This is a genomic window from Shinella zoogloeoides (genome assembly GCF_033705735.1).
Taxonomy (GTDB): Bacteria; Pseudomonadota; Alphaproteobacteria; order Rhizobiales; family Rhizobiaceae; genus Shinella; species Shinella zoogloeoides_A.
The window spans coordinates 109968-223157 of the sequence record NZ_CP131130.1; the positions used below are offsets into that span (position 1 = coordinate 109968).

Consider the following 113190-nt stretch of genomic DNA (forward strand, 5'->3'; position numbering starts at 1 on the left):
TGCGCCTCGGCGCGAAGGCGTTTCGCGTGCGCGCCAGCTTCCTGCCGGGCCCCTCCCATCTCGTCGCCGACAAGCTCGACCGACTGCAACTCCACGTCATCGACCTTTCCGAGGGCGCGGTGCTGGAAACCGGCTGCGTCTACATCGTACCGCTGATGGAAAGCCTCGACCTGCCGGCGGACCTCGCCGCCTCGGCGAACCCCAAGAGCTCCACCGGCCGTCTCGACATCTTCACCCGCGTCATCACCGACCGCGCGCAGGAATTCGACAAGATCCCGGCCGGCTATTCCGGCCCGCTCTATCTGGAAATCTCGCCGCGCACCTTCCCCATCGTCGTGCGCCGCGGCTCGCGCCTGTCGCAGATCCGTTTCCGCAGCGGCAATGCCCTGCTCGGCGAAAGCGAGCTGCTGGCGCTGCATGCCTCGGACACGCTCGTCGCCAGCGAGACGCCGAACGTCTCCGGCGGCGGCATCGCGCTTTCCATCGACCTCAAGGGCACCGGCCCGGACGGGCTCATCGGCTATCGCGGCAAGCACCACACCTCCGTCGTCGACGTCGATCGCAAGAACCAGCACGACATCTACGATTTCTGGGAGCCGCTGTTCAGCCGTGGCCGCAACGAGCTGATCCTCGATCCGGACGAGTTCTACATCCTCGTCTCGCGCGAGGCCGTGCATGTCCCGCCGCTCTATGCCGCCGAGATGACGCCCTTCGACCCGCTCGTCGGCGAGTTCCGCGTCCACTATGCCGGCTTCTTCGATCCAGGCTTCGGCCACGCCCCCGCCGGCGGCTCCGGCAGCCGCGCGGTGCTGGAGGTGCGCAGCCATGAGGTGCCCTTCATCCTGGAACACGGCCAGATCGTCGGCCGCCTCGTCTACGAGCACATGCTGAACGCCCCCGAAGGGCTCTACGGCTCCGGCCTCGGCTCCAACTACCAGGCGCAGGGTCTCAAGCTCTCCAAGCATTTCCGCGCCGGCTGAGACCGGTCTTTTCGCCCTTTACAATGAAGTTAAACGTTTTTATCGTGCGATAGGCGTTTGATGACCTTCGCGCGGGGCGAGGGAAGACGAGCCAGACGGGACGCGATGCCAAGACCCACGATCAAGACCATCGCGCAGGAGACGGGCCTTTCGATCGCCACCGTATCGAAGGCGCTGAACGACAGCCCGCAGGTGCGGCCGGAAACGCGCGCCATCGTGGTGGCTGCCGCTGAGCGCGTCGGCTACCAGCTCAACATGCATGGCGTGCAGCTGCGCACCGGCAAGACCTACCAGGTCGCCGCCATCATGACCGCGCCTGGCCCCAAGCAGAACGAATGGGAGGGCGTCGAATACGCCCAGCTCCTCAGCGGCATTTCCTGGGCGCTGGAGGAAAGCCCCTACCGCGTCTCGCTCTATGCCGTGCGCAATTTCGAGGAGAGCCTCGCCACCATCCGCCAGATCGTCTCCTTGAAGAAAGCCGACGGCATCATCGTCTCCGGCACCCGAGCGGACGACCCGCGCGTGCGCATCATGCAGGAGGCGGATTTCCCCTTCGTCACCTACGGCATCACGCTGCACAATGCCCCGCATGCCTTCGTCGATGCCGACAACGACCGGATGATCCGCCACTCGGTCGCCCGCCTCGCCGAACGCGGCCACCGCCGCATCGCCCTGATCAATCCCATGGCCGAGCTCAGCTACGCTATCGTCCGCCTGGAAGCCTACCGAGAGGCCCTCGAAGCCGCCGGCCTCCCGTTCGACCCCGCCCTTATCGCCCACGGCCACCTGACGCCCGCCTTCGGCCGCGAGAACGTGCTTGCAATGTCCGCCCTGCCGAACCCGCCGACCGCCTATATCTGCGCCAACGAAGCCTCGGCCCTCGGCGCCTTCTCCGGCTTCCACGAACACGGCCTCGTCCACGGCCGCGACGCGGTGATCAACGCGACCGACGACCTCAATGTCAGCCAGTACTTCGCCCCGCCGATCACCACCTATTACCTGCCGATCCACGAGCCGAGCGAACTGCTCGGCCGATACATCCTGCGCCGCATGGAAGGCGAGCCCCCCGAGGCTCTGCAGGCGCTCATCATGCCCCAGCTGATCGAACGCTCCGGCGACCGGCTCGCTTGACACGCTTCGCGAACTGTTGGATGGATGCGCCATCGGCGCTGCCCTGCGGGTATGATGTAATGGTAGCCTGTCAGCTTCCCAAGCTGAACGCGCGGGTTCGATTCCCGCTACCCGCTCCAGCCGCCTGTCTTTCTTCCTTTCTCACCTGAAGCCGTTGATTTTCCCACGCCTATAGCGCGTGCATCCCTTCGTACCGCTCAAAATAAAAACGTTTATATTTCTTCTTGAAAACGTTTATATTCCTTGTTACCGTTTTTCCAGGATGGGAGGAGGGTGCCTGTCCGTGGGATTTGTCGAGTGTCTGCCGCTGTGGCGGAGCCGATGTTGAGGAGGAAGAGATGAGGAAATTCGTTGCAACGCTTGCGCTTGCCGCTCTCGTGGCGGGCGGTGCCCATGCGGCCGATCTTGGCGGCAAGCTGCTGAAGGTCGGGTCCGACACGACTTCGCCGCCGATGGAGAGCGTCGACACGGCGACCGGCCAGATCGTCGGCTTCGACGTCGACGTGGTCAATGCCGTCTGCGCCAAGATCAATTGCCAGGCCGAATTCGTGACGACGGGCTGGGACGGCATCTTCGCCGCGCTCGACCAGGGCAGTTTCGATCTCGTCGCCTCCGGTGTCTCGATCACCGACGAGCGCAAGAAGGCGATGGACTTCTCCGATCCCTACATCATCAACAGCCAGGCCGTGCTGACGCGCGCCGAGGACCAGGGCATCACGCTCGACAAGTTCAAGGCCGAGGGCCGCAAGCTCTCCGCCCAGGCCAACACGACGGACGCGCAGGTCGCCGAAGGCGTGGTCGGCAAGGAGAATGTCGCGGCCTATGACAGCTTCAGCGCCGCCATCATCGCGCTCAAGAACAAGGACGTCGACGGCGTCGTGATCAACGGTGCGAACGCCGCCGCCTATGAGCGGGAATTCGCCGGCGAACTCGTCGCCTCCATCAAGGATCTGGAATCCGACCCGCTCGGCCTCGTCTTCCGCAAGGGCGACGAGAATGTCGCGGCCTTCAACGAGGGCCTGAAGGCCATCAAGGACGACGGCACGCTCGACAAGCTGATCGCCAAGTACTGGGGCCTCAAGTAAGGCTCGCGCGGGGGCGCCGTCTGGCGCTCCCGCTTCCTTCCCGATTGCGCCGCGGAGGCCGGAATGTCGTTCGTCAGAAGCGTGAGGCCCAGCAATCTGGTGATCCTCGCCGCGCTGCCCTTCATCGTCTATCTCTTTGCCTCCTCGGGCGATTACCAGCGCGCGCTGCGCGCCATCCTCGGCATCGAGCCGGGTTCGGGCGTCTATGTGCCGGGCTTCCTGCTGCTGACGGTCGCCTTTTCCGCGGGCCTCGGCGTCCTGATCCTGTCCCAGGCGAAGGCCGCGCGACCGCGCCTGACGATCGCCACCGGCCTCGTCGCCCTCGTCGCGACGGCTGCCATTCTGGCCGGTGACCTCGTCCATCCCTTCATCGCCTCCGTGGTGGCGAACGGCGTCGATGCGTTCAAATCCGACCTCGTGGTCAAGGGCGTGACGCCCCGCCAGCTGACGGAAGCGGCCGACCTCATGGTGCGCGGCGTGGAGGGCTGGCTATGGCCGGCCTATGCCGTGCTTCTGCTCGCCGGCCTCGGCCTGCTCTTCCTCGGCAGCCGGGCGGCCGTGCCGGAGGAAAGCCTCGCGCGCCGCGCCGGCTCCTGGCTCACCGGCCTTCTCAACGGCGCGGGCCTCGTCTTCGTGCTGCTCTTCGCCCATCTCGCCTTCGCCTCGGGCCTTGCCACGACCATCCGCGCTGCCATCGCGGCCTATATCCTCGCCGCCATTCTCGGCCTCGTCTGGGTGGGGCTCTTGAAGCTGCGTTATACGCGCCGCAACCTCGTCACCTTCGCCGCACTGGCGGCCATCTTCGCCACGCTTTCGGCCTGGTTCCTGCTGCAGCCGAAGGATGGCTACGTGCTGGCCGGCACGCTGGAAGGCAAGGTCGGCATCGTCACCAACACGCCCTCCGGTCTCATCAGCGCCGTGCGCTTCGGCCAGTACGAGGGCGGCCCGACGACCGAGACGCCGGTGCGCACTTTCGTCACTCCGCAGCAGGCCATCGAGGCCATCGGCAAGAAGGAAGATGTCAGCGGCGCCTTGCTGCCGTCGGCCTCCGTTCCCGCCGACTGGCCGCGCCTCTGGCAGGTCGAGGCGCTGAACGACCGCGACCGCGCCACCGGTATCACATTCGCCGTCATCGCCATCATCCTTGGCCTGCTCACCTTCGGCGGCTTCCTGCATCGCCGCCATCCGCTGTCCATCGGCTCGGAATTCGTCGTCGATACGATCCGCGGCATCCCCATGCTCGTCATCGTGCTCTATGTCGGCCTGCCGCTATCGGGCGCGCTGAAGGATGCGACGGCCGGCGTCTTCGATCCGCCGAACCTGATGCGCGGCATCGTCGCCATGGCGCTCGCCTATTCGGCCTATCTCGCGGAAATCTTCCGCTCGGGCATCAACGCCATTCCGGCGGGCCAGATCGAGGCGGCGGGAAGCCTCGGGCTGAACCGCTGGCAGACGGCGCGGCTCGTCATCCTGCCGCAGGCCTTCCGCATCGTCATCCCGCCGCTCGGCAACGAGCTGATCGCGATCCTGAAGGACACCTCGCTGCTCTCCATCCTGTCGATCCGCGACATCACGCAGCGCATGCGCGAGTTCCAGTCGGCGAGCTTCCTGCCGTTCGCGCCCTACAATTCGGCGGCGATCCTCTACATCCTGCTGACGCTCGCGGCCGCCAGCCTCATCAGCCTCATCGAGAAGAAATATGACGTCAAGCACCGCTGACAGGGGAACGGTCCTCATCACCGGCGCCTCGCGCGGGCTCGGCCGGACGCTTGCCGATCTCTATGCAGCGGCGGGCCTGCGCGTCATCGCCTGCATGCGGCAGGCTTCGCCCGGTGCCGAAGCGCTCGACGTTGCGGATGAGGGCTCCATCGCCGCGCTCGGCGAGAGGTTGCAAGGCCAGCCGGTCGATATCGTCATCAACAATGCGGCGGTCCGCGGCGATACCGGTGGCCTCGGCTCGCTGGCGACGGGCGACTTCCTCGAGGTCATGCGCATCAATGCGCTTGCGCCCCTGCTGCTTGCCCGTGCGCTCCGGCCCAATCTTCTGGCCGGCCGTCGCAAGGTCCTCGTCAATATCAGCAGCCGCGCCGGCTCGCTGGCCGAAGGCACGATCGACGACGAGGACGGCGACTACGCTTACCGCTGCTCCAAGGCGGCGCTCAACATGGCGACGGTCAAGCTCGCGCAGGATTTCCGCCGCGACGGCATCGCCGTGATTTCGCTGCATCCCGGCTGGGTGCGCACGGATATGGGCGGCGCGGAAGCCGCCATCGACGTGGCCGAGAGCGCGGCGGGCCTGAAGGCCCTGATCGACGCCACGACACCTGCCGAAACCGGAAGTTTCCGGGCTTACGACGGCCGCACGGTCGCCTGGTAAAGCCCCTCCGATCGTAACGATGACGGCGCCATGGAACCGGCGCCGGGAATGACAAGGACAAGAAAGTGCATAAGCCGCTAGACCACCAGAACCGCTTCGACGCCGCCCGCAAGGAGGCCGGCATGCTGGAGCTTGGCGTCTGCTATTACCCGGAACAGTGGCCGCGCGAGAAATGGGATGAGGACGCCCGCCGCATGGCTGAACTCGGCCTTGCCTGGGTGCGCATCGGTGAATTCGCCTGGTCGCATATCGAGCCGCGTTCCGGCACCTTCCACTGGGAGTGGATGGACGAGGCGATCGAGGTGCTCGGCCGCGCCGGCCTCAAGGTCATCCTCGGCACGCCCACGGCCGCCCCGCCGAAATGGCTGGTCGATCTTTACCCGGATATCCTTCCGGTCGATGCGCGCGGCGTCGTGCGCAAGTTCGGCGCGCGCCGGCACTACTGCTTCTCCAGCCGCCGCTACCGGGTGGAGGCTGCTCGCATCACCGAGGCCATGGCGCGCCGCTACGGCGACAATCCCTTCGTGCACGCCTGGCAGACGGACAACGAATACGGCGACCACGACACGATCCACAGCTATTCCGACGAGGCGAAGCGCGCCTTCCGCGAATGGCTCGCCGCGCGCTACGGCACCGTCGAGGCGCTGAACGAGGCTTGGGGCACCCGCTTCTGGAGCATGCATTACAACGGCTTCGAGGAGGTGGACTTGCCGAACAACCTCGTCGAGGAGCCGACGCCGACCCATCTGGTCGATTACTTCCGCTTCTCGTCGGATCAGGTGAAGAGCTTCAACAAGGCGCAGGTGGAGATCATCCGCCGCCATTCGCCGGGCCGCCTCGTCACGCATAATTTCATGAACCAGAACACCGACTTCGATCACTACAAGGTCGGCGAGGATATCGATGTCGCCTCCTGGGACGTCTATCCGATGGGCGGCCTCATCAACGGCCGGCTGAGCGACGAGGAGAAGGCGCGCTACCTGCGTGTTGCCGATCCCGACCAGACGGCGTTCAACCACGATCTCTACCGCGCCGTCGGCAAGGGCCGTGTCTGGGTGATGGAGCAGCAGCCGGGGCCGGTGAACTGGGCGGCCTACAACCAGTCGCCCGCCGACGGCATGGTGCGCCTGTGGACCTGGCTCGCCTATGCCCATGGCGTCGACATGGTCTCCTATTTCCGCTGGCGCCAGGCGCCCTTCGCGCAGGAGCAGTTCCATGCCGGCCTGCTGCTGCCGAACAGCGAGGCCGACCAGGGCTATCTGGAGGTTGCCGAGGTCGCCGCGGAAATGGCGCGCCTGCCGCAAGGCGAGGTTCGTGAAAAGGCAGCGGTCGCCATCATGCTCGATTACGAATCGCGCTATGCCACCCGCGCCCTGCCGCAGGGCAGGGGCTATGCCGCCTCCGCCATCGCGCTCGACTGGTATTCCGCGGTCTCCCGGCTCGGCGTCGATGTCGATTTCATCGGCCAGCATTCCGATCTTTCCGGTTACAAACTGGTGCTCGCACCCGACCTCGTCATCCCCGATGCGGATTTCATTGCCCGGCTAAAGGCTTCCGGTGCCAAGGCGCTGTTCGGCCCGCGCAGCGGCAGCAAGACGCGCGACATGCACATCCCCGCCGACCTGCCACCCGGGCCGCTCGCCGACCTTATCGATTTCCGCGTGACGCGCGTGGAGTCCCTGCCGGATTACCACAGCGAGCCCGTGCGCTACGGCAATGCCAGCCATCCGGTCACCGGCTGGCGCGAGACGATCCGCACCAGCGAGACGGTGCTCGCGACCTTCGAGGGCCCGCACCATACTGGCACCCCGGCAGTGATCGGCAACGAGCGGGCGCGCTATGCCGCCACCCTGCCGCAGGGCGAGTTCCTGATGCGGCTGGTGGGCGACACGCTCGGCTGGGCCGGTGTCGCGAGCCTGCCCGATCTCGGCGACCTCCGGCTTGCCCGCCGCGGCCGCCTGCGCTTCGCCTTCAACTATGGCAGCGCCCCGGCCACCGTGCCGGCCGCTCCCGATGCCGACTTCCTCGTCGGTGCTCGTGAGCTCGCGCCGGTCGGTGTGGCGATCTGGACGGAAGACGGGCGCTGATACCAATCCCGGCCGCTCACTCGGCGGCGGCCGGCATCGCTTCGGGCTGCACCTTCGTCTGTGCCGGGCGGTGGGCCGTCTTGTTCCAGAAGAACGGGTTGCTGTGCAATTCGCGCACGGCGCGCCAGGCGGCTTGCGAGATGAGCAGCCAGTAAAGCGGCGTCAGCAGCCAGCGCGGACCGACCGCCAGCCGCTCGGCCTGCGTCATGCCGATGCGCCCGAGCGCGATGAAGACCGCATAGCTGCCGGCGATATTGGCGAAGTCGAGGGCGAAGAGCGTCAGGTCGAGCGGGCCGACGGTGGCCGCCTCCAGTACGGCGAGGCGCCAGACGATGACGCCGATATAGCCGAGGATCAGCGGATGGGCGAGCGAGGAGAGAATGAGCCCGCCCACCAGCACCTGGAAGACGAGGCTCGGCCCGAGCCCCATCTCCCGCACCAGCTGAGCCGGCTTGCGCATCAGCACCAGCCATGTCTGCAGCCAGCCCTTGAACCAGCGCGTGCGCTGGCCGAGCCAGGTGCGGACCTGCGTCGGCGCTTCCTCGTAGGTCGGCCGGCTGATCACCCCGCAGCGGTAGCCGCGCCGGTAGAGGCGCAGGCCAAGGTCGGCATCCTCGGTGACGTTATAGGGATCCCACCCGCCGACCTCCTGCAGCACCGCGGTGCGGAAATGGTTCGACGTGCCGCCGAGCGGCATCGGCATGCGGGCGGCGGCGAGCCGCGGGAGCAGCACGCGGAAGAGGCCGGCATATTCGACCGCGAAGAGCGCGCTGATCCAGTTCTCCCGCGCATTGGTGATGATCAGCGGCGCCTGGAGGCAGGCGATATGCGCCGGCCCCGCCGTGAAGGTGCGCCAGGCTTCCTCCAGCTGCATCGGGTCGACCCGGTCCTCGGCGTCGTAGATGACGAGATAGTCGCCCCGTGCCGCGCCCAGCGCATAGGCCAGCGCCTTCGGCTTGGTGCGCGGCCGGCCGGGCGGCACCTCCACCACCTCGTATTGCGGGCCGAGCGGCATGGCGGCGAGCGCGTCCAGCGTTTCCCGGTCGTCCGCCTCGCAGATCAGCTTGATATCGAGGCAGGAGGCCGGCCATCGCAGCCGGTCGAGCGTGGCGACAAGCTGCGGCACCACCGCGGCCTCCCGGTAGAGCGCGACGAAGACGGAATAGACCGGCCGCCGGCCAAGCGGCAATGTCGGGCGCGGGCGGTACCTCTCCCACCATTTGGCGAAGAGCGCCACGGCGCGGATGACGACGGTGGCGGAGAAGAAGAGGCCGAGCACGATATGCAGCAGCAACAGCACCGTGCCCGGCTGCGTGAGGAGCAGCATGGCGATGAGCGTGAGCGCGGTGCCGATATAGAACCCCTGCTGCCCCCAGAGCGTGATGCGGGCGCTCGCCTCCGGCGCCGTGCCGAAAAGCTGCTCGACCGTCTCGCGCAGCCGGCGGCCGCGGCCCGCCTGCCAGAGGGCGGCGCGCAGCGCGGTGGGCGTGGTGGCGATCATCCGGGAGCGCATTTCTCCGGAAGCCTGCAGCCTCTCGCGAAGATCGTCGAGCCGCGCCGCGCTCGGCACGATCGCCGTTATCGGCGCGCGGGCCGGCTGGCGCAGCCGCACCATCACCGGCTCGACGAGCTGGCTGTCCACCCCGGGCAGATCCTCGATCTCCTTCGGGTCCAGCACGGGATGGAAGGGCAGGCCGAGGATATCGGCAAGCGCTTCGTAGTAGATGTCGTGCGAGACGGCGCCGCTCGCCAGCACCTCGGCTTCCAGTGTCGTGCCGTTCCGGCCGGCCTGCACCAGCATGGCGGAAATCAGCGGCTTGGAAAGGCCGAGCCGGCGGAAGAGCCGCGCCTCCTCCATGAGGCGGTCGGGCACCTGTCCCTCCTCGGTCGGCGGCAGGACCGTCTCCTGCCGGACACCGATTGCGGTGGCGAAAGCCATGTCGTCGGGATACTCTGCCAGCGTCATGCCGTCCCACCGTCGCTTTCGCGTCGGCGCCCTCCTAAACCCCAAGTTGATTGTAATGTGGCAAAACAGAATTTCATCCCTTAAAATGCATGGGCTTTTTGCGCTCTGCCTGCTGGCGGCGGCGATGAAACCGCTGTCTCTTGCCGCGGAGGAGCGATCGCCGGTCGATCTGCCGATCCTCTTCGACACCCGCGAGCGCATCGCCCGGCCGGACCTTTCCGGCCTCGTCCGGCTGCGCTTCCTGACGACGGTGGACTTCCCGCCGTTCAATTTCATCGACCAGACCGGCAAGCTCGCCGGCTTCCATGTCGATCTCGTGCGCGAGATCTGCCGCGAACTGGCGCTGACGGAGAAGTGCCAGATCCAGGCGGTGACCTTCCCGGAGCTGGAAAAGGCGCTCACCGACGGCAATGGCGAGGCGGTGGCCGCGGGCATCGCTGTCAGCACGCCGCTGCGCGAACGCTTCGCCTTCTCCCGGCCCTTCATGCGCCTGCCGGCGCGCTTTGCCGTCGGCAAGAAGACGCCGCCCCCGGGCGAGACCGCGGCAAGCCTTGCAGGCCGCAAGGTCGGGGTCGTCGCGGTAAGCGCCCATGAGGCGATGCTGAAGGCCTTCTTCCCGAAGATCGAGGCGCAGCCGTTCCCCGACCGGGCGGCGCTGCTTGCGGCGCTGAAGGACGGCAAGGTGGACGCCGTCTTCGGCGACGGCATGCAGCTCGCCTTCTGGACGAGCGGGGCGGACGCGTCCGGCTGCTGCCGCCTGTTCGACGGTCCGTATCTGTCGGAGAAATTCCTCGGCGAGGGGCTGACGATCATGCTGCGCAAGGAGGACACGGCGCTGACCGGTGCGATCGACCACGCGCTGCTTGCGCTTTCGCGGAGCGGTCGCCTGCAGGAAATCTACCTGCGCTACTTCCCGGTCAATCTCTACGGCGGCTGATGGAAGCCTCTACTGGCTCGCCCAGATGATGCGGGCGATCCAGTCGACCTCGTCCATGTCGAAATTGCGGTTGGGATGCTCGGGATTGAGCGAGACGAGCTCGATGCTGCGCGGGCTCTGGCGGTGCAGCACCTTGGCCATCACCTCGCCCTCGCGGGTCTTCACCACGACACGGTCGCCGCGGCGCACCTGCGCGCCCGGCTCGACGATCAGCACGTCGCCGTCGCGGTAGAGCGGCAGCATGCTGTCGCCCTGCACCTCCAGCGCATAGACGCCGGCCTTGCGGTCGGGCGAGGCGGGAAACTCCACCACGTCCCAGCCCTGTCCGGCGGGAAAGCCGCCATCGTCGAAGAAGCCGCCCGCGCCGGCCTGGGCGAAGCCGAGCAGGGGAATGCTGCCGGGCTGCGGCGGAAAGGCGCCCTGCGGCAGGGCCGCGTCGCGGACGGGGTCGGAAAGGGTGAAGAACTCGTCGATGGATGCGCCCGTCGCGTCGAGCACCTTGGCGATCGATTCCGTCGAGGGCCAGCGCTGCCGGCCGTCGACGCCCTGCCGCTTGGATTTGTTGAAGGATGTCGGGTCCAGTCCCGCACGGCGGGCAAGCCCGGACGGGGAGAGCCGATGGCGCTCGGCGAGGGCGTCGATTGCCGCCCAGATCCGGTCGTGGGAGAACATGCTTGCGAAACCCTGCCAAGGCGGCGGACCGGCTGGTGCCGGTCCGAATGGTCGGAAGCATAGCCAAGGACGCCGTCCGAGTAAAGAAAAAAGGATTATTTTCCTGTCTCTGCGCCAGCCGCAGCCTGTTGCGCGCGTCGGCGCGCCACCACGCTTTCCCGCCAGATGGTGAAGATGCCCGCGCCGACGACGATGGCCGAGCCGATGACCGTGTTGAGGTTCAGCGTTTCGCCGAAGACGGAAACGCCGATGATCGCCGCCAGCACCACCTGGAGGTAGGTGAGCGGCTGCACCGCTGCCGCATCGAGGAGGTCGTAGGCGCGGATCAGGAAATAGTGGCTCGACATGCCGGTGATGCACAGCAGCCCCATCCAGAGCCAGTCCGTCGGCGTGAGGCTGGCCCAGAAGAACGGGCCAACGAGCGAGATCGCGACGGCCCCGGCAACGCCGATATAGAAGAAGCTCGTCGAGGCGGGATCGTCGCGGCTGGCAAGCCGGGTCGCGATCACATAGAGGGCGAACATCAGCGCGCCGGCCAGCGGCAGCAGGACGCTGGCGTCGAAGGCGCTGCCGGTGGGGTCGATGACGATCAGCACGCCGCAGAGGCCAACGGCGATGGCCGTCCAGCGCCGCCAGCCGACCCGCTCGCCCAGAAGCGGCATGGACAGCAGCGCCACGAAGATCGGCCCGGAGGAGAGGATCGCCTGCGAATGGGCAAGGCCGACCGTGCTGAAGGCGGTGATGACGACGACGATCTGGAAGGCGAGCAGCACGCCGCGCAGGATCTGCAGCAACGGCCGCTTCGTCGCCGCCGCGGCCCGCAGGCCGCCGGGGCTGCGCGCGCCGAGCACCAGCGCGAAGGCGCCGAAGGCCCAGAAGCGCAGCATGGCGATGAAGACAGGCGGATAGGCGCTGCCGAGATGCTTCGAAATGGCGTCCTGCACGCTGAAGATCATGATCGCGAGCAGGGTGAAGGCATAGCCGAGTCGTTTGGTGTCCATGGTCCGCGCATATACCTCTCCCGCCGCGCTTGCACGCCGGAATTTCAGCGTCTCGGGACATTTCCGGGCCCGGCCGCAGGACACAGGAAAAGTATCCTCTCCCTGCGATTTCCAGCCACTTTCGCAAAACGGCGCGGCGCGCTATCAAGAGGGGCGCGAGGCTGCTTGCGCCTTCGAGGTTCCTTCCGTGCACAAGACCGTCTCTTCCGGCATTCTGCTGACGTCCTTCGCCTATTTCCTGTTTTCCCTGCAGGATGCGTCGGTCAAATGGCTCGTCGTGGCCCTGCCGGTCTGGCAGATCCTCTTCGTGCGCAGCGTGACGATCTTCTCGCTGTGTCTTGCCGTCGGCGGGCGCCCGCTGCTGCGGGATGCGCGCCGCTCGCCGGTGCTCAGGCCGCTCTTCCTGCGCAACCTGCTGCTTCTGGCCGCCTGGCTCTGCTATTATACCGCCGCGCGCGATCTCGGCCTGGCCGAACTGACGACGCTCTACTATGCCTCGCCCGTCGTCATGACGATCCTCTCGGTGCCCATCCTCGGCGAGAAGGTGCCGGGCTACCGGTGGCTCGCCGTCGTCGTTGGCTTCGTCGGCGTGGTCATTGCCTGCGGCATCGCGGCGAGGGGCATCACGCTGTCGCTGCCGGTCTATCTCGCGCTGCAGGCGGCGATCTTCTGGGCCGTCGCCACCGTGCTCCTGCGCAAGACCGCGCTGCACGAGCGCACCCAGGTGCAGATGACCATTTCCAGCGGCTTCTTCATCCTGTTCACCGCGCTCGCCATGCCCTTCGTCTGGCAACCGGTCACCGCCATGGACCTTGCCCTGATGTCCGGAACGGGCCTCATCGCGGGTCTTGGCCAGTTCGCCATGTTCGAGGGCATGCGCCGCGCGCCCGTCTCGGTGCTGGCGCCCTTCGAATATACCTCGCTCGTCTGGGCCTTCGCGCTCGGCTATCTCATCTGGAGCGACGTGCCCGGCTCGAACGTCTTTGCCGGCGCCGCGCTGATCGTTTCCGCCGGCATGATCATCATCGCCCGCGAGCGTCTCGGCGGGCGTTTCCGGCTTCGCGCATGACGGCTAAGTCCGGACCCTACCAAAAGAATCCACTTTGCGTCGTCACGCCCCGTTGCATGCCGCGGGCATAACGATATTGTCGCCTCGTAAACGGCGAGGTGAACCGGGGGAAGGAATGCCGATATCGAACGCCGCCTTCGTGCGCTCGACCATCGTTCTGCTGCTCGCCGGCATGATCGCGCTGCTCGGCATCGTCGGCACGTCGCTCTGGCTCGCGGCCAAGGTGGAAACCTATTTCACCGGCTTCATCGAGCTGCGCGAGGTGCGCAGCGCGGCGGCCGACCTGCTGTCGACGCTGCAGGACGCCGAAACCGGCCAGCGCGGCTTCGTCATCACCCGCGATCCGAATTTCCGCGAGCCCTATGACGAGGCGCTGAAGGCCGTCGCCGAACGTCAGCAGGCGCTTGCCGAGAAGGCCGCCCGCTTTCCGCATTACGAGGAGCGCGTTCCCGACATAAAACGTCTCGTCTCCGAGAAGCTGGCCGAACTGGCCGGCGTCGTGGAGGCTGTCGAGCAGGGCCGGGCCGACGATGCGATCAACGAGGTCAGGACCGACCGCGGCCGCCTGCTGATGGACCAGCTGCGCGAGCAGCTCGGTGCCATCATGGAGGACGCCGACGGCCGGCTGCAGGAGAGCGTCGCCGATACGCTCTGGTCGGCCGGCGCGCTGAAATGGACGACGGTGATCGGCGCCATCGCCATCATCGGCGTGCTGGGCGGGGCGATCGTGGTCATCGCGCAATATACCCGCGACATCATCGTCGCCCGCCGCGAGGTCGAGACGCTGAACGCGACCCTCGAAAAGCGGGTGGACGAGCGCACCGAGGAGCTGATCCGCGCCAACCAGGAGGTCCAGCGCTTCGCCTATATCGTGACCCACGACCTGCGCGCGCCGCTCGTCAACATCATGGGCTTCACCAGCGAGCTGCAGGCCTCGCTCTCCGCCATCCAGGCCTATGTGCTGGCGGACGGCAAGGCGCCGAGCGAGGCCGACATCATCGAGGCGCGCCGCGCCGCCGCCGAGGACCTGCCGGAGGCGATCGGCTTCATCCGCTCCTCCACCAAGAAAATGGACGGGCTCATCAACGCCATCCTGAAGATCTCGCGCGACGGGCGGCGGGAACTCAAGATCGAGCGGGTGGACCTCCGGGCGCTGGCCGAGACGGGCGCGGCGGCGGTCGGCCATCAGGTCGGTGAAGCGGGCGGCGTCGTCACCATCGACCGCAACCTGCCGACGGTGGTTTCCGACCGGCTGTCGCTGGAGCAGGTCTTCGGCAACCTCTTCGACAATGCCATCAAGTACCAGTCGCCGGACCGGCCGCTGCGCATTTCCGTCGCGGCGCGCAATGCGGGCCGGGCCGGCTTCTTCATCGATTTCACCGACAACGGCCGCGGCATCGCGCCGGACGACCATGAGCGCGTCTTCGAGCTTTTCCGCCGCTCGGGAACGCAGGACAAGCCGGGCGAGGGCATCGGCCTTGCCCATGTGCGTTCACTGATGCGCAATCTTGGCGGTGATATCGTGGTCAGATCCGAACTCGGGCAGGGGACGACCTTCGTGCTTCGTCTGCCGCCCGACCTCAGCAAGGTTGTCAGGAGTATGCAGGCATGAACGGTTTGGGCAAGGAAGTCACCATCGTGATGGTCGAGGACGACGAGGGCCATGCGCGCCTCATCGAGAAGAACATCCGCCGTGCCGGCGTGCACAACGAGATCGTGCCCTTCACCAACGGCACCGAGGCGCTCGACTTCGTGCTCGGCAAGGACCGCAGCGGCCTTTCCAGCGCCGGCAAGTTCCTGCTGATCCTGCTCGACCTCAATCTGCCGGACATGTCGGGCATCGACATCCTGCAGAAGATCAAGTCCAACATCCACACCAAGCGCCTGCCGGTCGTTATCCTCACGACGACCGACGACGAGCGGGAAATCCAGCGCTGCTACGATCTCGGCGCCAATGTCTACATCACCAAGCCGGTCGAATATGAAAGCTTCGCCCATGCGATCCGCCAGCTCGGCCTGTTCTTCTCCGTGATCCAGATTCCCGAGACGCAATAAATGAGGGAAGGCCCCGTCCGCATCCTCTATATCGACGACGATCCCATCCTCGCCCGGCTCGCCCAGCGGGCGCTGGGCCGTCTCGGCTATGAGGTGCTGCATGCCGAAGAGGTCGAGCGCGGCCGCGAAATGCTGGCCGAGGAGCGTTTCGACGCCATCGTGCTCGACCATTTCCTGAAGGCCGGCACGGGCCTTTCCTTCCTCAAGGAGCTCGCCGATGCGCCGGACCCGGTGCCGGTGGTCTATGTCACCGGCTCCAACGACGCGCAGGTCGCCGTCGAGGCGCTGAAGGCGGGGGCGGCCGACTATGTCATCAAGTCGGTCGGCGACGATTTCATGCCGCTCCTGGCCAATGCGCTCGGCCAGGCGCTGGAAAACGCCGAGCTGCGGCGCGCCAAGCTGAAGGCCGAGAAGGAGATCCGCGCCGCCAAGGAGCGCGCCGAGATCCTGCTGGCCGAGGTGAATCACCGCGTCGGCAATTCGCTGGCGCTCGCCGCCGCCCTCATCCGCCTGCAGATGTCGAGCGCCCCCGACGGAGCGGTCAAGGAGGCGCTGTCGGAAACGCAGGCGCGCATCACCGCCATCGCCGGCATCCATCGCCGCCTCTACACCTCCGAGGACGTGCGCCATGTCGACATGGGCGCCTATCTCTCGACGCTGCTTTCCGAGCTCGACGCCTCGATAAAGGGGGACGGCCGCAACATCCGCCTCAACCGCACGCTGGAGCCGCTGCATGTGCCGACCGACCGGGCCGTCTCGCTCGGCGTCATCGTGACGGAACTCGTCACCAACGCCTTCAAATATGCCTATGGCGAGACCGGCGGCGAGGTGCGCGTCGGCTTCACTCGCCTCGATGGCGAGAACGCCGTCCTCTTCGTGGAGGATGACGGCATTGGCTGGCGCGGCGAGGGCCCGGTGCGCGGCACCGGCCTCGGTTCGAAGATCATCAGCGCCATGGCCGGAAGCCTCGACACCAAACTCGACTATGCCGCCCGCGCCATCGGCACGCGCGCCGAAATGCGGGTGCGCGTGGCGGAAGTACCGGGAGCGGCCTAGCGAGCCTCGCGCCCATCCGCATGGGCGCGTGGTTTCCCTCGCGCGGTGGACGGCTTCTCCCCTGCAATACCTCTATCCACGCGGCGGCTTCGCCCGTGGCTTGTCAAAGAGCATCGGACGGGGCGCTGGAAGCTGCCTCATCTTAGATAGTTTAGTGTGGCACCTTTCAGCGCCCCGTTCAGCGGTTTTTGCCCGCGACTTGGGTCCCTCTGCAAAGGCAGAAGACCGGGATGTTGCTCGCCGGTTTCCGGCATGGGCCTTTCCGTTTTTGCATCCGCCCCGCGCTCCATGGCGAAACGGACGGAAGGGGGCTCCTTCCGGACGGTACCCATCCCGGCGGACGATGCCGACGCATCCGCCGTCTCCTGCCCCCTTGTGTGCCGCACAGGCACGCCCGGCGCGCCGTTCGGGGCGTGAAGCGAAAGGGTCGGTCCGATGCCCTGCCGCTTCCCCCGTGTCGCCGGAGGGGGACCATTTTCCGCGAGCCCGGTGCGAGAGGTTCTGCGTCTTCCCCTCCCGTCCCGCGCCGATCCCGCCTCGTTGCAACGCCTTGCAGTGTATCCGTGGCGGGATGGGGGGATTGTAGGCACAGGTTTGGGGGGCGGGGAAAGGGCGGGGGTGTTTTCCCTGGAAGTGAGGGGGTGCCGTGCCGCGCGAATCCTCGGTTCGAGCCCGAGAATGACGCAAGAAGAAAGGGGCGAGGGCGAAACGCAACGTCGCCTATGCCGCACCGTTCAGTGGACGGGAACCGCCTCGTCCCCTCCGTCTTGAGCCGAGGGTCCACGGCCGCAGGCGCTTTCCATGATGACATTTGAAGGCATGTCGTGCAGACGCTCGGGGTGAGCCTCAGGGGCAATAGTCACCTGTCTCCCCATGACGGCAGTCCATCCGGACACGCGGCGGCCCTATACCTTGTCGGCGGCGGCGGTCTTCCGGCCCTTGCGGGGGGTGGGGGCGGGCTCTTTCGTCTGCTGGTCGAGGCGCATGGCGCGCAGGCGGGCCGTCTTCGCCTCGCGGGCGTTGGTCTCCTGCGCGATGATGCCCCGCGCGGTGTCGTCGGTCCTTGCCGCCTTGTCCTGCGCGGACAGCTTGGCGGGCTTGAAGAATTCTTCCTTGGTTGCGGTCATGCTCTCTGCCCTCCCGGGGCGATGGCCGGGGACGGACGGGCTCTGCGAGGCCGTCCGTCCGGCGGCAATTCATGCGGCGCCGGATGCCCGGCGTGGCAGGCGCGAGGCCGGAGCGCTCCGCTTTTCGAAAAAGCGAGCAACGCTCCGGAACCCGGCATTGGCCGGAATGGTGCTAGCGGGTGCGGGCCGCCTTGCGGGGCGCGGGCAGGAGCCCCTCGCGCTGCATCTTCTTGCGGGCGAGCTTGCGCTGGCGGCGAATGGCCTCGGCCTTTTCGCGGGCACGCTTTTCCGACGGCTTCTCATAGGCGCTGCGGGCCTTCATCTCGCGGAAAAGGCCTTCGCGCTGCATCTTCTTCTTCAGGACGCGAAGCGCCTGGTCGACATTGTTATCTCGAACGAGAACCTGCAATGGATGTCCTTTCTCTTGCGGCCGGGGCCGCGCTGGGTTGAAACGGGCCTTGCAGCCGTGCTGTCCGGCTATCTGCCGACACGGATGCTCGACGGTTTCAGCCAGGAGCCCGCCTTGCCGGGGGACGCCGGGCTGTCGCAGGACACCGGCACGGCGCTCTCGGCCGTATCGATGTCGCTATGCACGATGCGCCGCTCGAAGGTCTCGCCTTCGCGCCGCACGCGATACTGGACTTCGCCATGGTCTGCGGGCAGCAGGCTGACGATGCGGCATGTCCGCTCGCCCGCCGGACTGCGGGACAGGCCGGCCCTCAGGACGATCCGGTCGCCGATGGCATAGGTTTTCCGGCTCATGACGCTTCTCCTTCGCGGATGCCGCTGGGGCGCTTCCGCTATTCTTCGAATTGCAAAACCGCTGCGCACTTTTGCTGGAATTGCTCCAATGCGCATGCCTGCGCGAATTCCCGGGCGGGTAGCGGAAATAAAAAGGCCGGGGCGTGACCCCGACCTCTCCCGTCATTCGACTCTCTGCTGCCAGTACATCCGTGGTCAGCGAAGAGGAACGACAATCTTCTTCAAGCGGCGCGAAGGTTGTCGGCCGAGTTCTTGCCGGACTTGCGGTCGCGGACGATCTCGTAGCTGATCTTCTGGCCTTCGGCGAGCGAGCCGAGGCCTGCACGCTCGACAGCCGAGATGTGCACGAAGACGTCGGTCGTGCCGTCATCGGGCTGGATGAAGCCGAAACCCTTGGTGCTGTTGAACCACTTTACGGTGCCTGAATTCATAACGATATCCTTTCCATCGCTAGTGTAATCGGACGATATTTTGTCCGTTATTGATCGATCTTGAAAGGAAATCTGACAGAGCTTTTCAGCTCGAAGACAAAGGTCGCAAGCAGTTTTCGATATGTTCTATATAGGGTTTATTTCGAAAAGCGCAATGGCGGGCCGGGATTTTTCTGAAAGGACCCGGAAACCCGCCCGAAAATACGGCCCATTTCAAAGGCTCCGTCGCAGTATTATTTTCACAACTTGAAGATGATGCAAGCAAAAAGGGCGGCGCCAGGCCGCCCTTTCGCGTTGCAAGCTGTCGCGTGGTCAGGCCGCCTGCTTCGTCCCGGCGGTAAAGCGGCTGTAGAAGGTCTCGCCCTTGGCGGCCATGTCCTTGAGGAGCGGCGTCGGCTGGAAGTGGCTGCCGTATTTTGCGGCAAGCTTCTCGCAGAGCGCGACGAAGGTCTTCACGCCCATGCCGTCGATGTAGGAGAGCGTGCCGCCGGTATAGGGCGCAAAGCCGAAGCCGAGGATGGAGCCGACATCGGCCTCGCGCGGATCGGTGACGATGCCCTCTTCCATGGTGCGGGCCGCTTCCAGAGCGATGGTGACGAGCAGGCGCTCCTTGATCACCTTGATATCGACATCGTCGGGCTTCTGCTGCGGATAGAGGTCCTTCAGGCCCGGCCACAGCTTCTTTTTCGCCGGCTTCGGCGGGTAGTCGTAGAAGCCCTTGCCGGCCTTGCGGCCGAGACGGCCTTCGCCTTCCACCAGCTTCGTGACCAGCTCCATGTGGCGCGGATCGACGGATTCGGCGCCGAGATCGGCGATGGAGGCCTTGAAGATCTTGTAGGACAGATCGACGGCGACCTCGTCGTTGAGCGACAGCGGGCCGACCGGCATGCCGGCCATCTTGGCGGCATTCTCGATCATCGCCGCAGGCACGCCTTCGATCAGCATGTCATAGGCCTCGCCGATATAGCGGAAGACGCAGCGGTTGACGTAGAAGCCGCGCGTGTCGTTGACGACGATCGGCGTCTTCTTGATGGCCGCGACATAATCGAGCGCGGTGGCGAGCGCCTTGTCGCCCGTCTCCTTGCCGAGGATCACTTCCACCAGCATCATCTTGTCGACCGGCGAGAAGAAGTGGATGCCGATGAACTGGTTCGGGCGCCTGGAGTTCTTGGCAAGGCCGGTGATCGGCAGGGTCGAGGTGTTGGAGGCGAAGATCGCGTCCTCGCGCAGCACGGCCTCGATCTTTTCCGTCACGTCCTTCTTGACGTTGCGGTCCTCGAAGACGGCCTCGATGACGAGGTCGGCGTCCGCAAGGTTCGCGTAATCAGGCGTCGGGGTGATGAGGGACAGCAGCTTCTCGCCGTCTTCCTTCGACATGCGGCCCTTGCCGATGGCGCCGGTGACGAGGCCTTCGGAATGCGCCTTGCCCTTGTCGGCAGCCTCCTGATCGCGGTCGATCAGCACGACCGGGATGCCGGCGGCAGCGGTGACATAGGCGATGGAAGCGCCCATGAAGCCGGCGCCGACGACGGCGACCTTCTTGAACTCGGCCTTCGGCACGCCGGCCGGGCGGCGCGCGCCCTTGCCGAGTTCCTGCATGGAGATGAACAGCGACCGGATCATCGAGAAGGCTTCGGTCGTCTGGAGGATGTAGGTGAAGTAACGCTGCTCGATCTTCAGGCCCGTCTCGAAGGGAACCTGCAGGCCTTCATAGACGCACTTCAGGATGGCGAGCGCGCCCGGATAGTTGCCCGCGGTCTCGCGGCGCAGGATCGCCGGGGCGGCCGGCCAGAGCTGCGCGGAAGCCGGCGTCCAGATGCCGCCGCCGGGCGCCTTGAAGCCCTTCTCGTCCCAGGGCTGCACGGGCTTGAGGCCGTCCTTGATCATCTGCTTTGCGGCAGGGATGAGCTGGTCGGGTTCGACGACCTGATGCACGAGGTTCATCGCCTTGGCGCGCGCGCCCGTCAGCGAGGAGCCGGTCGTCATCATCTGCAGGGCGTCCTGCGCATTGGCAAGGCGCGGCACGCGCTGGGTGCCGCCGGCGCCGGGGAAGATGCCGACCTTGACTTCAGGCAGTGCGATCTTGACCGACTTGGCGTTGGAGGCGACGCGGCCGTGGCAGGCGAGCGACATTTCGAAAGCGCCGCCCATGCAGGTGCCGTTGATGGCGGAGACCCACGGCTTGCCCGAGGTCTCCAGCTTGCGGAACAGCCAGGTCATGCGGCCGGTGGCGTCGAACAGCTTCTGCACGGCAGTTGCCGGATCGGTCGCCTCGGCGTCCTTCAGGAGATCGAAGCTCGCCTTGATCATCGAGAGATCGGCGCCGCCCGAGAAGGAGGACTTGCCCGACGTGATGACTGCGCCCTTGATGGCGGCATCGGCCACGACCTGGTCGATGATCCTGTCGAGTTCGTCCATCACCTCGACGGTGAAGACGTTCATCGACTTCTCGGGCATGTCCCAGGTGACCAGCGCAATGCCGTCGGCGTCGGTCTCGATGGTGAAGTTCTTGTATGCGCTCATGGTTTTCTCCCCCTCAGTAGAGAATGGGTTCGATCTGCAGCGAGGCCTTGCCCCGGCCGCTATATCCCTGTTTCGTCGTGTTGGTGGCGATGAGGCGGCCGTGCCGCTCGAGACGGACGGTGAAGCCTGGATCGACCGCCCTGCGCAGCGCCGAACGCTTCACCCGCATCGAAAAGCGGATGGAATGCCGGTCGCCCTTGCTGATGACGGTGATCGCGGCGATGCCCCGCGCCGGCGCGTCCATGATGCCCTGCTCCTCCAGCCGGATCGTCAGGCGGCCGGGCGGAATGGCGCCCTTGGCTGCATAGGTGACAGTGCCCGACAGCACGAAGCTGTCGCTCGCCTCGGCCGAGGAGGCGATGAGACCGGCCCCGATGAGGGTCAGAAAGCTGCGGCGTGTCGTCGGGTTCGTCATGATCAGACCCGTTCGACGATCGTCGCCGTGCCCATGCCCGCGCCGATGCAGAGCGTGACGAGGGCAACGTTGAGATCGCGGCGCTCCAGTTCGTCGAGCACGGTGCCGAGGATCATCGCGCCGGTCGCGCCGAGCGGGTGGCCCATGGCGATGGCGCCGCCGTTGACGTTCATCTTGTCGTGCGGGATGTCGAAGGCTTGGCAGTAGCGCAGCACAACGGCGGCGAAGGCTTCGTTCAGCTCGAAGAGGTCGATGTCGGAGAGCTTCATGCCGGTGCGGGCGAGCAGCTTTTCCGTGACGTCAACCGGGCCGGTCAGCATCAGCGCCGGGTCGGAGCCGATATTGGCGAAGGCCTTGATGCGGCCGCGCGGCTTCTTGCCGAGGATGTTGCCGCCTTCCTTGGAGCCGAGCAGCACGGCGGCCGCGCCGTCGACGATGCCCGAGGAATTGCCGGCATGGTGCACGTAGTTGATGCCTTCGATTTCCGGATGGGCCTGGATGGCGACGGCTTCGAAGCCGCCCATTTCGCCGGGCATCTGGAAGGAGGGCTGGAGCTGGGCGAGCGCCTGCATGTCGGTGCCCGGCCGCATGTGCTCGTCATGGGCGAGGATCGTCAGGCCGTTGATGTCCTTCACCGGCACGACGGAATTCTTGAAGTAGCCGTTCTGCCAGGCATGGGCGGCACGCTTCTGGCTCTCGACGGCATAGGCGTCGACGTCGTCGCGGGAAAAACCGTATTTGGTGGCGATCAGATCGGCCGAAACGCCCTGCGGCATGAAATAGGCCGGGAAGTTGACCGAGGGGTCCATGAACCAGGCGCCGCCCGACATGCCCAAGCCGACGCGAGACATGCTCTCCACACCGCCCGCGATGACGATGTCGTCGGCGCCCTGCGCGATCTTGGCCGCGCCGAAGTTCACGGCATCGAGGCCGGAGGCGCAGAAGCGCGAGATCTGCATGCCCGGCGCGCGGTTCGAATAGCCGGCCTCGAAGGCGGCGGCCTTGGGGATGACGGCGCCGGCATCCATGACCGGATCGACGCAGCCCATGACGATGTCGTCGACCTTGTTGGTATCCAGCCCGTTGCGGTCGCGCACCGCTTCCAGCACCTTGGCGGCGAGGCGGACGGACGGCACTTCGTGCAGCGAACCGTCCTTCTTGCCGCGCCCGCGCGGGGTGCGCACGTGATCGTAGATGAAGACGTCGGTCATTGGTCTCTTCTCCCTGCGGCGCGTCGCGCCTTAGAATTCATGGCTCGCGGCTTGCGACTGTAGCCCCTCGCCCCGCATTCGGGGAGAGGGGTGGAAAGCGTCAGAACGCCTCGGCGGCAAGTTCCATCGTCGTGTCCGCGCCGGCCTCGATGCGGGTCTTGCGCAGGCCCGTTTCCGGCATCAGGCGCTCCATGAAGAACTTTGCCGTGATCAGCTTGTTCTTCAGGAAGTCTTCGCGCTCGCCCGCGCCGTTCGCAAGGCCCTCTTCCGCGGCCTTGGCGATCTTCGCCCACATGTAGCCGATGACGACGAGGCCGAAGAGGTGCATGTAGTCGGTCGAGCCGGCGCCGGCATTGTCGGGCTTGGCCATGGCGTTCTGCATGAACCACATGGTTCCGGCCTGCAGGTCGTTCAAGCCCTTCTTGAGGGCCTTGGTGAAGGGGGCGAGCTTCTCGTCGCCGCGGTTCTCCTCGCAGAAATCGCCAATTTCCTTGAACAGCGCCATGACGGCGCGGCCGCCGTTCATGCCGAGCTTGCGGCCGACGAGGTCGAGCGCCTGGATGCCGTTGGCGCCTTCGTAGATCATGGCGATGCGCGCGTCGCGCACATACTGGCTCATGCCGTGCTCTTCGATATAGCCGTGGCCGCCGAAGACCTGCTGGGCCATGACGGCATGGTCGAAGCCCTTGTCAGTCAGCACGCCCTTGAGGATCGGCGTCATCAGGCCGAGGATATCGTCGGCGGACTGGCGTTCCGTCTCGTCGGCGGAGCGATGGGCGATGTCGGATTTCAGCGCCGTCCAGAGCGTGAAGGCACGGCCGCCCTCCGTCCAGGCCTTGATGGTCATCAGCGCGCGGCGGATGTCGGGATGCACGATCAGCGGATCGGCCTTGCCATCGGGGTTCTTGACGCCGGAGAGCGAACGGCCCTGCAGGCGCTCGCGGGCATAGTTGGCGGCGTTCTGGTAGGCGACTTCGGCAATCGACAGGCCCTGCAGGCCGACGCCGAGGCGCGCTTCGTTCATCATCACGAACATGGCGTTGAGGCCCTTGTTCTCCGTGCCGATGAGGAAGCCCTTCGCCTCGTCATAGTTCATGACGCAGGTGGCGTTGCCGTGGATGCCCATCTTGTGCTCGATGGCGCCGCAGGAGACCGTGTTACGCTCGCCCGGCGTGCCGTCGTCCTTGAGGACGTATTTCGGCACGATGAAGAGCGAGATGCCCTTGGTGCCCTCCGGCGCGCCCTCGATGCGGGCGAGGACGAGGTGCACGATGTTCTCCGACATGTCGTGCTCGCCGGCGGAGATGAAGATCTTCTGGCCGGAAATCTTGTAGGAGCCGTCCGCCTGCGGCACGGCCTTGGTGCGCAGGAGCCCGAGGTCGGTGCCACAATGCGGCTCCGTCAGGTTCATCGTGCCGGTCCAGGTGCCTTCCACCATCTTCGGCAGGTAGGCGGCCTTCTGCTCGTCGGAGCCGTGCACGAGGATCGCGGCGATCGCGCCCTGCGTCAGGCCGGGATACATGGTCAGCGCCATGTTGGCCGAGGACATGTATTCACCGACGGCGGTGTGCAGCACATAGGGCAGGCCCTGGCCGCCGAATTCCTCCGGCACGGCAAGGCCGATCCAGCCGCCCTGGCGATAGAGGTCATAGGCCTCCCCGAAGCCCTTCGGCGTTACCACCGTGGCATCGTCGTTGCGCCTGCAGCCTTCCTGGTCGCCGGAAAGGTTGACGGGGAACAGCACCTCCTCGGCGAGCTTGGCCGCCTCGCCGGCAATCGCCTCCAGCATGTCGCCCGTCGCGTCGGCAAAGCCGGGCAGGTTGTTGTAGCGCTCCAGCGACAGGACGTCGTTCAGGATGAAAAGCGTGTCATTCACGGGGGCCTTGTAGATCGGCATTTCTCGCGTTCCTCACCTATGCCACGGACAGGAGTCCGGTCCTTGGGGGAGGAGTGTATAAAACTTTGACGTTTGCGTAAACGTCAAAAGGTGGCGGCGCGTTGAATTTTTCGTCGCAGGGAGAGGAGGGGAGCATATGAGGCCGGGCTCCTTGCTTGCCGACGTTCCCCAAGGGAAGTCCGCCACCCATGGCAAGGCGCCGGCCACACCCTCCTTCTCCCCGCTTGCGGGGAGAAGGTGCCGGCAGGCGGATGAGGGGCCGCCCCGGTTTTCCACTCTCTCTGCAGGGGGATGTGCTGCCTGCCCCTCATCCCGCTGCCGCGACCTTCTCCCCGCAGGCGGGGAGAAGAGGGGGGTGCGCGCCTTCGTCCCTAAGCAAATCGTGACGGCTGCAACCTCCCCACGTCCCGCAACCGTTCATCTTTCCCTCTCCGGGACCAGTCTATGAGCAAATCGTTAAAAAATTTCCGGTCGAGTTAACCCCTTGTTTACCACGTTTCATGAATTGTGGCGCTTGAGGGCGTGGGATCGGGAATCATTTCGGCTCCCCTCTGTGAGACCCGGGCGGACGGTCCGGGCGACAACAGGGACGATACGGTTTTCCGCCACAACGCAGGAAGAGCGCAGCCGGGCGGGCAGCGCTTTCAAGGGTATCTCCCGACGGGCCGACGGCCGTCAAAGCGAGGCGAAAGATGAACGGATCGCGAAACCCGCAACGTCAAGGCGAACGCTCTTCGCTCGACGCGCTCAATCGCACCATCGAGGGGCTGGAAGCCCGCATCGAGGGCCTGATGGCGAACAGCCGGGATGCGCGCGGGCGCGGCGAGGAGCGCTTTGCGCCCCGCACCGAGCAGGCCCGCTCCGAACAGATCCGCCCCGAGCCGTCGCGCTACGAGCCGGCGCGCGCCATGCCGCTGCGCGAAGATCCCGTTTCCGAAATCGTGCAGCGCCAGCGCGCCATCGAGGGCAGCCGCGAGCGCGTCGCCCAGCGCATCGAGCGCCGCCCGCTCTCTGCCGATCACCACGCCGCCGCCCAGCACGCCTACACCGCCTTCGGCGGCCAGCCGGCCGCAGCGCCCGCCCGCGCCGACAGTTCCGTGCAGGATATCGCCCGCTCGCTCGTCTCGCTCCGCCAGGATCTCAAGAAGGATATCGCCGAGGGCCTCGAACGCGAGATGCAGTCGCTGCGCTCGGAAATCCGCGGCATCCGCCAGATGGCCGAGGGCCGCGGCAATGGCGACGACCTGCGCGAGGAACTGCACCGCCTTTCCGCCGGCATCAGCCAGCTTGGCCGCCAGTCGGGCCATACGGAAGGCCTGCGCGTCGAGTTCGATGCGCTGCGCTCCGTGCTCGACGGGCTTGCCCGCGAGGATTCCGTGCGCCGCATGGAAGATCGCTGGAACGGCGTCGAAGAGAAGCTTTCCGTCTTCGACCAGAGCCGCGACGACGAGCTGGTGGCGCTCGCCTACCGGCTCGACGAATTGAAGAACCAGATCAACGGCATGAGCGCGACGCCCGCCATCCGTGCGCTGGAGGACAAGATCGAATCGATGGTGCATGCCGTCGACATGATCGCCCGCCAGGGCGCGCCGGACGACGGACGCTTCGTTTCCGCCGTCGCCTCGCAGTTCGAGGGGCTGGATGCCCGCCTCGACGAGATCAGCCGCGCCATCGCCGCCGCCGGCCGCATGCAGCAGTCGTCCTTCGCCGACCAGGGCATGATGCAGCGCCTCGAAGGCCGCATAGCCGATCTCGCCGGCCAGATCGACCTCATCGCCCACCGCCCCGCGCCCGCCGACCAGAACCTCTCCGCCCGCATCGAGGCGCTGGCAGGGCGCATCGAGGACCTGTCGAACGAGCGCACGGCGCTGCGCCTCGAAGAGCGCATCGAGCACCTGTCGCAGATGCTGGAGCAGGGCCAGCAGGCCGCCCCCGCCCTCGTCGGCGGCGACGAGCTTGCCTATTACCTCTCCGACATTTCCCGCAAGATCGACGCGCTCGACCAGGGCAGCGTCAACAACGAGCTTGCCGGCCGTCTGGATGCGCTCGCCCGCCGCATCGACACGCTGGATACGCCCGTCGGCAGCCCCTTCCAGGAAGACCGTTTCTCGCGCCTCGAAGGCCGCCTCTCGGATATCGCCGACCGGCTCGACGCGACCCGCGCGGCGCCTGCCGGCGACCACGAGGCACTGCGCAGCCTGGAGGCGCAGATCGCGCATCTCTCCACGCTGATCAGCACGCCCTCCGCCGCTGCCGTCGCCGCCATGCCCGCGGAATTCGAGAACCGGATCGCCACCATCGAAGACTATATGGCGACCAATGACGAATATATCGTCGAGGCGGCCCGCCAGGCGGCGGAAGCCGTCATGGAGGCCTATCGCCACGCCGGCCCCGCCTCCGCCGCCAATACCGACATGGAAGCGATCGCCGGCCTTGCGAACGACCTTCGCGCGCTGGAGGAACTGACCCGCGCCGGCGAGGAGCGCACCGCCCGCACCTTCGACGCCCTGCACGATACGCTGGTGCAGATCGCCGGCCGCCTCGAACAGCTCGACGCCCCGCGCGAAACCTTCGGTCGCCGCGAGGCCGCCCAGCCGCGCGCCGAAATGCCCCGCGCGGAGATGCCGGCCATGGGCTTCGGCGCCGATGCCGGCCTTCACCGCAACGACTACCCTTTTGACGACGACGCCTTCGGCGCCGCCGAGCTGAAGGCGGAGATCGCCGCGCCCGAGGAGGAAAGCCGCTTCGCCGAGATCGAGGTCGAGCATATTCCCGCGCCCGTGCGTGCCGAGGCAGGGGATGCCGTTGCCGAGGAGGCCGTGGCGCTTGCCGGCGATATCGCCGAAGCCCAGCCCAGGGCGGGCCTGCTCGCCGGCCTGAAGCGCCGCTTCGCACCCGGCCGCAAGGATGTGGCCCCGCAGGCCGAGCGCCAGCAGATCGATCCGGCGCCCTCCATCGATCCCGTCGACGAGCTGGCGCCGGAAGAGGCGAACCAGCTTCTGGAGCCGGGCTCCGGCGTGCCGGACGTGCGCCGCATCCTCGAGCGTGTCCGCGCCGGTCAGGCCGCGGGCAGCCGTGCCGCTCCCGGCAGCGAAGGCGAGAAGGCGGACTTCATCGCCGCCGCCCGCCGCGCCGCCAAGCTCGCCGCCGAGGAAACCGACACGATCTCCCGCGTCGCACCGGCCAGAAAGCCGGAAAAGGCGGCCAAGGGCGACACGCCGGCCGCCACTTCCGCCTTCGCGCGCCACCGCCGCCCGATCCTGCTTGCCGTCGGCGCCGTGCTGCTTGCCATCATGTCCTACCCGCTGGTCAACACGCTGGTCCGCGGCGACGAGGCCCCGGCCGTCGTGGAGCAGGCCGCCGTCAAGGAAGAGGTAAAGCCCGCCGCGACGACGGACGGTGCCGACAAGGCCGTGACCGCGAACATTGCCGCAGCGCCCGTCGCCGGGGAAAAGGTCGTGACCGATCCCGCGCCGGCCGGCACGGAGGGCGAGCGCAGCCTCGCCGCGCCCGAAAAGGCGACGGATGACGGCGCATCCCTTCAGGTGACGCCGCTCCAGACGAAGGGCGCCGACGCCCTGACGACACCCCTTGCCGCGAATGACGATGCCACCGCCGGCTTCGAGCCGCTGACGACGCCGGAAACCGTGCCGCTCGCCGGCAAGGATGCCAAGGCCGGTGCGGAAGAGGCCGCGCCGCTCGGCGCCGCGCAGACGGCGGCCATTGCCGTGCCGGAAGCGATCACGCCCGCCTCGCTCTCCAAGGCCGCGACGGAAGGCGATCCGCTGGCGCTGTTCGAGATCGGCGCGCGCTACACGGAAGGCCGCGGCGTCGCCACCGACCTCAAGGAAGCCGCGCGCTGGTACGCGCTTTCGGCCGACCGCGGCTTCGCGCCGGCCGAATACCGCCTCGCCAACCTCTACGAGAAGGGCCAGGGCGTCGAACTCGACCTTGCCCGGGCACGCAAGCTTTACGAGGACGCAGCCGGCAAGGGCAATGCGAGCGCCATGCACAATCTCGCCGTCCTGCTGGCGACGGGCTCGGGCGATGTCGCGCCGGACTTCAACGGGGCCGCCAAATGGTTCCAGAAGGCATCCGAGCTCGGCGTGCGCGACAGCCAGTTCAACCTCGCCATCCTCTATGCGCGCGGCAACGGCGTGAAGCAGGATCTGGAAGAATCCTACAAGTGGTTCGCCATCGCCGCCCGCGACGGCGACCACGACGCCGCCGAAAAGCGCGATGAGGTGGCCAATGCCATGAAGCCGGAGCAGCTCTCCAGCGCCAAGGCCAAGGTCGACCTCTGGAAGCCGCAGGCGCTCGACGAGAAGGCAAACTCGGCCGATCTGCCGGACGAATGGGTCGGCAAGCCGGTGAAGACCGCCAGCGTCGACATGAAGAAGGCCATCCGCAACATCCAGGCCATCCTCAACAACAACGGCTTCAACGCCGGTACGCCGGACGGCGAGATGGGCAAGAAGACCGTCTCCGCCATCAAGGCCTTCCAGAAGTCCGTCGGCCAGAAGGAAACCGGCGAGATCGACGACGCGCTCGTCACCGAGCTTCTGAAGCGCAACAAGCAGCCGGGCTGACCGGCGCATCGCCGGAGGCCCGCCAGGTGGTGCCTCCGGTCACGTCTCTCTCGATCCAAAGGGCATGACGCCCGCCCATGGCGCCCGCACGTCGCTCACGATGTGCGACGGGCGCCGGGGCAATTTGATCCGCTGCATGTTTTCATCCTTAAATCGGCCCCGATTTGCGGATTATGCAATAGAAAATTCATGTCGCTCCAAGATGATAACGCCAGGAAGAAACGTCATCATCCGAAAGGGCTGAGGCACGCGCCGCCATGGCTGCGTTCCAGAACCGGTCCTTGCCGGATGCAAGGCGCGGCCGGCCGCCGAGGGGCACTCCCTTTGCGGCGGGGCGCTTCGTCGTATTCGCTGCCTGCCGAAGAGGAGCCGCGGCAGGGGCGGGAAGGGGTGAAGGCGGCTGCCGAGTATCGTTTGACGCAAGTCCGGAGGCGAGCCGCTTCGCGCGTCCGCCGGAATTGCCTGGGCTTCCGCGCAAGCGGGAATTGCCGATCGGGGTATTGTTGTGACTGTCTATCTGCCCATCGCAGAGCTTTCGGTGAATATCTTCATCATTCTCGGCATGGGCGCGGCCGTCGGCTTCCTTTCCGGCATGTTCGGCGTCGGCGGCGGCTTCCTCATCACGCCGCTCCTCATTTTCTACAACATCCCCCCGGTCGTCGCGGTGGCGACAGGCGCCAACCAGGTCGTCGCCTCGTCGATCTCGGGCGCATTGTCGCATTTCCGGCGCGGCACGCTGGACGTCAAGCTCGGCGCGGTCCTTCTCGTCGGCGGCCTCACGGGGGCGACGGTCGGTATCTGGATCTTCGCGCTGCTGCGCAGCGTCGGCCAGCTCGATCTCGTCATCTCGCTGCTCTATGTCGTGCTGCTCGGCACGGTCGGCACGCTGATGCTGCTCGAGAGCATCCGCGCCATGCGCCGCTCGGCCAACAACCAGCCCGTCTCGCTGCGCCGGCCCGGCCAGCATAGCTGGGTGCACCGCCTGCCGCTGAAGATGCGCTTCAAGAAGTCGAAGATCTATCTGTCCGTCATCCCGGTGATCGGGCTCGGCTTCTGCATCGGCATCCTCACCTCGGTCATGGGCGTCGGCGGCGGCTTCATCATGGTGCCGGCGATGATCTATCTCCTGCGCATCCCGACCAATGTCGTCGTCGGGACCTCGCTGTTCCAGATCATCTTCGTCACCGCCTATACGACCGTCGTGCAGGCGACGACCAACTATTCCGTCGACATCGTGCTCGCCTTCATCCTGATGGTGGCCGGCGTCATCGGCGCGCAATACGGCGTGCGCGTCGGCCAGAAGCTGCGCGGCGAGCAGCTGCGCGCGCTGCTCGCGCTGCTCGTCCTTGCCGTCGGCGCCCGCCTTGCGGTCGACCTCGTCGTCACGCCGGCCGACATCTATTCCATCGTCAGCGAGGGGGTCTATCGATGAGAGCCCTCGCGACGCTCCTCTTCGTCCTTGGCCTTGCCCTTCCCGCCGGCGCGCAGGTGCTGGAGGACAGGCCGGTGGAATTTCCCGAGAAGCTGGAGATCGGCATCTCGACGGACGAGATCGCCATCTCGTCGGATTTCCGCGGCGCGGACCTGACGATCTTCGGCGCCATCGAGGGCTACGATCCCGCGCTTCTCGCCCAGAGCAAGTACGACATCGTCGTGGCGCTGGAAGGGCCGAAGGACAACAATACGGTGCGCATCAAGGAGCGCGTCTTCGGCATCTGGGTCAACCGCCGCTCCATGACCTTCGAACTGGTGCCGGAATCCTATTCGCTGTCGAGCACGCGGGACGTCGAGACCATCGCCGAGCCCGCCATGCTCAACGGCGTCGGCGTCGGCATCCAGCATATCCGCCTCTCGCCCATCGGCTATGTCGGCGACGGCTCGAAGCTCACCGAGTTCCGCGACGCCTTCCGCCGCCTCAAGGAAAGCGGCGGCTTCTACCAGCGCGATCCCGGCGGCGTGCAGTTCATCAGCGCCAGCCTGTTCAAGGCGACGGTCAAGCTGCCGGCCAACGTGCCGAACGGCACCCATGTCGTGCGTGCCCACCTTTTCCGCGATGGCGTGTTCATCGCGGAGAAGGCGCTGCCGCTGCGCGTGATGAAGACCGGCATCGAGCAGATGATCTCCAATGCCGCCTACAACAATTCGCTGGCCTACGGCCTCTTCTCGGTGCTGCTCGCTCTCCTGACGGGCTGGCTCGCCAGCGTCGTCTTCCGCAAGGACTGAGCGGTCAGGACCGGTAGACCAGCACCGGCACCTTCGCGTGGCTCAGCACCTTCGTCGTGACGCTGCCCATCAGGAAGGCGCTGACGCCGCGCCGGCCGTGCGAGGCCATGGCGATGAGGTCGCAGCCGCGCTTTTCCGCCGTGTCGATGATCGCCTGCCAGGCATCGCCCGCCGCGACCTGCAGCGTCTCGACCGGAATGCCGGCCGCCGCCGCCTTCGCCTCGACCGCGCCGAGGATGCGGGCGCCGTCCGCCTTCAGGTGCGCCTCGTATTCCGCGCGCAGGTTGACGGTGGCGCCGGGCGTCACGGGCAGGAAGTGCAGCGGCTCGGCGACGGTGAGCGCCGTCACCTTCGCCCCCAGCGCCTTTGCCAGTTGCAGCGTCTGGTCGATAGCGGCGGCGGAAAGATCCGAGCCGTCGGTGGGAACGAGGATATGCCTGTACATGGTCGCAGCCTCCTTTTTTACCCAGAGTAGGCCCGGCTTCGGGCCGTGCCTTGATGGAAATCAACCGTGCGGCTTTCGTCAAGTGCCGGTTGTGGCCCGCCTCGCCACGGTCGCCTCATAGGCCGCGCGCAATTCGTTGAAGACCGAGCGGGCAGGCGGCGGGCCGCCGAGATGGATGGCGCGCAGTTCCTCCATGAAGGCGTCCCACATCGCCGGCCCGCCCTCTTCCAGAAGCTCGGCGCGGATGGAGAGTTCCTCCGTCACCGGCAGGAAGCGCCGGCCCCAGGCGCCCATCATGGCGAAGACCGGCACGAGCGCGATGCCCATCTCGGTGAGGCTGTAGAGCGCCTTCTGCTTGTGGCTCGGATCGTCCGCCTTGCTGATCAGCCCTTCCTCGACCAGCCGGCGAAGGCGGTCCGCCAGGATGTTCGAGGCGATGCCTTCCTCCGATTTCGTCAGAAGCTCGCGGAAATGCCGGCGGTTGCCGAACATCATGTCCCGCAGCACGATCAGGCTCCAGCGATCCCCGAGGATTTCCAGTGTAAGATTGATCGGGCAGCCGGAGCGGCGGGTATCCTTCATGCAGTCTCTCCAAAAACTGCTTGCATAGTAAAATCGGTTTCTCTATCCATCAACCAGTTGCAATTCGCAATCGGTTTAGTGCAGCGGCACGGCCGCAACGGAGGACAGGACCATGGCAAGGCTGATCATCTGGAATCTCGTGACGCTCGACGGCTTCTTCGAGGGCGAGACGAAATGGGACCTCGGTTTCCACGGCAAGGCCTGGGGGCCGGAACTGGAAGCGCTCAGCATGGAGTTCGGCGCATCTGCGGGCCTCCTCGTCTTCGGCCGCGTCACCTATGAGGGCATGAAGGCCTACTGGACGACGACGGAGGACGAGGGCGAGGTGAAGACCTTCATGAACGCCCTGCCGAAGCTCGTCGCCTCGCGCACCCTCGCGTCCTCCGACTGGAACAATACCGAGGTGACGGCCGATATCGTCGGCGAGCTCTCCCGCCGCAAGCAGGCGCTGGACAAGCCGATCTATGTCTTCGGCAGCGCCGAACTGACGGATTCGCTGCTCGAGGCGGGGCTGGTCGACGAGGTGATGCTGGGCATCGTGCCGGTGCAGCTCGGCAAGGGCACGCCCTTCTTCAAGGACGGTGCGCGGCGCGACTTCGATCTCGTCGAGGCAAGGCCGCTTTCCAACGGCACGATCCTTACGCGCTATGCGCCGGAGGGCGTCAGCCTCTGAGATTGGCGAAGCGCACCGAATAGATACGGTCGCGGCCGAGCATGTGGGCGACGAGGCTCTGCCGGTCGAAGAGGCCGGTCATCGCCCTGTGCCGCAGGTCGAGCCCGCCGGTCATGATGCCGAAGGCGGGCATCAGAAGGCGCCTGCCGTCGGTCGCAAAGCATGGGCGGCGCACCGCCTTCTCGCGGCGGATCACGGTGGCGGCCGGATGCAGGTGCCCGGCGATCTCGCCGGCCGGGGAGAGGAGCGAGGGCTCGTGCCGGAAGGCAAGGCCGGCATAGTGGAGTTCGTCGGCCGACTGGCCCGGCAGGTCCACGGTGCCGTCCGGATCGTGGTTGCCGTTGATCCATATCCATTCGCGCCCGCGCGCCAGTTCCGAAATCTTCGCGCGGAAAATTTCGGGCAGATGGGCCGAGCCGACGCGGTCGTGGAAATTGTCGCCCAGGCTGACGACGATGGCGGGATCGTGCCGGGTTATGACGGCCTCCAGCATCTTCAGCGTCGCCAGCGTATCGTAGGGCGGCAGCATCATGCCGCGGCGGGCGAAGGCCGCGCCCTTTTCCAGATGCAGGTCGGAGACGACGAGCAGGCGCGTTTCCGGCAGATAGAGCGCGCCGAGCGGATCGCACACGGCCTCGACGCCGGCGATGACTGCGCGCGCGGAAACGGCGCCGAAATCCTGAATATCCATCGATGCCAGAGCCAGTCTCTGCATGCCCGTTGCTTTTCCTAAATACCGGCCTCGCCCATCGCCTCGGCGATCAGGTCTTCGGCGGCTTCCGCCAGAAGCGAATCCTGCGCCTCGCCCGCCACCGTCTCCTTGCCGATTTCCAGCATGATCGGCACGGCAAGCGGTGAGATGCGGTCGAGCCGCCGGTGGGTGATGTGGCCCTTGATTCGCGCCAGCATATCGCCCAATCGCTGAATATCCAAAAGCCCCGCCGCCGCATCGGCGCGCGTGGCCTCCAGCAGGATATGATCCGGCTCGTGGCTGCGCAGCACGTCGTAGATGAGGTCGGCGGAAACCGTGACCTGCCGCCCGGTCTTTTCCTTGCCCGGATGGCGCTGCTCGATAAGGCCGGCAATCACGGCGCAATTGCGGAAGGTGCGCTTCAGCATGAAGCTCTCGTCCAGCCATGCCTCCAGATCGTCGCCCAGCATGTCCTCGTCGAAGAGGTTTTCGAGCGAAGGACGCTCGACGGCGAAGCTGTAGCCGAGATCGTCCAGCGCCCAGACGGCGAGCGAATAGTCCGTCGCCACGAAACCGAGCGGCCGGCGGCCGGCGCGCTCCAGCCGCCGCGTCAGCAGCATGCCGAGCGTCTGGTGCGCCAGCCGTCCCTCGAAGGGATAGGCGACCATGTAATGCCGGCTGCCGCGCGGAAAGGTCTCGATGAGGAGCTCGTCGCGCTTCGGCAGGCTGGAGACGTCGCGTTGCAGGGCCAGCCAGTCGCGCACCTGCCCGGGCAGTTCGCCCCAGCGCTGCGGATCGTCCAGCATGCCGCGCACCTGGTCGGCGAGATAGGTGGAGAGCGGGAACTTGCCGCCCGCATAGGCCGGCACCTTCGGATCGAGCGAGAAGGCCTGGGAAACGAGGCATTCGTTCTCGCGGATGCCCTCGAAGCGCAGCACCTTGCCGGAGAACAGGAAGGTGTCGCCGGGCGAGAGCATTTCGAGAAAATATTCCTCCACCTTGCCGAGCGAGGCCCCGCCGCGCCCGACCGCGCCCTTCGCACCGCGCTTGACCATGCGCACGTTCAGCATCGGCATCTCGACGATGGTGCCGAGGTTCAGGCGGTATTGCTGCGCGACCTGCGGGTTGGAGACGCGCCAGAGACCGTCGACGGTCTCGCGGATGCGGGCGTAGCGCTCGTAGGTCTTCAGCGCATAACCGCCCGTCGCCACGAACTGTACGATGCGCCCGAATTTCTCGCGGGGAAGCCCGGTATAGGGCGAGGCGGTGGTGACTTCGGCAAAGAGCGCGTCCTCGTTAAAGGGCGCGGCGCAGGCCATGCCGAGGACGTGCTGGGCGAGCACGTCGAGCGTGCCCTCGCCGACGGGGGGCGTGTCCTGCGCGCCGAGATAGTTGGCGTCGAGCGCCGCCTGGCATTCCATCACCTCGAAGCGGTTGGCCGGCACGAGGATGGCGCGGCTCGGCTCGTCCATGCGGTGGTTGGCGCGGCCGATGCGCTGGGCGAGCCGGGAAGCCCCTTTCGGCGCACCGACATGGATGACGAGATCGACGTCGCCCCAGTCGATGCCGAGGTCGAGTGTCGAGGTGGCGACGACCGCGCGCAGGCGGTTCTCCGCCATGGCCTGCTCCACCTTGCGCCGCTGGCCGACATCGAGCGAACCGTGGTGCAGGGCGATCGGCAGCGTGTCCTCGTTGATGTTCCAGAGTTCCTGGAAGAGGATTTCCGCCTGGCTGCGCGTGTTGACGAAGAGCAGCGACGTCCTGTGCGCCTTGATCGCTGCATAGACCTCGGGCATCGCATATTTCGCCTGATGGCCCGACCACGGCACCCGTTCCTCGCTTTTCAGGATGGTGATGATCGGCTTCGCCCCGCCCGGCGCGGTAACGAGCCCGGCATGGTTTTCCGCATCGGGCGACTGCGCGACCAGCCAGCGGCGAAGGTCCATCGGCTCGGCGACGGTGGCCGAAAGGCCGATGGTGCGCAGCCCCGGCGCAAGCCGGCGCAGGCGCGCGAGGCCGAGCGAGAGGAGATGGCCGCGCTTGGAGGTGACGAGCGAATGCAGCTCGTCGAAGATGACGTATTTCAGGTCCTTGAAGAAGCGCGGGGCCTCGCCGTTGGCGATGAGGAGGGCGACCTGTTCCGGCGTCGTCAGCAGGATGTCCGGCGGATTGAGGCGCTGGCGCTGGCGTTTTGCCTGCGGCGTGTCGCCGGTGCGCGTCTCGATGGTGATGGGCAGGCCCATTTCGGAGACGGGCTTCATCAGGTTGCGCTCGATATCGACGGCGAGCGCCTTCAAGGGCGAAATGTAGAGCGTGTGGATGCCGGTGAAGGCGGAGCCGGACGGGATTTTGCCGCGCTGCGCAAGATCCGTCAGCGCCGGCAGGAAGCCGGCCAGCGTCTTGCCCGCGCCGGTGGGCGCGATCAGGAGCAGGCTCTCCCCCGCCGTGGCGCGCCCCAGGAGCTCCATCTGGTGGGCACGCGGCTGCCACCCCTTGGCCGCGAACCAGTCGGCGAAGGGTTTGGCAAGGAGGGAGGGGCTGGCGGCGGAATCGGCGATGCTCACCGCCCTAAGCTAGTGAGCGGCGCGTGAATGTGAAGTCGTGGACCGAAAAAACAGGCCGCCGCCGGGGCAGGCGGTCAATCGCGCCACGAGAGGATCGTCATGAAGACGGGCGTCAGGACCAGCAGGCCGGCGATGGAAAACAACGGCCCGTAGAGGAGCGCGCTGAGGGGAATTTCGGAAAGGCATGTCCCGACCCCGTCAGAAAGGCAATTGTACGAGCCCCCTTCGACGATGCCGTAGACGGGCAGAAACAGCCCCGCGACGATCAGGCTGGCGAGGATCGCCAGGATGGCGGAGAGGACAAGGCGGCCAAGGGTCTTCATGCCTCCGCAATACCGGGATTTCCCGCCCCGGCCAACGCCCCTACATGGCGATATAGCGGTCGGCGCGGTGGTTGACGGTGAGGAAGAGGTTCAGCACCACGGCGCCGACCACCGAGCAGAGCACGATGAAGGGCGCGGCGACGGCGAAGGCGGCGGCCAGCACGACGAGGTCGAAGGCGAGCTGGACGAGGCCGGCGGGCCAGCCGAAGCGCTCCTGCAGATAGACCGCGAGCACGCCGATGCCGCCGAGGCTGGCGCGGTGGCGGTAGAGGCCGAGCAGGCCGAAGCCGAGCAGGATGCCGGCCAGCACCGCCGTCCACATCGGATCGATGCTGTCGATGCTGAGGAAGTGCGGCTGGAGCTCGGTGATGAGCGAGGTGAGGGCGACGGCGGCGATGGTCTTGATGGTGAAGGCGCGGCCGAGGCGCTTGAGGGCGAGGATATAGAACGGGATGTTCACGACGGTATAGTAGAGGCCGAAGCTGACGCCCGTGAGATAATGCAGGATGAAGGCGACGCCGGCGGTGCCGCTGGCCACGAGGCCGGCGCTGCCCATCAGGGCAAGGCCGAGCGCGGCGATCATGCTGCTGGCGAAGAGGCCCTGCGCGTCCTCCAGCAATGTGTGGCGGGTGGGTGTGGGGTTCCAGAAGCCGAAGTGCCGCTTGTCCATGGCAGATCTCCGATGGTTCTCAGTTGCAGGCCTGGCCGTGGTGCCGGGCGAGGAAGAGCAGGCCCTGCACGGGCTGGCCGGCATCCCGGCGGATCACGCTTCTTTCGAGGGCGAGAAGGTCGAAGCCGCTTTCGGCCAGCCGCCGGCGGATGAAGGCTTCCGGATGGGCATAGCGCAGGGAGGGGCGCAGCAGCGGCGCATCGCCCGTCCCGCCGTCCTCGACCGAAAAGGCGAAGAGCCCGCCCGGCCGCGCAAGGCGCGCCACGCTCGGGAAGACCTCGGCAAGGTCGCCGAGATACATCAGCACGTCCGCCGCGCTGACGAGATCGGCGCGCGCCTCGGGCCCGTCCGCGAAAAGGCCGCTTTCCTCGGCGGGAAGCGAAAGGTCGGCCTGGGCGAGATGGTCGTAGACGGCCTTTTCCTCTGCCTTGGCGAGCATGCCGGCGGAAAGGTCGAAGCCCTCCAGCCGGCCGGCATGGGCGCGGAATTCCACGCCGAAAAGGCCGGTGCCGCAGCCGATGTCGCAAACGAGGCCGAATTTGCTGTCCGCGCCGGCATGTTTCAGCACCAGCCGGGCGAGCGTCTGCGGAACGGTATAGTCGAGCTTTTCGACGAGCGCCGTGTCGAAGCGGTCGGCATAGTCGTCGAAGAGGCGCTCGACATAGGGCATCGGCGGCGCGGCGGGCGGTTCGGCGGCGCCGAGCACGGCGAGCTTGAGGGTCGCGCCAAAGATGTCGGACGGGTCGAGCGCGACGACCTTTTCGAGCGCGGCGGTCGCCGCCTCCTTCCGGCCCGATTTCTCGGCATATTCGGCGAGCCGGAACCACCCGGCGGCCCAGAGCGGCACCTGTTCGAGCGCCTGTTCCATGAGTTCCGCAGCCTCCGCGAACTCGCCGGATTCCGCGAACATGCGGGCATAGTCGGCGCGGCGGTCGGCGATGAGATCGCCGGAGGAGAAATGCGGGCTCGTCATGGGCACCTTTGATGCGGGAAAGCTGGCTGAGCTACATGGCAGGGCCGTTGCAAAAGGCAAGCGATTTCTCATGAAGCCCGCTTGCTTGCCGCGGGCGCGGTGACGGCTTATCTGGATGGACACGAATTTTTGGAGAATCAACCGATGTCGAATGGCGTGAACGGCTTTCTCGGCGACACACCGGTCCGCGTGATCGTCAAGCTGCTGATCCTGTCGGTGGCCGTGGGCTTCCTGATGTCGATCTTCGGGCTCTATCCGCATGACATCCTCATCGCCGCGCGCGATTTCGTCATCGACCTGTGGAACACCGGCTTCAAGACGCTGGGCCGCCTCGGCGACTACCTGCTGCTCGGCGCCGCCATCGTCGTCCCGGTCTTCATCGTCATCCGTCTCTTGAGCTACCGTCGCTGATCATGATCTCCCGCAGACACTTCCTTGCCGCCTCCGGGGCGGCCGTCGCCGCGCTTGCCGCCGGCTGCACCACCCGCCCGCCGGCCCCTTCCGCCGGTACCGGCAGCGACCAGACCGCCGCCTCGCTCGCCCTGGTCAACAAGCTGCGCGCCACGCGCGGCCTGCCGGCGCTTGCCGCCGACGGCGCGGCGCAGCGCGCCGCCATGGATCAGGCAAGCCGCATGGCCGCCGCCGGCCGGATGGAGCACAATATCGGCCTCGGCGCGAATTTCGGCAAACGCATGAAGGGCATGGACGTGGCGCTTCCGGCCGCCGAGAACATCGCCGCCGGGCAGGCAGGCGCGGCGGAGGCCTTCGAGGCCTGGCACCAGTCGCCCAAGCACCTTGCCAACATGCTGGGCAACTATCGCGGCCTCGGCGTCGCGGTCGTCTCCAATCCGGCGTCCGGCAACCGGCGCTACTGGGCGATGGTGCTCTCGAACTGAGCGGGATTGCCCCTCGCCCCATGCACAACATGCTCCCTCTCCCCGCTCGCGGGGAGAAGGTGCCGGCAGGCGGATGAGGGGCTGCAGGGGCAGCGGGGGACGGAAACATGAGCGCAGCGACGATAGAGGAAAACGAAGGGGCCGGTCCCTTCGAGGTGACGCACCGGCTGGTGCTGTCCATCGCCATTCCCATGACGCTCGGCTTCCTGACGACGCCGCTGCTCGGCCTCACCGACACGGCGGTCGCAGGCCGGCTCGGCTCGGCCGATGCGCTGGCCGGCATGGCGGTCGGCTCGGTGCTCTTCGATCTCCTGCTCGGCAGCTTCAACTTTCTGCGCGCCTCCACCACCGGGCTCGTCGCCCAGGCCTTCGGACGCGGCGACCGGCGCGAGGAGCAGGCGGTCTACTGGCGCTCGCTCACCATCGCGCTCTGTTGCGGCCTGGCGATCGCGCTGCTTTCGCCGCTCCTGCTCTCCGCCGGCCTCTTCCTGATGGCGCCGTCGCCGGCCGTCGCCGAGGTGACCTCGACCTATTTCACCATCCGCGTGCTCGCCGCGCCCATGGCGCTCGCCAATTATGCGCTGCTCGGCTTCGTGCTGGGACGCGGGCAGGGCGTGACGGGGCTCGCCCTGCAGGCGATCATCAACGGCATCAACATCGTGCTGTCGATCACCCTCGGCCTCGGGCTCGGCTGGGGCGTCGCCGGCATCGCCTGGGGCACCTTCACCGGCGAGACGGTCGGCATGCTCGCCGGCCTCCTCATCGTCGTCACCCGTTTCGACCGGGTGCATCGCCCGGCGCGGGCGGAGATCTTCGCCCGCGCGCGCATGAAGGCGCTGTTCTCGCTCAACCGCGACATCATGATCCGCACCTTCGTGCTGATCGGCGCCTTCGCCATCATGACACGCATCGGCTCGTCCATGGGCCCGCTGGTGCTGGCGGCCAATGCGGTGCTGATGAACATCTTCCTCGTGGCCGGCTATTATCTCGACGGCATCGCCAATGCGGCCGAGCAGCTCGTCGGCCGGGCTTTCGGTGCGAATTTCCGTCCGGCCTTCGACCGCGCCGTCCGGCTCACGTTCCTCTGGTCCTTCGGCCTCGGCATCGTGACGACGCTGCTCTTCCTTCTTTTCGGTGCGAATGTGATCGGCTTCCTGACGACGACGCAAAGCGTGCAGGCGGAGGCCGTGAAATACTTGCCCTGGGCGGCGCTGACGGCGATCACCGGCGCGCTCGCCTTCCAGATGGACGGGGTCTATATCGGCGCGACCTGGTCCTCGGCCATGCGCAACATGATGCTGGCCGCCTTCGTCGGCTATCTCGCGGCGCTCGCCCTCTTCGTGCCACTCCTCGGCAATCACGGGCTCTGGCTCGCGCTCAACCTGTTCCTGGCGTTTCGGGGGATTTTCCTGGCGCTCCGCCTGCCGAGGCTGGCGGGGCGGCAATTCGCTTGAGGCCTTTCAGCGGACCGGCCGTTACAGGGGCTGGTCGAGCTGGGCGTCCATGTCGCGCGCGTCGAGAGGCTTTCTGGCGCGGGCGGGTTTCATCTGGGTGATGCGGTCGGGATTTTCCGCCGTCGGGTTTTCCGGCACGGTGCCGGGCGGAAGCGCATTGCGGGCGATATCGGCCCTGGCCGCCCTGTCGAGCCTTTCCTTCGGATGAAGGTCGGGGCGCAGGATGAGGCCGCTCTTCGCATGGGGGGCGGCGGCGCCGTCCTCCTCCGCTATCTCCGCCCGGGCGCGCAGCCAGTGCGAATATTCGCGGCCCTCCGGGCGGCCTTCCGCCTCCCAGATCTCGTGGACCCTTTGCCTGATACGTTCGTCGTGATCGTTCATCGTATCGTCCCTTCCTGGCCTTTTCGGCCGTTTCGGGCGGGGTCGGCGCAGGCTACCGCGGTGCGAACCGGCTTCTGCCGAACGCTCCACCCGCAAGGGGAAAACCCCTAGCGGGAAAGTTTGGTTCCCGTGTGACGATCAGAGGGGACGATCGGCCCAATGGGCCGTGCGCGTGCCGCAAAGCGCTGAGATGGAGGCGATCTGCTCGCGATCACAAATGCGCGAGAGGCCGTTCACGATCTCGCCCGGCAGCGTCGGGCCGGCATAGACCATGCAGGAATAGAGCTGCACGAGGGTCGCCCCGGCGCGGATTTTCTCCGCCGCCGTCTCGGCCGAGGAGACGCCGCCGACGCCGATGATCGGCAGGCTCTCGCCGACGCGCCGGCGCATCTTGGCAAGCACCACGGTCGATTTCTCGAAGAGCGGCTTTCCGGAAAGCCCGCCCGCCTCGCCGGCATGGCGGGTGTCGCGCAGCCCTTCGCGCGACAGCGTCGTGTTGGAGACGATGAGGCCGTCGAGCGGATGGGCGAGCGCCAGCTCGGCGATGTCGTCGAGACCCTCCTCGGTGAGATCGGGCGCGATCTTCAGGAAGACCGGCACCGGGCGGCCGCTGCGGGCCTCTTCCTCGGCGCGGGCGGCGAGCACGGCCGACAGCAGCGCATGCAGGCTTTCCTTCGCCTGCAGGTCGCGCAGGCCCGGCGTGTTGGGCGAGGAGATGTTGGCGGTGAAATAACGCGCGACGTCGTAGAAGGTACGGATGCCGGCCACGTAATCGGCGATGCGGTCCTCGCTGTCCTTGTTGGCGCCGATATTGACGCCGATCAGCGCATCGCGCCGGCAGGTTTTCAGGCGCCCGAGCGCGGCGGCATGGCCTTCATTGTTGAAGCCGAGGCGGTTGATGACGGCATCGTCTTCGATGAGGCGGAAGATGCGCGGCTTCGGATTGCCGGCCTGCGGGCGCGGCGTGACGGTGCCGATCTCGGTGAAGCCGAAGCCGAGGCGCAGCAGCGCCTCCGGCACCTCGGCATTCTTGTCATAGCCGGCGGCCATGCCGAGCGGATTGGGGAAGACGATGCCGGCGACGGTCTGCGCCAGACGCGGATCGGCCTTCACCGGGCAGGCAGGCACGACGCCGGCCTTCAGCGCGGCGATGGAAAGGCCGTGCGCGGTTTCGGGATCGAAGAGGAAGAGGCCCTTGCGGCCGAGGTTCGAGAGAAACGACATCAGAGGGACATCTCCGGAAACTGGTGGGCGCCATCGGGGCCGAGCGGCAGGGGCTTTTCCCAGAGCACGGCGGAAAGCGGCAGGTCGGCATAAAGATGCGGGAAGAGATCGCCGCCGCGCGAAGGCTCGAAGACGAGCTTTTCGCCGAGCGCATCGCCGTCGATGGCGACAAGAAGAAGGTCGCTCTGGCCCGCGAAATGGCGGGCGGCGGTCTCCTTCGCCTGGGTCGCGGTGGAGAAATGGATGTAGCCGTCCGCAAGGTCGATGGCCGCGCCCTTGAAAATCCCGGCGTCCTTCGCATCTTGCCACAGACTTGCCGGAACGATCTTGTAGATTGTTTTCGCCATCTCGTCCGTTCCTCCATTGGCTGCCGCGTTTGACGGTAGCGCTTGCCGCAAAGAACGGCGAATGTCCACCGGCGACAGGCCGCAAACCGGCTCTTGGAGGATTTTGCATGCGAATCTCTGCTCTGCCCCTGACCTTCGCCGCTCTCCTTCTGGCAGGCTCTGCCCATGCCGAGGGCGAGGGCCGCTACCGCATGGAGAAGACCGAGACCGGCCTGGTGCGGCTCGACACGGTTTCCGGCGAGATATCGCTTTGCCGCGAGCAGGACGGTCAGATCGTCTGCCGCATGGCGGCGGACGAGCGCGCGGCCTTCGAAAAGGAACTCGACCTCCTCACGAAGCGCGTCGAAGCGCTCGAAAAGGGCGCGGCGAGCGGCCTGACGGCCGCAAAACCCTCGCTCCCGTCGGACGAAGAGATTGACCGGACCATGAGCATCATGGAAAAGATGATGCAAAGGTTCATGGGCATCGTGAAGAACCTGGAGGATGGCGAGGAGGAAGCCGCCCCCGGCAAGGCGGTGCCGCAGAAGACCTGACGGGCTACCTGCGCCGGCAGAACCGTGCTGCGCCCGTCACATTCCTGGGAGGGAGCGCATGGCATCGGCACTCACGATCATCATCGCGGATGACCATCCGCTGTTCCGCGGCGCGTTGAAACAGGCGCTGACCGGAATGGCGGGCAATCCGGACATCGTCGAGGCCGGCGATTTCGAGGCGGCGCGCAAGGCGGCCGCCGCCAATCCGGGCGCCGACCTCATGCTGCTCGATCTCGCCATGCCGGGCGTCAGCGGCCTTTCCGGCCTCATTTCGCTGCGGGCCGAGTTCCAGAGCCTTCCGGTCGTCATCGTCTCGGCGAGCGACGACCCGGCCACCATTCGCCGCGCGCTCGATCTCGGCGCCTCCGGCTTCATCTCCAAATCCGCCTCCATCGAGGATATCCGCGAGGGGATAAGCTCGGTGCTGGAGGGCAATATCTATACGCCCGGCTTCTATGTGCGCGGGCCGGAGCAGGACAGCGAGGTGGCCGACCTCATCGCCCGGCTGCGCACGCTCACCCCGCAGCAGTCGCGCGTTCTCGCCATGCTGGCCGAGGGCCTGCTCAACAAGCAGATCGCTTACGAGCTCGGCGTCTCCGAGGCGACCATCAAGGCGCATGTCTCGGCGATCCTCCTCAAGCTCAATGTCGACAGCCGCACCCAGGCGGTCATCCAGCTCGGCAAGATCGGTGCGGCGCAGGCCGCGGCGTGATCTGGATCATACGATAAATCCTGCCAACCGGGAGCAAGCGACATTGGCGGCCTTGCGCCACTCGCGGCCATTCGATTGAAATGGCGATTGCGGGCTGAGCGGATATTTCCCGGGGCAACCCAATGAAATTCGAAAAATTCTTCATACCATCCGATGAACTTGGCGTCAGATTGGAGATCGTTGCCGCGAGGCCCGAGGGGGATGGTCCCTTTCCGACTGTCGTGTTCAATCACGGCTCTACCGGAAGGGGGCAGAACAGAGCTCTATATTCCAGGACTATGGCTCCGGCAGTCATAGCAGACTACTTCATTGCGCGGGGATGGATGGCTCTGTTTCCGCAACGTCGAGGACGGGGCAAATCGGGAGGAGCATATGGCGAGGGCCTTGCTCAAGATGGCTCCGGCTATTCCTGCGACGCGGAAATCGCGCTCGCCGGTTTCGAGCGGGCCGTCGATGACGTCGATGCCGTCGTTCGCCATCTGCGCGGTCGATCCGATGTAAACCAGAACCGGATGATCATCGGGGGCGTGTCACGCGGAGGCATATTGTCCATTGCCTATGCCGGGATGAGGCCAGGAATGTTCTGCGGCTGCATCAACTTTAACGGCGGGTGGTTGGGGAGGGGGTGCCTGAGCCACGAACTCGTCAATCCGCTGCTCTTCGAGCGTGGTGCACCGTCGGGAATTTCGACCCTATGGCTCCATGGCAGCTACGATCAATACTACCGGATCGCGCATTGCAGAGGGAATTTCGACCGGTTCCTGTCGGCTGGTGGGCAGGGAAAATTCGTGGCAGCGCCCATGGGGCACGCGCTGATGTTCAAGCCTGCGCTCTGGAAAGAGCATGTCGACCGATACCTTCTTGCCTTGGGTTGAACCGCTCGAAGCCTTAACCGGTCATTGCTGATTACTCTGCCGCCTCCCGCTGCAATGCCGAAAACTGCGTCAGCCATGCCCGCATCGAGGCGGGGCGGACCGGCTTGTTCTGCACGAGGATATTGTCCCTGTCCGCCTCGGCTCGCACGTCAGGCGTGCGGTCGGCGGTGACCAGCAAGGCCGGCACCTCGCGACCGAGCGCGGCGCGGAGCTTGCCGATGGCGGAAATGCCGGTGCCGTCGTCGAGGTGGTAGTCGGCGATCACGGCGTCGATGGCCGGCGGATCGGCGGCGGCCAGCGCCTCGACCGCCGCGACGGATTCGGCGAGCGTCACCGTGCAGCCCCAGCCGGAGAGCAGCAGCCGCATGCCGTCGAGGATCTTCGGCTCGTTGTCGATGCACAGCACCCTGAGGCCCTTCAGCGGTTCGTCGCTGGCCGGCACGACGGCCGGCTTGTCGGCGACATGGCGGCTGGCGGCGGCATCGATCGGCACGCGCACCTTGAAGCTGGTGCCGCGTCCCGGCGTCGATTGCAGCTCGACGGGATGGGAGAGGACGCGCGAGATGCGGTCGACGATGGAAAGGCCGAGCCCGAGGCCCGGCGCGGTGCGCGCGCCCTCGTCCAGCCGGGCGAATTCCTTGAAGACGGTGCGGAATTTCGAGGCGGGGATGCCGATGCCGGAATCGAGCACCTGGATATAGGCATGCCCGCCCTTGCGCCGCACGCCGACGAGCACCTTGCCGGAATTGGTGTATTTGATGGCGTTCGAGACGAGGTTCTGCACGACGCGGCGCAGGAGATTGGGGTCCGTGCGGATGGCGAGCGAGGAGGAAAGCACGGTGAACCTGAGGTTCTTCGCACGGGCGACGGGCGCGAAATCGGTCTCGATGCGCTTCAGCAGGTCCTTGAGCGGAACCGTCTGCACGCGCGGCTTCATCGCGCCGGTATCGAGGCGGGAAATGTCGAGCACCGCGCCCAGGATCGCCTCCACCGATTCCAGCGAGGAATCGATATTGTGGATCATCGCCCGGTTCTCCGTGTCGCCCAGCCGCTCGACCAGCGAGGAGGAATAGAGCCGTGCCGCGTTGAGCGGCTGGAGGATGTCGTGGCCGGCGGCGGCGAAGAAGCGCGTCTTGCTGATATTGGCCTCTTCCGCAGCGGCGCGCGCCTCGGCGAGCTCGGTGTTGACGCGGGTGAGCTCGGCGGTGCGCTGGGCGACGCGCTGCTCCAGCGTCTCGTTGACCTGCTTGAGCGCGCGGTCGGCGGCGACGCGATCGGTGATGTCGGTATAGGTGGAGACGAACCCTTTTTCCGGCATGGCATTGGTGCGGATCTCGATGATGCGCTCGCCGCCGGAAAGCACCAGCGCGAAGGGCTCGTCGAAGGTCATGGTGCGGACGATCGCCGCCTCCTGGTCGGCCTCGGCGATATCGCCGCGCTCGACGAGGATCTCCACGATGTCGGCGAGCGGAAAGCCGACCTGGCCGACATATTCCGGCAGGTCGAGGAGCTGGCGGAAGCGGCGGTTCCAGACGGTGAGGTTGCCCTCGCTGTCGAAGACGGCGATGCCCTGGTCCATCTGGCCGAGCGCGGTCTGCAGCATGTCCTGATTGTATTGCAGGGCCTCGCTGGCCTGGTCGAGCAGCCAGTCCGTATCTGTCGGCGTGTCGTCGATACGCTGGAGCACGAGCGAGAGCACGAGGCGGGCCGAGGAGGAGCCGATGGCGCTGCCGAGGAGCTGCTCGGAGAAATGCACGATGGCGGCGTCGGCCGGCGCATTGTCCTCCAGCCAGCGGCCGACCTGCCGCTCATAGGTGTGGAAGGAACGCTGCATGCGCTCTTCGCCGAGATATTTGGCGATTGTACTCTTGAGGTCCTTGACCGTTACCTTCGTGCGCCGGCCGCGGAAGGCCCTTTCGAGGCGCGGCTTGGAGCGGATGAAGGTGCCGGCCTGGAGGCGTTCCAGCGAGGTCGGGTTGCGGGTGAGCGAACCGACGACATAGGCCCCGACATTGACCAGCATTGAGATGAGGGTGGCGTTGACCAGCGGGTCGGCGGCATCCCCGGTGAAGATGGTGGAGCCGGGGAAGAGGAAGCCGAGGATGGTTTCGGCGACATAGGCATTGTCCGCGACGCCGATGCTCGGCAGGAAGAGCAGGTAGGCCCAGACGACGAGGCCGGAGATCATGCCGGCCATGGCGCCGCGCGCATTGGCGCTGCGCCAGAAGAGGCCGCCGAGCAGCGCCGGGGCGACCTGCGCCGCCGCCGCGAAGGCGAGGAGGCCCATGGAGGCAAGGCCCGCATTGGCCGTCGCCGCGCGATAGTAGGCATAGCCGAGCAGCAGCACGAAGAAGATGGCGAGCCGGCGGATGCGCAGCAGCATGCGCGAAAGGTCGTCCTGCTGCTCGACGCCGCCGATGAGGTTTCGCCTGAGCACGACCGGGATGACGATGTCGTTCGACACCATGATGGAGAGCGCCACCGAGGCGACGATGACCATGGCGGTGGCGGCGGAGAAGCCGCCGATGAAGGCGACGAGCGTCAGCACCGGCTGGTCGAGCGCGAAGGGCAGGGTCAGCACGTAGAGGTCGCCGTCGCCCTGGCCGTTGAAGGTCATCACGCCGCCGATGGCGACGGGCAGGACGAAGAGGTTGATGGCGACGAGATAGAGCGGGAAGAGGATGCCCGCCGTGCGCAGTTCGCCCGCCGTCCGGTTCTCCACCACCGTCACGTGGAACTGGCGCGGCAGCATGACGATGGCGAAGGCCGACAGCACGATGAGCAGGATCCAGCGCGCCACCGGCGTCTCGTAGGTCAGCGCCTGCATGACGCGCGGGCTTTGCGAGGCGCGCTGCCACAAGTCGCCCGGCCCGTCGAACATCACGAAGATGACGTAGAGCCCGACGGAGGCGATGGCGATGAGCTTGACCAGCGATTCCATCGAGATGGCGAGGATGAGCCCGTCCTGGTGCTCGGTCGCGTCCGTGTGGCGCGTGCCGAAGACGGTGGCGAAGCAGGCGAGGAAGAGCGTCACGACCAGCGGCAGGTCGATGAGCCCGCCCGAGGCTGCGATGCCGAAGCCGGTCGTATCGACCATGGCGGAGACGGAGCTGGAGACCGCCTTCAATTGCAGCGCGATATAGGGGATGTAGCCGATTAGCGAGATCAGCGCGACGACGGCGGCGACGCCGGGATTCTTGCCGTAGCGTGCGGCGACGAAGTCGGCGATGGAGGTGAGGCGTTCGGATTTCGCCAGCGTCACGATGCGGCGGATCAGCGGCATGCCGAGCGTGAACATCAGGATCGGGCCGATATAGATGCCGGCGAATTCCAGCCCGTTGGTGGTGGCGAGCCCCACGCCGCCGAAATAGGTCCAGGAGGTGCAGTAGATGGCAAGGCTGAGCGCATAGACGAGCGGCCGGCCCTTCGACGAGCGGCCGGAATGCTTGGCCTTGCGGTCGCCGTAACTTGCGACCGCGAAGAGCAGGAGCAGGTAGGCGAGCGCCAAGGCGAATATCAGCGAGCCCGGCATGCTTCCTCCCGCAGTCCTTCGGCCTTTCCGGCGAGAATAGGCCAAAGCGGGCGGGAAGGAAATTGCGCCGAAGGTCGGGGTTGGAAATGTTCGCCTGTGCAAAGCGCCTGTAGATTGGCAATTGGCAGTTTCAACCCATGAAAAACTAAATTAGTCTGCTTCGGCCTCGCAGCAACAGGAGACCCTCATGCTCAATGAGTTCAAGGCGTTTATCGCCCGCGGCAATGTCATGGACCTCGCCGTGGGTGTCATTATCGGTGCAGCCTTCAACAAGATCGTCGAATCCGTCGTGAACGATCTGGTCATGCCGATCGTCGGCGCCCTGACAGGGGGAGGTTTCGACTTTTCCAACTACTTCATCGCGCTGTCGAGCAATGTGACGGCGACGTCGCTTGCCGCCGCCCGCGAACAGGGCGCGGTCTTCGCCTACGGCAATTTCATCACCGTCCTCATCAACTTCCTCATCCTCGCCTGGATCATCTTCCTGATGATCAAGGGCGTGAACCGCATGCGCACCTCGCTGGAGAAGGAAAAGGAAGCCGGCGCCGCCGAGCCCGCCCCGCCGCCGGAAGACGTGCTGCTCCTCACGGAAATCCGCGATCTGCTCAAGAGCCGCCCGGCGGTTTGAGGTCTTCAGCACCGCGTTCAATGAAGAAAGGCCCGGTTTCCCGGGCCTTTTTGCCATGTATCAGGCCGTCGCACCGGCCGTCTTCGTCTGGTGGATCTCGACGAGGCTCGGTCCCTTGCGCCCGCCCGCCCGCTCCAGCGCTGACGGCAGGTCCTTGACGTCCGCGAGCCGTTCGGAGGGTACGCCATAGGCGGTGCCGATGGCGATGAAATCGGGGGCGGAGGGTTTGACGCCTTCGGGCGTGATGCCCGCGTCGATCATGTAGTTCTCGATTTCCTGGTAACCGTCATTGTTCCAGACGAGGAAGATGACGCGCGCCCCGGCATCCGCCGCCGAGCCGATCTCCGACAGCGAGAACTGCAGCCCGCCGTCGCCGACGAGGCAAATGATCGGCGCATCGGGCTCGGCCAGAGCCGCGCCGACGGCCGCGGGCGGAGCGTAGCCGAGCGCGCCGTAGCCCGTCGCGGCGTTGAACCAGCTTCGCGCGCGCGGCGCATCGCAATAGTAGTTGCCGGCATAGACGGCCTGCGTCGAATCGCCGACGACGATCGCCTTCGGCAGCGTGCGCCAGATCGCGTCGAGGACGCCGATCTCCGCCTGCATCTTGGGTGTCAGCTCCTTCCACGCCGCCTTGCGGGCGGTCTCGGCGCGGGATGCGCCCTCGCTGACCGGCTTGTGCCCTTCGAGGAAGCCGAGCATGCCGGCGGCGGCCGTCTTGGCGCTGGAGAAGATGGAAAGGCTCGTCTGCGGCGTGCGGGCGAGCTGCGCGGCGTCGATATCGACGCGGATCAGCGTCTTGAGCCGCGGGAAGCCGCCGTCGACATTGATGTCGTAGTCCGTCGGGCCGAATTCCGTGCCGAAGGCGACGACGAGGTCGGCCTCGGAAAGAAGCCGCCGCACCGCCTTCAGGCTGGGGCTGGCCGGCACGCACAGGGGATGGCCGGCGAGCATGCCGCGGGCGTTGACGGTGGTGACGACCGGCGCGCCGATGCGCTCGGCAAGCGCGCGGATCTCCTCTTCCGCCGTGATCGCCCCGCCGCCGGCGAGGATGACCGGGCGCGAGGCATTGGTGCAGAGAATGGCGGCGCGCTGCAGCGTTTCCGCATCGGCGCGCGGGCGCGTCGCGACTGCGGCGGGGAAGCTGCCGGTCTCGATGGGCTTGGCCATCACGTCGGTCGGGATCTCGATATGCACCGGGCCGGGGCGGCCGGAGAGCAGCACGGCGAAGGCGCGCTCGACGACGAGCGGCAGGTCGGCGGGGTTGAGCAGCGTGTGCGAATAGAGCGCCAGCGTCTTCATCATGCCCTGCTGGTCCGGCAGCTCGTGCAGCAGGCCGCGGCCGTGGCCGAGCGAATCGCGCTTGTTGACGCCGGAGATCACCAGCATCGGCACGGAATCCTGCCGCGCCTGCGCCATCGCGGTGATGGTGTTGGTCAGGCCCGGGCCGGTGATGACGAGCGCCACGCCCGGCTTGCCGGAAACGCGTGCATAGCCGTCGGCCATGAAGCCCGCGCCCTGTTCGTGGCGCGGGGTGATGTGGCGGATTTTCGAGGCGGCAAGGCCCCGGTAGAGCTCGACCGTGTGCACGCCCGGAATGCCGAACACCACCTCGACGCCATTGGCTTCCAAAAGGTCGACGAGGACTTCACCGACTGTCTTCGTGGTCATGCGTAGCGCTCCTTGGGGCTCGTGGCACGGGTGGCAAGCGCGGTAATGCGCCGGCACGCCTCGTCGATATGGGTGTCCGGAACGGTGAGGCTGAGGCGGATGAAGCCTTCCGCCTGCTCGCCGAAGGAGGAGCCGGGCATCGTGGCCACGAATTCCTCGCGCAGCAGCGCCCAGGCGAAATCCTCGCCGCTCATGCCGGTCTGCGAGACGTCGACCACGATGAACATGCCGGCTTCCGGCGGCAGCGGCACGAGGCCGGGCGCGCGGGAAAGCGCATCGGCAAAGCGCGCGGCGCGCGCCTGATAGCTCCGGCGCATGGTGGCGGCGGTCGCGATGGGATTGTCGAGCGCATAGGCCGTCATGTCGGCGATGAAGGGCTGGCCGCCGAACAGCATGGTCTCGGATACGGCGAGCAGCCGCGCGCAGAACTCCGCCGGGCCGATCGCCCAGCCGCTGCGGAAGCCCGGCGCGGCGTGCGACTTGGAGATGGACGAGACGACGACGGTGCGCTCGGCAAGGTCCTCATGGTCGAAGGGCGAGGCGAAAGTACCGTGGAAGACGAGCTGCTCGTAGACCTCGTCGCAGACGATCCAGAGGTCGTGCCTGCGGCAGACGGCGCCGATCTCGGCGATCTCCTCCGCCGTCAGCACGGCGCCGGTCGGGTTGTGCGGCGTGTTGAGCAGCAGCACGCGGCATTCCGGCGTGATGGCGGCTTCGAGGTCGGCCGCCTTCATGTGGAATCCGTTTTCCGGGCGCAGCGGCACGGGCACGCAGCTTGCGCCCGTCGCACGGATGACGCCCTCGTAGCTGGCATAGAGCGGATCGCCGACGAGCACCGCATCGCCCGCCTCCACGAGGCCGAGCATCACGGCGAAGAGGGCGGTCTGCGTGCCGGGAAAGCACAGGACGTTCTCCGCGGTCACGTCGCCGCGGCGCTTCTGGTACTTGCGCACCAGCGCCCCGACGACGGCCGGCTCGCCCCGGCCGTTGGAATAGCGGTAACGGCCCGCATGCATGGCGCGGATGGCTTCGGCGAGCAGCGTCGGGTCGGGCGCCACGTCCGGCTCGCCGATGGTCAGCTCGATGACGGGCTTGCCCTCGGCCTTCATGCGCCGCGCTTCGGCATGGATGGCCCATTTCTCCGAGCCGAGATTTTGAAGCCGGTCTGTGATGGATGCATAGCGCATGGCCGTCCTCCCTGGAAAATGTTCGTTTAGCCCGTCGCGGGCCTGAAGGTCAGTCCGAGAAGCGTCTCTATGGTGGAGAGCGCGATCTCGACGAGTTCGCTTTCGCCGAAGAGCTCGCCGGCAAGGCAACCCTCCAGCCACAGGCCGTCGAGCAGGCCGTTGATGGCGATGGCGAGCCGCCGGCAACGCTCCGGCGAGGCGTCGACGCCGCGCTCGGCAAGGAAATCCGCGAGCAGCGCTTCCAGCGCGTTGCGGAAGCCGAGATAGCCTTCGCGGTGGATCGCGGCAAGCTCTGGATCGACGCTGACGCGGCTGATGAACGACGCCCAGAGCGAAAGGCTGCGGCTGTTGGCGACCGGCTCCGTCAGGTTGATGACGATGAAGTCACGTAGCCGTGTTTCCGGATCGCCCGTCACCCGCTCGGCCTTCTCGGTGAGCCGGGCGATGACGACGCGGTAGGCTTCCTGCAGGATATGTTCCTTGGACTGGAAGTAGTGCCGGATGAGGCCCGCCGTGACGCCCGCCTTGATGGCGATCTGCCGGACCGTCGCGCCCTCGAGGCCATATTCCGCGATGCAGTCGAGCGTCGCCTCGATCAGGTCGTGGCGGCGTTCGGCTTCGGGAGCGCGATGGAAGGTCCGGCGGGCCATTTCTTCTCCTGGTTTCAACGCAATTCCGGACGCAAGACCGCTTTACACTTTTGCTGGAATTGCTTTACGCCGCCCGGCGCAGCACCGGCCGCGTCAGGCAGGTCGGGCCGCCCTCGCAGGCGATGCACAGCGCGTCGGCCTCGAAGGTCTCGACCTTGCAGCCGGCCGCTTCCATCGCCGCCTTGGTGGCCGGGAAGCCTTCCACCATGATGACCTCGTGGGGCCGCGTCGGCAGCACGTTGAGCGACAGGCCGTTGCTGGCGTGGAACTCTTCCGCCGGGGCCTCGATGAGGCGCACGCCGCGCTTCTTCAGCATCTGGTAGAAGGCGGCCGGCAGGAGAGGCGCGAAGACGAGAGCGAGGTCCTCGGCAAGCGGGCTCATCACGCTCATCAGGTGGAGGCAGGCCTCCTCGCCCTGCCAGAGCGGCAGGTCATAGGCGAGCACGCTGACGCCATGCGGCGCGAGCATCCGCGTCAACTGGTCGATGCCTTCCTGGTTGGTGCGCACGCCGCGGCCGACGACGAGGGTCTTCGCGTCGAGCCAGATGCAGTCGCCGCCCTCGACGGTGCCGTCGCCCTCGATGCGGCCGAGGATCGGGATCTGGCGCTCGGCATAGGCCTTTTCATGCAGGGCCGTTTCGGAAACGCGCAGCGGCTTGCCCATGCGCAGGAGGATCGCGCCGTGGTCGGACATCAGCGACGGGTCGTGCGTGAACATGGCGTCGGCGAGGCCATCGCCCTCGTCCTCCAGCCAGATGATCTCCGTGCCGGACTTTTCCACCAGCTCGGCAAAGGCCTTGTACTGGTGGACGGCGCGCGCGCCGTCGAAGGTCGGGCCGTAGTGCCACTTGGACGGGTCGGCGGCCTTCAGGCTTGCGCCCGGCCGGCGCATCAGCACGCGCAACAGAGGGGCCGACATTTCCTGCGAACCGTAGGCGGTCATTCAATGCTCCTCAAAGGAAAATTCATCTTGGACGGGCGCTGCCGGAAAAGTCAGCGATACGATTATTATACGCTTGAATAATTTCTTAACAAGTGCCACGATGGCTTCAACAAGACGAAACGACGGGCCGAAGATGCCCGCGGGAACGCTGAAAACAGGGGAATTTGGCATGGGTCATGCATCGATTTTCCGTGCGCTGGAGACGTCTCCGCGATGACGGAACGCGCCGAGGCAATCGCGGTCACGGACCTGCACAAGCGCTTCGGGCCTCTGGAGGTTCTCAAGGGCGTATCGCTGACCGCGCATGAGGGCGACGTCATCGCCATCATCGGCGGTTCCGGCTCCGGCAAGTCCACCTTCCTTCGCTGCATCAACATGCTGGAGCTGCCGAGCGCCGGCACGGTGACGATCCATGGCGAGACCATCGCCATGAAGAAGGATGGCCATGGCGGCATGATGCCTTCGGATCGCAGGCAGGTCCAGCGCATCCGCTCGCGCCTCGGCATGGTCTTCCAGAGCTTCAATCTGTGGCAGCACATGACGATCCTCGAAAACGTCATCGAGGCGCCGGTCCATGTGCTGGGCGTGAAGAAGGACGAGGCGGTCGAGCGGGCCGAGGCGCTGCTGCGCCGCGTCGGGCTCTACGAGAAGCGCGACGCCTATCCCGCCTTCCTGTCCGGCGGCCAGCAGCAGCGCGCGGCGATCGCCCGGGCGCTCGCCATCCAGCCCCATGTCATGCTCTTCGACGAGCCGACCTCCGCGCTCGACCCGGAACTGGTCGGCGAGGTGCTTTCCGTCATCGGCGACCTCGCCAAGGAGAAGCGCACGATGATCCTCGTCACCCACGAGATGAAGTTCGCGCGCAACGTGGCGAGCCATGTCGTGTTCCTGGCGGGCGGCGTCATTGAGGAACAGGGGCCGCCCGAGGAGATCTTCGGCGCGCCGAAATCCGAGCGGCTCAAGAAATTCATCAGCTCCATTCACTGAGAACCATAAGACCAACAGAGGGAAGAACATGAAGAATGCCCTGAAGACAATCGCCCTTGCCGCCGCCATCGGCCTTGCGGCCATTTCCGGCGCGGCCGCCGAACAGGTTCGCGTCGGCTTCGCCGCCGAGCCCTATCCGCCCTTCACCTCGCCGGATGCCTCGGGCAACTGGGAAGGCTGGGAAGTGGACTTCATGAAGGCGATGTGCGCCGAGGCAAAGCTCGACTGTGTCATCACGCCGGTCGCCTGGGACGGCATCATCCCGGCGCTGACCTCCAACAAGATCGACATGATCATCGGCTCCATGTCGATCACGCCGGAGCGCCAGCAGACCATCGACTTCTCCGACAAGTACTATAACACGCTGCCGGGCATCATCGGCCCGAAGGACCAGAAGTTCGAGCCGACGCCCGAGGGCCTTGCCGGCAAGACGCTCGGCGTGCAGGTGGCGACCATCCACCAGGTCTATGCCAACAAGTACTTCGCCCCGGCCGGCGTGACGGTCAAGGAATACCAGACGCAGGACGAGGCCAACAACGACCTCGCCGCCGGCCGCATCGATGCGGTGCAGGCCGATTCCGTGGCGATGCTGGAATTCCTCAAGTCCGAACAGGGCGCTGCCTGCTGCGACATGAAGGGCATGGTCAAGGACGATCCGGAAGTCCTCGGCCTCGGCGTCGGTGTCGGCCTGCGCAAGGGCGAGACCGAGCTGAAGGACAAGGTCAACGCCGCGATCAAGGCGATCCGCGAGAACGGCAAGTACGAAGAGTTCTCGAAGAAGTATTTCGACTTCGACATCTACGGCGGCTGATATCGCCTTCGGGGCGCTTGCCCCTCACCCTAACCCTCTCCCCGCAAGCGGGGAGAGGGGACGCGTCCCACGCGGTGTTGCATTTCCGGGAAACCGGTGCGGCATATCCCCTTTGCCCCGCAGCCAAGGAGAAGGTGGCCGGCAGGCCGGATGAGGGGCGAGCCGCCTCAAGCAAAGAAACGCCGCGAAATTGACCTGAAGGAATCTGAAACCCCATGGCCGATGCCGGATCGCTGATCAACTGGAGCCTGCTTGCCATCCAACCACCCGGCTGGGGCGGGGTCCTGCTCGGCGGGCTCTGGAATTCCATCCAGATCGCCGTCGGCGGCTACGGGCTCGGCCTCGTCCTCGGCACCGGCGGCGCCATGGGCAAGCTCTATGGCGGGCCGGTCACGAAGGACCTGCTGGAGGTCTATACGACGCTGGTGCGGGCGGTGCCGGAACTCGTGCTGATCCTCATCCTCTATTATGCCGGCACGGACGTGCTGAACCAGATGTCCGCGGCCCTCGGCTGGGGGACGGTCGATATCAGCGGTCTTGCCGCCGGCATCTTCGTCATCGGCGTCGTGCAGGGCGCCTATTCCACCGAGGTGCTGCGCGGCGCGATCAAGGCGGTGCCGGCGGGCGAGATCGAGGCGGCGCGCGCCTACGGCATGTCGCCGACGCAGATCATGCGCCGCGTCACCCTGCCCGCCATGTTGCCGCACGCCATTCCCGGTCTCTCCAATCTCTGGCTGATCGCCACGAAAGACACGGCGCTGCTCGCCGTCGTCGGCTTCAGCGAGCTGACGCTCGTCACGCGCCAGGCAGCGGGCAGCACCAAGGCCTATCTTCTCTTCTTCTGCGCGGCCGGCGTGCTCTATCTGATGATCACGCTCGTCTCGAACGTGCTGATCGGCTTCATCGAGCGCCATTACCGGCGCGGCATGACGAGGCCGGCCTGATGAGCGAGCAAACCATCTCCGCCATGGCGCTGACCGAGCTGCCGTCCAAGCAGAGTTTCTTCAAGCCGCACCGCATCGTCCTGATGGCGATCGCCGCCATCCTCGTCTTCTGCGTCGTCTGGTTCATGCGCTGGGACTGGGTGCCGAGATATTCCGGCCGCCTTGCCTATGGCGTCGGCGTCACGCTGCTGATGCTGTTCAGCACCGCCTTTATCGGCTTCCTCCTCGCCGTTCCGATCGGCCTCGTGCAGGTGACGGGGCCGTGGCCGCTCAAGATGCTGGCGAAGGGCTTCTGCACCGTCATCCGCGGCACGCCGCTGCTCTTGCAGCTCTGGCTGCTCTATTATGGGCTCGGCTCGCTGTTTCCGCAGTTCCCGAGCATCCGCAGCTCCTTCCTGTGGCCCTATCTGCGCGAGGCCTGGCCCTATGGCGTGGCGGCGCTGACCATTTCCTTCGCCGCCTATGAGGGCGAGGTGATGCGCGGCGCCTTTGCCGGCGTGCCGCGCGGCGAGCTGGAGGCCGCCCGCGCCTATGGCATGAGTCCGTTCACGGCCTTCCGCCGCATCTGGCTGCCGCGCGCCGTGCACCGTGCCCTGCCGACGCTGAACGGCGAGACCGTTCTCCAGCTCAAGTCGACGCCGCTGGTCGCGACCATCACGGTGATCGACGTCTATGCCGTCATCTCCAAGGTGCGGCAGGAGACCTACATCACCTATGAGCCGCTGCTGCTGCTGGCGCTTATCTATCTCTGCCTGACCGCCATTCTGGTGGTCGCCTTCCGCTATTTCGAAAGCAAGATCCCGACGCGTGGTGCCTAGATGACGATCCATACGACCCTGCTCAATTCCATGCCGGAACTGGTGGCGATCCGCCGCGACCTGCATGAACACCCGGAACTCGGCCTCGAGGAGGTCCGAACCTCCGACGTCATCGCGGGGCATCTCGAAAGCTACGGCTACAAGGTGACGCGCGGCCTTGCGAAGACGGGCCTCGTCGCGACGCTGACGAACGGCACGGGCAGCAGGTCCATCGGCATCCGCGCGGATATCGACGCGCTGCCGATCCATGAGGAGACAGGCCTTGCCTATGCCAGCAAGACGCCCGGCAAGATGCACGCCTGCGGCCATGACGGCCACACCACCATGCTGCTCGGCGCGGCCAAGGCGATTGCCGAGCGGCGCAATTTCGACGGCACGGTGCACCTGATCTTCCAGCCGGCCGAGGAGAATTTCGGCGGGGCGAAGATCATGGTGGAGGAGGGGCTGTTCGAGAAATTCCCCTGCGACGCCGTCTTCGCGCTCCACAACGAGCCGAACCTGCCCTTCGGCCAGTTCGCGCTGCGCGAAGGGCCGATCATGGCGGCGGTCGACGAGGCGCGCATCACGGTCAACGGTGTCGGCGGCCACGGCGCCGAGCCGCAGGAGACGCTGGACCCCATCGTCTGCGGCGCTTCCATCGTCATGGCGCTGCAGACCATCGTGTCGCGCAACATCCATCCGCTCGACCCGACGGTGGTGACGGTCGGCTCGTTCCATGCGGGCTCGGCCAGCAACATCATCCCGAGCCGGGCGGAAATCGTCGTCGGCATCCGCTCCTTCGACCCGGCCGTGCGCGACGAGCTGGAGCGCCGCATCCGCCTCATCGCCGAGCGGCAGGCCGAGAGCTACGGCATGAGCGCGGCGGTGAACTACCAGCGCTTCTACGACGCGACCGTCAATCACAAGGCCGAGACCGATCTGGTGCGCGCCCTCGCCACCCGTTTCGCCGGCGCCGACAAGGTGGTCGATCTCGAGCGTCCCTTCATGGGCAGCGAGGACTTCGCCTATATGCTCAAGGCGCGGCCCGGCACCTATTTCTTCCTCGGCGGCAGCACCGGCGGGAACGACAGGTCGCTCCATCACCCCGCCTATAACTTCAACGACGATCTCCTGCCCGTCGGCGCCGCTTTCTGGACGGAGCTCGCCGAGCACTACCTGCGCGCCGCCTGAGTTCGGCGGGCCTCCGCCCGCTGGTTCAGGCTCGGGATGTCGATGCAGCTCGCACGCATAGCGTCGGCGAAATGCCGCACGCGGGCGATTGTCGCGCTGCGGCAACGTGGGGCAGGGGGCCGGAATTGACCTTTCCCATTTCCGGTCCACATTCTTGCTGACGGCAGCCGAGAGGACTGCGGCGCTCGGAAAGGATGGGTCGAATGTTCGAAACGCTGGATGCAACGCTGCTCGCCCGGCTGCAATTCGCCTTCACGATCTCCTTTCACATCGTCTTTCCCGCCTTCTCCATCGGCCTTGCGAGTTATCTCGCCGTGCTGGAGGGCCTCTGGCTCTGGACGAAGGACGAGGTCTATTTCGCGCTCTTCAATTTCTGGAAGACGATCTTCGCGCTCACCTTCGGCATGGGCGTCGTGTCGGGCATCGTCATGTCCTACCAGTTCGGCACCAACTGGAGTGTCTTCGCCGACAAGGCGGGCCCGGTCGTCGGGCCGCTGATGGGCTACGAGGTGCTGACCGCCTTCTTCCTCGAGGCGGGCTTCCTCGGCGTCATGCTGTTCGGCCTCAACCGCGTCGGGCCGAAGCTGCATTTCTTCGCCACGCTCATGGTCGCCCTCGGCACGCTGATTTCGGCGACCTGGATTCTCGCGGCCAATTCCTGGATGCAGACGCCCGCCGGCTTCTCCGTCAACGCGGCGGGCCAGTTCGTGCCCACCGACTGGTGGGCGGTGATCTTCAACCCGTCCTTCCCCTACCGGCTCGTTCATATGGTGCTGGCCGCCTACCTCACCACGGCCTTCGTGGTCGGCGGCGTCGGCGCCCTCCATCTCCTGCGCGGCGACGCGCCGAAGCGGGCGGGGAAGATGTTCTCGATGGCGATGTGGATGGCGGCGCTGGTCGCGCCCATCCAGATATTCGCCGGCGACATGCACGGCCTTAACACGCTGGAGCACCAGCCTGCCAAGGTCATGGCGATGGAGGGCCACTTCCAGAGCCATCCGGATGGCGCGCCGCTCATCCTCTTCGGCGTGCCGAATGCGGCCGAACAGCGCGTCGACTACGCTATCGAGATTCCGAAGCTGTCGAGCCTCATCCTCAAGCACGACCTGAATGCGCCGCTGGCAGGCCTCGACACGGTGCCGCGCGACCTGCAGCCGCCCGTCGCGGTCGTCTTCTGGTCCTTCCGCGTCATGGTCGCCATCGGCTTCGCCATGCTCGGCCTCGGCCTGTGGTCGCTCTGGTGTCGCTGGCGCGGCACGCTTGGCGAGAACAGCTGGCTGCACCGCGCCGCCGTGCTGATGGGGCCGGCCGGCTTCCTCGCCGTGCTCGCCGGCTGGGTGACGACGGAGGTCGGCCGCCAGCCCTACACGGTCTATGGCCACCTGCTGACGGCCGATTCCGTCGCGCCCGTCGATGCGCCGGCCGTCGCGACCTCGCTGATCGCCTTCATCATCGTCTATTTCCTCGTCTTCGGCGCGGGCACCTTCTACATCCTGCGCCTGATGGGCCGCCTGCCGCGCGATCCCCTGCCCGAGGAAGAGGGTCCCATCCGCACGGCCGGCATCACGCCCGCCGCCGCCGTCTCCAGCAAAGCCGGGAGCCATCGCCATGGTGCTTGACCTTCCCTTCCTCTGGGCGGCCATCATCGCCTTCGCGGTGCTCGCCTATGTCATCCTCGACGGCTTCGACCTCGGCGTCGGCATCCTGTTCCCCCTCTTCAAGCAAAAGCACGACCGCGACGTGATGATGAATTCCGTCGCGCCGGTCTGGGACGGCAACGAGACCTGGCTGGTGCTGGGCGGCGGCGGACTGATGGCCGTCTTCCCGCTCGCCTATGCGACCATCCTGCCGGCGCTCTACATGCCGCTCATCCTCATGCTGCTCGGCCTCATCTTCCGTGGCGTCGCCTTCGAATACCGCTGGCGCACGAAGCGTGGCGAATTCCTCTGGGACATCGCCTTTGCCGGCGGCTCCATGGTGGCGGCCTTCATGCAGGGCGTGGCGCTCGGCGCGCTGGTGCAGGGCATTCCCGTCACGGGCCGCGCCTATGCCGGCGGCTGGTGGGACTGGCTGACGCCCTTCTCCGTCGCGACCGGCATCGCGCTGCTCATCGGCTATGGCCTGCTCGGCGCCACCTGGCTGGTGATGAAGACCACCGGCGAACTTGCCGCCCGCGCGCGCCGCTACGCCTTGCGCGCCGGCATCGGCACGCTCGCCGCCATGGGCGTCTTCAGCCTGTGGACGCCCTTCCTGGAGCCGCTCTATTTCGAGCGCTGGTTCGGCTGGCCGACCATCGTCTTCAGTCTGCTGGTGCCGCTGCTCGTGCTCGGCTGCTTCGCGATGCTGATCCAGGGCCTGAGGACCGAGCACGATTCGCGGCCGTTCATCGCCGCGCTCGGCCTTTTCGTGCTCGGCTTTGCCGGCATCGGCATCAGCTTCTATCCCTATATCGTGCCGGCCTCGCTGACGATCTGGGAGGCCGCCGCGCCCGAGGAGAGCCTTGCCTTCCTCATCGTCGGCGCGGTCGTGCTCGTGCCGATGATCCTCGGCTACACCGCCTATGCCTACTGGGTCTTCCGCGGCAAGGTCGATCCGGAAGAGGGCTATCACTGATGGGGCAGGAGCGCTCGACGGTCACGAAACTGCTGTGGTTCGCCGGCCTGTGGGCGGGCGGCGTGCTCGCCGTCAGCCTCGTCGGGCTCGCCATCAAACTGGCGCTCGGCGCCTGACATCACCCTACGTGAGGACATCCAGCCTCGCGCCAGCTTTCTTGCCTAGGTTCCGCCTCGGCCAGCATGCAGGCCCGCAGGCGAAAGACAGGACCGCACCCTCCTTTTGCCCACCCCCGGGCCTGCATGTGGCCTTGCGACACGCAGCCGCCTTTTCCCCACATCATTCCTCTGCTATCCGGGTCCGCAAAACAGGAGACCGGAATGGCGAAGACTGCGGCAGACTGCACGACGATGGCGGAAATCCGGGAGAACATCGACCGGGTCGACAACGGGCTGATGGCGCTCTTCGCCGAACGCTGGACCTTCATCCGCCGCGCCGCCGAGATCAAGGCGGGCCTCGGCATTCCCGCCGACGTGCCGGAGCGCGTGAGGCAGGTGCGCGACAACGCCCACCGCAATGCCGAGGCACACGGCCTCGAAGGCGGCTTCTACGAGGAGATCTGGGCGCAGCTCATCCAGCACGCCATCGCCTACGAGAAGGCGGAACTCGGCGAATCCTGATCTAGCCGGAGCTAGATCTGGTTGCGCCGGCCGAGATGGTCCTCCCAGTCGAGCGCGGTGCGCACGATGAAGGAAAGGTCGTCGTGCTCGGGCGTCCAGCCGAGTTCCTTCATGGCGACCGCCGGATCGGCGACGACGAGCACCGCGTCGCCCGGCCGCCGTTCGGCGAACCGCACCGGGAAATCCTTGCCGGACGCGACCCTGACCTTCTCCAGCACCTCCAGCACCGAGAAGCCGCGGCCATAGCCGCAATTGGCGACGATCGACCCGCCGCCCGCCCGCATGCGCTGCAGCGCCTTCAGATGGGCATTGGCAAGGTCGGAGACGTGGATATAGTCGCGGATGCAGGTGCCGTCCGGCGTCGGATAGTCCGTGCCGTAGACCTCCATGCCCGTGCGCTTGCCGAGCGCGGCCTCGCAGGCGACCTTGATGAGATGGGTCGCGCCTTTGGTCGACTGGCCGGTACGCCCGCGCGGATCGGCTCCCGCCACGTTGAAGTAGCGCAGCGCCGTATAGGTGAAGTCATGCGCGGCGGCGGTATCGCGCAGCATGATCTCGGTCATCAGCTTGGAGGAGCCGTAGGGCGATTCCGGCCGGAGCGCGGCGGTCTCCGACACCGGCTCGGTGCCGTCCGGCGTGCCGTAGACGGCGGCGGTGGAGGAGAAGACGAAATGCGGCACCTTCGCCGCGACGGCCGCGGCGATCAGCGCGCGTGACTTGACCGTGTTGTTCTCGTAATAGGAGAGGGGATCGGCGACCGATTCCGGCACCACGATCGAGCCGGCGAAGTGGATGATCGCATCGATGCGGTTTTCCGCGAAGATCTGCGCCAGCAACGCGGCATCGGCGATGTCGCCCTCGTAGAACCGGGCTTCCGGCGCCAGCGCCCAGCGGAACCCGGTGGAGAGCCGGTCGAGCACCACGACCTCCTCGCCGGCATCGACCAGCGCCCAGACCATGTGGCTGCCGATATAGCCCGCCCCACCCGTTACCAGAACCGCCATGCAAACCTCCGAATCGCAAGAATAGCAGGCATATCAACCCGCCTGCCCATGGGACGCAACCGCAATTGCGCCCGGCCCTTTTCCCGTCCGAGAAAGGTAAGAATATGTCCGATCGCTTCATCGTGCTGTCCGGCTGCTCCGGCGGCGGAAAGTCCACCCTGCTGGAAGAGCTCGCCCGGCGCGGCCATGCCGTCGTCGAAGAGCCCGGCCGCCGCATCGTGCAGGAGGAGCTGGCCGCCGGCGGCGGCGCGCTGCCCTGGCTCGACCTTGCCGCTTTTGCCCGCCGCGCGGTGGAGTTGGCGCTCGCCGACCGGCAGCGCATGGCCGGTCATCCCGGCCTCGTCTTCTTCGATCGCGGGCTGGTGGATGCTGCCTCCGCGCTGGAAGCGTCCGGCGGCGAGCCGGTCCTGGCGGCGCTTGCCGCGGCACATCGCTACAACCGCAAGGTCTTCCTCACCCCGCCCTGGCCGGAGATCTATGCCGGCGATGCGGAGCGCCGCCACGGCTTCGACGCCGCGCTCGCCGAATATGCTCGCCTCGAAACGACCTATCCGCTGCTCGGCTACGAGACGGTGATCCTGCCGAAGGCGCCGGTCACCGAGCGCGCCGATTTCCTGCTCGCTTGTCTGGCGGAATGATCAGCGCGCGGCGATGTAGCGGGCAAGCCGGTCGGCCGCTTCCGCGACCTGGCCGCTATCCCGAAGGAAGCAGGCTCGCATGAAGAGCTCGCCGCCGGGACCGAAGGCCGTGCCCGGCGCAAGGCCGACATTGGTGCGGTCGACGATGTCGAGCGCGGCGAGGCGCGAATCCGTCACGCCGTCGATCTTCAGGAAGGCATAGAGCGCGCCGTCCGGCTTCAGCGTCTCCACCCGATTGGTGGCGATCAGCGCGTCGCAGAAGATGTCGCGGTTCCGCGCCGCCTTGTCAATATTCGCCTGCACGAAGGCATCGCCCTCGTCGAGCGCCACGACGGCGCCCTGCTGCAGGAACTGCGGCACGCCGGAGGTGGAATACTGGATGAGGTTTTCCAGAACCTGGCCGATTTCCGGAGGGGCGACGATCCAGCCGACGCGCCAGCCGGTCATCGACCAGTTCTTCGAGAAGGAATTGACGAAGATCACCCGGTCGCCGTCCTCCATCACGTCGAGGAAGGAGGGCGCCCGGCCGCCGGCATAGTGATAGAGCGCATAGATCTCGTCGGCCATGATCCAGAGGCCGTGTCGCCGGGCGATGGCGAGGAGGCTGGCAAGATCCTCGCGCGTCGCCGTCCAGCCGGTCGGGTTCGACGGCGTGTTGACGAAGAGCACGCGCGTCTTCGGCGTGATCGCGGCCTCGATGCGGCCAAGGTCGAGCTGCCAGCGCCCGCCGGTAAAATCGAGCGGCACGGCGATGGTGTTGGCGCCGGAAAGCTCCGCCGCCGCAGCAAAATTCGGCCATGCCGGCGTCAGATAGACCATGTCGTCGCCCGGCGAGACGAGTGCCTCGATGGCAAGCTTGATCGCCTGCATGCCCGAGCCGACCACGTAGAAATGCTCGTCCGGCAGGAAAGCGCCGAAGCGCCGCGCATAGTAGCGCGACAGCGCCGCCCGAAGCTCCGGAATCCCCCGCTGCCAGGTGTAGAAGGTCTCGCCCCGCAGCAGCGCATCGGAAGCAGCGCGCGCGATGAATTCCGGCGTCGGCAGGTCTCCTTCGCCGACCCAGAGCGGGATCAGCCCCTCGCGCCCGCGCGCATAGTTGACGACTTCGACGATCCCGCTCTCCGGCGCACGGAGCGAACGGGGGCTGAGGCTTTCGACGATGGTCATGGCGTCACTCCGCAATCCCGCCTTCGCCCGGAACGGCGAGGTGCCCAGGATCCGGAGCTTTGTGTTTCAACCGCATTGTCCGATGCCGAAGCGATCCCGCCTCGGCTGCAAATGCTCTAGCGGTTTTTCCGCGGCCGTTCACGCGAGTTTCGCTGACGGATGCATCGAATTCGGTGATGGGAGGACGCTCGCCCCTCGCTCAGCCGTCAAGCCCCATCAGGTCTTCCGCCCGCGGGCGGCGAAGGGGAACGTCCTTGAGGCTCTGGGCGACCTCGGCCAGCGCGGAAAGCGCATGCACGATGTTCTGCATGTCCCTTTCACGGGTGGCCGCGATGTCGATTGCGGGCAGGAAGGCAGGCTCTGACGATTCGGACTTCCGCATTGTCGCATCCTTTTCCGGATTGCTCTGCAAGGAAACGCCGGCTCCCACGACGCCCGGCTCACGAAATGTCACGCTCACTGTCACTCGAATGATCTTTCACTCTGATTCGCCTAGCTTATCAGTTTTACCTTGCGTGAGAATCCCCTGAAACGAGATGGTGCTGTAAGCCGCGGAGGACTGGTCGGAAAAGGGTGCGATCACGCCGAAACGGCGATGGAATCGCAGGCAAAAGGTCAGGAGACTTTGTGGCTTCTTGAGGGAAGAGATGGTGCCCGGAGGCGGATTTGAACCACCGACACGCGGATTTTCAATCCGCTGCTCTACCAACTGAGCTATCCGGGCATCCGGCTTGGATTTCGGTTGAAATCCGTGGGGCGCTTGGTTTCGCCCCGGAAGCGAGCGGGGTTATAGCATCTTGCGAAAATGTGTCCAGCCCCATAGGCGGTTTTTTGCGGGAAAAATGGCGGGCTTTTCAAGTTGCGGAAAAGATTGCGTTTTTGCCTTTGCGGCAGGGCGCTACCGGTCGTCTTCGTCGGCTTTCGTCTCGTCGTCGGCGACGGGGATGGCATAGGAGCCGGAGAGCCAGCGGTTAAGGTCAACGTCGCGGCAGCGGTTGGAGCAGAAGGGATAGTGCTCGCGCGAGGAGGGGCGACGGCAGATCGGGCAGGGGACGGCCTTGCGCAGGGGCGCCACGGTGGCGGAGGGCTTTTCGGTCTCGTCCGCCATGTCAGGCGTCCGCCCAGCCGGCATGCACGTCGAAGCCCTCGCCGGAAAGGAGGGCGAGCGTCTCGTAGAGCGGCAGGCCGACGACATTGGTATAGGAGCCCACCAGCTTGACGACGAAGCTGCCGGCAATGCCCTGGATGGCATAGCCGCCCGCCTTGCCGCGCCATTGGCCGGAGGCGAGGTAATGCTCGATGTCGCTGGCCGAGAGGCGCTTGAAGCGCACCTTCGTGTCGATGACCCTCTGGCGCACGGTGCGATCCGGCGTGATGAGGCAGACGCCGGTGAAGACGCGGTGGCTGCGGCCGGAAAGGAGGTGCAGCGCGCTCGACGCCTCGTCGATCATCTCCGTCTTCGGCAGGATGCGCCGGCCGACGGAAACGACCGTGTCGGCCGCAAGGATGTAACTGCCGGCAAAGGCCGGGTCGCCCTTGACGGCGGCGAGCGCCGCCTCGGCCTTGCCGGTCGACAGGCGCCGCGCCAGCGAGCGGGGATGCTCGGAGCGCTTGGGTGTCTCGTCGATATCCATCGGCATCAGGCGCGTGGGCGCAATGCCCGCCTGCGCGAGCAGTTCGACGCGGCGCGGCGAGCCGGAGGCGAGGATGAGCTTTTCGGTCTGCGCCATGATGTCTCCGGGAAAGCGCCGGGATGCGCCGGTCTTCGCTCTGCGGCGCAATGCCGGGCGAGGGCGCGGCCTCCGGGGCTTGCGGGAAGCCGCTTACTTGAAACGATAGGTGATGCGACCCTTGGTGAGGTCGTAGGGGGTCATCTCGACCAGCACCTTGTCGCCGGCGAGAACGCGGATGCGGTTCTTGCGCATGCGGCCCGCGGTGTGCGCGATGATCTCGTGCTCGTTTTCGAGCTTGACGCGGAAGGTTGCGTTCGGGAGCAGTTCCGTCACGACGCCGGGGAATTCGAGGACTTCTTCTTTTGCCATCTTTGAGCGATATTCCTGTGAGGTGGATTCGGGGAGGCAGGATGCCCGCCTCGAAAAGTTGCCGGAAACTACACAATCCCCGGTGCTTTGTGAACACCGAAGCGCCGGCTTTCTGCATTTGCCGTTCTTGCGGCCGTTTCCGCGTCAGCCGGGGCCTTTCAGCCGCTTCTCGATCAGCATCTTCAGGAACTCGCGAACGTCCCGGTAGGATGCCAGGATCTGCTCGCGCGTGCCGGTGGCGACTGTCGGATCGGGCGTCGGCCAGTACATCACGTCGACGGCCATGGAGCGCGTGAGCTCGAGGGCGGCATGGTGCGCCTCCGGGGCGAGCGTGACGATGAGGTCGAAGTAATCGTCCTCCAGCTCGTCGAGCGAATGGGGCGCATGGCGGCCGAGCGAAAGGCCGACCTCGCCGAGCACGGCATCGACGAAGGGGTCGCGCTCGCCGGGGCGCACGCCGGCCGAGGCGACATAGGTGCCGGGCAGGAGACTGCGGGCGATCGTCTCGGCCATCGGCGAGCGCACCGCATTCATGCGGCACATGAAGAGGATCGAACGGGGCGTTCGCGGCCGGGCGTCCTGCACTGCCGGGAAGGCACCCTCCATCCGCTCACCCGCGCCAGTAGAGAACGCAGACGAGCGTGAACAGGCGCCGGGCCGTGTCGAAATCGAAACGGATCTTGCCGGAAAGCCTGTCCATCAATGTCTGCGATCCCTCGTTGTGGATGCCGCGCCGGCCCATGTCGATCGCCTCGATCTGGCTTGGCGTGGCCGAGCGGATCGCCTGGTAGTAGCTCTCGCAGATCAGGAAGTAATCCTTCACGATGCGGCGGAAGGGCGTCAGCGAGAGGATATGCGTTGCGACCGCCTCGCCTTCCTCCGTGCGGATCGCGAAGACCAGTTTGGAATCGAGAAGCGAGATGTGCAGGCGATAGGGGCCGCCGGCATGACCGATCGGCTCGAAGGTATTTTCTTCGATGAGGTCGAAGATGGCAACGGCACGCTCGTGCTCCACATCCGGCGTGGCCTGGCCGATCGTATCGTCCAGCACCACGTCGCAGAGGCGGAAGCTGCCCTTCGTGCCCATGCCTCACGTCTCCATGTTGAGCCGGATGGCGACGGAACGGGCATGGGCGCCGAGCCCTTCGGCTTCGGCGAGCGTCACGGCGGCGGGACCGAGGGCGCGAAGCTGGTCGGGGCCGAGGCGCAGGATCGACGTGCGCTTCATGTAGTCGAGCACCGAAAGACCCGAGGAGAAGCGCGCGGAGCGGGCGGTCGGCAGCACATGGTTGGAGCCGCCGACATAGTCGCCGATGACCTCCGGCGTGTGGCGGCCGACGAAGATGGCGCCGGCGTTGCGGATTGCCGGCAGCAAGGCGTCGGGATCGGCGGTGGCGATTTCCAGATGCTCGGCGGCGATGCGGTTTGCCAGCGGCACGGCCTTTTTGAGATCGGGCACGAGAATGGTCGCGCCGAAATCGCGCCAGCTTGCGGCGGCCGTCTCCGAACGCGCCAGCGTCTTGAGCTGGCGCTCGACGGCGGCCTCGACGGCTTCGGCAAGGGCAGGGCTGTCGGTGACGAGGATCGACTGGGCGCCGACATCGTGCTCGGCCTGGGCGAGCAGGTCCGCGGCAAGCCAGTCCGGATCGTTGTCGCTATCTGCGATGATGAGGACTTCCGAGGGGCCGGCGATCATGTCGATGCCGACCGTGCCGAAGACCTGGCGCTTGGCGGCGGCGACGAAGGCATTGCCGGGGCCGGTGATCTTGGCGACGGGGGCGATGGTCTGCGTGCCATAGGCGAGCGCGGCGACGGCCTGCGCGCCGCCGATGCGGTAGATCTCGTCGACGCCGGCAATGCGCGCGGCGGCGAGCACGGCGGGATTGATCTCGCCTTCCTTGGCCGGCACGACCATGACAAGGCGCGGCACGCCGGCGACCTTGGCCGGCACGGCGTTCATCAGAACCGAACTCGGATAGCTCGCGGTGCCGCCCGGAACATAGAGGCCGACGGCGTCGATGGCCGTCCAGCGCGAGCCGAGGCCGACGCCGATATCGTCCTCGTAGATGTCGTCCTTCGGCATCAGGCGGGCATGGTGCTTCTCGATACGCTGGGCGGCGAGCTCGAGCGCGGCGATGATCTTCGGATCGACGGCGTCATAGGCCGCCTCGATCTCCTCCAGCGACACGCGCATGGAGGTGGTCGAAAAATCGAGGCCGTCGAACTTCTTCGTATAGTCGGCGAGCGCCTTGTCGCCGCGGGCGCGCACATCGTCGATGATGGTGCGAACGATGGCGTTGACGTCCTCGGAGACCTCGCGCTTGGTGGTCAGGAAGGCAGCGAACCGGCTTTCGAAATCGCTGCTCTGGTAGTCAAGTCTGATCGCCAAGTCGAAAGTTCCCGTCGTCTCCCGGCGAAAAGCGCCGGACCAATGCCTCAAACCGCCGGATGGCGGGGTTTCAAGCTGGTTTCCCATGCTCCGCCGGTATCTGCAAGCTGAACTTCGACGCATTCCACATCGAGGGCGACGGAAGCATTGCCGGAGAGCACGAGTTCGAGCGTGCCGTCCGGGCCCTCGCCCTTCTGGGCGAAGTTCACGGCGAGGAGGGAGAAGACGCTTTCCTTGTCCTTGCGGTCGATGCCGAGGGAGCGCACGGCGGTGACGCGCTTGAAGGCGATGACCGCGCGACGGCGCTCGAAGCTCTTGCCGCGCCCGCCGGCCTTTTCCCAGACGAAGCGGTTGACGACGACCGAAAAGACATGGTGGCGGGCGTCATAGGCAAGGCCGTCGGTCTTGAAGACCGCGTCCTGCAGGTGGGCCGAGACGACGGAGAGGTCTTCCGTGTCGAGGGCGAGCAGTTTCAGGCTGTCCATTGTGCGTCCTTCCCGCGGATATGCGGCATCTCGAAGTGTCAACCACGAGATAGGACGGCGCACGGCGGACTGCAACTCCGCCGCGCGCAGAAGCTTAGTCGCTGACGCGCTCGACGATCGCGCCGCAGCGCGTGAGCTTCTCTTCCAGCCGCTCGAAGCCGCGGTCGAGATGGTAGACGCGCGAGACCATCGTCTCGCCTTCGGCGGCAAGGCCGGCGATGACGAGCGAGACGGAGGCACGCAGGTCCGTCGCCATGACGGGCGCGCCGCGCAGGCGCTCGACGCCTTCGATCTTGGCCGTCTGGCCGGAGAGCGAGATCTTCGCGCCGAGGCGGGCAAGCTCCTGCACATGCATGAAACGGTTTTCGAAGATCGTCTCGGTGATGTGCGAAATGCCACTCGACTTGGTCATCAGGCCCATGAACTGCGCCTGGAGGTCCGTCGGGAAGCCCGGGAAAGGATCGGTCACGACGTCGACCGGCTTGATGCCGCCGCCGTTGCGCACGATGCGGATGCCGCTTTCCGTCGAGGTGATCTCGGCGCCGGAACGGCGGATCGCCTCGAGTGCGGTGTCGAGCAGGGCCGTATCCGTGCCTTCCAGAACGACGTCGCCGCCGGTCATGGCGACGGCCATGGCATAGGTGCCGGTCTCGATGCGATCAGGCAGCACGCGGTGGCGCGCGCCGGAAAGCTGGTCGACGCCTTCGATGGTGATGGTGGAGGTGCCGGCGCCGGAAATCTTCGCGCCCATGGCGTTGAGGCACTTGGCGAGATCCTGCACTTCAGGCTCGCGGGCGGCGTTGCCGATCACGGTCGTGCCGCGGGCGAGCGTCGCCGCCATCATCATGACATGCGTCGCGCCGACGGAAACCTTCGGGAAGCTGTAGCGCGCGCCGGTCAGGCCGCCCTCGGGCGCCGTCGCCTCGACATAGCCGCCGTCGATCTCGATCTTCGCGCCGAGCGCGGCCAGCGCCTCGATGAAGAGGTCGACCGGACGCGTGCCGATGGCGCAGCCGCCCGGCAGCGAGACACGCGCCTTGCCTTCGCGGGCGAGGAGCGGGCCGATGACCCAGAAGGAGGCGCGCATCTTCGAGACCAGCTCGTAGGGGGCGGTCGTATCGACGATGTTGCGCGAGGTGAAGTGGACGGTGCGCGAATAGCCTTCGCCCTGGCGCTCGCGGCGGCCGTTGACGGAGATGTCGGCGCCGTGGTTGCCGAGGATGCGGATGAGCTGCTCGACGTCGGCAAGATGCGGCACGTTTTCCAGCGTCAGCGTGTCGTCGGTGAGGAGCGAGGCGATCATCAGCGGCAATGCGGCATTCTTGGCGCCGGAGATCGGGATGATGCCCCGAAGCTCATTGCCGCCTACAATCCTGATACGATCCATGCGTGACTACGGGCCGTGCCCGCCTTTCCTAGTGAGTATAGGCTTTCGGAGATGGCGGCTTCTTAGAGCATCGCGATCGAAAAATGAAGACCGTGCCGGCCGCATGGTTATTTGCGCCCGGTTCCGGAAACCGTCCCTCGTAGCCTTCATGATGAAGACATCCCCGACTAACCGTCCGATTCGTCTTTTTTTGCGGCAGGAAGCCCCACCGTCTCGTCCGCATCGCCCGCGCGCCGGGCGCGCGCCTGCTGCTTGCGGCGCTGCAGATTGTCCCGCAGCGTCTTCGCCAGCCGCTCGGCCCGAAGCTCCGCTTCCGTCCTGATCTTCCGGCTTTCCGTGTCGTCTTTCCCGCTCATGTCCCCTCTCATACTGAAAACGCCCCTGCGAAAAAAGCGCCGCGCATATCAGATTTGTTACGATAATCGCGATTTGGCCGCTTGCACTGCCCGATCACCTGTGGCAATAGGCCCTCGCTCACGCGGAACAGCCCTGTTTCGCAAGATGCTGCTATAGCTCAGGGGTAGAGCACTCCCTTGGTAAGGGAGAGGCCGAGAGTTCAAATCTCTCTAGCAGCACCATTTCCCTCCCTGATAAATCGGCACTTGCGCGCATTTTTGTCATGCGGCGGCTTCGCGTCTCAATGCATGTACAAGCAACCTAGGGCGTGAACTGCACGGACTAAGCCGTGCAAACCTCTCGCAGTCCGTTCCGATCAGTTCCACATCGATATACAATCGGCTAATCGTCCCAATTCCTGGCGTATGACTACTGGATGCGGCCGACATAATGCGGGAGACGAAGAGTGCGGCGGAAAGTCGAGTGTACGGAGACGACCAATTGCGTATGATGATCGCCATCGCCTGTATCCTGATCTCCGGCCTAACCCTGACGAACTGCGCAGGGCGCCAGTGCAGCGACTGGCCGGGGACGTGCATAATTCAGTGATGAGCGGGCGCGCTGGCGCAAGCGTCAGGTCGCGATCTTTCCAGTCTCTCCCGCGCCCGTAGCCACCTTCTTGCGCGTCATGCCCGGCGGTTCTCCGACGATGCGTTTGAAGGCTCGGGCGAAGGCGGCCTGGGAGCTGAAGCCGAGGCGGCGGGCGGCGGTGTCTATGGCGAGCTTGTCGCGGCGGAACCATTGTTCGGCGAGACGCATGCGCAGCGCCAGGACGTAGCGCTGCGGGGTGACGCCGGTCACCTCGACGAAGCGCTTGGCGAAGACGGAGCGGGAGCTGCCCATTTCCCGGGCCATGTCGGCGAGCGTCCAGTTGCGGCCGGGTTCGCGGTGGAGGGCGGCGATGACGCGGCCGAGCCGCGGGTCGCGCAGGGCCTCGATCCAGCCCGTGGCGTCGCCGCAGCCGCATTCCACCCAGCCGCGCACGATGGAGGCGGCGATGACGTCGGCAAGGCGCGCGAGGATGCCGGCGGAGCCGACGCGTTCCTCGGCCATTTCCCGCTCCATGGCCGCGAGCAGCGGCATCAGCTCCGGCTGGCGGCCGATCAGCGCGCCGACGGACATGACCTGCGGCATGAGGCCGACCAGCGGATGCAGTGTGTCGAGTTCGAATTCCATGCGGCCGGTGAAGATGAGGACGTCGTTTTCCCGGTTGGTCTCCTTGACGCAGGCCTCCACCGCCGCGACGTCCGAGCACAGCGGCTTTCGCGTATAGCTCTCGTAATCGCGGATCGCCACGTTCGCGGCGGTGACGATTTCGTGCATCTCGCCGCGCGGCAGGAGCACGGCATCGCCGCAGCAGAGCTCTCGCTGGACCTGTCCGGGCGCGCGCAGGAGAACGTTGCCGCGAGCGATGAAGTGGAAACGGGCTTCCGCCCGCACGGGAAAGCGGATGCCGAAGGGCGGGCTGAGCTGGAGCCGGCCGTAGCTGGCACCGCGCAGGCGCATGCCCATCAGGAGCTCGCTGACGGGGTCATGCGCATTTTTCGATGGGTCGGACGATCGATCAAACATTGCGGATAAAATGGCATTGTGCGTCTTGCGTTTCAACCCATTTCTGGAGCACGCACTGCAACAGGAAAGGGATGGCAGATGACGGATGCAACAATCTTGGCGGCGGAGAGCGAGGCGGATGCGCGCCCCGCCTGGGGCGCGGTCCTCGCGATGACGCTCGGCGTGTTCGGGCTGGTGGGCGCGGAGTTCCTGCCGGCGAGCCTGCTGACGCCGATGGCGGCGGACCTGCGCATCTCGGAGGGCATGGCCGGGCAGGCGGTGACGGCGACGGCCGCCGTCGCGCTGGTGACGAGCCTTCTCATCACCGTGGTGACGCGCAGGCTCGACCGGCGGCTCGTGCTCGTCGGGCTTTCGGTCCTGCTGATCTTCTCGAACCTTCTGGTCGCGATGGCGTCGAACCTTCCCATGCTGCTCGTCGGCCGCGTGCTGCTCGGCATGGCGCTCGGCGGCTTCTGGACGCTGTCGGCGGCGACGATGATGCGGCTGGTGCCGGAGGCGGTGGTGCCGAAGGCGCTGTCTGTGATGTTCCTCGGCGTTTCGGCGGCGACGGTCTTCGCCGCGCCCGTCGGCAGCTATGTCGGCGACATCGTCGGCTGGCGGAATGTCTTCCTCGGCGCTGCCGTGCTCGGCGCGATCGCGCTCGTCGTGCAGCTTGCAACGCTGCCCTCGCTGCCGCCGCGCGGACACTCGCGCTTCGGCACGCTCGTGGAGGTGCTGGCGCGGCCGGGCGTGGGTTTCGCGATGTTCGCGATCCTGCTCGTCTTCACCGGCCATTTCGCCTTCTTCACCTATATCAGGCCCTTCCTCGAAACGGTGACGGGCGTCGGCGTCGAGGGTGTCGCGGCCGTGCTGCTCGGCTTCGGTGTCGCCACTTTCTTCGGCAATTATCTCGGCGCGGTGCTGCTCGAACGCTCCATGCGCTTCACGCTCGCGATCATGCCGGTCGTGATGGCCGTGCTGTCGCTGTCGCTCTCGGCCTTCGGCGGCAATCTTGCGGGTGATGCGGCCATGGTTGCGCTCTGGGGCCTTGCCTTCGGCGCGGTGCCGGTCGCCTGGTCGACCTGGATCACCCGGGCAGTACCGGACGAAGCCGAAAGCGCCGGCGGCCTCTTCGTCGCGGCGATCAACTTCGCCATCGCGACGGGGGCAGCGGCCGGCGGGGCGCTGTTCGACGCGAGCGGCGTTGCGAGCGTCTTCGTCGCAAGCGGCGTCGTGCTGATCCTTGCCGCGCTGACCATCGTCTCGGCCGTCCGCACTCGCCCGGCATGACCACAGGCGGCGGCTCCGATGAGCCGCCGCCACTATTCGGTGGCGTGAAAACCCGATATTGCGGAAGGATCGCTTCACCGGGGACCTTTCATGGATTTCATGCGCCTGCTGCAGTCGCTGGAGGAACTGCTCTACGAGCTGGCATCCTGGCTCGTCTTCTATCCGGTGACGCTCTGGCGCACGCTCACCCGCCCGCGCGACATGATGCGCTATGCCGACAGCGAACTCGGTGATACGCTCGAAAAGCGCTATACGGATACGCTGAGCCCGCCGCTCTTCCTCCTCCTGACCCTCCTCTTCGCCCACGGACTGGAACTGGCGCTGATCGCCCACCGGGACGACGGCATGCTGCCCGCCCTGTTGCGGGACGATGCGAACCTGCTGATCTTCCGCGCTTTCCTCTTCAGCATCTTCCCGCTGCTGATGGCGGTGCAGCTTCTGAGGCGGGCCGGCCTTGCGCTCGATCGCGAGACGCTGAAGGCCCCGTTCTACAGCCAGTGCTATGTCGCGGCGCCGTTCGCCTTCGGCTTCAGCGCCGGCATGAACATCATGCGGGCCGGCCGTCACGAGATGATCGTCGCGGGCGGCGCGATCGCGCTGCTTTCGCTGCTCTGGTATTTCGTCGTGGAGGTCCGCTGGTTCCGGCACGACCTCGGGATCGGGCGCTTCCTGGCGCTCTGGCTCGTCGTGCGGACGGTACTGGCGGCTTTCGCGCTGGTCGTTCTGGCCAGTTTGGCTCTCTCCTATGGACTGGGAAGCGGCCCGCGCTGATTGGGCTGTCATCTTCCATCCGTTTCGGTCTAGAACACCGGTCGACGAAACTGGAAGGAGCGTTGCTGCACGATGACGAAGGCTGGAGATTTTTCGCGGGGAACGTTTGTCGGGCGCGTCTGGCGGCCGGATGTGCAGGGGCCGGCGGTCGTGGCGCTGCGGGACGGCAAGCTCTATGACATCACCTCCGGGGCCGCGCCCACCATGCGGGACTTGCTGGAGGCCGACGATCCGGCAGCGATCGTCCGCGCGGCCGGAGGTGAAGATCTCGGCGCGCTCGATGCGGTTCTGGAAGCCTCGGTCGAAGGCGCCGGCAATGTCTCCCGGCTCCATCTGCTCGCACCCTGCGATCTCCAGGCGGTGAAGGCCTGCGGCGTCACCTTCGCCCGTTCGATGATCGAGCGCGTGATCGAGGAGAAGGCGGCGGGCGATCCGGCGCTGGCGGAAAAGATGCGCACGCGCGTCACGGCCATCATCGGCGACAGCCTGCGCGACCTGAAGGCGGGCTCGGAAGCCGCCGCGAAGGTCAAGGCCGCGCTGATCGAGGAAGGCGTCTGGTCGCAATATCTCGAAGTCGGCATCGGGCCGGATGCGGAGGTCTTCACCAAGGCCCCGGTGCTTGCCGCCGTCGGCTGGGGCGCGTCCGTCGGCCTGCACCCGGTCTCCAGATGGAACAATCCGGAGCCGGAGGTCGTGCTCGCCGTCGACAGCGCCGGCCGCGTCAAGGGCGCGACGATCGGCAACGACGTCAATCTGCGCGACGTCGAGGGCCGCTCGGCGCTGCTGCTCGGCAAGGCGAAGGACAACAATGCCTCCGCCGCCATCGGCCCCTTCATTCGCCTCTTCGACGAGACCTATTCCATCGAGGACGTGCGCAAGGCCGATCTCGATCTCCTGATCGAAGGCGAGGACGGCTTCGTGCTGAAGGGCCGCAGCACCATGCGCGAGATCAGCCGCGACCCGCTCGACCTCGTTTCCCAGACCATCGGCCGGCATCACCAGTATCCGGACGGCTTCATGCTGTTCATGGGCACGCTGTTCGCGCCCGTCGAGGACCGCGACGCGCCGGGGCAGGGCTTCACCCACAAGATGGGCGACCGGGTGACGATCTCCAATGCGGAACTCGGCGCGCTGGTCAACACCGTGCGCCTTTCCACCGAATGCCCGCCATGGACCTTCGGTGTCTCCGCGCTGATGCGCAACCTCTCTTCGCGCGGCCTTCTCTGAGGCAATCGCAAATCCACGATCGGCGGCCCCGAAATTAAGGGGCCGCTCCTCCCAATCCCCGCCAAAGCGACTACATTAGGAGAGTGGCTTTCGTGGAGGAGGGCCGCAGGCCGCGCGGCCGCGAGGGAGGATCGACATGTATGACGCCGGCATGAGCTTCGGGCTTGGCGAGGATATCGAGGCGCTGCGCGAGAGCGTGCGGCGCTTTGCGGCCGACAGGATCGCCCCGCTGGCCGCCGCGATCGACCGCAGCAACACCTTTCCGATGCCGCTCTGGCGGGAGCTGGGCGACCTCGGCCTGCTCGGCATCACCGCGCCGGAAAGTTTCGGCGGCGCCGGCATGGGCTATCTCGCCCATTGCGTGGCGATGGAGGAGATCAGCCGCGCCTCGGCCTCCGTCGGCCTCAGCTACGGCGCCCATTCCAATCTCTGTGTCAACCAGATCGTCCGCAATGCCTCGCCGGCGCAGCGGGAACGGTACCTGCCGAAGCTGATCTCCGGCGAACATGTCGGCGCGCTCGCCATGTCCGAGCCGGGGGCGGGGTCGGATGTCGTGTCCATGAAGCTGCGCGCGGAAAAACGTGGGCCACGCTATGTGCTGAACGGCAACAAGATGTGGATCACCAACGGGCCGGATGCGGATGTGCTGGTGGTCTATGCCAAGACCGATCCCGAAGCCGGCCCGCGCGGCATCACCGCCTTCCTCGTCGAGAAGGGTTTCAAGGGTTTTTCCACCGCGCAGAAGCTCGACAAGCTCGGCATGCGCGGCTCCAATACCTGCGAGCTGGTCTTCACCGATTGCGAGGTGCCGGAGGAGAACGTGATGGGCACCGTCGGGCGCGGCGTCAACGTGCTGATGTCCGGTCTCGACTATGAGCGCGTCGTGCTGTCGGGCGGCCCGCTCGGCATCATGGCCGCCTGCCTCGATGTGGTCGTGCCCTATCTTCACGAGCGCAAGCAGTTCGACCGGTCCATCGGCGAGTTCCAGCTCATGCAGGGCAAGGTGGCGGACATGTATGTCGCGCTCAATGCCTGCCGCGCCTATGTCTATGCCGTGGCGAGCGCCTGCGACCGTGGCGAGACGACGCGCAAGGATGCCGCCGGCTGCATCCTTTATTCCGCCGAGATGGCGACCAAGCTGGCGCTGGAGGCCATCCAGTCGCTCGGCGGCAACGGCTATATCAACGACTATCCGACCGGCCGCCTGCTGCGCGATGCGAAACTCTACGAAATTGGCGCCGGCACCTCGGAAATCCGCCGCATGCTGATCGGCCGCGAAATCTTCCAGGAGACGCTGTGATGCCGGTTCTCCCTTCGGCCGTGAACACGCGCAGCGAAACCTTCGCGGCAAACCGCAAGGCGATGCTCGATGCGCTGGCCTTGGTGGAAGAGGCGGCGAGCCTTGCCATGGACGGCGGCGGGGCGAAGGCGCGCGAGCGCCACCTTTCCCGCGGCAAGCTGCTGCCGCGCGAGCGGGTGGCGCAGCTTCTCGACCCTGGCTCGCCCTTCCTCGAAATCGGCCTCACCGCCGGCCACGGCCTCTATGACGGCGCCTCGCCCTCCGGCGGCATGATCGCCGGCATCGGCCGCGTCTCCGGCCTCGAATGCATGATCGTCTGCAACGACGCAACGGTGAAGGGCGGCACCTATTATCCCATCACCGTGAAGAAGCATTTGCGCGCGCAGGAGATCGCGGCGCAGAACCGTCTGCCCTGCATCTACCTCGTCGATTCCGGCGGGGCGAACCTGCCGAACCAGGACGAGGTGTTTCCGGACCGCGATCATTTCGGCCGCATCTTCTACAACCAGGCGCAGATGTCCGCCGCCGGCATCCCGCAGGTCGCCGTCGTCATGGGAAGCTGCACGGCGGGCGGGGCCTATGTGCCGGCGATGAGCGACGAGACCGTCATCGTCGAGAACCAGGGCACGATCTTCCTCGCCGGCCCGCCTCTGGTAAAGGCCGCGACGGGTGAGGTGGTGACGGCAGAAGACCTTGGCGGCGGCGACGTGCACACCCGCCTTTCCGGCGTCGCCGATCACCTGGCGCGCGACGACCGCCATGCCCTTGCCATCGCCCGTGGGATCGCCGCCAATCTCAACACGCAGAAGCCGCCGGTCGTGAGGTCCGGCGCGGGCGATGCCCCACTCTACGACCCGGAAGAGCTTCTCGGCATCGTGCCGGCCGACACGCGCACGCCCTATGACGTGCGCGAGGTGATCGCCCGCATGGTCGACGGCTCGCGTTTCGACGAGTTCAAGGCCCGCTTCGGCACCACGCTCGTCTGCGGCTTCGCGGCCCTCCACGGCCTGCCCGTCGGTATTATCGCCAGCAACGGCGTGCTCTTTTCCGAGGCAGCGCTGAAGGGGGCGCATTTCATCGAGCTCTGCGCCCAGCGCGGCATTCCGCTGCTCTTCCTGCAGAACATCACCGGCTTCATGGTCGGCCGCAAATACGAGGCGGAGGGCATCGCCAAGCATGGGGCGAAGCTCGTCACCGCCGTCGCCACCGCAGGCGTGCCGAAGATCACGGTGCTGATCGGCGGCTCCTATGGCGCGGGCAATTACGGCATGTGCGGCCGGGCCTATTCGCCGCGTTTCCTCTGGACCTGGCCGAACAGCCGCATCGCCGTCATGGGCGGCGAGCAGGCGGCGGGCGTGCTGGCGACCGTGAAGCGCGAGGGCATCGAGCGGGCGGGCGGGAGCTGGAGCACGGAGGAGGAGGCCGCCTTCAGGCAGCCGACCATCGACATGTTCGCCCGCCAGAGCCACCCGCTCTATGCCTCGGCAAGGCTCTGGGACGACGGCATCGTCGATCCGCGCCGGACGCGCGACGTCCTGGCGCTCTCGCTCTCGGCGGCGCTCAACGCGCCCGTCGAGCCCACCCGTTTCGGCGTCTTCAGGATGTAGAGGAGGCAAGTCATGAAACGCGAATCGATCAATGCCAAAAACGCCCCCGCCCCGCGCGGCGGCTATTCGCAGGCCGTGAAGATCGAGGATTTCAAGACGCTGGTCTTCGTCAGCGGCCAGATCCCCGTTTCCGACGACGACAAGGTGCCGGAGAGCTTCGAGGACCAGGCCCGGCTCGTCTGGCGCAATGTCGACGCGCAACTGAAGGCGGCGGGCATGACGAAGGCGGACCTCGTCAAGGTCACGACCTTCCTCTCCGACCGGCACCACGCCACCGCCAACCGCGAGATCCGCAGCGAATATCTCGGCGCCGTCGCCCCAGCGATGAGCGTCGTCATCACCTCGATCTTCGATGGAAAATGGCTGCTGGAAGTCGAAGCCGTCGCAGCCCAGTGAGAAGCGGAGCCGGGATGTTCAGGAAGATCCTCATCGCCAATCGCGGCGAAATCGCCTGCCGCATCATCCGCACCGCAAGGCGCATGGGTGTGGCGACGGTCGCCGTCTATTCGGATGCCGACCGGGCGGCGCTGCATGTCGGGATGGCCGACGAGGCGATCCGCATCGGTCCGGCGGAGGCGGCGAAGAGCTACCTGAACGGCCCGGCGATCATCGAGGCGGCAAAGGCGAGCGGTGCCGAGGCGGTGCATCCCGGCTACGGCTTCCTTTCGGAAAACCCCGATTTCGTCGAGGCGGTGGAGACCGCGCGCCTCGTCTTCATCGGCCCCTCCGCCAACGCCATCCGCGCCATGGGCCTCAAGGACGCCGCCAAAGCGCTGATGGAAAAGGCCGGCGTGCCCGTCGTGCCCGGCTATCACGGTCACAGGCAGGAAGCAGCCTTCCTCGCCGGCGAGGCGGTGGCCATCGGCTATCCCGTGCTGATCAAGGCGCGCGCCGGCGGCGGCGGCAAGGGCATGCGGCGGGTGGATGACCCGACCGATTTCTCCGCCGCGCTGGACAGCGCCCGCCGCGAGGCCGAAAGCGCCTTCGGAGACGGCCGCGTGCTGGTCGAGAAATACATGGCCAAGCCCCGCCATATCGAGGTGCAGGTCTTCGGCGACGGGCATGGCGATGTCGTGCATCTCTTCGAGCGCGACTGCTCGCTCCAGCGCCGGCACCAGAAGGTGATCGAGGAAGCGCCCGCTCCCGGCATGACGGCGGAGATGCGCGCCGCGATGGGCGCGGCGGCCGTGCGCGCGGCGGCGGCGATCGGCTATAGCGGCGCGGGCACGGTGGAGTTCATCGCCGACGTTTCCGAGGGGCTTCGGCAGGACCGGTTCTATTTCATGGAGATGAACACGCGCCTGCAGGTGGAGCATCCGGTGACGGAGGCGATCACCGGCCTCGATCTCGTCGAATGGCAGCTCCGCGTCGCTGCCGGCGAGCCGCTACCGAAGCGGCAGGAAGAGCTTGCCATCGACGGCTGGGCCTTCGAGGCGCGGCTTTATGCGGAAAATCCGGCCCGCGACTTCCTGCCGGCGACCGGCCGCCTCTCGGTCTTCGATGTGCCGGAGGGCGTGCGCGTGGATTCCGGCGTGCAGGCCGGCGATGTCATCACCCCCTATTACGATCCGATGATCGCCAAGGTGATCGCCCATGGCCGCGACCGCGCCGAGGCGCTGGCAAGGCTCGAGGGGGCGCTCCGGCAATGCCGCGTCGGCGGGTTGGTCACCAATGCCGGCTTCCTCGCCCGCCTCTGCCGCCTGCCGGCCTTCGCGGCGGGCGATGTCGATACGGGCCTGATCGGCCGTGCCGGCGAAAGCCTGCTGGCGGAGCCGGATGCCTCCGAGGAGGCCTTCGCGCTCGCCGCCCTCTCGGCGCTCGGCTTCCTCGAAGCCGCCACTGAACCCGATCCCTGGGGGCGGCTGCGCGGCTTCCGGCTCTGGGGCGAGGCGGCGCGGACGGCCTTCCTCGATCATGGCGGCGTGGAACATGCACTGCGCGTGACGATCCGCGGCAAGGAGAATTTCCGGGTCGAGCACAACGGCCTTGCGACGGACCTGCGCCTGCACTCCATCGACGGATCGTCCCTCCAGGTGGATGTCGATGGCCATATCCTCCCGGCGACGGTTCACCGCGACCGATCGGCCATCGCCGTCTTCTTCGGCGGCCACGGCCATGCCTTCGCGACCGCCGAAGAGGCCGGTCATCATGGCGAGGCGGCGGCGGGCGGCGACCGGCTTTCGGCGCCGATGCCGGGGCTGGTGCGGATCGTGGCGGCGGAGCAGGGCGCGCGCGTCGCAAGGGGCGAGCCGCTGGTCACCATGGAGGCGATGAAGATGGAACTGGTGCTGGCGGCCCCACGCGATGGCGTGGTGGCGGCGGTGCCGGTAGCGGTGGGCGACCAGGTGGCGGAAGGCGCGCTGCTTCTTGCGCTGGAGCCCGAGGAGGCGACATGAAGCGGCGTATCGAAATCGTGGAAATGGCGGCCCGCGACGGCCTGCAGAACGAGAAGGCGATCATTCCGGCCGCTGACAAGATCGCGCTGATTGATCTCCTGTCCGGCTGCGGTTTCCGACGCATCGAGGCGACGAGCTTCGTCAGCCCGAAATGGGTGCCGCAGCTCGCCGACGGCGCCGAGGTGATGGCCGGCATCCGGCGCCGGCCGGGCGTTTCCTATTCGGCGCTGGTGCCCAACATGAAGGGCTACGAGGCCGCGCGGGTGGCCCGCGCCGACGAGATCGCCGTCTTCCTCTCGGCCTCCGAGGGTTTTTCGCAGGCCAACCTCAACTGCTCGATCGCCGAGAGCATCGAACGCGCCCGCCCGGTGGCGGAGGCGGCGCGGCGGGACGGCGTTCCGCTGCGCGGCTATGTCAGCTGCGTCGTGCGCTGCCCCTATGACGGGCCGGTCGCGCCGCAGGCCGTGGCGGAGGTCGCCCGCCAGCTCCTCGATCTCGGCTGCCATGAGGTGAGCCTCGGCGACACGATCGGGCGCGCCTGGCCGAGCGAGGTTGCGGCCATGCTGGAGGCGGTGCTGGACATAGCCGCGCCGGAAAACCTCGCCGGCCATTTCCACGATACGAGCGGAATGGCGCTCGACAATATCCGCGTCGCGCTCGATCATGGGCTCTCCGTCTTCGACGCGTCGGTCGGCGGGCTCGGCGGTTGCCCCTTCGCGCCTGGCGCGCGCGGCAATGTCGATACGCTCGCCGTCGCCGACATGCTGGCCGAGACGGATTACGAGACGGGGCTCGACCCGGAAAAGCTCGCCGCTGCCGCGGCCTTCGCCCGCCGCATCACCGGCATGCATCATGAGGAGGTGCAGCCATGAACTTCGAGACGATTTCCGTATCCGTCGACCGGCGCGGCGTCGCCGCCCTGACGCTCCGCCGCCACGCCCAGCACAATGCGCTGTCCGGTCTGATGATCCGCGAGCTGACGGCCGTCGCCGGCCTGCTTGCCGAGGACAGGGCGGTGCGCGCCGTCGTCCTCACCGGGGAGGGCGAGAGCTTCTGCGCCGGCGGCGACCTCAACTGGATGAAGGAGCAGATCGCCGCGACGCGCGAGGAGCGCATCGCCGAGGCGCGCCGCCTCGCGCTGATGCTGAAGGCGCTGCGCGACCTGTCGAAGCCGCTCGTCGCCCGCGTCAACGGGCAGGCCTATGGCGGCGGCGTCGGGCTCATCAGCGTCTGCGATGCGGCGATCGCCGTGGAGGGTGCCCGCTTCGGCCTCACCGAAACCCGCCTCGGCCTCATCCCGGCGACGATCAGCCCCTATGTCGCCGCACGCATCGGCCCCGTGGCCTTCCTGCGCTTCGCCACCTCCGCCCGCCTGTTCGATACGGCGGTCGCGCGCGATATCGGCCTCGTGAGCCGCATCGTGGCGCCGGAGGCGCTGGATGAGGCCGTGGAGGCGGAGATCACGCCCTATTTCGCGGCCTCGCCGAATGCGGTGGCGGCGGCGAAAGCGCTCGCCCATGCGCTCGCCCCGCCCATCGACGACAAGGTCATCGAGATGACGCTGACCCGGCTTGCCGATACCTGGGAGACGCCCGAGGCGGGGGAGGGGATTTCGGCCTTTCTGGAGAAGCGAAAGCCGGGTTGGGTATTGGCCGATACGAAAGCGTGACATTGCGGGTTTGGCTTTGCCCCTCACCCTAACCCTCTCCCCGCAAGCGGGGAGAGGGGACTTGCCCCACGCAACGTTGGAAGTTTGGGAAACCGTTGCGGCATATCCCCTTTTCCCCAGCGGGGAGAAGGTGCCGGCAGGCGGATGAGGGGGATGCCGAAGGCAGAAAGAAAAGTTTCTCTTTGCCGCCCCCTCATCCGACCCTTCGGGCCACCTTCTCCCCGAGGGGAGAAGGGAAGGACGGCGACGTCGAATTCCATATGCGGTGACCCTGCCGCTTACGGGGAGCGGGGCGTACCCACTTGCGGCCATTGGTTGAGGAAACCGGCGCGGCATATCTCCTTCGCCCCGCTTGCGGGGAGAAGGTGGCCGGCAGGCCGGATGAGGGGCGGACCCCGGCCAAAAAAGGACATCGCCCCTATTCGATGAACACTCGCACGCTCGCCGCCCGCCCGGCAGCGTCGATCACCGTCAGCGTCGAGAAGCCCGCGCCCTCCGGCGTCCACTGCGTCGTGCGCCGGCGTGCGGCGTCGGGCAGTACCTTGCCGTTGGCGAGCCAGCGGAAGGGCGCGCGGCCGCCCTGGAGCTTCAGGACGAGCGGCGAGATCGCGCCCGCCGTCGTCGCGCCGAGCTCCACATGGGCGCCCTCCGGCGGATAGACGATTTGCGGCGCGGGCTCGCGCCCGGCGGTGGCGACGAGGCCGTTCGACGTGGTGGAGAAGCGGCGCATGCTGGCCGGCAGTTCCGATTGCGCGATGCGCACGGCGCCCGCCGGCGCGCGCGGCAGCGCGGTGATGGCGACGCCGGAGCGCGAGAAGGCTTCGAAGAGGATGGGCGCGGCGGCGCCGTAGCCCGTCAGGCCCGGCACGGCGCCGTTGTCGGCGCGGCCGACCCAGACGCCGAGCACATGCCGGCCGTCATAGCCGACCGACCAGGCGTCGCGGTAGCCGTAGCTCGTGCCGGTCTTGTAGGCGATGCCGAGCCGGCGGCTGCCGGTCGGCGGGATGACGGCGGACAGCACGTCCGAGACCTGCCAGACGGCGACGGGATCGAGCAGCGGATCGCCGTCGATAACGGCGGCATCCCCCGTGATGCCGTCGCCGAGCCGGACCGGCATGCCGCGATTGGCGAGCGCGGCATAGAGCTGGGTGAGGTCGCGCAGCGTGATGCCGAGGCCGCCGAGGCCGATGGCAAGGCCGGGCGTCTCGCCCGGCGGCAGCTCGGGCCGCACCTCGGCGCGGCGGAAGCGCACCATCATCCGCGTCGGGCCGACGGCGTCGAGCAGGCGCACGGCGGGCACGTTGAGGGACAGCTGCAGGGCCTTGCGCACGCTGATGTCGCCCTGGTAGGTCATGTCGAAATTGCGTGGCCGATAGCCGGAGAAATCGGCGGGACGGTCCTCGACGATGGTCTCCTGCGCGACCAGGCCCTCCTCGAAGGCGAGGCCGTAGATGAACGGCTTCAGCGCCGAGCCGGGCGAGCGGCGGATGCGCGTCATGTCGATCCAGCCGGCGCGGCTGCCGTCGAAATAATCCGCCGAGCCGACTTCGCCTAGAATCTCGCCGGTGCGGGCATCGGCCATCACCATGGCGATGGAGACCTTCGGGCCGAGCCGCTCGGCGGCCTCGCGGGCGACGGTCTCCAGCCCGTCCTGCACCGTGCGGTCGAGCGTGGTGCTGCGCGTGACCGCCTTCGGGTCCTTGCGCAGCGCAAGTTCCGAGAGATGGGCGGCGTAGGACGGAAGCTGCTTGCGGCGGGTAGGGATGGCCTCGGCGCTCGCGCGCTCGGCCTCGCCCTCGCCGATGATCTCGGAGACCGCCATGCGGTTCAGCACGCGCTCGCGCGCTTTTTCCGCCACCTCCCGGTGCCGGTCGGGCCGGCGCTTTTCGGGAAGCTGCGGCAGGGCGACGAGGAGGGCGGCCTCGGCGACGGAAAGCCGCTTCGGCTCCTTGCCGAACCAGGCGAGGCTTGCCGCCCGCACCCCTTCGAGATTGCCGCCATAGGGGGCAAGCGTCAGGTAGAGGTCGAGGATCTCGGCCTTGGAGAGCCGCCGTTCGAGCTGGACGGCGCGCGCCATCTGGCGCAGCTTGGCGAGCATCGACCGGCTCTCGCGCGGCTCGATCAGGCGGGCGACCTGCATGGAGAGCGTCGAGCCGCCCGAAACGATATGGCCGCTGGTGACGAACTGGCCGGCGGCGCGCAGCAGCGCCAGCGGATCGATGCCGGAATGCGCGTTGAAGCGCCGGTCCTCATAGGCAAGCAGCATGCGGATGAACTGCGGATCGACATCGGCGGCTGTGGTCTTCAACCGCCAGTGCCCCTGCGGCGTCGCGAAGGCACGCAGCAGCCGGCCGTCGCGGTCGAGCACTTCCTTCGAGACGGTATCCGCCACCCCAACGGGCGGCGGATAGGCGCGGTCCGCACGGTCGAGCCCGAAGGCGAGGGCGGCAATAGCCGCCGCCCCGCTCAGGGAACCGACGAGGAGCTTGCGCCAGAGCGCCATGGCGTCCCCTCCTACTCGGCCTTGACGACCTGCATGCGGCCGGTCGCCGTGCGGGCGGAGTATTGCGGACGGTACATGTCCTCCACCTGCGCGGCCGGCAGGTCGTAGGTGCCGGGTGTCACGGCGCGTACGACATAGGCGAGCGTCACCTCGCGGTTGTCGCCTTCGCTGCGGTTGAAGGCCGCCACGAAGCGGTCGTAGCGGAACTCCGTATGCGCCGCCTCGGTCTGGCCGAGCCAGTCGAAGTTGGAAAGCTTCGCGCTGTCGACGAGGCTCGGATTGTCGATCTCGAAGCCGGCGGGCAGGAGGTCGGTGATGATGATGCGCGACGGCCAGCTATTGTGCTCCGTCACCTTCAGCACCACGACGTAGCGCTCGTTCTGCGTCGCCTCCGTGATGTTCGCCTCCTCGCCGTCGAGCGTGTAGTAGGTGCGCTCGATGGCGAAGCCGTCGCCGCCGGCCGGCAGCGGATCGGCGGGGGCCGCGACGGTGGTCAGCATGGCCGCGACCGGCTCGCCGGTGCGGTTGGCGACGGTCAGCGGATGCTCCAGCAGGGACTTGCCGGTCATCTGCGCGGCATAGCCGCCGTCGCGTGCCGCGCCGTTGATCTCCAGCTTCAGGCCCTTGTCGGCATCGCGCACGGAGCGCGCGGCGAGCAGCATCCAGGTCTGTTCCTGCGTGCTGGTCCAGCGCTTGTTATCCCACTCCCTGGCGACGAGCTTGGTCAGGTCCGGGATGACGTCGGGAACCGGCCGGCTTTCCGCGGCGAGCGCCAGGATCGCCGCGCCGTCACGCAGCGACGAGCCGTAGTCGGTGCGCGAGAGGCTGGCATTCATGGCGGTCTCGCGCGACAGGCCGAGCGCGTTGGAGAAGATCGTCATCGAGCGCTGGGCATCGCCGTAGAGGCCGAGCGCGCCGGCGATCTGGGCGCGGGCGAGCGGCGAGGAGAACTCGGGGAGCTTCGTATCCGCATAGTAGCGCAGGTCGCTGATCGCGGCCTTGCGGTTGCGGGCGAGCACATAGAGCGCATAGGCGATCTCGTTGCCCTGGGTCGAGACGTTGACGTCGTAGGAGAGGGCGTTCTGCAGGTTGGAGAGCGCCTGCACCATGGCCTTTTCCGGCACCTCGAACTTCTGCTCGCGGGCGCGGGTCAGGAAGTCGGTGACGAAGGCGTCGAGCCAGAGGTCGCCATAGCCGGGAGACCAGAGGCCGAAGCTGCCGGAGGAGGACTGGTTGGCGAGGACGCGATAGATGGCGTCCTGCACCCGCTTCTGCGTTTCCGTGTCCTCCGGCAGGCCGGACTGCCTGGAAAGCTCGCTCAGATAGAGGAGCGGCAGGGCGCGGCTCGTCGTCTGCTCCGTGCAGCCATAGGGATAGCGGTCGAGCGCCATCAGGAGGGCCGGAATGTCGAAGGCAGCAGCGCGCGAGACGTTGAGGCTCACCGAGGCGCCGGCAAGCTGGCTGTCGGCGAGCAACTGGTCGTCGATGGTCAGGCTCCCGTTCGCGGCGATCTCGATGGGCCGGCGCGTGGTGATGGGCATGGCGGCCGGACGCACCGGCACGTTGAGCACCTGCTCCAGCGACATGTCGGCCCCGTTCGTCAGCTTGACGGTGACGAGGCCGTCGCCGGCTTCCCCGCCGATCAGCGGCAGGGTGAGCGCGGTCTTGCCGCCGGGTTCGAGCTTCAGCATCTGGCTGGCGCCTGTCTGGTCGACCATGACCGAGGCATTGTGCGTGACCTCGACCGTATAGTCGCCGGCCGGCGCATCGGTATTGGCGATGTCGAGCCTCAGGTCCGCGCGGTCCCCGGGAGCGAGGAACTTCGGCAGGCTTGCCGTCACCACGACCGGATCGCGGATGACGACATCCTTCGACGCGCTGCCGACGCCCGTCTTCGTCCAGGCGACGGCCATGACGCGTGCGGTGCCGTTGAACTGCGGAATGTCGAAGCTGACCTTGGCGTTGCCCTCCGCGTCCAGCTTCACCGGACCGGCGAAGAAGGCGACGAGCTTTTCCTTCGGCGGGTTGCCCTGGAGCGCCCCTTCGCCGCCGTCGCCGCCGGTGCGCAGGCGCCCCGTCGTGCCGAGTGAGCCGTCGATCAGGCGGCCGTAGATGTCGCGGATCTCCATGCCGAGGCGGCGCTGGCCGAAATACCAGCCGGCCGGATCGGGCGCCTCGTAGCGGGTGAGGTTGAGGATGCCGACATCGACGGCGGCGACCGTGATATAGGCCTCCTCATTGGCGCCGGCGCCCGCGACCTTCAGCGAAATGTCGAGCGGCTGGCGTGGCAGGGTCTTTTCCGGCACGTCGAGCGCGATGTCGAGCTTGCGCTCGGCGGGATCGACCTTCAGCCAGGTGATGCCGATGGCACGCATCGGCATGCGGCTTTCCCGGTCGGAGCCGGGGCGGAAGAGCGTCGCGGTGACGTAGGAGCCCGAGCCCCATTCCTCGGTGACCGGGATTTCCACCTCGCCGCCTTCGGCGCCGATGGTGGCGGTCTGGGTGGCGATCAGGCTTTCCGCGCCGATGGTGACGAGGAGCTGGCCGGCATGGCGCGGCGAAACCTTGAGCTTCGCCGTCTCGCCGACGGCATAGCTTTCCTTGTCGAGCGAGATTTCCAGCGCGTCGGGCGTTTCCGTCGAGCTTGCCGCGACATACCAGCCGGCATCGAACTCGATGCTGGTCGCCGGGCCTTCCGGCTCGGGGCTCTCCACTTCGAGGCGGTAGCGGCCCCAGGTGACGGGAACCGAGATGCGGCCGCCGTCGGCGGCGACGTCCAGCGTGCCGTTGGCGATCTGCGTCGTCGAGAGCACCGGCTCGTAGCGCCAGGAGCTGCCGTCGCGATACCATTGATAGTTCCGCTCGACGGAAAGCAACTTCCAGGGCAGGCCCTGCATCGCCGCCTTCGCGCCGTCCGGATCGACGGCGACGACGTGGAAGTTGGCGACGCTGTTCTCCGAAAGCTCGCCGCCAAATTCCGGCTTCACGCCGATCATCGGGCCGGATGCCTTGACGGGCAGCGTCAGGTTGCGTTCGACGGCGCGGCCGCCCGCTTCCTTCATGCGCAGCGTCACGCGCGCTTCGAGGCGCTGTGTGGTGGAGGGAAGGTCGGAAACGGTGAGGTCGAAGGTCGTTTTGCCCTCGTCGTCGAGCACGTCGAGGCCGTCGAGCGGGACGCGGTTTTCCTCAAGCGCTTCCTCGTCGGCAAGGCCGAAGACATAGTTCGGATAGGCGGCATCCTGGCGCGTCGGCTTCAGGGCGACGTCGCCCTCTATCTCGAGCCCGGCGCCCGGCGCGCCGTAGAGATAGCGGCCCTCGACCGTGATGGGCGCCGGCGTCTCGGCATCGACGAACTTCGCTTCGGTCTTCATGTCGAATTCGATGCGGTCCGGCACGAAGTCGTCGACGAGGAACTGCTTCTCGGCGATCGCCGTGCCCTTCGGGTCGGTATAGACCTGCATGGTCCAGGTGCCGCGCATGCTGTTTTCCATGAGCGGCAGGTCGACGGCATAGCCGCCGAGCGTCGCGCCGTCGGCCACCATGCGGCGATCCTCGACGCCGTCCGGGCGGCTGAAGACGAAGGTGAGCGGCAGCTTCTCGACGGCGTTCGATTCGATGTCGCGGGCAAGCGCTGCGACATGCACCGTCTCGCCGGCGCGGTAGATGCCGCGTTCCGTCCAGGTGAGCACGTCGATGGCGCCCGGCGCCGGGCGGCCGGTGACGCCGCGGTCGGAAAGGTCGAAGCCGGCGCGCGTCATGTCGAGGAAGACGAAGTCGCCTTCGCCCTTCTTGGCGAGGATCACGGCGGGCGTGTTGGCGGCGGTGCCGCGGATGAGGCCGGCGGTGAAGGTGGCGCGGCCGTCGGCATCGGTCGTCGCGGTGCCGAGCACCTCGTTGTTCTTGGCGATCAGCTGCAGCTCGACGCCTTCCAGCGGGCCGGCGCTGTCGAGCGAGCGGGCGAAGACGTTGAGGCCGTCCGTGCCGGCATAGGTGGTAAGGCCGACATCCGAGACGACGAACCATTGCGTGGCCTTGGAATCCCACTCGTTGCTGCGGCCGTTCGTTGCCGCGGCGGTCAGCACGTAGACGCCGGGCTTGCGCTCGGGCAGCGCCTCGTCGACCGGGAAGCTGGTGACGACGTCCTTGTTGAGTTCCGGCGAGATGTCGATCTTGCCCTGCCAGACGAGTTCGCCGTTGTCGTTCTCGATGCGGCTCGCCGAATAGCCGTCGAGCTGGGTGAGGAAGCGGCTGTCGGCCAGCAGCCCGGCGATGGCGCGGTCGCCGACGCGGTAGAGCTTCAGGTCGGCGCTGTCGGTGTTGACCGAGACGATGGGAATGCCGCGGCGGACGCTGCCGGGCAGCACGAAGCCGTCGCCGGTGAAGCGCACCATGGCGGTGCGGTCCTGCACGTAGATGTCGAGGTCGACCGCGGCCGCGAGCGGCTCATCGACGGAGGAGGGCAGGCCGGGGCGGAAGGCGATCTTGTAGCGCTGGCCATGCTTCAGGCCCTCCACGCAGATCTGCCGGTCCTTGGCTTCCACGGCTTTCGGCGCAGCGCCGTCGAGCGTGACGAAGGAGGCGTAGTCGGCGCCGGACTTCACCAGCGGCTCGGAGAATTCCACGCAGGCCCGCGGGCTGGCACTGTCGGAATCGATCGTGTGGCTCACCATGCGGAAGCCCTGCCGGGTCCGCAGGTTCAGATAGGCCGAGCGGACGGCGACGTCTTCCTGCTGCTCGAGGCTCGCCTTGTAGGCATTGATGCCGGCGCGGTAGCTGCCGGAAACGTCGAGCGTGTCGCCGAGCACGGCAAGCGCCCGGGCGCGCGTCTCGGTCGTGCGCGAAAGCTGGTAGGCGTTGATCGCCGCAAGCGCCCCCTGGCCGGCGAGATAGCTGTTGTTTGTCGCCCGGCCCATGGATTCGGCCGTCTCGATCCAGAGATAATAGTCGTCCGGCGCCAGCGACAGCGCGCCGCGGAAGGCGGCGAGCGCCTGGTCGAAGCGGTCGGAGGCCGTTTCGATGCGGCCCAGCGAGGCGAGGCTTTCCGCCCCCTGGCCGACCTGGTCCGCCGGCAGGGCGAGATTGTCGCGGAAGGCGCGGGCATCGTTCAGCATGTATTCGCTGATGAAGGAGAGCGCGGGCGCGGCGCCGATATCGGCGGCATTGTCGGCCTTGACGATCTTGCCGGCGATGGCGCCCTGGAAATGGTTGATCTGGTTGAAGTCGCTCTTCAGGAAGCACCACTTCACCTTGGGGTTATAGGTGAAGGCGCGGCATGACATGTCGTCGATGCAGTCGGTCTTGCACTGGTCGAGCGTCACGTCCTGCACGGTGCGCAGGTCGAAGCCGAAATAGTCGCTGTTCTCGGTGGTGACGATGGTGCGGGTTTCTTCCGCATGGGCGGCCAGCGGTGGCGAGGCGACGGCCGAAAGAACAAGAGCCGTGAAACCGAAGAATGCGCGCATAGACATCAAGTCCTCCTACCGCTGCCGTCTCGTTGCCGCCACTCTTCAGACCCCGTCCCGGCTTGTCAATCGAAAGACCGGGCGTTTCGACGGGGCATGGAAGAGGTGACGCAGGAAATCAGGGGGAAGACGTTTGAGATCCGCCGTTCAATCGCCGGAAATGCGAAATTTTTCGATCCTTGCCGCGTTAACCTTTTGTTAACCATATGAACGCAGACTGCAAAACATCGACGGGCGCTCTTCTGTCATATCGCTGTAACAGCGGGCGGCTAGAACCTCGTCAGACACGAAAGTCGTGTTTCGCAAACGCGGTGACCACGGATGTACTGGCACCTGCGCGAAACACTTCCCCGGTCAGGCCGGGATGAGGAAGCGGGGGTTCAACCCTCGCTTTTTTCATTTGTGCGGCCGGGTTCGGCTCCCCTTTGTTGCGCAGGTTCGGGTGAAGGCGTGTTTCCGCGCCGGGCGGGAATTGCTCCGGCCCGCCGATTGCCCTACCCATGAGGCCGCAGGGCGGCCGCCTTGCGGCTCCTGCCTCTCCCGGACGGTTTCATGTCTGACGTCGCCTTCAACGTCCTGCCCATCTTCGCGCTGATCCTGATCGGCTGGCTGCTGGTCCGCACCGGCTATCTCAGGGAGGAGCTGGGCGAGGGGCTCGGCGAGTTCGTCTTCCGCGTCGCCGTGCCGGTGCTGCTCTTCCGCACCATCGCGGAGGCGAATTTCTCCGGCGAATCGCCGCTGCGCATCTGGGTCGCCTATTTCGCCGGCGTCGCCTTCACCTGGACCGTCGCCCATCTCGCGGCGACGCTCGGTTTCGGGCGCGACCGGCGCATCGGCGTGCTTGCCGGGGTCTCCTCCGCCTTCGCCAACACCATCTTCATCGGCCTGCCGCTCGTCTCGCGCATCGTCGGTAACGACGGCGTGGTGGCGCTCTCCGTCCTCATCTCCGTGCATCTGCCGGTCATGATGATCGCCGGCACGGTGCTGATGGAGCGGGCCGAGCGCAAGGAGCATACGCGCGAGCCGCAAAGCTTCACGGCGCTGCTGCTCGGCATCGGCCGGAGCCTCGTGCGCAATCCGCTGGTGATCGGCCTCGTCGCCGGTGCGCTGTTCCATACCGGCGGCGTTCCGCTCTCCGGCCCGGTGAAGGTGGTGATCGACCAGCTCGCGGCCCTTGCCGCGCCGGCCGCGCTCGTCTCCATCGGCATGGCGCTCAACAAGTACAAGGTCGGCGGCAATGCCGGTATTGCGCTCGCCATGACCGGCCTCAAGCTCCTCATCCTGCCGGGCTCCGTCTATGTCGCCTGCCGGCTGCTCGGCCTTTCGCCGGAATGGACGGCGGCGATGGTGCTGACCTCTTCCGTGCCGACGGGCGTCAACGCCTGGCTGCTCGCCAACCATTTCGGCGTCGGCCACGCGCTCGCCTCCTCGACGATCACCATGACGACGGCGTTCGGCGTCTTCACCGTTTCCTTCTGGGCCTGGCTGCTCGGCTGAGATCCCCTTTCGCCGGCAACAAAAAACCCGGCGCGAAGGCCGGGTTTTCCAAATCCGTGGCTGGCGCTCTTTTTACTGAGCGGCCGGCTGTTCCGTCGTGGTGCCCTGCGTCGCGCCGCCCTCGGCTGGAGCTGCGCCCTCGGTCGTGGTTGCCGCGCCGCCTTCGGCCGGGGTCGCCGCGCCGTCCTGCGTTGCCGCAGCGCCGCCTTCGGTGGCCGCGCCGCCCTCAGCGGGGGCTGCGCCTTCCGTCGCGGCAGCGCCTTCGCTCGAAGCGGTCGGCAGCGGCGCGGGATTGTCGGAGAGCGTGCGCAGGTAGGCGATCAGGTTGGCACGCTCGTCGTCCTTCTTGAGGCCGGCGAAGCCCATGGCGGTGCCCGGAACGTGCTTCTTCGGTGCTTCGAGGAAGAAGTTCAGGTGGTCGAAGTCCCAGACGACCTTGTGGCCTTCGGAGAAGGTGGTCATGCCTGCGGAATAGCTGAAGCCCTCATGCGAGGCGATCGGGCGGTTGACGACGTCCCAGAGGTTGGGGCCGACCTTGTTCGGTCCGCCCTTCTCCCCGGTGTGACAGCTCGCACACTTCTTGAAGACGGTTTCGCCTGCGCCCGCGTCGGCGCTGGCGAGCAGGGTCGCGATCGGAACGGCCTTCGCGGCTTCTTCGCCGCCCGCTGCCTCGCCGCCCGTTTCCTCGGCCACGATCGCGAAGCCTTCCTTCTCGGGAGCGCCCGAATGGAAAATGCCTTCAGAAGCGATCGACACGGACATCAGTACGAAGACGGTGCCCAGAAGGGCACCCACGCCCATGTTCACATAAGAGTTCATCCAAACGCTCCCCTAGCAACCGGCGGACCTGACACCGGCCAGTCTTGAAATCGCGCGGAACCTATGTCTTTTGCTGCTTCGTTGCAACAGTGATTGTAGCCCCCGCACTGAGACTTATTGACACTTTTCCAGGGGGTTTTGAAGGGCCTGAGATGAATCGCGCCAATTTTGACAAGAGCCTCGTCCTCATTCCCGCGCGCATGGCCTCGACCCGGCTTCCCGGCAAGCCGCTCGCCGACATTGCGGGCCTGCCGATGATCGTGCAGGTTGCGCGCCGGGCCGCCGCGGCCGATGTCGGCCGTGTCGTCGTCGCCGTCGATCACCAGGACATCTTCGACGCCGTCGTCGCGGCGGGCTTTGCCGCGGTGATGACCCGGGTCGACCACCAGTCCGGCTCCGACCGCATCCACGAGGCGCTGACCAAGAGTGACCCGGAAGGCCGCGCCGAGTTCGTCATCAACGTCCAGGGCGACCTGCCGACCATCGACCCGGAAACCATCCGCGCCGCCCTGCGCCCGCTGGAGAACGCCGCGACCGATATCGCGACGCTGACGACCGAGATCAGCGACGAGCACGAGAAGACCAATCCCAACGTGGTCAAGATCGTCGGCTCGCCTGTCGGCGAAAGCCGCCTGCGCGCCCTCTATTTCACGCGCGCGACCGCGCCCTACGGCAACGGCCCGCTCTACCACCACATCGGCCTTTATGCCTATCGCCGCAAGGCGCTGGAGACCTTCGTGACGCTGCCGCCCTCGACGCTGGAAAGGCGGGAATCGCTGGAGCAGCTTCGGGCGCTGGAGGCCGGCATGCGCATCGACGCGGAGATCGTTGACACCGTTCCGCTCGGTGTCGATACTCCCGCGGACCTCGAAAAGGCCCGCGCGATGCTCGCCGCCCATCCCATCTGACACGGATACCTGCCATGATCACGAAGACCAACAAGATCGCCTTCCAGGGCGAGTTCGGCGCGAATTCCGACATGGCGAGCCGCGACATGTTCCCGAACATGGAGCCGCTGCCCTGCCAGACCTTCGAGGATGCGTTCCTTGCCGTCGAGAACGGCGATGCCGATCTCGGCATGATCCCGATCGAGAACACGATTGCCGGCCGCGTCGCCGACATCCATCATCTTCTGCCGGAATCGCGCCTGCACATCGTCGGCGAATATTTCATGCCGATCCGCTTCCAGCTCATGGTGCTGCCGGGCGTGACGAAGGACGAGGTCCGCACGGTCCACAGCCATATCCACGCGCTCGGCCAGTGCCGCAAGATCGTCCGCCTCAACGGCTGGAAGCCGGTGATCGCGGGCGACACGGCGGGCGCGGCCAAGCTGGTCTCGGAGACCGGCGACCGCACCATGGCGGCGCTCGCCCCGCGCCTTGCCGCCGACCTCTACGGCCTGTCGATCATCGCCGAGAATGTCGAGGACACGGAGAGCAACGTCACCCGCTTCGTCGTGCTCTCGCGCGATCCGGTGCCGGTCGTGCGCGACGGCGACGAGACCATCGTCACCACCTTCGTCTTCAACGTGCGCAACATCCCCGCCGCGCTCTACAAGGCGATGGGCGGCTTCGCCACCAACGGCATCAACATGACGAAGCTGGAAAGCTACCAGATCGGCGGCAAGTTCTACGCCACGCAGTTCTATGCCGATATCGAGGGCCATCCGGACGACCTGCCGGTGCGCCGCGCGCTGGAGGAACTGCGCTTCTTCTCGGAAAAGGTCCGCATCCTCGGCACCTATCGCGCGCATCCGATGCGCAGCGCGTTCTGAGCGATTTGCCGGGAACTTGACGATCGTCAGGCGGCGCGGAACCGCGCCGCCGCGTGGGCATTTTCCATGGAAAGGAGATGCCCATGCGTACGATCACCTATATTACCATTCTCGTATCGATGATGGTGAACGCCGTCGTCTTCGGTGCCGGCGCCATCGCCATCCTCACCGTTCCGGTCCTCAACGAGCACGCGAAATACCTGCTGCCGGCCTGGATCGTCGTCACCTTCCTCGTCAGCCCGGTCATCGCGCGCTTCATGGCGCCGAGCCTCAGGCTGCGCGAGCATCCCGGCGACCAGCCGCATCTCGGCCTGCGCTGATCAGTCGTCCCAGTCGAGCCAGTCGCGCATCAGCCGGTGCGCGATGGCGCCCTTCGGCGGCGGCGTCGTCATGCCGGGCGCGACGCCCGACAGCGCGCCGCGCGCCACCATCGCCGCCGTCTCCTCGCGGGTGAACCAGCGGCAGTCCTCCAGTTCCGTTTCGTCGCGGCGGATGTCGAAGGAGATCGCCTCGCCATAGCAGCCGATCATCAGCGAATGCGGCATCGGCCAGGGCTGCGAGGCGTGGTAGCGCACGCGGCCGACCTTGATGCCGGATTCCTCGAAGGTCTCGCGGCGCACGGTATGCTCGATCGTCTCGCCCGGCTCCAGGAAGCCGGCGAGGCAGGAATACATGCCCTCCGGGAAATGCGGCGAGCGGCCGAGCAGGCACAGGTCCCGCTCGAGATCGATGACCAGCATGATGGCGACCGGGTCGGTGCGCGGAAAGATCGTGTGGTTGCAGGCCTCGCAGACGCGGCGGTAGCCGCCGATCTCCGAGCGGGTCGGCGAACCGCACTTGCCGCAGAAGCGGTTGTTGCCGTTCCAGGTCATCAGGCTGGAGGCCTGGGCGAACTGGCCGAGCAGGTCGTCGTCGAGCATCTGCTGGCGGTAGAGCGTGCGTCCGTCGGCCGCCTTCAGCGGCTCCTGCAGCGTATCGGGATCGGCCGTGACGGGGATCGCCAGCCGCGGCTCGCCGTTCTTCAGGTAGCCGAGCAGGATGGCGTCCTCGGGCATCGGCCCAAGTTCGGCGAGCTCGTAGGGCGCAAAGAGCGGATCGATGATCTTCTCGTCGTGCTTGACGACCAGCTTGCCGCCGGCCAGCGCGAAGGCATGCACGTTCTCCGCCTTGAAAGCCTGCTCCAGGCAGTCCGGCGCGCGGTGCTCCGACTGGCGGTCGAGGCTGTTTTCCGCAAAGGCCACCATGGTGCTGGGTTCCGGATGCGGGCGGTAGAGATCGAAAAGCGATGGCTTCATGGGGTCAGTGCGTCCAGCAGCTTGGCGGCGAAAGCCTTGGTTTCCTCGGCCGAGCGCGGCTCGGCGGTGCCGTGGCCCCAGATGGGGCCGGGCCAGTTCGGGTCGCCCTCGCTGCGCGCGACGACATGCACATGGAGCTGGCGGACGATGTTGCCGAGCGCGCCGGTGTTGATCTTCGTCGCGCCGGTCACCGTCTTCAACGCCTCGGCCACGAGATTGGTCTCGAAGGTCAGCATGGTCTGGTCGAGCGGCGTCAGGTCGAAGACCTCGCTGACATCCGCGCGCTGTGGCACGAGCACCAGCCACGGCCAGCGTCTGTCCTTCATGAGGCGCAGCTCGCACAGGCCGATCCTCGTTACGAGATCGCTGTCGCGAACCAGCCGTTCGTCAGGTCGAAAATCGCTCAAGGGGTCCTCCCGAATGCTCATTGCAACGCACTACCAGCAAAAGCGTAAAGCGGATTTACGTCCGGTACAGACGATTCATGCCACGCACCCGATTTCGCTCCAACAGTTTTTTATCGCCTCCGCTTGCATTCGGATGGAATATTGCCGATATGGGGAGTGGGAGGTTGGTGGTGGACGAGCCACTCGCCAACCGGGTCAGGTCCGGAAGGAAGCAGCCCTAACGAGCCCCGGCACGGGTCATCGTGCCAGCCTCCCACCTTTCCGTCCTGTCGGGACAGACGTTCGATTAACGGCAGGGTCGATGAGCGACGCAACCTCAAATCCGTCCACCGAGAAGCCGGCCGCCTACCGGGTGCTTGCCCGCAAGTATCGCCCGAAGGACTTCTCCGACCTCATGGTCGGCCAGGAGCCGATGGTCCGCACGCTGACCAACGCCTTCGAGACCGGCCGCATCGCCCAGGCCTATATGCTGACCGGCGTGCGCGGCGTCGGCAAGACGACGACCGCCCGCATCCTCGCCCGCGCGCTGAACTACAAGACGCCGGAGATCGACAAGCCGACCATCGACCTTCGTGTGCCCGGCGAGCACTGCCAGGCGATCATGGAAGGCCGCCATGTCGACGTCATCGAGATGGATGCCGCCTCCCATACCGGCATCGACGACATCCGCGAGATCATCGAGCAGGTGCGCTACCGCCCCGTCTCGGCGCGCTATAAAGTCTATATCATCGACGAAGTGCACATGCTCTCCACGCAGGCCTTCAACGGCCTCTTGAAGACGCTGGAAGAGCCGCCGGAGCATGTGAAGTTCATCTTCGCGACGACGGAAATCCGCAAGGTTCCGATTACCGTCCTGTCGCGCTGCCAGCGTTTCGACCTGCGCCGCATCGGCGCGTCGGATCTCGTCGGCCTCTTCACCACCATCCTCGGCAAGGAAGGCGTCGAGTTCGAGCCGGACGCGCTCGCCATGGTCGCCCGCGCGGCCGAGGGCTCGGCACGCGACGGCCTGTCGCTGCTCGACCAGGCGATCGCCCATGGCGCGGGCCGCGTCGAGGTCGATGCCGTACGCTCCATGCTCGGCCTTGCCGACCGCGCCCGCATCGTCGATCTCTTCGAGCACATCGTGAAGGGCGACGCGGCGGCGGCGCTGGCCGAGTTCGCCGCACAGTACGAGGCGGGCGCCAGCCCCTCCGTGGTGCTGACGGACCTCGCCGACTTCACCCATCTCGTCACCCGCATGAAATATGTGCCCGACGCTGCCGGCGACCAGTCGCTGAGCGAGATCGAGCGCACGCGCGGCGTCGAGTTCGCCAATTCCATTGCCGTCACCGCGCTTTCGCGCATGTGGCAGATGCTGCTGAAGGGCATTCCGGAAACGGAGGCCTCCAGCCGTCCGGCGGGCGCCGCCGAAATGGTCATCATCCGCCTTGCCCACGCCGCCAACCTTCCCTCGCCGGAAGAGGCCGCGCGCCGGCTCGCCGAGCTTTCGAGCGGCGAGGGCGGCGGCAATGGCGGCCGCGCGCCGCAATCCGGCGCTTCTTCCGGCCAGCCCTCGGCGCAGGCGTCCGTTTCCGCCGTCGCGCGCCAGCCCGATGCACCGCTGCGCGCCCAGTCGAACGGCGCGACCATGCTGCGCGCCGTGCCGCAGGCCGAGCCGGCGCCCCAGCCCGTCGGCCGCACCGAGGCCGCGCCTGCCGAACAGCCGGCCGTCAAGCCGAAAGTGCCGGTCCAGTCGATCTCCGACATCGCCGATCTCTGCACGAAGAACCGCGACATCCGCCTGCGCGCCCTCGTGCGCGCCTTCGTGCGCCCCGTCAGCGTCGAGCCCGGCAAGCTGGAAATCGGCCTTGCTCAGGATGCCCCCAAGTCGCTTGTCCCCGATCTCCAGAACCGGCTTCTGGAATGGACCGGCATCCGCTGGCTGGTGATCCTTTCGCGGGAGGCCGGCGGGCCGACCCTGTCGGAAGCCGAAACCATGGCGCAGGAAGCGCGTGTCGCTGATGCCCGCCAGGACCCCGACGTCGCCGCCATCCTGCAGCGCTTCCCCGGCGCCAAGATCACCGACGTGCGCATCAAGGTGCAGGAGACGGAAGACGAGGCCGAGACCGTCGAGGCCGTGGCCGCCGCCGAATCCGCCGAGGGCGACATCCTGCCCGGCGACGATATAGAACATTGATATAGTCAGAGACGAAGAGGAGAGGCCGATGCGCGACATCATGGGCATGATGGGCAAGGTCAAGGAAATGCAGGCCAAGATGGAGAAGATGCAGGAGGAGATCGCCGCGCTCGAAGTGAGCGGCACCTCCGGCGGCGGCCTCGTCTCCGTCACGCTCGACGGCAAGGGCACGCTGAAGGGCCTGAAGATCGATCCCTCGCTCTTCAAGGAAGACGATGTCGAGATTCTCGAGGACCTGATCGTCGCCGCCCACAAGGACGCGAAGGAAAAGGCGGAAGCTCAGGCCGCCGAGAAGACCAAGGCGTTGACCGCCGGCCTGCCGATCCCGCCCGGCTTCAAACTGCCGTTCTGATCCTGTAGGTTTAGGGCTCCGAGGAGGAATACCCATGAGCCTGACGACCCTGCTTGTCTTTGCCGGCGCGCTGATGATGGCGGCCGGCTCGCCCGGCCCGAGCATCGCCGCTCTGGTCGCCCGCGTGCTGTCCCGCGGGCCGAGGGACGTGCTTCCCTTCCTCGCCGCCATGTGGGTCGGCGAGGGCGTCTGGCTCACCTGCGCCGTGCTCGGCCTTGCCGCCATCGCCGAGACCTTCCAGGCCGCCTTCGTCGCCATCAAGTGGCTCGGCGTCGCCTATCTCCTCTATCTCGCCTGGAAGATGTGGTCCGCGCCAACCGATACGGGCGAGGAGGCCTTGCCCGAGGCGCGCTCGGGCGTAAAGCTCTTCTTCGCCGGGCTGACGGTGACGCTCGGCAATCCCAAGATCATGATGTTCTATGTCGCGCTGCTGCCGGCGATCATCGATCTTGGCGCCGTCACGCTCGCCGGCTGGGCGGAACTGGTGGCGACCATGTTCGTCGTGCTCGTCGCCATCGATCTTGCCTGGGTCTTCCTCGCGTCGCGCGCCCGGCTGTTCCTGAAGAGCCCGCGCGCCGTGCGCATCGCCAACCGTGTCAGCGCCGGCACCATGGCCGGTGCCGCGGCCGCCATCGCCACCCGCTGATCAGCCGGTGAGCGCCGCGCGCAGCTTGTCGTTGATCGGCGCGGCGAGGTAGCGGAGGCGGTCCTCCTCGGCAAGGTTTCGGCCGTAGGTGCGCAGCAGTTCCGGCATGGTGACGGGCTCGCCGTCGAAGGGCGTGTAGGTCACGGCATCGCCGGCCTGGATGACGCCGTCCCTCAGGACGCGGCAATAGAAGCCCGGCCGGCCCGCCTGCATGAAGCGTTTTGCAAAGGCCGGATCGCCCATCCGGGCGGTCAGCGTGCTGCAGGGAATGCGGGTGGAGGTCACTTCGAGGAGCACGCTCTCCGTCTCGAACCGGTCGCCGACGGACACGCTGCGGCTGTCGACGCCCGAGATGACGAGGTTTTCGCCGAAGGTGCCGGGCGCGACGGTGCGGCCGAGCTCCTTCGACCACCAGTCGAGATCGACGGAGCCGAGGCCGTAGACCGCCTGTTCCGGCCCGCCATGGTGCTTGCGGTTGCAGATGGCGTCGCCGAGAAGGCCCTCGCGGTCGACGACCACGGCCGCATCGGTCGGCGTCTTGAAAATGCCGGTCTTGTAGCTTTTGCCGGGAACCGGCCGGGCAAGGCCCGTGCATACCGCGACTATCCTGATCAGCGCTGCCTCCTGCGGGGTGGATTCCGTTTCCCCTTGATATGGGCTAGATACCGGCAATGGCAAAACGAGTCACCGGCCCCGAAATCGAAAAACTCATCCAGCTTCTGGCGAAGGTGCCGGGCCTCGGGCCCCGCTCGGCGCGCCGCGCGGCGCTGCATCTCGTCAAGAAGAAGGACCAGCTTCTCGGCCCCCTCGCCGAGGCGATGGGCGAGGCGCATCGCAAGGTGCGCATCTGCTCCTGCTGCGGCAATGTCGATACCAGCGATCCCTGCACGGTCTGCACGGATGTGCGGCGCGACCAGTCGGTCATCATCGTCGTCGAGGACGTCTCCGACCTCTGGGCGCTGGAGCGCGCGGGCGCGATGAACGCGGCCTACCACGTTCTCGGCGGCACGCTCTCGCCTCTCGACGGCGTCGGGCCGGACGATCTCAACATCCGCGGCCTCGTCGACCGGGTGGCGAAAGGGGACGTGCGCGAGCTGATCATCGCCGTCAACGCGACCGTCGAGGGCCAGACGACGGCGCATTACATCACCGACCAGCTCTCCGGCCTCGACGTGAAGATCACGCGCCTCGCCCATGGCGTGCCGGTCGGCGGCGAGCTCGACTATCTCGACGAAGGCACCCTGACGGCGGCGCTGCGCGCCCGCACGGCGATCTGAGGAAGGTTTTTGACGATGCTTGGATGGCTGCGGCGTTTCACCCCCCTCTGCCCTGCCGGGCATCTCCCCCACAAGGGGGGAGATCGGCTGGGGGCGAGGCGGTGCCACGATTCAATCTCCCCCCCTGTGGGGGAGATGCCCGGCAGGGCAGAGGGGGGTATCGCAACCCGCCTCGTGCTCGCAATTGCCATGACCCTTGCCGCTCTCCCCGCCCATGCCGCCTCCAAGGCCGAGGTGGAGAAGATGTTCCGCGCCTGGATCGACAAGGACCTCTGGCCGTCCGCGCAGAAGGCCGGCGTCAGCGAGAAGACTTTCCGCGCCGCCATGCAGGGCGCGACGCTCAACTGGGACCTGCCCGATCTCGTGCCGCCCGGCTCCAGGCCGAAGAAGGAGCAGGCGCAGAGCCAGGCGGAGTTCTCCTCGCCGGGCGCCTATTTCTCCGAAAAGCGGCTACAGAGCCTCGCCGGCCGGGGAGGCAGCCTTGCCAGCACCCATGCCGCCACGCTGCGCAGGATCGAGAAGCGCTTCGGCGTGCCGGGCGAGGTCGTCCTTGCCGTTTGGGGCCGCGAATCCGGCTTCGGCAGCGCGAAGATCCCCTATTCCGCCGTGGACGTGCTGGCGACGAAGGCCTTCATGTCGACGCGCAAGGACATGTTCCGCAAGGAGCTGATCGCCGCGCTCCATATCGTCGACGGCGGCGACCGCACGGTGGACCAGCTCAAGGGCTCCTGGGCCGGCGCGCTCGGCCAGCCGCAGTTCATGCCGACGAGCTTCCTGAAATATGCCGTCGATTTCGACGGCGACGGCGTGCGCGACATCTGGGGCTCGGTGCCGGACAGCCTCGCCTCCATCGCCAACTACCTGGCGCAGAAGGGCTGGCAGGCCGGCCGCGGCTGGGGCTACGAGGTCTCCATTCCCGATGGCGTCTCCTGCGCGCAGGAGGGCCCCGACCTCGCCAAGCCGATCTCGGCCTGGGCATCGAGCGGCATCACGCGCATTTCCGGCAAGGCGTTTCCCTCGGCAGAGGCGAAGGCATCCGGCATGATGCTGGTGCCGGCGGGAACGCACGGGCCGGAATTCATCGTCACGCCGAATTTCTACGTGATCAAGGAATACAACAATTCCGACCTCTACGCCCTCTTCATCGGCAATCTCGCCGACCGCATCGCCTTCGGCAGCGGCCCGTTCCGGGGCGAATGGGGCGATGTCGGCAAGATGCTGCGCTCGGACGTGCTGGCCATGCAGAAGGCGCTCGTCGCCAAGGGCTACGATGTCGGCAAGGTCGACGGCCTGCCCGGCTACAAGACGCGCCGCTCGCTCGGCGACTGGCAGGCCAAGAGCGGCCTCGCGCCGACCTGCTACCCGGATGCCTCGCTGAAATCCCGGCTTCGCTGACGCTTGAGGCGGCTCCGCCTCAATGGATTTCCATCTGCTGCTTGAACCGCTCGTATTGATGCGGAACGATCGTCTGCCGCTCGATCATGCGGTGGACGCGCGGCGGCTCGGTGCCGCGATGCAGGAGGCTCAGCTTCTCGCCGTTGGCGGCGTCCGCATGGGTGCGGCGCTGGTTGTGGCGCACATATTCCACCCAGGTCGGCACGTGGTAGGTCTCCGTCCAGACCGTCGGGTTCTCCAGGTCGCGCATCAGCGCCCACTGGCCGGCGCCGTCGCGGATGCGGATGCGCCGCCGCTCGGTCATGGTCTCCAGGAATTCGGGGATATCCGCTTCCGCGATCTCGTAGTCGATGAGGATGACGATAGGCCCGCTGCGCGGCTTCAGGTCGAGCGGCAGGTCCGGCTCGCTGAAGCGGCCCAGAGGATCGACATTGAGGCTCTGCAGTTCCGGCAGGCCGTAGCGAAGGCCGAGCGCCGCGCCGGCGATCATGACGACCGCGGAGGCGAGAAGCGCGGCCTGCGCGCCATGCGTGTCGGCCGTCGTGCCCCAGATCCAGCTTCCGGCGGCGATGCCGCCGAAGGTCGTCGTCTGGTAGAGCGAGAGCGCGCGGGCGACGACCCAGCGCGGCGTCGAGAGCTGGACGGTCGTGTTGAACAGCGAGAGCGCCATCACCCAGGAGGCGCCGGCGATCAGGAGCACCGCGCCGGTGAGGATGGCGGACGAGCTGAGCGCGCAGACGCTCGCACTCACCGCAAAGCCCGCAAAGGCAAGGCGCGCGATGGTCTCGCTGGTCAGGCGCTCGCGCACCGCGGCATTCATCAGCGCGCCGCTGATGGCGCCGAGCCCGAAACAGCCGAGCAGCACGCCGAAGGTGAGCGGCCCGCCGGCGACGAGATCGCGGGCGATCAGCGGCAGCAGCGAGAGGATGGAGCTGGTCGCAAGGCCGAAGGCGAAGCCGCGCAGCAGCACCTTGCCGATATTGGGCGACATGGAGACGTAGCGCAGGCCCGCCGAGATGGCGCGGCCGAAATCCTCGCGCGGCAAGGCGCGCGGCGAGATGTTGGGCTTCCAGCGGAAGAGCGCATAGAGCAGGGCGAAATAGCTGAGCGCGTTGGCGGCGAAGGCCGCCGCCGCGCCTGCGGCCGCGACGATCACGCCGCCGATGGCCGGGCCGACGCTGCGGGTGATGTTGAAGCCCATGCTGTTGAGCGAGACGGCGGCCGGCAGGTCCTCGCGCGGCACCATGTCGCCGACCGAGGCCTGCCAGGCCGGGTTGTTGAGGGCGGTGCCGCAGCCGATCAGGAAGGTGAAGGCGAGAAGCAGCCAGGGCGTGATGAGGCCGTACCACGCAAAGACCGTCAGAGCGATCGAGACCGCGAACATGAAACACTGCGCCGTCAGCATCAGCCTGCGCCGGTCGAAATTGTCGGCAAGCGCCCCGGCGGCGACGGAGAAGAGCATGATCGGCAGCGAGGTGGAGGCCTGCACCAGCGCCACCATGTTGGCGGAGGAGGAGATCGAGGCCATCATCCAGGCCGCGCCGACGGACTGGATCAGCCCGCCGAAATTCGAGATCAGGCTGGCCGCCCAGATCAGCCGGAAGGTTTCGTTTCGGAAGGGGGCGAGGGGGGATGTCCGGTCCGGCACGATGGGCACTCATTCTCGACGCAGCGTTGTGTGCAATCTAGTCCATGGGACGAAAGCGGCAAGCCGGTGGCGGCGATTGTCTCGAAACTGTTCGTTTGTGGATTGGGCCGCCCCTCACCCTAGCCTTCTCCCCGCCTGTGGGGAGAAGGTGGCCGGCAGGCCGGATGAGGGGCCATCATTGGGCGCTGGTGGGGACGGACGGAATGCCGAACTTGCAATTCCGGCGAACCCGGTCTATATCACCCTCAAATTCTTGATCGTCAGATGAAGAGTGGGCCCGCGAGGACCCGCTCTTTTTTATTGCCCCGATCGAGCGCATCATAACGACTTTCCCGGGAGGGCATGTCATGACCGACACGACCCAGACAGAAATCGCCGCCGAACCGCGGCTCGTCGTCGAGACCGGCCTCGACCGGCGCGTTGCCGACATCATCGAGCCGACCATCGAGCAGATCGGCTACCGCCTCGTGCGGGTCCGGCTTTCCGCGCAGAACGGAGCGACGCTGCAGATCATGTGCGAGCGCCCGGACGGCACCATGACCGTCGAGGACTGCGAGCAGGTCTCCATGGCCGTCTCGCCGGTGCTCGACGTTGAGGATCCGATCGACAAGGCGTATCATCTGGAAGTGTCGTCGCCCGGCATCGACCGGCCGATGGTCCGCAAGTCGGACTTTTCGCGGTGGCTCGGCCACCTGCTGAAATGCGAGACGTCGATCCTCGTCGACGGGCGCAAGCGCTTCCGCGGCAAGATCGTCGCGACCGACGAGAACGGTTTCACGCTGGAACGCGACCAGCCCGCCGCCGGCGACGAGCCGACGGTCGTCATCCCCTTCGCGGCGCTTGCCGAGGGCCGGCTGATCCTGACCGACGAGCTGATCCGCGACGCGCTGGCCGCCGACAAGAAGGCGAAGGCGGCGCAGGCCGCCAACCAGAACGACGAAGACGGCGACGACGAAGAATAGTTTGTGAGTGCGTTCCGCCCTTGCGGCGGAGCGGAGAGGACGGAACCGGAGCGGCGCGCCGCCCCATAGATGCCGGCGGCAAGGCCCCGGCTCGAGACCATGGAGACCTGAGACAATGGCAGTCAGTGCGAACCGGCTTGAGCTTCTGCAGATCGCGGATGCCGTGGCCCGTGAAAAGGTCATCGACCGTGAGATCGTGCTTGCCGCGATGGCCGACGCCATCCAGAAGGCGGCCCGCTCGCGTTACGGCACGGAATCCAACATCCGCGCCGACATCAATTCCAAGACCGGCGAAATCCGCCTCCAGCGCCTGCTGGAAGTCGTCGAGCACGCCGAAGATTACTCGACCCAGATCCCGCTGGAACTGGCGCGCGACCGCAACCCGGACGCCAAGCTCGGCGATTTCATCGCCGACCCGCTGCCGCCGATGGATTTCGGCCGCATCGCCGCCCAGTCGGCCAAGCAGGTCATCGTGCAGAAGGTGCGCGAAGCCGAGCGTGACCGCCAGTACGACGAATACAAGGACCGCATCGGCGAGATCGTCAACGGCACGGTCAAGCGCGTCGAATACGGCAACGTCATCGTCGACCTCGGCCGTGGCGAAGGCATCATCCGCCGCGACGAGATGATCCCGCGCGAGAACATGCGCTACGGCGACCGCGTCCGCGCCTATGTCTACGACGTGCGCCGCGAGCAGCGCGGCCCGCAGATCTTCCTGTCGCGCACCCATCCGCAGTTCATGGTGAAGCTCTTCACCATGGAAGTGCCGGAAATCTACGACGGCATCATCCAGATCAAGTCGGTCGCCCGCGACCCCGGCTCGCGCGCCAAGATCGCCGTCATCTCGAACGACTCGTCGATCGATCCGGTCGGCGCCTGCGTCGGTATGCGCGGCTCGCGCGTCCAGGCCGTCGTCGGCGAACTGCAGGGCGAGAAGATCGACATCATTCCGTGGTCGCAGGACCCGGCCTCCTTCATCGTCAACGCCCTGCAGCCGGCGGAAGTCGCCAAGGTCGTTCTGGACGAGGATGCCGAGCGCATCGAAGTCGTCGTTCCGGACGAGCAGCTCTCGCTCGCCATCGGCCGCCGCGGCCAGAACGTGCGCCTCGCCTCGCAGCTCACCGGCTGGGATATCGACATCCTGACGGAAGCCGAAGAGTCCGAGCGCCGCCAGAAGGAATTCAACGAGCGCACCAACCTCTTCATGGAATCGCTCGACGTCGATGAGATGGTCGGTCAGGTTCTGGCTTCGGAAGGCTTTGCCGCCGTTGAAGAGCTTGCCTATGTCGATCTCGACGAAATCGCCTCCATCGACGGCTTCGACGAAGACACGGCCCAGGAAATCCAGACCCGCGCCCGCGAATATCTCGAGCGCATCGAGGCCGAGATGGATGCCAAGCGCAAGGAACTCGGCGTCGCCGATGAGCTGCGCCAGATCGACGGCATGACGGGCCAGATGCTCGTCGCCCTCGGCGAGGACGGCATCAAGACGATCGAGGACTTCGCCGGCTGCGCCGCCGACGACCTCGTCGGCTGGACCGAGCGCAAGGACGGCGAGACGAAGAAGTTCGAGGGTCTCTTCTCGAAGTTCGAGGTCTCCCGCGCCGAGGCCGAGGCCATGATCGTGCAGGCCCGCCTTGCGGCCGGCTGGATCACGGAAGAGGACCTCGCCACCGAGGAAGAGGCCGTGGAAGGCGCCGAGCAGGACGCCTGACCGGCGTCCCGCGCGGTTCGACATGCCGTTGGCCACGTTGCACAGCGGTTTGCGTTGGCAAGAGCGGAAACCTATATGGGCAAGAAGGACGACGGCGTGAACGACCGCATGTGCATCGTGACGCGCGAAAGCGGCGATGCGGATGACCTCATCCGCTTCGTCGCAGGTCCCGACGGCAGCGTCGTGCCGGACCTGAAGCGTGAACTCCCCGGACGTGGATGCTGGGTGAAAGCCGAACGGGCGATCGTCGACAAGGCGGTCGCCAGGAAGCTTTTCGCGCGCGCGTTGAGGGCGGACGCCAAGGCGGGCCCGGAGCTCGGGGCCGATGTGGACCGGCTTATCGCGGCCCAGCTCGGCGGCATGATGAACATGGCGCGCAAGGCCGGCCAGTTCATCACCGGCTCGACGAAGGTCGATCAGGCGGTGCGCTCTTTGGCCGCCCTTGCGGTGTTCCATTCGACGGACGCGGCAGAGGACGGCGTGAGAAAGATAGACCAGGCGAGGAAGGCTGCAAGCTTCCTTACCGAGGACGAAACGGAAATACCCTCCTTCAGGCTCTTCTCCGAGGGCGAATTGGAGGGCCTTTTGGGCCAGAATGCTTTTATCCATGCCGCAGCGCTTGCAGGGCAGGCGGGTGAGGGTGTAGTGAAGCGCGCAATCATGCTCGAAAAATACCGGGGCGGCGCCCGGGTGGGGGCACATGGCGGCGCTGGCCAGCCAAACCAATGACGCGGTCACCGGCTTTCGCCGGCCGCTATCGCATTGGACGAAAACAATTGAACGACAGGGTCTGGTGATACGCATCCGGCCCTGATCTTAGGAACGGAACGGAATGACCGACAACAAAGACGACAAGACGATCAGCGTGGCGGGCAAGAAGACCCTGAGCCTGAAGCCTTCCGGCGTCCAGCAGGGCACCGTGCGCCAGGACATGGGTCGTGGCCGCACGAAGGCCGTTGTGGTCGAGACCCGCAAGCGCCGCATCAACCGCCCGGAAGACGAGCGTCCCGTGACCCCGGTCGCGCCGGTGCAGCGCCAGCCCGAGCCGCAGCAGTCGCGTCCCGTGCAGCAGCCCTCGCGCCCGGCCCACCAGCCGCAGGCCGAGCAGAGCCGCCCGCGCGTCGGCGTCGTGCTGAACCAGCTTTCGCCCGATGAGGTCGAGGCCCGTCGCCGCGCGCTTGCAGAAGCGCAGATCCGCGACGCCGCCGAAGCGCGCCAGCGCGCCGAGGACGAGGCCCGCCGCAAGGTGGAAGAGGAAGCCCGTCAGAAGGCCGAGGAAGAAGCCCGCATCATCCGCGAGAAGGAAGAGGCCGAGCGCCGCGCCGCCGAGGCCGCCGCACCGGCGCCTGTCGCCGCGGAAGAGGTTGTCCCGCAGCCGGTGGCAAAGCCCGCCGCTGCCGCGGAGGCCCGCCCGCAGCCCGGCCGCACGCCGGTCCCGGCGCCTGCCGCAACCCCGCTCGCCGGCCGTGGCCGCCGTGAAGCCGATGAGGACGATGACAAGCGTCCGCGCGGTGGCGCGCCTGCCAACCGCGGCGCCGTCAAGCGCCCGGAACCGGCAAAGGTCCCGGCCCGTCCGAAGGCCGACGACGGTCGCCGCCAGGGCAAGCTGACGCTGACCACCGCGTCGAGCGACGAGGATGGCGCGCAGCGCGGTCGTTCGCTGTCGGCCATGCGCCGCCGCCAGGAGAAGTTCAAGCGCAGCCAGATGCAGGAGACCCGCGAAAAGGTCATGCGCGAAGTCATCCTTCCGGAAACCATCACCATCCAGGAACTGTCACAGCGCATGTCCGAACGCGCCGTCGACGTCATCAAGTACCTGATGAAGGAAGGTCAGATGATGAAGCCCGGCGATCTGATCGACGCCGACCTGGCTGAACTCATCGCCGGCGAATTCGGCCACACGGTCAAGCGCGTCTCGGAATCCGACGTCGAAGAAGGCATCTTCAACGTCGCCGACGAAGAAGGCGATCTGGAATCCCGTCCGCCGATCGTGACCATCATGGGCCACGTCGACCACGGCAAGACCTCGCTGCTCGACGCCATCCGCCACGCCAACGTGGTTGCCGGCGAAGCCGGTGGCATCACGCAGCATATCGGCGCCTACCAGGTCGAGCAGGATGGTCACAAGATCACCTTCATCGATACGCCCGGCCACGCCGCCTTCACCGCCATGCGTGCCCGCGGCGCGCAGGCGACCGACATCGCGATCCTCGTGGTGGCGGCCGACGACAGCGTGATGCCGCAGACGATCGAGTCCATCAACCACGCCAAGGCGGCGGGTGTTCCGATCATCGTGGCGATCAACAAGGTCGACAAGCCGACGGCGGACGTCCAGCGCGTTCGCACGCAGCTCCTCCAGCACGAGGTCTTCGTCGAATCCATGGGCGGCGAGACGCTCGACGTGGAAGTGTCGGCTAAGAACGGCACGAACCTCGACAAGCTGCTCGAAGCCATCCTGCTGCAGGCCGAAATCCTCGATCTCAAGGCGAACCCGAACCGCACGGCGGAGGGCGTCGTCGTCGAAGCCCAGCTCGACCGCGGTCGTGGCTCCGTGGCGACGGTTCTCGTCCAGACGGGTACGCTCAAGCCGGGTCAGATCATCGTCGCCGGCGACCAGTGGGGCCGTGTGCGCGCGCTCGTCAACGACAAGGGCGAACACGTCAAGGACGCCGGCCCCTCCATGCCGGTCGAGGTTCTCGGTCTTTCCGGCACGCCGGCTGCGGGCGACAAGTTCGCGGTCGTCGAGAACGAAGGCCGTGCCCGCGAGATCTCCGAATACCGCCAGCGCCTCGCCCGCGAAAAGCAGGTGGCGCGCCAGACGGGTTCGCGCGGCTCGCTCGAGCAGATGATGAACCAGCTCCAGAATTCCGGCCTCAAGGAATTCCCGCTGCTCATCAAGGGCGACGTGCAGGGCTCCATCGAAGCCATTGCCGGCGCGCTCGACAAGCTCGGCACGGACGAGGTGCGGGTCCGCATCGTCCATTCCGGCGCCGGCGCCATCACCGAGTCGGACATTTCGCTCGCCGAAGCGTCCAACGCCGCCATCATCGGCTTCAACGTCCGTGCGAATGCACAGGCCCGCTCGCTTGCCGAGCGCCAGGGCATCGAAATCCGCTACTACAACATCATCTACGACCTGGTGGATGACGTGAAGGCGGCGATGTCGGGTCTCCTGTCGCCGGAGCGCCGCGAAACCTTCCTCGGCTATGCCGAGATCCTCGAGGTGTTCAACATCACGAAGATCGGCAAGGTCGCGGGTTGCCGCGTCACGGAAGGCAAGGTCGAGCGTGGTTCGGGCGTCCGCCTCGTGCGCGACAACGTCGTCATCCACGAAGGCAAGCTCAAGACGCTCAAGCGCTTCAAGGACGAGGTCTCGGAAGTCAATGTCGGCCAGGAATGCGGCATGGCCTTCGAGAACTACGAAGACATCCGCGTCGGCGACCAGATCGAATGCTTCCGCGTGGAGCACGTCACGCGCACGCTGTAAGCTGCCGGCGATCAGATCATCATGCGGGCGCCGGACATTTTCGGCGCTCGCATTTTTTTGAAGGTGACCACCATGACCAGAGCAACATCCTCGGCGCCGTCGCAACGCATGCTGCGCGTGGGCGAACAGGTGCGCGCGGCGATCACCCAGGTGCTCCAGCGCGGCGAAGTGCGCGATCCGCTGTTGGAGAAGACCGTGATCTCCATCTCGGAAGTGCGCATGTCGCCCGACCTGAAGCACGCGACCGCTTATGTCACGCCGCTCGGCGTGAAGGACCACGAGGCGGTGATCGAGGCGCTCAACCGCAATGCGAAGTTCATCCGCGGCCGTCTCGGCCCGCAGCTTCGCCAGATGAAGTATATGCCGGACGTGCGCTTCCGCGACGATACCAGCTTCGACAACTACAAGAAGATCGACGACCTCCTGCGCTCGCCGGAAGTCGCTCGCGATCTTGACGCCGAAGACGGCGACGACGATCAATAATCCAGGATACAGATGTCCAGACCCCGCAAACCCAAGGGCCGGCCGGTTTCCGGCTGGCTGATCCTCGACAAGCCGTTCGACTTCGGCTCGACCGAGGCCGTCTCCAAGATCAAGTGGCTGTTCAAGGCGCAGAAGGCCGGCCATGCCGGCACGCTCGATCCGCTCGCCTCCGGCATGCTGCCGATCGCGCTGGGCGACGCCACCAAGACCGTTCCCTATGTCATGGACGGCCGCAAGATCTACGAATTCACGGTGACCTGGGGCGAGGAGCGCACGACGGACGACCTCGAGGGCGAGGTGACGCAGACATCCGGCAAGCGCCCGACCGCCGACGAGATCACCGCGATCCTCGGCGACTATACCGGCGTCATCCGGCAGGTTCCCCCGCAGTTCTCCGCCATCAAGATCGACGGCGAGCGCGCCTATGACCTCGCCCGCGAAGGCGAGACGGTCGAGATCCCCTCGCGCGAGGTGGAAATCCATCGCCTGACATTGGTGGGCTCGGACGAAAATACGGCCGCCTTCGAGGTCGAATGCGGCAAGGGCACCTATGTGCGCGCGCTCGCCCGTGACTTCGGCCGCCAGCTCGGCTGCTACGGCCATATCTCGGCGCTACGCCGCACCTTCGTCGCCCCCTTCGGCGAGGATGACATGGTGCCGCTCGCGGACCTGACGGCGCTGGAGAAGATCGAGGACGACGCAGAACGGCTTGCGGCGCTCGACGCCTTCCTCATCGATACCGGCGAGGCCCTGTCGAGCCTGCCGCAGATCGTCGTCAACGATGACCAGGCGCACCGCCTGCGCATGGGCAACCCGATCATCGTCCGCGGCCGCGATGCGCCCGTTTCGGCGGACGAGGCCTATGCCACGGCGCGCGGAAAGCTGATCGCCATCGGCGAGATCGGCGGCGGCGAGTTCCGTCCCAAGCGGGTTTTCGCAGGCTAATAATAAGGGGGCGGAACGAAACGCCTCCGACTTGATTTCACCACAAGCTATTGGCTTTATGGGCCGGCGAGGTCCGTTCTAGGACGGGCGCGGCGGCGCTTGGCCGGCGGGCCGGCTCGCAGGCGAGGGGTGAAGGGGCTGGCCGTTGACGATGACGCCGAACGACCGAACGGTATCCGCCGGAAATGTGGAGAGCGGCGCTGGCGAGGCCCGCAGGCGCATGCATCATCCGGTCGCCTTCTATCTCGTCTGCCTCATCCTCGTCGCCGTCATTCCGGCCTTCCTGTTCTCGATCATCGTCCTCAAGCGCACCAACGAGGCGCAGGAGCGCATCTTCGAATCGCTGCTGCGCACCTCGACGAGCGCCGTGAACCGCGCCGTTGAGCGCGAGATCTCCGGCATGTTCTCGACGCTGAATTTTCTCTCGACGTCGGACAGCCTGCAGAAGGGCGACTACGCCGCCCTGCACAGGCAGGCGAGCAAGGCGCTCGAAGGCACCGACATCTATTTCATCCTCATCGACCCGACGATGCACCAGATCCTCAACACGCGCGTGCCCTACGGCACGGCGCTGAGTGCGGCGTCGGAACCGGTTTCGGCGGGGCTCGCGCTGTCGCGCGGCGAGCGCATGGTCTCCGACCTCTTCTTCGGCAAGACCGCCCAGCAATGGGTCTTCAACGTCTACCAGCCGATGCGCCTTCACAACGGCCAGCAGGTGCTGCTGACGCTGACCAAGAATGCCGAAGCGCTGCGGCGCGCGGTCAATCCGGATATCCTTTCGCCCGGCTGGAATGCGGCGGTGCTCGATACCGAGGGCAAGGTCATCGTCTCGACGGACGAGAAGCAGAAGGCGGGTCAGCCGTTCTTCCTGCGTGTCGTGCCCTCGCTTCGCCTCGGCGTCAGCACGATGCGCCAGGACGATGTCAACTACCAGGTCGTCACCGAATTCTCCTCGCTGGCCGGCTGGCGGATGATCGCCTGGGCGAAATCCTCCGATGTGCAGGCACCCGCGGTCTCCTCCTTCCTCTGGCTTACCATCGGCGGGGCGGTCTTCGCGGCGCTGGCGGCGGCGGGCGCCGTCGGCATCGCGCGCGTCCTTTCGCGCGACGTGCGGCTGCTGGCGCATGACGCGCGCCGGCTTGGCCGCGGCGAGCGCGTCGCCTCGCGCCGCTATGCGATCTCCGAGCTGGAGACGGTCTCCCGCGCGCTCGCCGAGGCGGCCGATGCCCGCGTGAAGTCGGAAAACGAGGTGCGCTTCCTGATGCGCGAGGTCGCCCACCGCTCGAAGAACCAGCTCACCGTCATCCAGGCCATGCTGAACCAGTCGGTGGCAGGCGCGGAGAATGCCGGCGACTTCGCCGAGACCTTCCGCCGGCGCGTCTCGGGCCTTGCCCGCTCGACAGACCTGATGATCGCCAATGCGACGCAGGGCGTGAACCTCGCCGAACTGGCCCGCAACCAGCTCAAGCCCTTCACGCCCGACGATACGAGCCGTGTGCGCATCGCCGGCCCCGCCGTGCT

At 66.6% G+C, this 113190-nt stretch carries 102 protein-coding genes, 3 tRNA genes and 1 other RNA gene (2 of these 106 running past the window's edge); 59 read left to right on the forward strand and 47 right to left on the reverse strand.

Annotation, left to right across the window (positions count from 1 at the left end):
* The 7 genes from ShzoTeo12_RS00540 to ShzoTeo12_RS00570 form a co-directional block, all read left to right on the forward strand.
* Positions 1-980, forward strand: partial view of a 2'-deoxycytidine 5'-triphosphate deaminase gene (locus ShzoTeo12_RS00540; RefSeq protein ID WP_318910786.1) — the 3' portion only. 127 nt of this gene lie to the left of the window's left edge; 980 of the gene's 1107 nt are visible here — the last part of the coding sequence; its start codon lies off the left edge, out of view; its stop codon occupies positions 978-980.
* 105 nt (positions 981-1085) lie between these two features.
* Entirely contained in the window at positions 1086-2111 is a 1026-nt protein-coding gene (locus ShzoTeo12_RS00545) for a LacI family DNA-binding transcriptional regulator (RefSeq protein WP_318910787.1), read from the forward strand.
* Positions 2112-2156: 45 nt separating this feature from the next.
* Positions 2157-2230 (forward strand) — tRNA-Gly (locus ShzoTeo12_RS00550).
* 219 nt (positions 2231-2449) lie between these two features.
* On the forward strand, positions 2450-3196 hold the full coding sequence (locus tag ShzoTeo12_RS00555; protein ID WP_119257518.1) for a transporter substrate-binding domain-containing protein: 747 nt from the start codon (positions 2450-2452) through the stop codon (positions 3194-3196).
* Between the two features lie 63 nt (positions 3197-3259).
* Positions 3260-4915 carry an amino acid ABC transporter permease gene (locus ShzoTeo12_RS00560; protein WP_318910789.1) on the forward strand — a complete coding sequence of 552 codons (1656 nt, stop codon included), beginning with the start codon at positions 3260-3262 and terminating at the stop codon, positions 4913-4915.
* A complete protein-coding gene (locus ShzoTeo12_RS00565; protein ID WP_318910791.1) occupies positions 4896-5573 on the forward strand; it encodes an SDR family oxidoreductase in 678 nt (225 codons plus the stop codon). Before ShzoTeo12_RS00560 ends, ShzoTeo12_RS00565 begins: the two co-directional genes overlap by 20 nt.
* A 65-nt stretch (positions 5574-5638) precedes the next feature.
* Entirely contained in the window at positions 5639-7660 is a 2022-nt protein-coding gene (locus tag ShzoTeo12_RS00570; RefSeq protein ID WP_413251109.1) for a beta-galactosidase, read from the forward strand.
* A 16-nt stretch (positions 7661-7676) separates the two neighbouring features.
* On the opposite strand, the gene ShzoTeo12_RS00575 is transcribed toward ShzoTeo12_RS00570, so the two are convergent.
* Positions 7677-9626: a glycosyltransferase family 2 protein gene (locus ShzoTeo12_RS00575; RefSeq protein WP_318910792.1), complete on the reverse strand. Its 1950-nt coding sequence runs from the start codon at positions 9624-9626 to the stop codon at positions 7677-7679.
* A 55-nt stretch (positions 9627-9681) separates the two neighbouring features.
* On the opposite strand from ShzoTeo12_RS00575, the gene ShzoTeo12_RS00580 reads away from it, so the two are divergent.
* Positions 9682-10563, forward strand: coding sequence for a transporter substrate-binding domain-containing protein (locus ShzoTeo12_RS00580; RefSeq protein WP_318910794.1), 882 nt, complete (start codon positions 9682-9684; stop codon positions 10561-10563).
* A 9-nt stretch (positions 10564-10572) separates the two neighbouring features.
* Here the strand turns inward: ShzoTeo12_RS00580 and ShzoTeo12_RS00585 are convergent, their stop codons facing one another.
* On the reverse strand, positions 10573-11235 hold the full coding sequence (locus ShzoTeo12_RS00585; protein ID WP_119257523.1) for a helix-turn-helix transcriptional regulator: 663 nt from the start codon (positions 11233-11235) through the stop codon (positions 10573-10575).
* 95 nt (positions 11236-11330) lie between these two features.
* Positions 11331-12236, reverse strand: a complete 906-nt coding sequence (locus ShzoTeo12_RS00590) for a DMT family transporter (RefSeq protein ID WP_318910797.1) — start codon at positions 12234-12236, stop codon at positions 11331-11333.
* A gap of 187 nt (positions 12237-12423) precedes the next feature.
* Here ShzoTeo12_RS00590 and ShzoTeo12_RS00595 point away from each other — a divergent pair, with 187 nt between their 5' ends.
* The 4 genes from ShzoTeo12_RS00595 to ShzoTeo12_RS00610 all read left to right on the forward strand — a co-directional run bounded on the left by ShzoTeo12_RS00595 (position 12424) and on the right by ShzoTeo12_RS00610 (position 16416).
* Positions 12424-13305: a DMT family transporter gene (locus ShzoTeo12_RS00595; protein WP_119257525.1), complete on the forward strand. Its 882-nt coding sequence runs from the start codon at positions 12424-12426 to the stop codon at positions 13303-13305.
* A 115-nt stretch (positions 13306-13420) separates the two neighbouring features.
* Positions 13421-14917, forward strand: a complete 1497-nt coding sequence (locus ShzoTeo12_RS00600; RefSeq protein ID WP_318910799.1) for a sensor histidine kinase — start codon at positions 13421-13423, stop codon at positions 14915-14917.
* The gene (locus ShzoTeo12_RS00605; RefSeq protein WP_119257527.1) at positions 14914-15360 is read left to right on the forward strand and encodes a response regulator; all 447 of its coding nucleotides are present in this window, start codon (positions 14914-14916) and stop codon (positions 15358-15360) included. Before ShzoTeo12_RS00600 ends, ShzoTeo12_RS00605 begins: the two co-directional genes overlap by 4 nt.
* Positions 15361-16416: a sensor histidine kinase gene (locus ShzoTeo12_RS00610; RefSeq protein WP_318910801.1), complete on the forward strand. Its 1056-nt coding sequence runs from the start codon at positions 15361-15363 to the stop codon at positions 16414-16416. It abuts the gene before it with no gap.
* 905 nt (positions 16417-17321) lie between these two features.
* Here ShzoTeo12_RS00610 and ShzoTeo12_RS00615 read toward each other — a convergent pair.
* From ShzoTeo12_RS00615 to ShzoTeo12_RS00650, 8 genes are all read right to left on the reverse strand, one after another.
* Positions 17322-17543 (reverse strand): hypothetical protein, encoded by a 222-nt coding sequence (locus ShzoTeo12_RS00615; protein WP_318910803.1) that lies wholly within the window; start codon positions 17541-17543, stop codon positions 17322-17324.
* Positions 17544-17715: 172 nt separating this feature from the next.
* A complete protein-coding gene (rpsU, locus tag ShzoTeo12_RS00620; RefSeq protein WP_119257530.1) occupies positions 17716-17952 on the reverse strand; it encodes a 30S ribosomal protein S21 in 237 nt (78 codons plus the stop codon).
* Between the two features lie 68 nt (positions 17953-18020).
* Positions 18021-18305 carry a cold-shock protein gene (locus ShzoTeo12_RS00625; RefSeq protein WP_119257531.1) on the reverse strand — a complete coding sequence of 95 codons (285 nt, stop codon included), beginning with the start codon at positions 18303-18305 and terminating at the stop codon, positions 18021-18023.
* A 221-nt stretch (positions 18306-18526) separates the two neighbouring features.
* On the reverse strand, positions 18527-18736 hold the full coding sequence (locus ShzoTeo12_RS00630; RefSeq protein WP_119257532.1) for a cold-shock protein: 210 nt from the start codon (positions 18734-18736) through the stop codon (positions 18527-18529).
* Between the two features lie 312 nt (positions 18737-19048).
* On the reverse strand, positions 19049-21259 hold the full coding sequence (locus ShzoTeo12_RS00635) for an FAD-dependent oxidoreductase (protein ID WP_318910804.1): 2211 nt from the start codon (positions 21257-21259) through the stop codon (positions 19049-19051).
* Between the two features lie 13 nt (positions 21260-21272).
* The gene (locus tag ShzoTeo12_RS00640) at positions 21273-21674 is read right to left on the reverse strand and encodes a YbaY family lipoprotein (protein ID WP_318910805.1); all 402 of its coding nucleotides are present in this window, start codon (positions 21672-21674) and stop codon (positions 21273-21275) included.
* 2 nt (positions 21675-21676) lie between these two features.
* Positions 21677-22885 (reverse strand): acetyl-CoA C-acetyltransferase, encoded by a 1209-nt coding sequence (locus ShzoTeo12_RS00645; protein WP_119257536.1) that lies wholly within the window; start codon positions 22883-22885, stop codon positions 21677-21679.
* Positions 22886-22985: 100 nt separating this feature from the next.
* Entirely contained in the window at positions 22986-24782 is a 1797-nt protein-coding gene (locus ShzoTeo12_RS00650) for an acyl-CoA dehydrogenase C-terminal domain-containing protein (protein WP_318910806.1), read from the reverse strand.
* A 692-nt stretch (positions 24783-25474) separates the two neighbouring features.
* On the opposite strand from ShzoTeo12_RS00650, the gene ShzoTeo12_RS00655 reads away from it, so the two are divergent.
* From ShzoTeo12_RS00655 to ShzoTeo12_RS00665, 3 genes are all read left to right on the forward strand, one after another.
* A complete protein-coding gene (locus tag ShzoTeo12_RS00655; RefSeq protein ID WP_318910807.1) occupies positions 25475-29371 on the forward strand; it encodes a peptidoglycan-binding protein in 3897 nt (1298 codons plus the stop codon).
* 505 nt (positions 29372-29876) lie between these two features.
* Positions 29877-30803, forward strand: a complete 927-nt coding sequence (locus tag ShzoTeo12_RS00660; RefSeq protein ID WP_119257541.1) for a sulfite exporter TauE/SafE family protein — start codon at positions 29877-29879, stop codon at positions 30801-30803.
* The gene (locus ShzoTeo12_RS00665) at positions 30800-31594 is read left to right on the forward strand and encodes a TIGR02186 family protein (protein WP_119257542.1); all 795 of its coding nucleotides are present in this window, start codon (positions 30800-30802) and stop codon (positions 31592-31594) included. Before ShzoTeo12_RS00660 ends, ShzoTeo12_RS00665 begins: the two co-directional genes overlap by 4 nt.
* A gap of 4 nt (positions 31595-31598) precedes the next feature.
* Here ShzoTeo12_RS00665 and ShzoTeo12_RS00670 read toward each other — a convergent pair whose 3' ends face one another.
* Together ShzoTeo12_RS00670 and ShzoTeo12_RS00675 are read right to left on the reverse strand one after the other, a co-directional pair.
* Positions 31599-32039, reverse strand: a complete 441-nt coding sequence (locus ShzoTeo12_RS00670) for a universal stress protein (protein ID WP_318910810.1) — start codon at positions 32037-32039, stop codon at positions 31599-31601.
* 78 nt (positions 32040-32117) lie between these two features.
* Positions 32118-32621 (reverse strand): helix-turn-helix domain-containing protein, encoded by a 504-nt coding sequence (locus tag ShzoTeo12_RS00675; protein ID WP_318910812.1) that lies wholly within the window; start codon positions 32619-32621, stop codon positions 32118-32120.
* 112 nt (positions 32622-32733) lie between these two features.
* Here ShzoTeo12_RS00675 and ShzoTeo12_RS00680 point away from each other — a divergent pair, with 112 nt between their 5' ends.
* Positions 32734-33294 carry a dihydrofolate reductase family protein gene (locus ShzoTeo12_RS00680; protein WP_318910814.1) on the forward strand — a complete coding sequence of 187 codons (561 nt, stop codon included), beginning with the start codon at positions 32734-32736 and terminating at the stop codon, positions 33292-33294.
* On the opposite strand, the gene pdeM is transcribed toward ShzoTeo12_RS00680, so the two are convergent.
* From pdeM to ShzoTeo12_RS00705, 5 genes are all read right to left on the reverse strand, one after another.
* The gene (gene pdeM / locus ShzoTeo12_RS00685) at positions 33284-34009 is read right to left on the reverse strand and encodes a ligase-associated DNA damage response endonuclease PdeM (protein WP_318910815.1); all 726 of its coding nucleotides are present in this window, start codon (positions 34007-34009) and stop codon (positions 33284-33286) included. The genes ShzoTeo12_RS00680 and pdeM overlap by 11 nt on opposite strands.
* A 14-nt stretch (positions 34010-34023) precedes the next feature.
* On the reverse strand, positions 34024-36549 hold the full coding sequence (locus ShzoTeo12_RS00690) for a ligase-associated DNA damage response DEXH box helicase (protein ID WP_318910816.1): 2526 nt from the start codon (positions 36547-36549) through the stop codon (positions 34024-34026).
* Between the two features lie 74 nt (positions 36550-36623).
* Entirely contained in the window at positions 36624-36872 is a 249-nt protein-coding gene (locus ShzoTeo12_RS00695) for a hypothetical protein (RefSeq protein WP_119257548.1), read from the reverse strand.
* A gap of 40 nt (positions 36873-36912) precedes the next feature.
* A complete protein-coding gene (locus tag ShzoTeo12_RS00700) occupies positions 36913-37542 on the reverse strand; it encodes a YitT family protein (protein WP_119257549.1) in 630 nt (209 codons plus the stop codon).
* A 19-nt stretch (positions 37543-37561) separates the two neighbouring features.
* The gene (locus tag ShzoTeo12_RS00705; protein WP_318910818.1) at positions 37562-38515 is read right to left on the reverse strand and encodes a methyltransferase domain-containing protein; all 954 of its coding nucleotides are present in this window, start codon (positions 38513-38515) and stop codon (positions 37562-37564) included.
* A gap of 144 nt (positions 38516-38659) precedes the next feature.
* Here ShzoTeo12_RS00705 and ShzoTeo12_RS00710 point away from each other — a divergent pair, with 144 nt between their 5' ends.
* The 3 genes from ShzoTeo12_RS00710 (at position 38660) to ShzoTeo12_RS00720 (ending at position 40865) form a co-directional block, all read left to right on the forward strand.
* Positions 38660-38926 (forward strand): DUF6460 domain-containing protein, encoded by a 267-nt coding sequence (locus tag ShzoTeo12_RS00710; protein WP_119257551.1) that lies wholly within the window; start codon positions 38660-38662, stop codon positions 38924-38926.
* A gap of 2 nt (positions 38927-38928) precedes the next feature.
* Positions 38929-39411: a CAP domain-containing protein gene (locus ShzoTeo12_RS00715; RefSeq protein WP_318910819.1), complete on the forward strand. Its 483-nt coding sequence runs from the start codon at positions 38929-38931 to the stop codon at positions 39409-39411.
* Between the two features lie 107 nt (positions 39412-39518).
* Positions 39519-40865, forward strand: a complete 1347-nt coding sequence (locus tag ShzoTeo12_RS00720; RefSeq protein WP_318910820.1) for an MATE family efflux transporter — start codon at positions 39519-39521, stop codon at positions 40863-40865.
* Between the two features lie 21 nt (positions 40866-40886).
* Here ShzoTeo12_RS00720 and ShzoTeo12_RS00725 read toward each other — a convergent pair whose 3' ends face one another.
* The 3 genes from ShzoTeo12_RS00725 to ShzoTeo12_RS00735 all read right to left on the reverse strand — a co-directional run bounded on the left by ShzoTeo12_RS00725 (position 40887) and on the right by ShzoTeo12_RS00735 (position 42817).
* The gene (locus tag ShzoTeo12_RS00725; protein WP_318910821.1) at positions 40887-41246 is read right to left on the reverse strand and encodes a DUF2934 domain-containing protein; all 360 of its coding nucleotides are present in this window, start codon (positions 41244-41246) and stop codon (positions 40887-40889) included.
* Between the two features lie 138 nt (positions 41247-41384).
* Positions 41385-42470, reverse strand: coding sequence for a quinone-dependent dihydroorotate dehydrogenase (locus tag ShzoTeo12_RS00730; protein ID WP_318910822.1), 1086 nt, complete (start codon positions 42468-42470; stop codon positions 41385-41387).
* Entirely contained in the window at positions 42470-42817 is a 348-nt protein-coding gene (locus ShzoTeo12_RS00735) for a DUF952 domain-containing protein (protein WP_318910824.1), read from the reverse strand. The genes ShzoTeo12_RS00730 and ShzoTeo12_RS00735 overlap by 1 nt, the downstream gene beginning before the upstream one ends.
* 107 nt (positions 42818-42924) lie before the next feature.
* On the opposite strand from ShzoTeo12_RS00735, the gene ShzoTeo12_RS00740 reads away from it, so the two are divergent.
* The 3 genes from ShzoTeo12_RS00740 to ShzoTeo12_RS00750 all read left to right on the forward strand — a co-directional run bounded on the left by ShzoTeo12_RS00740 (position 42925) and on the right by ShzoTeo12_RS00750 (position 44937).
* Positions 42925-43350, forward strand: coding sequence for a hypothetical protein (locus ShzoTeo12_RS00740; protein WP_318910825.1), 426 nt, complete (start codon positions 42925-42927; stop codon positions 43348-43350).
* A 58-nt stretch (positions 43351-43408) separates the two neighbouring features.
* The gene (locus ShzoTeo12_RS00745) at positions 43409-44062 is read left to right on the forward strand and encodes a response regulator transcription factor (RefSeq protein WP_318910827.1); all 654 of its coding nucleotides are present in this window, start codon (positions 43409-43411) and stop codon (positions 44060-44062) included.
* Positions 44063-44184: 122 nt separating this feature from the next.
* Positions 44185-44937 (forward strand): alpha/beta hydrolase family protein, encoded by a 753-nt coding sequence (locus ShzoTeo12_RS00750; protein WP_318910828.1) that lies wholly within the window; start codon positions 44185-44187, stop codon positions 44935-44937.
* 31 nt (positions 44938-44968) lie between these two features.
* On the opposite strand, the gene ShzoTeo12_RS00755 is transcribed toward ShzoTeo12_RS00750, so the two are convergent.
* Entirely contained in the window at positions 44969-48469 is a 3501-nt protein-coding gene (locus ShzoTeo12_RS00755) for a PAS domain-containing hybrid sensor histidine kinase/response regulator (RefSeq protein WP_318910829.1), read from the reverse strand.
* A gap of 187 nt (positions 48470-48656) precedes the next feature.
* On the opposite strand from ShzoTeo12_RS00755, the gene mscL reads away from it, so the two are divergent.
* Positions 48657-49097: a large conductance mechanosensitive channel protein MscL gene (mscL, locus tag ShzoTeo12_RS00760; protein WP_119257561.1), complete on the forward strand. Its 441-nt coding sequence runs from the start codon at positions 48657-48659 to the stop codon at positions 49095-49097.
* Positions 49098-49157: 60 nt separating this feature from the next.
* On the opposite strand, the gene ShzoTeo12_RS00765 is transcribed toward mscL, so the two are convergent.
* The 4 genes from ShzoTeo12_RS00765 to ShzoTeo12_RS00780 form a co-directional block, all read right to left on the reverse strand.
* Positions 49158-50765, reverse strand: a complete 1608-nt coding sequence (locus ShzoTeo12_RS00765) for a 5-guanidino-2-oxopentanoate decarboxylase (RefSeq protein ID WP_318910831.1) — start codon at positions 50763-50765, stop codon at positions 49158-49160.
* Positions 50762-51952 carry a pyridoxal phosphate-dependent aminotransferase gene (locus ShzoTeo12_RS00770; RefSeq protein ID WP_318910832.1) on the reverse strand — a complete coding sequence of 397 codons (1191 nt, stop codon included), beginning with the start codon at positions 51950-51952 and terminating at the stop codon, positions 50762-50764. Before ShzoTeo12_RS00770 ends, ShzoTeo12_RS00765 begins: the two co-directional genes overlap by 4 nt.
* 26 nt (positions 51953-51978) lie before the next feature.
* Complete coding sequence (locus tag ShzoTeo12_RS00775; protein WP_119257564.1) at positions 51979-52602, reverse strand: TetR family transcriptional regulator C-terminal domain-containing protein; 624 nt, start codon at positions 52600-52602, stop codon at positions 51979-51981.
* 64 nt (positions 52603-52666) lie between these two features.
* Positions 52667-53545: a dimethylarginine dimethylaminohydrolase family protein gene (locus tag ShzoTeo12_RS00780; protein WP_318910834.1), complete on the reverse strand. Its 879-nt coding sequence runs from the start codon at positions 53543-53545 to the stop codon at positions 52667-52669.
* Between the two features lie 213 nt (positions 53546-53758).
* Between ShzoTeo12_RS00780 and ShzoTeo12_RS00785 the strand changes: the two genes are divergently transcribed.
* From ShzoTeo12_RS00785 to ShzoTeo12_RS00820, 8 genes are all read left to right on the forward strand, one after another.
* Entirely contained in the window at positions 53759-54532 is a 774-nt protein-coding gene (locus ShzoTeo12_RS00785) for an ABC transporter ATP-binding protein (protein WP_119257566.1), read from the forward strand.
* A gap of 28 nt (positions 54533-54560) precedes the next feature.
* Positions 54561-55343, forward strand: coding sequence for a transporter substrate-binding domain-containing protein (locus ShzoTeo12_RS00790; RefSeq protein ID WP_119257567.1), 783 nt, complete (start codon positions 54561-54563; stop codon positions 55341-55343).
* Positions 55344-55558: 215 nt separating this feature from the next.
* Positions 55559-56287 carry an ABC transporter permease subunit gene (locus ShzoTeo12_RS00795; protein WP_318910836.1) on the forward strand — a complete coding sequence of 243 codons (729 nt, stop codon included), beginning with the start codon at positions 55559-55561 and terminating at the stop codon, positions 56285-56287.
* Positions 56287-57105, forward strand: a complete 819-nt coding sequence (locus ShzoTeo12_RS00800; RefSeq protein ID WP_119257569.1) for an ABC transporter permease — start codon at positions 56287-56289, stop codon at positions 57103-57105. Before ShzoTeo12_RS00795 ends, ShzoTeo12_RS00800 begins: the two co-directional genes overlap by 1 nt.
* Complete coding sequence (locus ShzoTeo12_RS00805; protein WP_119257570.1) at positions 57106-58275, forward strand: M20 aminoacylase family protein; 1170 nt, start codon at positions 57106-57108, stop codon at positions 58273-58275.
* A 203-nt stretch (positions 58276-58478) separates the two neighbouring features.
* The gene (locus ShzoTeo12_RS00810; RefSeq protein ID WP_318910837.1) at positions 58479-59894 is read left to right on the forward strand and encodes a cytochrome ubiquinol oxidase subunit I; all 1416 of its coding nucleotides are present in this window, start codon (positions 58479-58481) and stop codon (positions 59892-59894) included.
* Positions 59884-60888, forward strand: coding sequence for a cytochrome d ubiquinol oxidase subunit II (gene cydB, locus ShzoTeo12_RS00815; RefSeq protein ID WP_318910838.1), 1005 nt, complete (start codon positions 59884-59886; stop codon positions 60886-60888). Before ShzoTeo12_RS00810 ends, cydB begins: the two co-directional genes overlap by 11 nt.
* A gap of 320 nt (positions 60889-61208) precedes the next feature.
* Positions 61209-61508, forward strand: coding sequence for a chorismate mutase family protein (locus ShzoTeo12_RS00820; RefSeq protein ID WP_318910839.1), 300 nt, complete (start codon positions 61209-61211; stop codon positions 61506-61508).
* A gap of 11 nt (positions 61509-61519) precedes the next feature.
* Here the strand turns inward: ShzoTeo12_RS00820 and galE are convergent, their stop codons facing one another.
* The gene (gene galE / locus ShzoTeo12_RS00825) at positions 61520-62512 is read right to left on the reverse strand and encodes a UDP-glucose 4-epimerase GalE (protein ID WP_318910840.1); all 993 of its coding nucleotides are present in this window, start codon (positions 62510-62512) and stop codon (positions 61520-61522) included.
* A gap of 104 nt (positions 62513-62616) precedes the next feature.
* Between galE and ShzoTeo12_RS00830 the strand changes: the two genes are divergently transcribed.
* Positions 62617-63150 (forward strand): AAA family ATPase, encoded by a 534-nt coding sequence (locus ShzoTeo12_RS00830; protein WP_318910841.1) that lies wholly within the window; start codon positions 62617-62619, stop codon positions 63148-63150.
* On the opposite strand, the gene ShzoTeo12_RS00835 is transcribed toward ShzoTeo12_RS00830, so the two are convergent.
* From ShzoTeo12_RS00835 to ShzoTeo12_RS00890, 12 genes are all read right to left on the reverse strand, one after another.
* On the reverse strand, positions 63151-64317 hold the full coding sequence (locus ShzoTeo12_RS00835) for a pyridoxal phosphate-dependent aminotransferase (RefSeq protein ID WP_318910842.1): 1167 nt from the start codon (positions 64315-64317) through the stop codon (positions 63151-63153).
* Positions 64318-64516: 199 nt separating this feature from the next.
* Positions 64517-64699, reverse strand: coding sequence for a hypothetical protein (locus tag ShzoTeo12_RS00840; protein WP_119257577.1), 183 nt, complete (start codon positions 64697-64699; stop codon positions 64517-64519).
* Between the two features lie 266 nt (positions 64700-64965).
* Positions 64966-65041, reverse strand: a tRNA-Phe gene (locus tag ShzoTeo12_RS00845).
* Between the two features lie 174 nt (positions 65042-65215).
* The gene (yacG, locus tag ShzoTeo12_RS00850; protein WP_318910843.1) at positions 65216-65425 is read right to left on the reverse strand and encodes a DNA gyrase inhibitor YacG; all 210 of its coding nucleotides are present in this window, start codon (positions 65423-65425) and stop codon (positions 65216-65218) included.
* 1 nt (position 65426) lies between these two features.
* On the reverse strand, positions 65427-66047 hold the full coding sequence (locus tag ShzoTeo12_RS00855; RefSeq protein WP_119257593.1) for a Maf-like protein: 621 nt from the start codon (positions 66045-66047) through the stop codon (positions 65427-65429).
* A 93-nt stretch (positions 66048-66140) separates the two neighbouring features.
* Positions 66141-66359, reverse strand: a complete 219-nt coding sequence (infA, locus tag ShzoTeo12_RS00860; RefSeq protein ID WP_004435948.1) for a translation initiation factor IF-1 — start codon at positions 66357-66359, stop codon at positions 66141-66143.
* A gap of 144 nt (positions 66360-66503) precedes the next feature.
* On the reverse strand, positions 66504-66965 hold the full coding sequence (locus ShzoTeo12_RS00865) for a low molecular weight phosphatase family protein (protein ID WP_119257594.1): 462 nt from the start codon (positions 66963-66965) through the stop codon (positions 66504-66506).
* Positions 66966-66969: 4 nt separating this feature from the next.
* A complete protein-coding gene (locus ShzoTeo12_RS00870; RefSeq protein ID WP_318910845.1) occupies positions 66970-67446 on the reverse strand; it encodes a UPF0262 family protein in 477 nt (158 codons plus the stop codon).
* A gap of 3 nt (positions 67447-67449) precedes the next feature.
* Positions 67450-68748 carry a histidinol dehydrogenase gene (gene hisD, locus ShzoTeo12_RS00875; RefSeq protein WP_318910847.1) on the reverse strand — a complete coding sequence of 433 codons (1299 nt, stop codon included), beginning with the start codon at positions 68746-68748 and terminating at the stop codon, positions 67450-67452.
* A 47-nt stretch (positions 68749-68795) separates the two neighbouring features.
* On the reverse strand, positions 68796-69233 hold the full coding sequence (locus ShzoTeo12_RS00880; RefSeq protein ID WP_119257597.1) for a DUF2948 family protein: 438 nt from the start codon (positions 69231-69233) through the stop codon (positions 68796-68798).
* A gap of 94 nt (positions 69234-69327) precedes the next feature.
* The gene (murA, locus tag ShzoTeo12_RS00885) at positions 69328-70620 is read right to left on the reverse strand and encodes a UDP-N-acetylglucosamine 1-carboxyvinyltransferase (RefSeq protein ID WP_318910849.1); all 1293 of its coding nucleotides are present in this window, start codon (positions 70618-70620) and stop codon (positions 69328-69330) included.
* Between the two features lie 167 nt (positions 70621-70787).
* Positions 70788-70976 (reverse strand): hypothetical protein, encoded by a 189-nt coding sequence (locus tag ShzoTeo12_RS00890; protein ID WP_318910850.1) that lies wholly within the window; start codon positions 70974-70976, stop codon positions 70788-70790.
* Between the two features lie 147 nt (positions 70977-71123).
* Between ShzoTeo12_RS00890 and ShzoTeo12_RS00895 the strand changes: the two genes are divergently transcribed.
* Positions 71124-71198, forward strand: a tRNA-Thr gene (locus tag ShzoTeo12_RS00895).
* A 391-nt stretch (positions 71199-71589) separates the two neighbouring features.
* Here ShzoTeo12_RS00895 and ShzoTeo12_RS00900 read toward each other — a convergent pair.
* Entirely contained in the window at positions 71590-72528 is a 939-nt protein-coding gene (locus tag ShzoTeo12_RS00900; protein WP_318910851.1) for an AraC family transcriptional regulator, read from the reverse strand.
* Between the two features lie 138 nt (positions 72529-72666).
* On the opposite strand from ShzoTeo12_RS00900, the gene ShzoTeo12_RS00905 reads away from it, so the two are divergent.
* The 9 genes from ShzoTeo12_RS00905 to ShzoTeo12_RS00945 all read left to right on the forward strand — a co-directional run bounded on the left by ShzoTeo12_RS00905 (position 72667) and on the right by ShzoTeo12_RS00945 (position 82827).
* Entirely contained in the window at positions 72667-73857 is a 1191-nt protein-coding gene (locus ShzoTeo12_RS00905) for an MFS transporter (protein WP_318910852.1), read from the forward strand.
* A 90-nt stretch (positions 73858-73947) separates the two neighbouring features.
* Positions 73948-74628: a permease gene (locus tag ShzoTeo12_RS00910; protein WP_318910853.1), complete on the forward strand. Its 681-nt coding sequence runs from the start codon at positions 73948-73950 to the stop codon at positions 74626-74628.
* A 72-nt stretch (positions 74629-74700) separates the two neighbouring features.
* On the forward strand, positions 74701-75855 hold the full coding sequence (locus ShzoTeo12_RS00915) for a fumarylacetoacetate hydrolase family protein (protein ID WP_318910854.1): 1155 nt from the start codon (positions 74701-74703) through the stop codon (positions 75853-75855).
* A 151-nt stretch (positions 75856-76006) separates the two neighbouring features.
* On the forward strand, positions 76007-77155 hold the full coding sequence (locus ShzoTeo12_RS00920) for an isovaleryl-CoA dehydrogenase (protein ID WP_318912476.1): 1149 nt from the start codon (positions 76007-76009) through the stop codon (positions 77153-77155).
* A complete protein-coding gene (locus ShzoTeo12_RS00925; protein ID WP_318910856.1) occupies positions 77155-78762 on the forward strand; it encodes a carboxyl transferase domain-containing protein in 1608 nt (535 codons plus the stop codon). Before ShzoTeo12_RS00920 ends, ShzoTeo12_RS00925 begins: the two co-directional genes overlap by 1 nt.
* 12 nt (positions 78763-78774) lie before the next feature.
* Positions 78775-79158 (forward strand): RidA family protein, encoded by a 384-nt coding sequence (locus ShzoTeo12_RS00930; RefSeq protein WP_318910858.1) that lies wholly within the window; start codon positions 78775-78777, stop codon positions 79156-79158.
* A 14-nt stretch (positions 79159-79172) separates the two neighbouring features.
* Positions 79173-81158: an acetyl/propionyl/methylcrotonyl-CoA carboxylase subunit alpha gene (locus ShzoTeo12_RS00935; RefSeq protein WP_318910860.1), complete on the forward strand. Its 1986-nt coding sequence runs from the start codon at positions 79173-79175 to the stop codon at positions 81156-81158.
* Positions 81155-82030, forward strand: a complete 876-nt coding sequence (locus tag ShzoTeo12_RS00940; protein WP_318910862.1) for a hydroxymethylglutaryl-CoA lyase — start codon at positions 81155-81157, stop codon at positions 82028-82030. Before ShzoTeo12_RS00935 ends, ShzoTeo12_RS00940 begins: the two co-directional genes overlap by 4 nt.
* Entirely contained in the window at positions 82027-82827 is an 801-nt protein-coding gene (locus tag ShzoTeo12_RS00945; protein ID WP_318910864.1) for a crotonase/enoyl-CoA hydratase family protein, read from the forward strand. Before ShzoTeo12_RS00940 ends, ShzoTeo12_RS00945 begins: the two co-directional genes overlap by 4 nt.
* Positions 82828-83245: 418 nt before the next feature.
* Here the strand turns inward: ShzoTeo12_RS00945 and pbpC are convergent, their stop codons facing one another.
* A complete protein-coding gene (gene pbpC, locus ShzoTeo12_RS00950) occupies positions 83246-85330 on the reverse strand; it encodes a penicillin-binding protein 1C (RefSeq protein ID WP_318910866.1) in 2085 nt (694 codons plus the stop codon).
* Between the two features lie 11 nt (positions 85331-85341).
* Positions 85342-90792, reverse strand: coding sequence for an alpha-2-macroglobulin family protein (locus ShzoTeo12_RS00955; RefSeq protein ID WP_318912477.1), 5451 nt, complete (start codon positions 90790-90792; stop codon positions 85342-85344).
* A 552-nt stretch (positions 90793-91344) separates the two neighbouring features.
* Between ShzoTeo12_RS00955 and ShzoTeo12_RS00960 the strand changes: the two genes are divergently transcribed.
* Positions 91345-92289 (forward strand): AEC family transporter, encoded by a 945-nt coding sequence (locus ShzoTeo12_RS00960; RefSeq protein WP_318910868.1) that lies wholly within the window; start codon positions 91345-91347, stop codon positions 92287-92289.
* A 72-nt stretch (positions 92290-92361) separates the two neighbouring features.
* Here ShzoTeo12_RS00960 and ShzoTeo12_RS00965 read toward each other — a convergent pair whose 3' ends face one another.
* Positions 92362-93108, reverse strand: a complete 747-nt coding sequence (locus tag ShzoTeo12_RS00965) for a c-type cytochrome (RefSeq protein WP_119257613.1) — start codon at positions 93106-93108, stop codon at positions 92362-92364.
* A 152-nt stretch (positions 93109-93260) separates the two neighbouring features.
* On the opposite strand from ShzoTeo12_RS00965, the gene ShzoTeo12_RS00970 reads away from it, so the two are divergent.
* The 3 genes from ShzoTeo12_RS00970 (at position 93261) to ShzoTeo12_RS00980 (ending at position 95202) form a co-directional block, all read left to right on the forward strand.
* A complete protein-coding gene (locus ShzoTeo12_RS00970) occupies positions 93261-94016 on the forward strand; it encodes a 3-deoxy-manno-octulosonate cytidylyltransferase (protein WP_318910872.1) in 756 nt (251 codons plus the stop codon).
* Between the two features lie 14 nt (positions 94017-94030).
* Positions 94031-94882 carry a prephenate dehydratase gene (locus ShzoTeo12_RS00975; RefSeq protein ID WP_119257615.1) on the forward strand — a complete coding sequence of 284 codons (852 nt, stop codon included), beginning with the start codon at positions 94031-94033 and terminating at the stop codon, positions 94880-94882.
* 83 nt (positions 94883-94965) lie between these two features.
* Positions 94966-95202: a hypothetical protein gene (locus ShzoTeo12_RS00980; RefSeq protein ID WP_318910874.1), complete on the forward strand. Its 237-nt coding sequence runs from the start codon at positions 94966-94968 to the stop codon at positions 95200-95202.
* Here the strand turns inward: ShzoTeo12_RS00980 and nudC are convergent, their stop codons facing one another.
* Positions 95203-96177: an NAD(+) diphosphatase gene (gene nudC / locus ShzoTeo12_RS00985; protein WP_318910876.1), complete on the reverse strand. Its 975-nt coding sequence runs from the start codon at positions 96175-96177 to the stop codon at positions 95203-95205.
* Complete coding sequence (locus ShzoTeo12_RS00990; protein WP_318910879.1) at positions 96174-96605, reverse strand: HIT family protein; 432 nt, start codon at positions 96603-96605, stop codon at positions 96174-96176. Before ShzoTeo12_RS00990 ends, nudC begins: the two co-directional genes overlap by 4 nt.
* Positions 96606-96743: 138 nt before the next feature.
* Between ShzoTeo12_RS00990 and ffs the strand changes: the two genes are divergently transcribed.
* The 4 genes from ffs (at position 96744) to ShzoTeo12_RS01010 (ending at position 99758) form a co-directional block, all read left to right on the forward strand.
* An RNA gene (gene ffs / locus ShzoTeo12_RS00995) (signal recognition particle sRNA small type) lies at positions 96744-96841 on the forward strand.
* 44 nt (positions 96842-96885) lie between these two features.
* On the forward strand, positions 96886-98760 hold the full coding sequence (locus tag ShzoTeo12_RS01000) for a DNA polymerase III subunit gamma/tau (RefSeq protein ID WP_318910881.1): 1875 nt from the start codon (positions 96886-96888) through the stop codon (positions 98758-98760).
* A 28-nt stretch (positions 98761-98788) separates the two neighbouring features.
* Positions 98789-99112 carry a YbaB/EbfC family nucleoid-associated protein gene (locus tag ShzoTeo12_RS01005; RefSeq protein ID WP_318910883.1) on the forward strand — a complete coding sequence of 108 codons (324 nt, stop codon included), beginning with the start codon at positions 98789-98791 and terminating at the stop codon, positions 99110-99112.
* A gap of 34 nt (positions 99113-99146) precedes the next feature.
* Positions 99147-99758, forward strand: coding sequence for a LysE family translocator (locus ShzoTeo12_RS01010; RefSeq protein WP_318910885.1), 612 nt, complete (start codon positions 99147-99149; stop codon positions 99756-99758).
* On the opposite strand, the gene ShzoTeo12_RS01015 is transcribed toward ShzoTeo12_RS01010, so the two are convergent.
* Positions 99759-100370, reverse strand: coding sequence for an MOSC domain-containing protein (locus tag ShzoTeo12_RS01015; protein ID WP_318912337.1), 612 nt, complete (start codon positions 100368-100370; stop codon positions 99759-99761).
* A gap of 59 nt (positions 100371-100429) precedes the next feature.
* Between ShzoTeo12_RS01015 and recR the strand changes: the two genes are divergently transcribed.
* Positions 100430-101035, forward strand: a complete 606-nt coding sequence (recR, locus tag ShzoTeo12_RS01020) for a recombination mediator RecR (RefSeq protein WP_203317496.1) — start codon at positions 100430-100432, stop codon at positions 101033-101035.
* A gap of 189 nt (positions 101036-101224) precedes the next feature.
* The gene (locus ShzoTeo12_RS01025) at positions 101225-102430 is read left to right on the forward strand and encodes a lytic murein transglycosylase (protein WP_318910890.1); all 1206 of its coding nucleotides are present in this window, start codon (positions 101225-101227) and stop codon (positions 102428-102430) included.
* Positions 102431-102449: 19 nt separating this feature from the next.
* Here ShzoTeo12_RS01025 and ShzoTeo12_RS01030 read toward each other — a convergent pair whose 3' ends face one another.
* On the reverse strand, positions 102450-104078 hold the full coding sequence (locus ShzoTeo12_RS01030; protein ID WP_318912338.1) for an MFS transporter: 1629 nt from the start codon (positions 104076-104078) through the stop codon (positions 102450-102452).
* 347 nt (positions 104079-104425) lie between these two features.
* Between ShzoTeo12_RS01030 and rimP the strand changes: the two genes are divergently transcribed.
* The 7 genes from rimP to ShzoTeo12_RS01065 form a co-directional block, all read left to right on the forward strand.
* Entirely contained in the window at positions 104426-105040 is a 615-nt protein-coding gene (rimP, locus tag ShzoTeo12_RS01035) for a ribosome maturation factor RimP (protein WP_318910892.1), read from the forward strand.
* Between the two features lie 115 nt (positions 105041-105155).
* Positions 105156-106754, forward strand: coding sequence for a transcription termination factor NusA (gene nusA, locus ShzoTeo12_RS01040; RefSeq protein WP_119257624.1), 1599 nt, complete (start codon positions 105156-105158; stop codon positions 106752-106754).
* A 75-nt stretch (positions 106755-106829) separates the two neighbouring features.
* Positions 106830-107483 carry an RNA-binding protein gene (locus ShzoTeo12_RS01045; RefSeq protein WP_119257625.1) on the forward strand — a complete coding sequence of 218 codons (654 nt, stop codon included), beginning with the start codon at positions 106830-106832 and terminating at the stop codon, positions 107481-107483.
* 103 nt (positions 107484-107586) lie between these two features.
* Complete coding sequence (infB, locus tag ShzoTeo12_RS01050) at positions 107587-110241, forward strand: translation initiation factor IF-2 (RefSeq protein ID WP_318910894.1); 2655 nt, start codon at positions 107587-107589, stop codon at positions 110239-110241.
* Between the two features lie 72 nt (positions 110242-110313).
* On the forward strand, positions 110314-110724 hold the full coding sequence (gene rbfA, locus ShzoTeo12_RS01055) for a 30S ribosome-binding factor RbfA (RefSeq protein ID WP_119257772.1): 411 nt from the start codon (positions 110314-110316) through the stop codon (positions 110722-110724).
* A gap of 12 nt (positions 110725-110736) precedes the next feature.
* Positions 110737-111669, forward strand: a complete 933-nt coding sequence (gene truB / locus ShzoTeo12_RS01060) for a tRNA pseudouridine(55) synthase TruB (RefSeq protein WP_318910895.1) — start codon at positions 110737-110739, stop codon at positions 111667-111669.
* Between the two features lie 151 nt (positions 111670-111820).
* Positions 111821-113190: the 5' portion of a sensor histidine kinase gene (locus tag ShzoTeo12_RS01065; RefSeq protein WP_119257773.1), read on the forward strand. 352 nt of this gene lie beyond the right edge of the window; the window shows 1370 of its 1722 coding nt (coding positions 1-1370); its start codon is at positions 111821-111823; its stop codon lies beyond the right edge, outside the window.

Coding starts and splice junctions, on each gene's coding strand:
- ShzoTeo12_RS01010 (WP_318910885.1), top strand. CDS start 99,147: ATGAGCCTGACGACCCTGCTTGTCTTTGCCGGCGCGCTGATGATGGCG.
- ShzoTeo12_RS00910 (WP_318910853.1), top strand. CDS start 73,948: ATGGATTTCATGCGCCTGCTGCAGTCGCTGGAGGAACTGCTCTACGAG.
- ShzoTeo12_RS00675 (WP_318910812.1), bottom strand. CDS start 32,621: ATGAAGGATACCCGCCGCTCCGGCTGCCCGATCAATCTTACACTGGAA.
- mscL (WP_119257561.1), top strand. CDS start 48,657: ATGCTCAATGAGTTCAAGGCGTTTATCGCCCGCGGCAATGTCATGGAC.
- ShzoTeo12_RS00990 (WP_318910879.1), bottom strand. CDS start 96,605: ATGAGCATTCGGGAGGACCCCTTGAGCGATTTTCGACCTGACGAACGG.
- ShzoTeo12_RS00640 (WP_318910805.1), bottom strand. CDS start 21,674: ATGACGAACCCGACGACACGCCGCAGCTTTCTGACCCTCATCGGGGCC.
- ShzoTeo12_RS00800 (WP_119257569.1), top strand. CDS start 56,287: ATGAGCGAGCAAACCATCTCCGCCATGGCGCTGACCGAGCTGCCGTCC.
- ShzoTeo12_RS00580 (WP_318910794.1), top strand. CDS start 9,682: ATGTGGCAAAACAGAATTTCATCCCTTAAAATGCATGGGCTTTTTGCG.
- ShzoTeo12_RS00585 (WP_119257523.1), bottom strand. CDS start 11,235: ATGTTCTCCCACGACCGGATCTGGGCGGCAATCGACGCCCTCGCCGAG.
- ShzoTeo12_RS00700 (WP_119257549.1), bottom strand. CDS start 37,542: ATGGACAAGCGGCACTTCGGCTTCTGGAACCCCACACCCACCCGCCAC.
- ShzoTeo12_RS00630 (WP_119257532.1), bottom strand. CDS start 18,736: ATGAATTCAGGCACCGTAAAGTGGTTCAACAGCACCAAGGGTTTCGGC.
- ShzoTeo12_RS00770 (WP_318910832.1), bottom strand. CDS start 51,952: ATGCGCTATGCATCCATCACAGACCGGCTTCAAAATCTCGGCTCGGAG.
- infB (WP_318910894.1), top strand. CDS start 107,587: ATGACCGACAACAAAGACGACAAGACGATCAGCGTGGCGGGCAAGAAG.
- ShzoTeo12_RS00915 (WP_318910854.1), top strand. CDS start 74,701: ATGACGAAGGCTGGAGATTTTTCGCGGGGAACGTTTGTCGGGCGCGTC.
- ShzoTeo12_RS00715 (WP_318910819.1), top strand. CDS start 38,929: ATGATCTCCCGCAGACACTTCCTTGCCGCCTCCGGGGCGGCCGTCGCC.
- ShzoTeo12_RS00705 (WP_318910818.1), bottom strand. CDS start 38,515: ATGACGAGCCCGCATTTCTCCTCCGGCGATCTCATCGCCGACCGCCGC.
- ShzoTeo12_RS00545 (WP_318910787.1), top strand. CDS start 1,086: ATGCCAAGACCCACGATCAAGACCATCGCGCAGGAGACGGGCCTTTCG.
- ShzoTeo12_RS00745 (WP_318910827.1), top strand. CDS start 43,409: ATGGCATCGGCACTCACGATCATCATCGCGGATGACCATCCGCTGTTC.
- ShzoTeo12_RS00900 (WP_318910851.1), bottom strand. CDS start 72,528: ATGGGCATGCGCCTGCGCGGTGCCAGCTACGGCCGGCTCCAGCTCAGC.
- ShzoTeo12_RS00920 (WP_318912476.1), top strand. CDS start 76,007: ATGAGCTTCGGGCTTGGCGAGGATATCGAGGCGCTGCGCGAGAGCGTG.
- ShzoTeo12_RS00790 (WP_119257567.1), top strand. CDS start 54,561: ATGAAGAATGCCCTGAAGACAATCGCCCTTGCCGCCGCCATCGGCCTT.
- ShzoTeo12_RS00880 (WP_119257597.1), bottom strand. CDS start 69,233: ATGGACAGCCTGAAACTGCTCGCCCTCGACACGGAAGACCTCTCCGTC.
- ShzoTeo12_RS00820 (WP_318910839.1), top strand. CDS start 61,209: ATGGCGAAGACTGCGGCAGACTGCACGACGATGGCGGAAATCCGGGAG.
- ShzoTeo12_RS00810 (WP_318910837.1), top strand. CDS start 58,479: ATGTTCGAAACGCTGGATGCAACGCTGCTCGCCCGGCTGCAATTCGCC.
- ShzoTeo12_RS00865 (WP_119257594.1), bottom strand. CDS start 66,965: ATGGAGGGTGCCTTCCCGGCAGTGCAGGACGCCCGGCCGCGAACGCCC.
- ShzoTeo12_RS01025 (WP_318910890.1), top strand. CDS start 101,225: ATGACCCTTGCCGCTCTCCCCGCCCATGCCGCCTCCAAGGCCGAGGTG.
- nudC (WP_318910876.1), bottom strand. CDS start 96,177: ATGAAGCCATCGCTTTTCGATCTCTACCGCCCGCATCCGGAACCCAGC.
- ShzoTeo12_RS00965 (WP_119257613.1), bottom strand. CDS start 93,108: ATGAACTCTTATGTGAACATGGGCGTGGGTGCCCTTCTGGGCACCGTC.
- infA (WP_004435948.1), bottom strand. CDS start 66,359: ATGGCAAAAGAAGAAGTCCTCGAATTCCCCGGCGTCGTGACGGAACTG.
- ShzoTeo12_RS00635 (WP_318910804.1), bottom strand. CDS start 21,259: ATGAGCGCATACAAGAACTTCACCATCGAGACCGACGCCGACGGCATT.
- ShzoTeo12_RS00750 (WP_318910828.1), top strand. CDS start 44,185: ATGAAATTCGAAAAATTCTTCATACCATCCGATGAACTTGGCGTCAGA.
- rimP (WP_318910892.1), top strand. CDS start 104,426: ATGACCGACACGACCCAGACAGAAATCGCCGCCGAACCGCGGCTCGTC.
- ShzoTeo12_RS01000 (WP_318910881.1), top strand. CDS start 96,886: ATGAGCGACGCAACCTCAAATCCGTCCACCGAGAAGCCGGCCGCCTAC.
- ShzoTeo12_RS00870 (WP_318910845.1), bottom strand. CDS start 67,446: ATGGGCACGAAGGGCAGCTTCCGCCTCTGCGACGTGGTGCTGGACGAT.
- ShzoTeo12_RS00755 (WP_318910829.1), bottom strand. CDS start 48,469: ATGCCGGGCTCGCTGATATTCGCCTTGGCGCTCGCCTACCTGCTCCTG.
- ShzoTeo12_RS00720 (WP_318910820.1), top strand. CDS start 39,519: ATGAGCGCAGCGACGATAGAGGAAAACGAAGGGGCCGGTCCCTTCGAG.
- ShzoTeo12_RS00610 (WP_318910801.1), top strand. CDS start 15,361: ATGAGGGAAGGCCCCGTCCGCATCCTCTATATCGACGACGATCCCATC.
- ShzoTeo12_RS00925 (WP_318910856.1), top strand. CDS start 77,155: ATGCCGGTTCTCCCTTCGGCCGTGAACACGCGCAGCGAAACCTTCGCG.
- ShzoTeo12_RS00905 (WP_318910852.1), top strand. CDS start 72,667: ATGACGGATGCAACAATCTTGGCGGCGGAGAGCGAGGCGGATGCGCGC.
- ShzoTeo12_RS00890 (WP_318910850.1), bottom strand. CDS start 70,976: ATGAGCGGGAAAGACGACACGGAAAGCCGGAAGATCAGGACGGAAGCG.
- ShzoTeo12_RS00780 (WP_318910834.1), bottom strand. CDS start 53,545: ATGACCGCCTACGGTTCGCAGGAAATGTCGGCCCCTCTGTTGCGCGTG.
- ShzoTeo12_RS00655 (WP_318910807.1), top strand. CDS start 25,475: ATGAACGGATCGCGAAACCCGCAACGTCAAGGCGAACGCTCTTCGCTC.
- ShzoTeo12_RS00600 (WP_318910799.1), top strand. CDS start 13,421: ATGCCGATATCGAACGCCGCCTTCGTGCGCTCGACCATCGTTCTGCTG.
- ShzoTeo12_RS00680 (WP_318910814.1), top strand. CDS start 32,734: ATGGCAAGGCTGATCATCTGGAATCTCGTGACGCTCGACGGCTTCTTC.
- ShzoTeo12_RS00615 (WP_318910803.1), bottom strand. CDS start 17,543: ATGACCGCAACCAAGGAAGAATTCTTCAAGCCCGCCAAGCTGTCCGCG.
- ShzoTeo12_RS00970 (WP_318910872.1), top strand. CDS start 93,261: ATGAATCGCGCCAATTTTGACAAGAGCCTCGTCCTCATTCCCGCGCGC.
- ShzoTeo12_RS00795 (WP_318910836.1), top strand. CDS start 55,559: ATGGCCGATGCCGGATCGCTGATCAACTGGAGCCTGCTTGCCATCCAA.
- ShzoTeo12_RS00650 (WP_318910806.1), bottom strand. CDS start 24,782: ATGCCGATCTACAAGGCCCCCGTGAATGACACGCTTTTCATCCTGAAC.
- ShzoTeo12_RS01005 (WP_318910883.1), top strand. CDS start 98,789: ATGCGCGACATCATGGGCATGATGGGCAAGGTCAAGGAAATGCAGGCC.
- murA (WP_318910849.1), bottom strand. CDS start 70,620: ATGGATCGTATCAGGATTGTAGGCGGCAATGAGCTTCGGGGCATCATC.
- ShzoTeo12_RS00565 (WP_318910791.1), top strand. CDS start 4,896: ATGACGTCAAGCACCGCTGACAGGGGAACGGTCCTCATCACCGGCGCC.
- ShzoTeo12_RS01045 (WP_119257625.1), top strand. CDS start 106,830: ATGGGCAAGAAGGACGACGGCGTGAACGACCGCATGTGCATCGTGACG.
- ShzoTeo12_RS00980 (WP_318910874.1), top strand. CDS start 94,966: ATGCGTACGATCACCTATATTACCATTCTCGTATCGATGATGGTGAAC.
- ShzoTeo12_RS00945 (WP_318910864.1), top strand. CDS start 82,027: ATGAACTTCGAGACGATTTCCGTATCCGTCGACCGGCGCGGCGTCGCC.
- ShzoTeo12_RS00940 (WP_318910862.1), top strand. CDS start 81,155: ATGAAGCGGCGTATCGAAATCGTGGAAATGGCGGCCCGCGACGGCCTG.
- rbfA (WP_119257772.1), top strand. CDS start 110,314: ATGACCAGAGCAACATCCTCGGCGCCGTCGCAACGCATGCTGCGCGTG.
- ShzoTeo12_RS00670 (WP_318910810.1), bottom strand. CDS start 32,039: ATGTACAGGCATATCCTCGTTCCCACCGACGGCTCGGATCTTTCCGCC.
- pbpC (WP_318910866.1), bottom strand. CDS start 85,330: ATGGCGCTCTGGCGCAAGCTCCTCGTCGGTTCCCTGAGCGGGGCGGCG.
- ShzoTeo12_RS00740 (WP_318910825.1), top strand. CDS start 42,925: ATGCGAATCTCTGCTCTGCCCCTGACCTTCGCCGCTCTCCTTCTGGCA.
- ShzoTeo12_RS00710 (WP_119257551.1), top strand. CDS start 38,660: ATGTCGAATGGCGTGAACGGCTTTCTCGGCGACACACCGGTCCGCGTG.
- ShzoTeo12_RS00930 (WP_318910858.1), top strand. CDS start 78,775: ATGAAACGCGAATCGATCAATGCCAAAAACGCCCCCGCCCCGCGCGGC.
- ShzoTeo12_RS00840 (WP_119257577.1), bottom strand. CDS start 64,699: ATGCGGAAGTCCGAATCGTCAGAGCCTGCCTTCCTGCCCGCAATCGAC.
- ShzoTeo12_RS00645 (WP_119257536.1), bottom strand. CDS start 22,885: ATGACCGACGTCTTCATCTACGATCACGTGCGCACCCCGCGCGGGCGC.
- ShzoTeo12_RS00835 (WP_318910842.1), bottom strand. CDS start 64,317: ATGACCATCGTCGAAAGCCTCAGCCCCCGTTCGCTCCGTGCGCCGGAG.
- ShzoTeo12_RS00725 (WP_318910821.1), bottom strand. CDS start 41,246: ATGAACGATCACGACGAACGTATCAGGCAAAGGGTCCACGAGATCTGG.
- ShzoTeo12_RS00555 (WP_119257518.1), top strand. CDS start 2,450: ATGAGGAAATTCGTTGCAACGCTTGCGCTTGCCGCTCTCGTGGCGGGC.
- ShzoTeo12_RS00590 (WP_318910797.1), bottom strand. CDS start 12,236: ATGGACACCAAACGACTCGGCTATGCCTTCACCCTGCTCGCGATCATG.
- ShzoTeo12_RS00765 (WP_318910831.1), bottom strand. CDS start 50,765: ATGACCACGAAGACAGTCGGTGAAGTCCTCGTCGACCTTTTGGAAGCC.
- ShzoTeo12_RS00775 (WP_119257564.1), bottom strand. CDS start 52,602: ATGGCCCGCCGGACCTTCCATCGCGCTCCCGAAGCCGAACGCCGCCAC.
- ShzoTeo12_RS00955 (WP_318912477.1), bottom strand. CDS start 90,792: ATGCGCGCATTCTTCGGTTTCACGGCTCTTGTTCTTTCGGCCGTCGCC.
- ShzoTeo12_RS00625 (WP_119257531.1), bottom strand. CDS start 18,305: ATGAGCCGGAAAACCTATGCCATCGGCGACCGGATCGTCCTGAGGGCC.
- nusA (WP_119257624.1), top strand. CDS start 105,156: ATGGCAGTCAGTGCGAACCGGCTTGAGCTTCTGCAGATCGCGGATGCC.
- ShzoTeo12_RS00665 (WP_119257542.1), top strand. CDS start 30,800: ATGAGAGCCCTCGCGACGCTCCTCTTCGTCCTTGGCCTTGCCCTTCCC.
- ShzoTeo12_RS00730 (WP_318910822.1), bottom strand. CDS start 42,470: ATGTCGTTTCTCTCGAACCTCGGCCGCAAGGGCCTCTTCCTCTTCGAT.
- recR (WP_203317496.1), top strand. CDS start 100,430: ATGGCAAAACGAGTCACCGGCCCCGAAATCGAAAAACTCATCCAGCTT.
- ShzoTeo12_RS00975 (WP_119257615.1), top strand. CDS start 94,031: ATGATCACGAAGACCAACAAGATCGCCTTCCAGGGCGAGTTCGGCGCG.
- ShzoTeo12_RS00960 (WP_318910868.1), top strand. CDS start 91,345: ATGTCTGACGTCGCCTTCAACGTCCTGCCCATCTTCGCGCTGATCCTG.
- truB (WP_318910895.1), top strand. CDS start 110,737: ATGTCCAGACCCCGCAAACCCAAGGGCCGGCCGGTTTCCGGCTGGCTG.
- cydB (WP_318910838.1), top strand. CDS start 59,884: ATGGTGCTTGACCTTCCCTTCCTCTGGGCGGCCATCATCGCCTTCGCG.
- ShzoTeo12_RS00855 (WP_119257593.1), bottom strand. CDS start 66,047: ATGGCGCAGACCGAAAAGCTCATCCTCGCCTCCGGCTCGCCGCGCCGC.
- pdeM (WP_318910815.1), bottom strand. CDS start 34,009: ATGCAGAGACTGGCTCTGGCATCGATGGATATTCAGGATTTCGGCGCC.
- ShzoTeo12_RS00785 (WP_119257566.1), top strand. CDS start 53,759: ATGACGGAACGCGCCGAGGCAATCGCGGTCACGGACCTGCACAAGCGC.
- ShzoTeo12_RS00830 (WP_318910841.1), top strand. CDS start 62,617: ATGTCCGATCGCTTCATCGTGCTGTCCGGCTGCTCCGGCGGCGGAAAG.
- ShzoTeo12_RS00605 (WP_119257527.1), top strand. CDS start 14,914: ATGAACGGTTTGGGCAAGGAAGTCACCATCGTGATGGTCGAGGACGAC.
- ShzoTeo12_RS00805 (WP_119257570.1), top strand. CDS start 57,106: ATGACGATCCATACGACCCTGCTCAATTCCATGCCGGAACTGGTGGCG.
- yacG (WP_318910843.1), bottom strand. CDS start 65,425: ATGGCGGACGAGACCGAAAAGCCCTCCGCCACCGTGGCGCCCCTGCGC.
- ShzoTeo12_RS00560 (WP_318910789.1), top strand. CDS start 3,260: ATGTCGTTCGTCAGAAGCGTGAGGCCCAGCAATCTGGTGATCCTCGCC.
- galE (WP_318910840.1), bottom strand. CDS start 62,512: ATGGCGGTTCTGGTAACGGGTGGGGCGGGCTATATCGGCAGCCACATG.
- ShzoTeo12_RS00695 (WP_119257548.1), bottom strand. CDS start 36,872: ATGAAGACCCTTGGCCGCCTTGTCCTCTCCGCCATCCTGGCGATCCTC.
- ShzoTeo12_RS00575 (WP_318910792.1), bottom strand. CDS start 9,626: ATGACGCTGGCAGAGTATCCCGACGACATGGCTTTCGCCACCGCAATC.
- ShzoTeo12_RS00935 (WP_318910860.1), top strand. CDS start 79,173: ATGTTCAGGAAGATCCTCATCGCCAATCGCGGCGAAATCGCCTGCCGC.
- ShzoTeo12_RS00735 (WP_318910824.1), bottom strand. CDS start 42,817: ATGGCGAAAACAATCTACAAGATCGTTCCGGCAAGTCTGTGGCAAGAT.